The 109,074-nt window shown below is 54.9% G+C and carries 106 protein-coding genes and 2 tRNA genes (1 of these 108 running past the window's edge); 49 read left to right on the top strand and 59 right to left on the bottom strand.

Annotation, left to right across the window (positions count from 1 at the left end):
• Positions 1-119: 119 nt before the first annotated feature.
• Both AYI87_RS13400 and AYI87_RS13395 read right to left on the bottom strand, forming a co-directional pair.
• A tRNA-Leu gene (locus AYI87_RS13400) sits at positions 120-206 on the bottom strand.
• A 20-nt stretch (positions 207-226) separates the two neighbouring features.
• Positions 227-313 (bottom strand) — tRNA-Leu (locus AYI87_RS13395).
• A 594-nt stretch (positions 314-907) separates the two neighbouring features.
• On the opposite strand from AYI87_RS13395, the gene AYI87_RS13390 reads away from it, so the two are divergent.
• The gene (locus AYI87_RS13390) at positions 908-1,036 is read left to right on the top strand and encodes a DUF3149 domain-containing protein (RefSeq protein WP_011867043.1); all 129 of its coding nucleotides are present in this window, start codon (positions 908-910) and stop codon (positions 1,034-1,036) included.
• A gap of 131 nt (positions 1,037-1,167) precedes the next feature.
• On the opposite strand, the gene AYI87_RS13385 is transcribed toward AYI87_RS13390, so the two are convergent.
• Positions 1,168-1,779 (bottom strand): superinfection exclusion B family protein, encoded by a 612-nt coding sequence (locus AYI87_RS13385; RefSeq protein WP_011867044.1) that lies wholly within the window; start codon positions 1,777-1,779, stop codon positions 1,168-1,170.
• A 229-nt stretch (positions 1,780-2,008) separates the two neighbouring features.
• Here AYI87_RS13385 and AYI87_RS13380 point away from each other — a divergent pair, with 229 nt between their 5' ends.
• The gene (locus AYI87_RS13380) at positions 2,009-3,649 is read left to right on the top strand and encodes an ATP-binding protein (protein WP_144202776.1); all 1,641 of its coding nucleotides are present in this window, start codon (positions 2,009-2,011) and stop codon (positions 3,647-3,649) included.
• A gap of 7 nt (positions 3,650-3,656) precedes the next feature.
• Here the strand turns inward: AYI87_RS13380 and pepT are convergent, their stop codons facing one another.
• Positions 3,657-4,886 carry a peptidase T gene (pepT, locus tag AYI87_RS13375; protein WP_144202773.1) on the bottom strand — a complete coding sequence of 410 codons (1,230 nt, stop codon included), beginning with the start codon at positions 4,884-4,886 and terminating at the stop codon, positions 3,657-3,659.
• Positions 4,887-4,998: 112 nt separating this feature from the next.
• Entirely contained in the window at positions 4,999-5,811 is an 813-nt protein-coding gene (tcdA, locus tag AYI87_RS13370; RefSeq protein ID WP_144202770.1) for a tRNA cyclic N6-threonylcarbamoyladenosine(37) synthase TcdA, read from the bottom strand.
• 366 nt (positions 5,812-6,177) lie between these two features.
• Between tcdA and AYI87_RS13365 the strand changes: the two genes are divergently transcribed.
• Together AYI87_RS13365 and AYI87_RS13360 are read left to right on the top strand one after the other, a co-directional pair.
• Positions 6,178-7,236 (top strand): porin, encoded by a 1,059-nt coding sequence (locus AYI87_RS13365; protein ID WP_144202767.1) that lies wholly within the window; start codon positions 6,178-6,180, stop codon positions 7,234-7,236.
• Between the two features lie 504 nt (positions 7,237-7,740).
• On the top strand, positions 7,741-8,763 hold the full coding sequence (locus AYI87_RS13360) for a porin (RefSeq protein ID WP_144202801.1): 1,023 nt from the start codon (positions 7,741-7,743) through the stop codon (positions 8,761-8,763).
• A gap of 108 nt (positions 8,764-8,871) precedes the next feature.
• Here the strand turns inward: AYI87_RS13360 and AYI87_RS13355 are convergent, their stop codons facing one another.
• A complete protein-coding gene (locus tag AYI87_RS13355; RefSeq protein ID WP_144202764.1) occupies positions 8,872-9,528 on the bottom strand; it encodes a thiopurine S-methyltransferase in 657 nt (218 codons plus the stop codon).
• A gap of 105 nt (positions 9,529-9,633) precedes the next feature.
• Positions 9,634-9,978 (bottom strand): hypothetical protein, encoded by a 345-nt coding sequence (locus AYI87_RS13350; protein WP_011867058.1) that lies wholly within the window; start codon positions 9,976-9,978, stop codon positions 9,634-9,636.
• A gap of 211 nt (positions 9,979-10,189) precedes the next feature.
• Between AYI87_RS13350 and AYI87_RS13345 the strand changes: the two genes are divergently transcribed.
• Positions 10,190-12,025: a protein kinase domain-containing protein gene (locus AYI87_RS13345; RefSeq protein ID WP_144202762.1), complete on the top strand. Its 1,836-nt coding sequence runs from the start codon at positions 10,190-10,192 to the stop codon at positions 12,023-12,025.
• A 33-nt stretch (positions 12,026-12,058) separates the two neighbouring features.
• On the opposite strand, the gene AYI87_RS13340 is transcribed toward AYI87_RS13345, so the two are convergent.
• Positions 12,059-12,652 (bottom strand): FxsA family protein, encoded by a 594-nt coding sequence (locus tag AYI87_RS13340; RefSeq protein ID WP_144202760.1) that lies wholly within the window; start codon positions 12,650-12,652, stop codon positions 12,059-12,061.
• A gap of 259 nt (positions 12,653-12,911) precedes the next feature.
• Between AYI87_RS13340 and cutA the strand changes: the two genes are divergently transcribed.
• The 8 genes from cutA (at position 12,912) to AYI87_RS13300 (ending at position 25,193) form a co-directional block, all read left to right on the top strand.
• Positions 12,912-13,235, top strand: a complete 324-nt coding sequence (cutA, locus tag AYI87_RS13335) for a divalent-cation tolerance protein CutA (RefSeq protein WP_144202758.1) — start codon at positions 12,912-12,914, stop codon at positions 13,233-13,235.
• A complete protein-coding gene (locus AYI87_RS13330; RefSeq protein WP_144202756.1) occupies positions 13,232-15,040 on the top strand; it encodes a protein-disulfide reductase DsbD in 1,809 nt (602 codons plus the stop codon). The genes cutA and AYI87_RS13330 overlap by 4 nt, the downstream gene beginning before the upstream one ends.
• A gap of 152 nt (positions 15,041-15,192) precedes the next feature.
• Positions 15,193-16,821, top strand: a complete 1,629-nt coding sequence (locus AYI87_RS13325; protein WP_144202754.1) for a cation:proton antiporter family protein — start codon at positions 15,193-15,195, stop codon at positions 16,819-16,821.
• Positions 16,822-16,914: 93 nt separating this feature from the next.
• On the top strand, positions 16,915-17,916 hold the full coding sequence (locus AYI87_RS13320) for a TolB family protein (protein WP_144202752.1): 1,002 nt from the start codon (positions 16,915-16,917) through the stop codon (positions 17,914-17,916).
• Positions 17,913-21,167 (top strand): glycoside hydrolase family 2 TIM barrel-domain containing protein, encoded by a 3,255-nt coding sequence (locus tag AYI87_RS13315; RefSeq protein ID WP_144202751.1) that lies wholly within the window; start codon positions 17,913-17,915, stop codon positions 21,165-21,167. The genes AYI87_RS13320 and AYI87_RS13315 overlap by 4 nt, the downstream gene beginning before the upstream one ends.
• Before the next feature lie 18 nt (positions 21,168-21,185).
• A complete protein-coding gene (locus tag AYI87_RS13310; RefSeq protein WP_144202749.1) occupies positions 21,186-22,610 on the top strand; it encodes a solute:sodium symporter family transporter in 1,425 nt (474 codons plus the stop codon).
• Positions 22,611-22,874: 264 nt separating this feature from the next.
• The gene (gene galK, locus AYI87_RS13305; RefSeq protein ID WP_144202747.1) at positions 22,875-24,041 is read left to right on the top strand and encodes a galactokinase; all 1,167 of its coding nucleotides are present in this window, start codon (positions 22,875-22,877) and stop codon (positions 24,039-24,041) included.
• Positions 24,042-24,152: 111 nt separating this feature from the next.
• Complete coding sequence (locus AYI87_RS13300; RefSeq protein WP_144202745.1) at positions 24,153-25,193, top strand: aldose epimerase family protein; 1,041 nt, start codon at positions 24,153-24,155, stop codon at positions 25,191-25,193.
• A 117-nt stretch (positions 25,194-25,310) separates the two neighbouring features.
• On the opposite strand, the gene AYI87_RS13295 is transcribed toward AYI87_RS13300, so the two are convergent.
• Together AYI87_RS13295 and AYI87_RS13290 are read right to left on the bottom strand one after the other, a co-directional pair.
• Positions 25,311-25,745 carry a hypothetical protein gene (locus AYI87_RS13295; RefSeq protein ID WP_144202743.1) on the bottom strand — a complete coding sequence of 145 codons (435 nt, stop codon included), beginning with the start codon at positions 25,743-25,745 and terminating at the stop codon, positions 25,311-25,313.
• Between the two features lie 310 nt (positions 25,746-26,055).
• On the bottom strand, positions 26,056-27,069 hold the full coding sequence (locus tag AYI87_RS13290) for an NAD(P)H-quinone oxidoreductase (protein WP_144202741.1): 1,014 nt from the start codon (positions 27,067-27,069) through the stop codon (positions 26,056-26,058).
• A 282-nt stretch (positions 27,070-27,351) separates the two neighbouring features.
• Between AYI87_RS13290 and AYI87_RS13285 the strand changes: the two genes are divergently transcribed.
• The gene (locus AYI87_RS13285) at positions 27,352-27,816 is read left to right on the top strand and encodes a chemotaxis protein CheX (RefSeq protein WP_011867071.1); all 465 of its coding nucleotides are present in this window, start codon (positions 27,352-27,354) and stop codon (positions 27,814-27,816) included.
• A gap of 26 nt (positions 27,817-27,842) precedes the next feature.
• Here AYI87_RS13285 and AYI87_RS13280 read toward each other — a convergent pair whose 3' ends face one another.
• From AYI87_RS13280 to dnaB, 3 genes are all read right to left on the bottom strand, one after another.
• Complete coding sequence (locus AYI87_RS13280; protein ID WP_144202739.1) at positions 27,843-29,132, bottom strand: hypothetical protein; 1,290 nt, start codon at positions 29,130-29,132, stop codon at positions 27,843-27,845.
• A 4-nt stretch (positions 29,133-29,136) separates the two neighbouring features.
• Positions 29,137-30,213, bottom strand: a complete 1,077-nt coding sequence (gene alr, locus AYI87_RS13275; protein WP_144202737.1) for an alanine racemase — start codon at positions 30,211-30,213, stop codon at positions 29,137-29,139.
• 109 nt (positions 30,214-30,322) lie between these two features.
• The gene (gene dnaB / locus AYI87_RS13270; protein ID WP_144202735.1) at positions 30,323-31,729 is read right to left on the bottom strand and encodes a replicative DNA helicase; all 1,407 of its coding nucleotides are present in this window, start codon (positions 31,727-31,729) and stop codon (positions 30,323-30,325) included.
• Between the two features lie 116 nt (positions 31,730-31,845).
• Here dnaB and AYI87_RS13265 point away from each other — a divergent pair, with 116 nt between their 5' ends.
• Both AYI87_RS13265 and AYI87_RS13260 read left to right on the top strand, forming a co-directional pair.
• On the top strand, positions 31,846-34,050 hold the full coding sequence (locus AYI87_RS13265) for a S46 family peptidase (RefSeq protein ID WP_144202733.1): 2,205 nt from the start codon (positions 31,846-31,848) through the stop codon (positions 34,048-34,050).
• 141 nt (positions 34,051-34,191) lie between these two features.
• Complete coding sequence (locus AYI87_RS13260; protein ID WP_144202731.1) at positions 34,192-34,605, top strand: hypothetical protein; 414 nt, start codon at positions 34,192-34,194, stop codon at positions 34,603-34,605.
• 78 nt (positions 34,606-34,683) lie between these two features.
• Here the strand turns inward: AYI87_RS13260 and rplI are convergent, their stop codons facing one another.
• The 4 genes from rplI to rpsF are packed head-to-tail and all read right to left on the bottom strand — an operon-like array spanning position 34,684 to position 36,125.
• On the bottom strand, positions 34,684-35,136 hold the full coding sequence (gene rplI, locus AYI87_RS13255; RefSeq protein WP_144202729.1) for a 50S ribosomal protein L9: 453 nt from the start codon (positions 35,134-35,136) through the stop codon (positions 34,684-34,686).
• 27 nt (positions 35,137-35,163) lie between these two features.
• Complete coding sequence (gene rpsR, locus AYI87_RS13250) at positions 35,164-35,391, bottom strand: 30S ribosomal protein S18 (RefSeq protein WP_011867078.1); 228 nt, start codon at positions 35,389-35,391, stop codon at positions 35,164-35,166.
• A gap of 12 nt (positions 35,392-35,403) precedes the next feature.
• Positions 35,404-35,709 carry a primosomal replication protein N gene (gene priB, locus AYI87_RS13245; RefSeq protein ID WP_144202728.1) on the bottom strand — a complete coding sequence of 102 codons (306 nt, stop codon included), beginning with the start codon at positions 35,707-35,709 and terminating at the stop codon, positions 35,404-35,406.
• 8 nt (positions 35,710-35,717) lie between these two features.
• The gene (gene rpsF / locus AYI87_RS13240; RefSeq protein ID WP_144202726.1) at positions 35,718-36,125 is read right to left on the bottom strand and encodes a 30S ribosomal protein S6; all 408 of its coding nucleotides are present in this window, start codon (positions 36,123-36,125) and stop codon (positions 35,718-35,720) included.
• A gap of 222 nt (positions 36,126-36,347) precedes the next feature.
• Between rpsF and AYI87_RS13235 the strand changes: the two genes are divergently transcribed.
• Entirely contained in the window at positions 36,348-37,091 is a 744-nt protein-coding gene (locus tag AYI87_RS13235) for a YdiY family protein (RefSeq protein ID WP_144202724.1), read from the top strand.
• A 332-nt stretch (positions 37,092-37,423) separates the two neighbouring features.
• Here the strand turns inward: AYI87_RS13235 and AYI87_RS13230 are convergent, their stop codons facing one another.
• The 12 genes from AYI87_RS13230 to zapE all read right to left on the bottom strand — a co-directional run bounded on the left by AYI87_RS13230 (position 37,424) and on the right by zapE (position 48,331).
• Entirely contained in the window at positions 37,424-37,960 is a 537-nt protein-coding gene (locus AYI87_RS13230) for a hypothetical protein (RefSeq protein WP_144202723.1), read from the bottom strand.
• A 373-nt stretch (positions 37,961-38,333) separates the two neighbouring features.
• Positions 38,334-38,570 carry a hypothetical protein gene (locus tag AYI87_RS21455; RefSeq protein ID WP_258406324.1) on the bottom strand — a complete coding sequence of 79 codons (237 nt, stop codon included), beginning with the start codon at positions 38,568-38,570 and terminating at the stop codon, positions 38,334-38,336.
• Positions 38,534-38,755 (bottom strand): hypothetical protein, encoded by a 222-nt coding sequence (locus AYI87_RS21450; RefSeq protein WP_258406325.1) that lies wholly within the window; start codon positions 38,753-38,755, stop codon positions 38,534-38,536. Before AYI87_RS21450 ends, AYI87_RS21455 begins: the two co-directional genes overlap by 37 nt.
• 353 nt (positions 38,756-39,108) lie before the next feature.
• Positions 39,109-39,600, bottom strand: a complete 492-nt coding sequence (locus AYI87_RS13220; RefSeq protein ID WP_144202721.1) for a hypothetical protein — start codon at positions 39,598-39,600, stop codon at positions 39,109-39,111.
• 600 nt (positions 39,601-40,200) lie between these two features.
• Positions 40,201-40,941 carry a 23S rRNA (guanosine(2251)-2'-O)-methyltransferase RlmB gene (rlmB, locus tag AYI87_RS13215; RefSeq protein WP_011867084.1) on the bottom strand — a complete coding sequence of 247 codons (741 nt, stop codon included), beginning with the start codon at positions 40,939-40,941 and terminating at the stop codon, positions 40,201-40,203.
• A gap of 14 nt (positions 40,942-40,955) precedes the next feature.
• Positions 40,956-43,415: a ribonuclease R gene (gene rnr, locus AYI87_RS13210; protein ID WP_144202720.1), complete on the bottom strand. Its 2,460-nt coding sequence runs from the start codon at positions 43,413-43,415 to the stop codon at positions 40,956-40,958.
• A 57-nt stretch (positions 43,416-43,472) separates the two neighbouring features.
• Positions 43,473-44,162, bottom strand: coding sequence for a tetratricopeptide repeat protein (locus AYI87_RS13205; RefSeq protein ID WP_186300623.1), 690 nt, complete (start codon positions 44,160-44,162; stop codon positions 43,473-43,475).
• Positions 44,163-44,453: 291 nt separating this feature from the next.
• Positions 44,454-45,749 carry an adenylosuccinate synthase gene (locus AYI87_RS13200; protein ID WP_011867087.1) on the bottom strand — a complete coding sequence of 432 codons (1,296 nt, stop codon included), beginning with the start codon at positions 45,747-45,749 and terminating at the stop codon, positions 44,454-44,456.
• Between the two features lie 66 nt (positions 45,750-45,815).
• Positions 45,816-46,004, bottom strand: a complete 189-nt coding sequence (locus AYI87_RS13195) for a DUF2065 domain-containing protein (RefSeq protein WP_011867088.1) — start codon at positions 46,002-46,004, stop codon at positions 45,816-45,818.
• Between the two features lie 106 nt (positions 46,005-46,110).
• A complete protein-coding gene (gene rpsI / locus AYI87_RS13190) occupies positions 46,111-46,503 on the bottom strand; it encodes a 30S ribosomal protein S9 (RefSeq protein ID WP_011867089.1) in 393 nt (130 codons plus the stop codon).
• 15 nt (positions 46,504-46,518) lie between these two features.
• Entirely contained in the window at positions 46,519-46,950 is a 432-nt protein-coding gene (gene rplM, locus AYI87_RS13185; protein ID WP_011867090.1) for a 50S ribosomal protein L13, read from the bottom strand.
• A 274-nt stretch (positions 46,951-47,224) separates the two neighbouring features.
• Positions 47,225-48,331, bottom strand: coding sequence for a cell division protein ZapE (gene zapE, locus AYI87_RS13180; protein WP_011867091.1), 1,107 nt, complete (start codon positions 48,329-48,331; stop codon positions 47,225-47,227).
• Between the two features lie 310 nt (positions 48,332-48,641).
• Between zapE and degQ the strand changes: the two genes are divergently transcribed.
• Together degQ and degS are read left to right on the top strand one after the other, a co-directional pair.
• Positions 48,642-49,994 carry a Do family serine endopeptidase DegQ gene (degQ, locus tag AYI87_RS13175; RefSeq protein ID WP_144202716.1) on the top strand — a complete coding sequence of 451 codons (1,353 nt, stop codon included), beginning with the start codon at positions 48,642-48,644 and terminating at the stop codon, positions 49,992-49,994.
• Positions 49,995-50,131: 137 nt separating this feature from the next.
• A complete protein-coding gene (degS, locus tag AYI87_RS13170) occupies positions 50,132-51,211 on the top strand; it encodes an outer membrane-stress sensor serine endopeptidase DegS (RefSeq protein ID WP_144202714.1) in 1,080 nt (359 codons plus the stop codon).
• Positions 51,212-51,360: 149 nt separating this feature from the next.
• Here the strand turns inward: degS and AYI87_RS21245 are convergent, their stop codons facing one another.
• The 8 genes from AYI87_RS21245 to AYI87_RS13135 form a co-directional block, all read right to left on the bottom strand.
• Complete coding sequence (locus AYI87_RS21245; protein ID WP_186300622.1) at positions 51,361-51,519, bottom strand: hypothetical protein; 159 nt, start codon at positions 51,517-51,519, stop codon at positions 51,361-51,363.
• A gap of 151 nt (positions 51,520-51,670) precedes the next feature.
• A complete protein-coding gene (murA, locus tag AYI87_RS13165) occupies positions 51,671-52,930 on the bottom strand; it encodes a UDP-N-acetylglucosamine 1-carboxyvinyltransferase (protein ID WP_144202712.1) in 1,260 nt (419 codons plus the stop codon).
• A 15-nt stretch (positions 52,931-52,945) separates the two neighbouring features.
• Complete coding sequence (locus AYI87_RS13160) at positions 52,946-53,197, bottom strand: BolA family protein (RefSeq protein WP_011867095.1); 252 nt, start codon at positions 53,195-53,197, stop codon at positions 52,946-52,948.
• Between the two features lie 15 nt (positions 53,198-53,212).
• Positions 53,213-53,506 carry a lipid asymmetry maintenance protein MlaB gene (locus AYI87_RS13155; protein WP_144202711.1) on the bottom strand — a complete coding sequence of 98 codons (294 nt, stop codon included), beginning with the start codon at positions 53,504-53,506 and terminating at the stop codon, positions 53,213-53,215.
• A complete protein-coding gene (locus tag AYI87_RS13150) occupies positions 53,506-54,159 on the bottom strand; it encodes an ABC transporter substrate-binding protein (RefSeq protein WP_144202709.1) in 654 nt (217 codons plus the stop codon). Before AYI87_RS13150 ends, AYI87_RS13155 begins: the two co-directional genes overlap by 1 nt.
• A gap of 11 nt (positions 54,160-54,170) precedes the next feature.
• Complete coding sequence (gene mlaD / locus AYI87_RS13145; protein ID WP_144202707.1) at positions 54,171-54,644, bottom strand: outer membrane lipid asymmetry maintenance protein MlaD; 474 nt, start codon at positions 54,642-54,644, stop codon at positions 54,171-54,173.
• A 71-nt stretch (positions 54,645-54,715) separates the two neighbouring features.
• Positions 54,716-55,501 (bottom strand): lipid asymmetry maintenance ABC transporter permease subunit MlaE, encoded by a 786-nt coding sequence (gene mlaE / locus AYI87_RS13140; protein ID WP_144202706.1) that lies wholly within the window; start codon positions 55,499-55,501, stop codon positions 54,716-54,718.
• Positions 55,488-56,297 (bottom strand): ATP-binding cassette domain-containing protein, encoded by an 810-nt coding sequence (locus AYI87_RS13135; protein ID WP_144202798.1) that lies wholly within the window; start codon positions 56,295-56,297, stop codon positions 55,488-55,490. The genes mlaE and AYI87_RS13135 overlap by 14 nt, the downstream gene beginning before the upstream one ends.
• Positions 56,298-56,516: 219 nt before the next feature.
• Here AYI87_RS13135 and AYI87_RS21240 point away from each other — a divergent pair, with 219 nt between their 5' ends.
• From AYI87_RS21240 to AYI87_RS13065, 15 genes are all read left to right on the top strand, one after another.
• On the top strand, positions 56,517-57,476 hold the full coding sequence (locus tag AYI87_RS21240; protein WP_186300621.1) for a calcium/sodium antiporter: 960 nt from the start codon (positions 56,517-56,519) through the stop codon (positions 57,474-57,476).
• Positions 57,477-57,509: 33 nt separating this feature from the next.
• Entirely contained in the window at positions 57,510-58,487 is a 978-nt protein-coding gene (locus AYI87_RS21235) for a KpsF/GutQ family sugar-phosphate isomerase (protein ID WP_186300620.1), read from the top strand.
• A 1-nt stretch (position 58,488) separates the two neighbouring features.
• Entirely contained in the window at positions 58,489-59,040 is a 552-nt protein-coding gene (kdsC, locus tag AYI87_RS13125; protein WP_144202704.1) for a 3-deoxy-manno-octulosonate-8-phosphatase KdsC, read from the top strand.
• The gene (gene lptC, locus AYI87_RS13120) at positions 59,037-59,594 is read left to right on the top strand and encodes an LPS export ABC transporter periplasmic protein LptC (protein ID WP_011867104.1); all 558 of its coding nucleotides are present in this window, start codon (positions 59,037-59,039) and stop codon (positions 59,592-59,594) included. Before kdsC ends, lptC begins: the two co-directional genes overlap by 4 nt.
• A complete protein-coding gene (lptA, locus tag AYI87_RS13115) occupies positions 59,581-60,126 on the top strand; it encodes a lipopolysaccharide transport periplasmic protein LptA (RefSeq protein WP_144202702.1) in 546 nt (181 codons plus the stop codon). Before lptC ends, lptA begins: the two co-directional genes overlap by 14 nt.
• Complete coding sequence (lptB, locus tag AYI87_RS13110) at positions 60,123-60,854, top strand: LPS export ABC transporter ATP-binding protein (protein WP_011867106.1); 732 nt, start codon at positions 60,123-60,125, stop codon at positions 60,852-60,854. The genes lptA and lptB overlap by 4 nt, the downstream gene beginning before the upstream one ends.
• Before the next feature lie 134 nt (positions 60,855-60,988).
• The gene (locus AYI87_RS13105; RefSeq protein ID WP_144202700.1) at positions 60,989-62,476 is read left to right on the top strand and encodes an RNA polymerase factor sigma-54; all 1,488 of its coding nucleotides are present in this window, start codon (positions 60,989-60,991) and stop codon (positions 62,474-62,476) included.
• Between the two features lie 30 nt (positions 62,477-62,506).
• A complete protein-coding gene (gene hpf / locus AYI87_RS13100) occupies positions 62,507-62,794 on the top strand; it encodes a ribosome hibernation promoting factor (protein WP_011867108.1) in 288 nt (95 codons plus the stop codon).
• A 2-nt stretch (positions 62,795-62,796) separates the two neighbouring features.
• A complete protein-coding gene (ptsN, locus tag AYI87_RS13095; RefSeq protein ID WP_011867109.1) occupies positions 62,797-63,240 on the top strand; it encodes a PTS IIA-like nitrogen regulatory protein PtsN in 444 nt (147 codons plus the stop codon).
• A complete protein-coding gene (gene rapZ, locus AYI87_RS13090; RefSeq protein WP_144202698.1) occupies positions 63,237-64,085 on the top strand; it encodes an RNase adapter RapZ in 849 nt (282 codons plus the stop codon). The genes ptsN and rapZ overlap by 4 nt, the downstream gene beginning before the upstream one ends.
• The gene (locus AYI87_RS13085) at positions 64,078-64,353 is read left to right on the top strand and encodes an HPr family phosphocarrier protein (RefSeq protein ID WP_011867111.1); all 276 of its coding nucleotides are present in this window, start codon (positions 64,078-64,080) and stop codon (positions 64,351-64,353) included. The genes rapZ and AYI87_RS13085 overlap by 8 nt, the downstream gene beginning before the upstream one ends.
• 100 nt (positions 64,354-64,453) lie before the next feature.
• Positions 64,454-65,821 carry a magnesium transporter gene (mgtE, locus tag AYI87_RS13080; RefSeq protein WP_144202696.1) on the top strand — a complete coding sequence of 456 codons (1,368 nt, stop codon included), beginning with the start codon at positions 64,454-64,456 and terminating at the stop codon, positions 65,819-65,821.
• A gap of 104 nt (positions 65,822-65,925) precedes the next feature.
• The gene (locus AYI87_RS13075; RefSeq protein ID WP_144202694.1) at positions 65,926-66,609 is read left to right on the top strand and encodes a response regulator transcription factor; all 684 of its coding nucleotides are present in this window, start codon (positions 65,926-65,928) and stop codon (positions 66,607-66,609) included.
• Positions 66,610-66,620: 11 nt separating this feature from the next.
• A complete protein-coding gene (locus AYI87_RS13070) occupies positions 66,621-67,883 on the top strand; it encodes a sensor histidine kinase (RefSeq protein WP_144202692.1) in 1,263 nt (420 codons plus the stop codon).
• Between the two features lie 119 nt (positions 67,884-68,002).
• Positions 68,003-68,251 (top strand): hypothetical protein, encoded by a 249-nt coding sequence (locus AYI87_RS13065; RefSeq protein ID WP_144202691.1) that lies wholly within the window; start codon positions 68,003-68,005, stop codon positions 68,249-68,251.
• 117 nt (positions 68,252-68,368) lie between these two features.
• On the opposite strand, the gene AYI87_RS13060 is transcribed toward AYI87_RS13065, so the two are convergent.
• From AYI87_RS13060 to mnmD, 3 genes are all read right to left on the bottom strand, one after another.
• Positions 68,369-68,581, bottom strand: coding sequence for an intracellular growth attenuator family protein (locus tag AYI87_RS13060; RefSeq protein WP_144202689.1), 213 nt, complete (start codon positions 68,579-68,581; stop codon positions 68,369-68,371).
• Positions 68,582-68,845: 264 nt separating this feature from the next.
• Complete coding sequence (locus AYI87_RS13055) at positions 68,846-70,375, bottom strand: FG-GAP repeat domain-containing protein (protein WP_144202687.1); 1,530 nt, start codon at positions 70,373-70,375, stop codon at positions 68,846-68,848.
• Between the two features lie 196 nt (positions 70,376-70,571).
• Positions 70,572-71,282, bottom strand: coding sequence for a tRNA (5-methylaminomethyl-2-thiouridine)(34)-methyltransferase MnmD (gene mnmD, locus AYI87_RS13050; protein ID WP_144202685.1), 711 nt, complete (start codon positions 71,280-71,282; stop codon positions 70,572-70,574).
• Positions 71,283-71,714: 432 nt separating this feature from the next.
• Here mnmD and rarD point away from each other — a divergent pair, with 432 nt between their 5' ends.
• A complete protein-coding gene (gene rarD / locus AYI87_RS13045; RefSeq protein ID WP_144202684.1) occupies positions 71,715-72,641 on the top strand; it encodes an EamA family transporter RarD in 927 nt (308 codons plus the stop codon).
• Here the strand turns inward: rarD and AYI87_RS13040 are convergent.
• Positions 72,561-73,196, bottom strand: coding sequence for an esterase/lipase family protein (locus AYI87_RS13040; protein ID WP_144202682.1), 636 nt, complete (start codon positions 73,194-73,196; stop codon positions 72,561-72,563). The genes rarD and AYI87_RS13040 overlap by 81 nt on opposite strands.
• A 105-nt stretch (positions 73,197-73,301) precedes the next feature.
• On the opposite strand from AYI87_RS13040, the gene AYI87_RS13035 reads away from it, so the two are divergent.
• Both AYI87_RS13035 and AYI87_RS13030 read left to right on the top strand, forming a co-directional pair.
• Positions 73,302-74,315 (top strand): class I SAM-dependent rRNA methyltransferase, encoded by a 1,014-nt coding sequence (locus AYI87_RS13035; RefSeq protein ID WP_144202680.1) that lies wholly within the window; start codon positions 73,302-73,304, stop codon positions 74,313-74,315.
• 445 nt (positions 74,316-74,760) lie between these two features.
• Positions 74,761-75,930, top strand: coding sequence for an MFS transporter (locus AYI87_RS13030; protein ID WP_144202679.1), 1,170 nt, complete (start codon positions 74,761-74,763; stop codon positions 75,928-75,930).
• Here AYI87_RS13030 and AYI87_RS13025 read toward each other — a convergent pair.
• Together AYI87_RS13025 and AYI87_RS13020 are read right to left on the bottom strand one after the other, a co-directional pair.
• Positions 75,927-77,168 carry a cation:proton antiporter gene (locus AYI87_RS13025; protein ID WP_144202677.1) on the bottom strand — a complete coding sequence of 414 codons (1,242 nt, stop codon included), beginning with the start codon at positions 77,166-77,168 and terminating at the stop codon, positions 75,927-75,929. The two genes, AYI87_RS13030 and AYI87_RS13025, sit on opposite strands and share 4 nt — an antisense overlap.
• Positions 77,169-77,246: 78 nt before the next feature.
• Positions 77,247-78,692 (bottom strand): MBL fold metallo-hydrolase RNA specificity domain-containing protein, encoded by a 1,446-nt coding sequence (locus AYI87_RS13020; RefSeq protein WP_144202675.1) that lies wholly within the window; start codon positions 78,690-78,692, stop codon positions 77,247-77,249.
• Positions 78,693-79,169: 477 nt separating this feature from the next.
• On the opposite strand from AYI87_RS13020, the gene sph reads away from it, so the two are divergent.
• The 3 genes from sph to AYI87_RS13005 all read left to right on the top strand — a co-directional run bounded on the left by sph (position 79,170) and on the right by AYI87_RS13005 (position 84,373).
• Complete coding sequence (gene sph / locus AYI87_RS13015; RefSeq protein WP_186300619.1) at positions 79,170-80,702, top strand: sphingomyelin phosphodiesterase; 1,533 nt, start codon at positions 79,170-79,172, stop codon at positions 80,700-80,702.
• 356 nt (positions 80,703-81,058) lie between these two features.
• The gene (locus AYI87_RS13010) at positions 81,059-82,990 is read left to right on the top strand and encodes a GGDEF domain-containing protein (RefSeq protein WP_144202672.1); all 1,932 of its coding nucleotides are present in this window, start codon (positions 81,059-81,061) and stop codon (positions 82,988-82,990) included.
• Positions 82,991-83,167: 177 nt separating this feature from the next.
• The gene (locus AYI87_RS13005; RefSeq protein ID WP_144202670.1) at positions 83,168-84,373 is read left to right on the top strand and encodes a GGDEF domain-containing protein; all 1,206 of its coding nucleotides are present in this window, start codon (positions 83,168-83,170) and stop codon (positions 84,371-84,373) included.
• Here AYI87_RS13005 and AYI87_RS13000 read toward each other — a convergent pair.
• From AYI87_RS13000 to AYI87_RS12975, 6 genes are all read right to left on the bottom strand, one after another.
• Positions 84,357-85,133, bottom strand: a complete 777-nt coding sequence (locus AYI87_RS13000) for a Crp/Fnr family transcriptional regulator (RefSeq protein ID WP_144202668.1) — start codon at positions 85,131-85,133, stop codon at positions 84,357-84,359. The genes AYI87_RS13005 and AYI87_RS13000 overlap by 17 nt on opposite strands.
• A gap of 122 nt (positions 85,134-85,255) precedes the next feature.
• Positions 85,256-85,708, bottom strand: coding sequence for a copper chaperone PCu(A)C (locus AYI87_RS12995; protein ID WP_144202666.1), 453 nt, complete (start codon positions 85,706-85,708; stop codon positions 85,256-85,258).
• Between the two features lie 20 nt (positions 85,709-85,728).
• The gene (locus tag AYI87_RS12990; RefSeq protein ID WP_144202665.1) at positions 85,729-86,367 is read right to left on the bottom strand and encodes an SCO family protein; all 639 of its coding nucleotides are present in this window, start codon (positions 86,365-86,367) and stop codon (positions 85,729-85,731) included.
• Between the two features lie 15 nt (positions 86,368-86,382).
• The gene (locus AYI87_RS12985; protein WP_144202663.1) at positions 86,383-87,219 is read right to left on the bottom strand and encodes a hypothetical protein; all 837 of its coding nucleotides are present in this window, start codon (positions 87,217-87,219) and stop codon (positions 86,383-86,385) included.
• Positions 87,220-87,297: 78 nt separating this feature from the next.
• Positions 87,298-88,476 carry a copper-containing nitrite reductase gene (gene nirK, locus AYI87_RS12980; protein WP_144202660.1) on the bottom strand — a complete coding sequence of 393 codons (1,179 nt, stop codon included), beginning with the start codon at positions 88,474-88,476 and terminating at the stop codon, positions 87,298-87,300.
• 406 nt (positions 88,477-88,882) lie between these two features.
• Positions 88,883-89,383 (bottom strand): MarR family winged helix-turn-helix transcriptional regulator, encoded by a 501-nt coding sequence (locus AYI87_RS12975; protein WP_144202658.1) that lies wholly within the window; start codon positions 89,381-89,383, stop codon positions 88,883-88,885.
• A 177-nt stretch (positions 89,384-89,560) separates the two neighbouring features.
• On the opposite strand from AYI87_RS12975, the gene AYI87_RS12970 reads away from it, so the two are divergent.
• A complete protein-coding gene (locus tag AYI87_RS12970) occupies positions 89,561-90,457 on the top strand; it encodes a DMT family transporter (RefSeq protein ID WP_144202656.1) in 897 nt (298 codons plus the stop codon).
• 88 nt (positions 90,458-90,545) lie between these two features.
• Positions 90,546-90,755, top strand: a complete 210-nt coding sequence (locus AYI87_RS12965) for a molybdopterin-binding protein (RefSeq protein ID WP_144202655.1) — start codon at positions 90,546-90,548, stop codon at positions 90,753-90,755.
• Between the two features lie 156 nt (positions 90,756-90,911).
• Here the strand turns inward: AYI87_RS12965 and AYI87_RS12960 are convergent, their stop codons facing one another.
• Together AYI87_RS12960 and AYI87_RS21230 are read right to left on the bottom strand one after the other, a co-directional pair.
• Positions 90,912-91,286 carry a GFA family protein gene (locus AYI87_RS12960; RefSeq protein WP_144202653.1) on the bottom strand — a complete coding sequence of 125 codons (375 nt, stop codon included), beginning with the start codon at positions 91,284-91,286 and terminating at the stop codon, positions 90,912-90,914.
• A gap of 113 nt (positions 91,287-91,399) precedes the next feature.
• A complete protein-coding gene (locus tag AYI87_RS21230) occupies positions 91,400-91,555 on the bottom strand; it encodes a hypothetical protein (RefSeq protein ID WP_186300618.1) in 156 nt (51 codons plus the stop codon).
• 514 nt (positions 91,556-92,069) lie between these two features.
• Here AYI87_RS21230 and AYI87_RS12955 point away from each other — a divergent pair.
• Positions 92,070-94,127, top strand: coding sequence for a TonB-dependent receptor (locus tag AYI87_RS12955; RefSeq protein ID WP_144202651.1), 2,058 nt, complete (start codon positions 92,070-92,072; stop codon positions 94,125-94,127).
• Positions 94,128-94,201: 74 nt separating this feature from the next.
• On the opposite strand, the gene AYI87_RS12950 is transcribed toward AYI87_RS12955, so the two are convergent.
• The 5 genes from AYI87_RS12950 to yegS form a co-directional block, all read right to left on the bottom strand.
• Positions 94,202-95,182, bottom strand: a complete 981-nt coding sequence (locus AYI87_RS12950; RefSeq protein ID WP_144202649.1) for a sensor domain-containing diguanylate cyclase — start codon at positions 95,180-95,182, stop codon at positions 94,202-94,204.
• 200 nt (positions 95,183-95,382) lie between these two features.
• Entirely contained in the window at positions 95,383-95,919 is a 537-nt protein-coding gene (locus tag AYI87_RS12945; RefSeq protein WP_144202648.1) for a response regulator transcription factor, read from the bottom strand.
• The gene (locus tag AYI87_RS12940) at positions 95,916-97,097 is read right to left on the bottom strand and encodes a sensor histidine kinase (protein ID WP_260865139.1); all 1,182 of its coding nucleotides are present in this window, start codon (positions 97,095-97,097) and stop codon (positions 95,916-95,918) included. The genes AYI87_RS12945 and AYI87_RS12940 overlap by 4 nt, the downstream gene beginning before the upstream one ends.
• 69 nt (positions 97,098-97,166) lie before the next feature.
• Positions 97,167-98,090: a dTDP-4-dehydrorhamnose reductase family protein gene (locus AYI87_RS12935; RefSeq protein ID WP_144202644.1), complete on the bottom strand. Its 924-nt coding sequence runs from the start codon at positions 98,088-98,090 to the stop codon at positions 97,167-97,169.
• Positions 98,090-99,013 carry a lipid kinase YegS gene (yegS, locus tag AYI87_RS12930; RefSeq protein WP_144202642.1) on the bottom strand — a complete coding sequence of 308 codons (924 nt, stop codon included), beginning with the start codon at positions 99,011-99,013 and terminating at the stop codon, positions 98,090-98,092. Before yegS ends, AYI87_RS12935 begins: the two co-directional genes overlap by 1 nt.
• Positions 99,014-99,214: 201 nt before the next feature.
• Between yegS and AYI87_RS12925 the strand changes: the two genes are divergently transcribed.
• Positions 99,215-99,898 (top strand): MliC family protein, encoded by a 684-nt coding sequence (locus tag AYI87_RS12925; protein ID WP_144202641.1) that lies wholly within the window; start codon positions 99,215-99,217, stop codon positions 99,896-99,898.
• A 2-nt stretch (positions 99,899-99,900) separates the two neighbouring features.
• The gene (locus AYI87_RS12920) at positions 99,901-101,781 is read left to right on the top strand and encodes an alkaline phosphatase D family protein (protein WP_144202639.1); all 1,881 of its coding nucleotides are present in this window, start codon (positions 99,901-99,903) and stop codon (positions 101,779-101,781) included.
• Between the two features lie 31 nt (positions 101,782-101,812).
• Here the strand turns inward: AYI87_RS12920 and AYI87_RS12915 are convergent, their stop codons facing one another.
• The 3 genes from AYI87_RS12915 to AYI87_RS12905 form a co-directional block, all read right to left on the bottom strand.
• A complete protein-coding gene (locus AYI87_RS12915; RefSeq protein ID WP_260865137.1) occupies positions 101,813-102,721 on the bottom strand; it encodes a pseudouridine synthase in 909 nt (302 codons plus the stop codon).
• 66 nt (positions 102,722-102,787) lie between these two features.
• Positions 102,788-103,366, bottom strand: coding sequence for an LON peptidase substrate-binding domain-containing protein (locus AYI87_RS12910; RefSeq protein WP_011867145.1), 579 nt, complete (start codon positions 103,364-103,366; stop codon positions 102,788-102,790).
• A 210-nt stretch (positions 103,367-103,576) separates the two neighbouring features.
• Complete coding sequence (locus AYI87_RS12905) at positions 103,577-104,632, bottom strand: alpha/beta hydrolase (RefSeq protein WP_144202636.1); 1,056 nt, start codon at positions 104,630-104,632, stop codon at positions 103,577-103,579.
• Positions 104,633-104,749: 117 nt separating this feature from the next.
• Here AYI87_RS12905 and AYI87_RS12900 point away from each other — a divergent pair, with 117 nt between their 5' ends.
• From AYI87_RS12900 to AYI87_RS12885, 4 genes are all read left to right on the top strand, one after another.
• Positions 104,750-105,190, top strand: a complete 441-nt coding sequence (locus AYI87_RS12900; RefSeq protein WP_144202634.1) for a hypothetical protein — start codon at positions 104,750-104,752, stop codon at positions 105,188-105,190.
• Between the two features lie 28 nt (positions 105,191-105,218).
• Positions 105,219-106,265, top strand: a complete 1,047-nt coding sequence (locus AYI87_RS12895; protein WP_144202632.1) for a DUF3080 family protein — start codon at positions 105,219-105,221, stop codon at positions 106,263-106,265.
• Between the two features lie 89 nt (positions 106,266-106,354).
• Complete coding sequence (locus AYI87_RS12890) at positions 106,355-106,816, top strand: YhcH/YjgK/YiaL family protein (protein WP_144202630.1); 462 nt, start codon at positions 106,355-106,357, stop codon at positions 106,814-106,816.
• Positions 106,817-107,180: 364 nt separating this feature from the next.
• Positions 107,181-109,074: the 5' portion of an aminotransferase class V-fold PLP-dependent enzyme gene (locus tag AYI87_RS12885; RefSeq protein ID WP_144202628.1), read on the top strand. 386 nt of this gene lie beyond the right edge of the window; only the first 1,894 of its 2,280 coding nucleotides appear in the window; its start codon is at positions 107,181-107,183; its stop codon lies off the right edge, out of view.

Raw genomic sequence — 109,074 nt, 5'->3', positions numbered from 1 at the left:
CATTTGGGAGCCAAACTTTATGAGCTATTACGAAATGGGCGTATTTAAGACAACTGTGACGCCAGAATAACAGGCACAAAAAAACCGACTTAATGTCGGCTTGAAATCTCTAGAAGAGATGGTACCAGAGGTCGGACTCGAACCGACACGCTTTTAAGGGCGGGGGATTTTGAATCCCCTGTGTCTACCAATTTCACCACTCTGGCATAACTAAACATCGATAAGTTGGTACAGATGGCGAGACTTGAACTCGCACGGCCGTTAAGCCACTAGCACCTGAAGCTAGCGTGTCTACCAATTCCACCACATCTGCATCTTATCTGTCTGATTTAGCCGCTAATTGCATATAGTGTTTTAACATACTGAAGGAGCGTTTAAACGACCTAAAAAAGGAAGTCTTTCCCAACCCCCGACATCTATAACCAATTGAATGTATTGGTATAAATTTTCAGTTAAAAAACTTTGCAAATCTTTGCAAGGTTTTTCAATGTTAACTATTTCAGGTTAACTTTTAAAAACAATGCTTTAGCTGAGTTCAAACTGTAAACACTGTGACTTTTGAATCCGTCGTGTCTACCAATTCCACCACTCCGGCTCATCAATCAGACCTTACTCTCTGTCTCGAGTAAGTGAACGGAATTATACCTTTGCTTTTACTAATGGCAAGCCTTTTGCGACACCTTTATTACCGACTGCCGATTTTTCATCCTAAGCGGTTAAAACTCGTCACAATCGCCCTGTTCGCAGGGGGTAAATTTGCCACCAGGCTCACAAAATTCAGCAAAACGATGATAGGGCGCTATCAAATTGACAGCATTCATTGATCGAGATCAGCATTTCTCATATCCATTCGCGCTAATTTAGCTTCAGACAACGATATAAACAGCTGCGAAAGAGGATTTCTCACATGGCATTTTGGTTAGATTTAATGTTCGGTAACCCCATTGGCCTGCTATCTATGATAGTGATCTTCACCACCATTGGCATAATGTCATACATCATGTGGTTGTTTATCTCGAAGTCGAAACCAGAATAGATAGGACTTAGAAGTCCAGAAAATCATATTTCTAATGCAAATGGGGGCTGATGCCCCCACTTTTTTATCTAGCGCTCGGTGTTTTCACACCAAATCTCCTACACAGTTCCTACCAAATCCCCAAAACGAGATTAGGCGGCGTGCTTGCGGCTCGGCACCACACTGTGAATAAAGTGGGGTCTGGCCTTGATCAGCAGCTGTAGCTGCTCTTGATTGGGCTCGCCCTGTGGCAGACGCAACACCTGGCGGTTGAGATGGGATCTCGCCTCCATGGCGATCTTAAAGTCAGCCGTCGGTCCGTGGATGGCGTACTGCTGCTTGTTGCCCAGATACTGCAAGATGTTGGCCTGCAGCAGGCTCTGCACCGCGGCCTCATTTTCCGGCAGGGTCAGCACCGTCTCCCCTTGCAGGAAGAATTCTCTCAGCAGGGCGCGCTCTGTGGGATCCAGCAGCCTCACCTTCTTCTCGATCGTCTCCTTGGTGCGCTTGCCCTTGAGGTGCTTGATCGCCTCGTCGAGAAAATAGTTGGTCACCTGAGTCAGCAGATAGGCGGCGCCGACAATCAGCCCTAGGCCGATGAAGTGGGCATACTGGTTAACCAGCAGCTCTAACCTCAGGGTCTGCATCAAGGAGGTGGGTGCAAAGAGTAAGGCGGCGCTGATCAGGGTCAGCCACAACATCAAATTAAAGATCACTTGTTTGGGACTCGTCTGTTTAAACAGCATCAGATTTACTTTTTCCATCTTGATACCTAGTGTCAAAAAACCTGCAGTAAGCAGAATAACTGCAAGTAAAATGCCAACACGCATAGCTACATAAAGACTTTACAAACATCATCTTGGCGACATTTTTATCCCTTTACCCGAGCAGAAGATAATAATCAGGCTATGCTTAAAGCTATGTGATCTGGACACTGCACCTAGCGTCAATCGTCGGCCGTTCTTATGGTGCTTAGGATAAGCGAACCCATAAATGGCAAACCACACAGCGCAGCTACTCAAGAGTCCCATCGGCAGAAAACTCACCCTGTCGATCATCCTCTTTAGTTCCTTGATCACCCTGCTCACCACGGGCTTTCAGCTGATCAACGACTATCGTAGCGACGTCAACCGCATCACCCGCCAATTCGACAGCATAGAGAAGGTCAATCTCGACGTGCTGGCGGCCAGCATCTGGGTGATCGACGAGCGGCTGATCAACACCCAGATCGACGGCCTCATCCAGCTGCCGGACATCACCTATATAGAGATAGACGACGACAGCGGCCAACACTGGCAGGCGGGCACGGCCACGCCGGAGAACACCATAGAGCGCAGCTTCAAGTTGGTCTACAGCTCGGGCAACGAGAATATCGACGTGGGTACCCTGCTGGTGCAGGCGGATCTTAGGGTGGTCTATGAGAAACTGCTGGACCGCGCCATCGTCATACTGCTCTCCAACGCCATCAAGACCTTCATCGTGGCCGGCTTCATCCTCTTCCTGGTCTGGTACCTGGTTACCCGCCACCTGCATAAGCTCAGCGACTACAGCCAAAACATCAACCTGGAAGGCGAGTTCGAGCCCCTGGTGTTCGTCAAGGACAGCCATAAGAATGACGAATTCTGGCTGGTTGCCGAGGCGATAAACAAGATGCAGCAGCAACTCAGACGCTCCTTCGACGACATCAAGGCCTCCAAACTGGAATTGCAGGAAGCCCTGGCGGATCGCGAGCGTTTACTGGAACTGGAACGTAGCTACAAGGATGAGCTGGCCCGCCAGGTGAAGGAGCGCACCCAGGAACTGGAGCAATCACTCTTAGTGCTCAAGCGTGCCCAGCAGGTGCTGGTCGAGCAGGAGAAGATGGCGGCCCTCGGCGGCCTGGTCTCTGGCGTGGCCCACGAGATCAACACCCCCATAGGCATCTGTCTCACCGCCGCCAGCACTCAGCTGATCCATATCGAGGAGCTGATCAAGCTGATCCACAGCGAGAACGCGACCCTGGAGGAGATCAACGCCATCCTGGAAGAGTACCAGCAGAGCTGCGAGCTGATCATCAGCAACATCACCCGAGCAAGCAGCCTGATCCAGAAGTTCAAGACCATAGCGGCCGAGCAGAGCCTGGAAGATAAGCGCAGCATCAATCTCAAACAGGGACTCGAAGAGCACCACGAGTCGATGCGCTTCATCTACGGCGACAAGCTGGCCGAGGTGGAGTACAGGGTCGATCCCGACCTCAACATACTCACCAACCTGAGCCTGTTTAAGCAGATAGTCACTAATCTCTTCTCCAACGCCTATGCCCACGGCTTCAAGGGCCGCAGCCAAGGGAAAATCAGGATAGATGCCGAGGTGGACGCGGGAATGCTCAAGATCTGTATTCAGGACGACGGGCCGGGGATCGACAGCGAGGCTACCGGCCATATCTTCGAGCCCTTCTATACCACCACGCGCTCAGAGGGCGGCACCGGCCTAGGCCTGTCCGCCGCCTTCAACGCCGTCACCCTGCTCAAGGGCAATATTCGCTATCGCGACGACGGCGAGCTGGGCGGCGCCTGTTTCGAGGTAAGCTTCCCGGTGGAGGTACTGGACAGCGAGGCCGTCGAGCTCAACCTCTCTAACCCATCAGGCTTTTAAGCACTCATCAGGCTTTCAACTGCTTGGCCGTCAGCTGACAGATCCCCATGATCACCTCGGTCGCCTTCACCATCGATTCCAGACAGATAAACTCATGCTTGCCATGGAAGTTATGGCCACCGGTAAACAGATTAGGACAAGGCAGCCCCATGTAGGAGAGACGACTTCCATCGGTGCCGCCGCGGATCGGTTTGATCTTGGGGGTGATGCCGAGATCAGTCATCGCCTGCTTGGCGATATCGACGATATGGGGATGGGGGATCAGCTGATCGCGCATGTTGTAGTAGCTGTCTGTGATGCTGACGCTTAATGAACCCTGCTGTAGCTGAGCATCGCAGGCCTCGACCCGCTCGACAAGCCAACGCTTGCGCTGCTCAAACTGGTCTAGGTCGAAGTCGCGGATCAGATAGGTGAGCTGCGCCTCTTCGGTCACCCCTTTCATCTCAATCAGGTGGAAGAAGCCGGCGTAATCCAGGCTGTTCTCCGGGGTATCGCCCAGCGGCATCTTGGCATGAAAACGCGCAGCCATGGTCTGGGCGTTAACCATGACGCCGTAGGCCGAACCCGGATGGCAGTTGTTGCCCTTGGCGGTCACCACGGCCGTGGCGCCGTTGAAGTTTTCGAACTCCAGCCCACCTAGCTCGCCGCCATCTACCGTGTAGGCCCACTCGGCCTTGAAGGCGTCGAAATCAAACTTGTCGGCGCCGCGCCCTATCTCTTCATCCGGCGTGAAACAGAGATAGACATCGCCATGGCGACTGTCGGGATCTTGCAGAAGGGTCGATAGCGCTGTGATGATCTCGGCGATCCCCGCCTTGTCGTCGGCGCCCAGCAGGCTGCTACCATCTGTGGTGATCAGCGTCTGTCCCAGGTAGCGATCTAACTCGGGAAACTCCTCGGGAGAGAGTCTATGCTGCGCGCCGAGGGGGATATCGCCGCCATCATAGTTCTCGATCAGCTGAGGACGAACATTGGCACCGCTAAAGTCGGGCGCCGTGTCCAAGTGGGCGATAAAGCCAATGGGCGGAACCCCATTGACCGTCGCGGGCACCAGGGCCGTCAGATAGCCAGTCGCGGAAAGCGCCACCTGACTGAAGCCTAACTGGATCAGCTCCTCTCTGAGTTGATCCGCCAGCGCCATCTGTCCCTGGGTACTGGGGCAGCAGCTTTGGCTCCCGTCAGACTGAGTATCAAATTGCACATAGCGTAAGAATCGATTTAACAGGGCCTGTTTCATAATCAATCACCAGCAAAAAATGTCGACTGAGTCTAACAAGTGACCAAAGGGTGACTTTAGACTTAAATCAAGTTTTTGGTGATTTACGCCTCAGGCCAGCAGGCGATATCGGCTATGCCTTGGCGGCAAGCTTGGTCAGCACCCGGCTCACGGCGGTAAAACCGAAGCTGCCTGTCACGACTGTGACGGCGCCAAAGCCAGAGGCACAATCCATGCGCATGCTACCCTCGGCCGTGGCCTTGACGTTGCAGACGCTACCATCGGCCTGGGGATAGACCAACTGCTCGGTGGAGAACACGGCCTCGATACTGAAACGGCGCTGCACATTCTTAGAGAAATTGTATTCGCGGCGCAGCAGGTTACGCACCTTGGCCAGCAGAGGATCTTGGTAGGTCTTGGCCAGATCCGCCACCTGGATTTGAGTGGGATCTGTCTGACCGCCGGCGCCACCTACCGTCACTATCGGCAGTTTCTGGCGCTTACAGTGGGCGATCAATGCCGCCTTAGGTTTGACCGCATCGATACAGTCGACCACATAGTCCAGACTACCGCCCTGCTTACGACCAGTAAAATAGTCATTCAGGTTATCTGTGGTGATGAAATCTTCCACCTGATTGACCCGGCACTCTGGGTTAATCTGCATGATACGCTCGGCCATTACGGCCACCTTAGACTCACCTATCGTCTCCTTGAGGGCGTGCAGCTGGCGGTTGGTGTTGGTGACGCAGATATCGTCGAGATCGATCAGGGTGATCTCGCCTATGCCGCTGCGGGCCAACGCCTCGGCCACCCAGGTACCTACCCCGCCTATGCCGACCACAGCCACATGGGACTGCGCAAATCGGGTCAGTGCCTTAGCGCCATATAGGCGGCCAATGCCGGCAAAGCGATTGAGATAGGCGTCAGAGAGTTCAGGTTGGCTCAAGGTGGGCTCCGGTAAGATAACTAAAATCCCGCCGATTTTACCGCAATCCCAGGCAAATGCCCAAAAAGAAAAACGGTGACAAGTGTTAAGCCTATGGGGCGATTGCAGCAGCCAGGAAAGCAGAGGGTGAAACAGGGTAATGACCAAATTAACCCACTGTTTTTAAATGTAAAACAACATGATAAAACTCACGTAAAACCAATGATTTGCGACACGGATCACATCTCAACATTGCACTTCTGGGCACACTGACGCCGCGACGCAGCATAAGCGGCCAAGAAAGCTCCCTCTGGGCCCATGACTCTCGCTAGCTAAAAAATCAAAGGCCCTCTTTGAGATGGCCATAATCGCTACAGGAAGATGACAATGAAAAAATCTGTTCTATCGGCAAGCATTTTCGCCACCCTCGCAGCCACCTCATTCACCGCGCTCGCCGACGGTCCTCAGTTCTATGGCCGTGCCGATCTTGCCTTCACTCACTCGGATAATGGCATCGCCACCCAAAACCAGAAAGATGGCACCATCATAGAGAACAACTTCTCTTGGTTAGGGGTGAAGGGCAGCGAAAAAGTCGCCGACGGCCTGGAAGTGATCTACCAGATGGAGTTTGGTGTCAGCAACTATGACAACTCAGGCAATACCTTTGCCGCACGTAACACCTACCTGGGGCTAAGAAGCGTCATAGGTACCGCCCTTGTGGGTCGTAACGACACCGTATTTAAGGCATCCGAAGGTGGCTTCGACCTCTTTGGTAACACCAACTCAGATATCGATCTGCTGGCCGCCGGTCAATCGCGTACCGCAGACGGTATCACCTACTACTCGCCTAAGATCGCCGATCTCATCACCTTGAACGCCACCTACCTGATGGAAGACAACTATGTGACCTATGACGGCAACGAGCGCGTGGCACCAGACAACATGTATGCCCTCAGCGCCACCTTAGGTGATAAGGCGCTCAAGGCGCAGAACTACTATGTTGCCGCGGCCTACAACGACAACATCGACGATGTGAAAGCCTATCGCGGCGTAGCACAGGTGAAGCTAGGTCAGGTGATCTTAGGCGCCCTGTATCAGAACAGTGAACATGTGGACAGCAAGTACGCCAACCTAGAAGGCGATACCTACTTTATCAATGCCGCCTATGTGATGGGTAACCTGAAGTTTAAGGCGATGTACGGTAAGGACGATTCGGGTCTGGGCAAGTATGTGAAGCGTTATGTGGGTGGTAGCGATGGCGCGGGCATGGAAACCCTGTCTGACGTAGATCTACAACAGTTCAGCATAGGTGCCGACTACCGTATCAGTAAGAGCACGCTGTTTTATGGTCACTACACTAAATATGATGGCGACCTGAAACTGGCTGGCATGAAGCAAGATCTGGGTGATGACATAGTCACCCTAGGTATGCGCTTCGACTTCTAAGTTGTCTCCAGCTTAAATAAAGGCGGCCAAGAGCCGCCTTTTTGCTTTTCTTCTAGCCGCTTTACTCGCCGCGTGGCTTTATCTGCGCTCCCACTGCTTTCGACCCTGTCAGCGAAAAAACACGCAATATTTGTGCGTAAGCGCACACTTTTTAAACATATTTATGCTTTACCAAGCAAAACGCCTACAATTTTAGCAACTTCTTAATAAGTTACAGTTTGTTTACATCAACAGCAGAGTGCATACCCCTTTGGGAGTAGGTGTAATACGTTAAATTTACAAGGATTGGCTGTTTTTTAAACGGATGAGACAGATCTGTCACAAATTCCTCGTAAAGCTAATCTCGATAAGCAGAAATTTGATCTGCGCCACACTCTTACTGCCATAAAACTGTAAACTTCTGGCCAACTTTGTTACGAGAACGGACCCTCGGAGCAAATTATGGAAACTATGTTAATAACCATTAAAAAATGGAAAAGAACTCAGTTCTTGGGAGCACAATACATGAAAAAATCTCTAATCTCTGCATCAGTAGCATCTGTCATTGCACTGACTTCATTCGGCGCGCTAGCCGATGGCCCTAACTTCTACGGTCGTTTAGACCTAACCCTAACCAACTCTGACAAGGGTTCAACTACTCAAGAAGGTAAAGATGGTACTATTCTTGAGAACAACTTCTCACACCTAGGTGTGAAAGGTTCTGAAAAGATTTCTGACGGTATCGATGTTATCTACCAAATGGAATTCCAAGTTGAGAATACTTCTTCTAAAGGTGACGTATTCAAGGCTCGTAACACATTCCTAGGTCTTAAGAGCGCAGCCGGTACCCTGCTTGTTGGTCGTAACGACACAGTATTCAAGCAATCTGAAGGTGGCATCGACCTATTCGGTAACTCAAACGCCGATATCGACCGTCTGGTAGGCGCGCAAACTCGTAGCGCCGACGGTATCTGGTACTACTCTCCAAAGATCGCCGACCTGATCACTCTGAATGCGACTTACCTGATGACTGACAACAACCAGGCTGGCGTTGAAAATGCTGATGACCAGTACGCTCTAAGCGCGACTCTGGGTGACAAGAAGTTCAAGGCACAAAACTACTATGTTGCAGTAGCTTACAACAAAGGCATCTCTGGTATCGACGCATACCGTGGTGTTGCTCAAGTTAAACTAGGCGACTTCAAAGTAGGCGGTCTATTCCAAAACTCTGAAAGCGTTAAAGACGGTTCAGAAGACAACAACACTTACTTCGTGAACGTTGCCTACAACCTGAACGGCGTTAACCTGAAAGCTGAGTACGGTAAAGACGAAGCTGGTTTCGGTAAGTACTACAAAAACATCTCTGGTGTAGCTGGTACTGACATCAACGTGACTAACATCACTGTGGGTGCTGACTACCGCGTAGCTAAATCAACTCTGATCTACGGTCACTATGCAATGTACGAAGGCGACCACAAAGTTGCTGGCGTTAAAGTTGACCTAGAAGACGATAACATCTTCACCGTTGGTGTTCGTTACGACTTCTAATTCGATGAGCCTCTGGCTCTCATGAAAAAGGCGACCCTAGGTCGCCTTTTTGCTTTCTAACGCTTAATTTTTTATAGCTTAAGTTTCTTTAGCTTAAGTTGCTGTAGCTTAACGCCTCACCAGACGATAGACAGACTCGGTCAGCCAGGGCACCTGCTTCTTCACGAACCTTGGGTTCTCGGCCAGCACATCCTGGGTGCTGAGGCACTCGATCTCGAAATAGGAGCTCATATGCTCCTGGATCCAGGCATCCGATACCGCAAATGGTGGGCCGTTTAGCGCTTCCTGGGGATAGTCTAAGGTGATCAGCAATCCTATGCTCTTAGGCGGCAATAACCCGGCCAGGCACTCCACATATTGCTGGCGCATCTCAGGCGGCCAGGCGATCAGCGCCGCCCTGTCATAGAAGCCGCTCACCGCCTCCAGGGGTTCTTTTGGCAGACGGAACAGATCCCCCTGGTAGATGCTCACCTGCTCGGTGCGGTAACACTCATGCTCGCCGCTCGATTGACGCTCGACCGGCAGCTCGTTGTCGCTGAAGAACTGCTCTACCGCGCTCTGATTCAGTTCACAGCCAATCACCTCCAGCCCCTGCTCGGCCAGATAACAGAGATCTAAGGTTTTACCACACAGGGGAACAAAGACCTGGCTGCCGGCAGCTAACTTGAGCTGCGGCCAATAGTCGATAAGAAGGGCGTTGACCTCGTCCAGATGAAAACCTATCTGCTGTGAGGCCCATTTATCGTGCCAAAAACTGGGTTGCATCGTTAGCTCCGCATAAGCAAGTGTCTCATTATGCAGGCTACTCTAATCTCTCGTCGGCCAAGATGCCAGCTTACCGATTATTTCGGCAAGCTTTTCTCTTGGTCGTTATTGAATATCCAGGACTTTTTGTACCCGTCTGAGCCAGACACAGTTTTCACATTCGCAGTTACGGCGCGACAGGTGATGGGGGGTGAGGCTGGAGTCGATAAAATCGACCGCGATCAGCAGCTGCTGTTTCAGCTCGGCAACCGACTTGCGTTCGACGGCCACCAGCTCATCGTTATGGTTCATCCAGACGCACTCCATCCCCTGATAACAGTGGATACACTGAGGGTCGGTGCTATTGAAAAAACCCGCGTGAGGACAAAATTTTAGCTCCATCGACTGCACGATGCGCTTCCTCGGATATTCTAATAACTCAATCAATAGGGCTTTGTTTAGTTCCGTCATTTCGCCCTCCTCACTCTTCAAAGTCGCTCAAAAATGAAGCTTAGTTTTATATTAGCTTCAGGTTACCTGTATGTGTATGTAACAGAATTGATATAGGTCAACATCTCATACGAAAATATCGGTTAGGCATCGCACTGCTGAAAAATCTAGCTATTGTGCCTGGCCGCCGCTTCTTGCTATAAAAACATATCGACATTCAGTGAAATGACCCATGCCCAACAGCCAAGCTCCCAGCCCGGAACTGCAACACTTTTATATCTCCGAAGAGCAGTCTATCTACCTGCTCAAGGCCGACGATGCCCGTAAACACAGGGCGTGGATAAGACTCTGTAAACAGCAACTGAGCAAACTGGGCTACTCAGATATCGAACTGGTGGGCAAGGGCGCCTACGGTTTCGTGTTCGCCGGCATCAATGGCCATGGCCAGGCACACGTGTTCAAGTTCTCCCGTATCACCCTGCCCCAGCAGATCCAGGACAGGCTGGAGGAGGAGGCCTATATGCTCTCCCAGGTGATCCACCCCAATGTGCCGCCGGTGATCAAGTTTGAGCATGTGGGCAAGCAAGGAATATTGGTGATGGCCAGGGCGCCGGGGGAAGATCTCGACAAGCTCTGCCTCAGGCATGGCGCCTTGCCGGCGCGCATCATAGTCAGTATCGCCCGCCAGTTGGCACAGATCCTCAACTATCTGCACAACGGCCGCCCCCTGGTACATGGCGACATCAAGCCCTCTAACCTGGTGTACGACATGGAGCGGGATCATCTCTCGCTGATCGACTGGGGCTCGGCGGTATTTGCACAGCGTGACGGCGAAGGCAATCCGGTCAACGGCAACGTGATGGATCTGCTCTCCAGTGACCAGCAACACACCAACGCCCGCATGGGGGATGTCTATTTCATCGGTGAGGAACAACTCAGCGGCGCCCTCTCCAGCCCCAGGTTCGACGAACAAGGGGTGGCGGCGACCCTCTACGCCCTGGCCTCGGGTCAGGCCAGCCGTTTCGGCAGCAAGGTGATCCCCGCCAGCAGCATAGGCCTGCCCATAGAACTGGCCCGCACCCTTGATGGCATGCTCAGCGAGGATCCTGCCACCCGCAACCGGGCCGGGGATTACTTTCTTAAAAGCATGGCCCATAGCCATCGTCTGCATCTGCCGGATCTGCCCATGGCGCCACTGCAGCCTGAGATCCCAGTATGGACCCTCAAGCAGGCCAAAGATGTTGAGACGGTCACCTACAGCTCGCGTAAATCCTTCCTGCGGGAGCACAACGAGGATGAGCCGATAGAGAAGATGGACGATCTCCAGCTGGAAAAGTACTACCGCAACTTCATGGCGGGCATGGGAGATACCGAGAAGGGCTTTATCGCCGCAGTCAGCCGGGTGGGCCAATATTCGCTGGTAGGCGGCCTGGCGATCCACTGGCAGGAGTCCGGGGTGTATATCGACTCTAATCTGGCCACCTATAACGCCGAGGAGAAGGCGGCGCTCATCCTGGCGGTGAACAACATGGTGACCCTGGCGCGGGGCATTCGCCGTATCGGGGTGTTTAAGGCCTGCTTCTTCAACGCCCGCGACACCCTGCATCTGGAGCGTGACGACACCAGTCAGCCCTTCAGGCCAAGCCCGGATCAGCAGCTGCCCTTCGAGGTGGGCGATGTGCCTTCGCTGGAGGATAAATCCCGGCTGCACTCCTACTTCGAGGATGGCCGCGACCCGGATGAAAATCTGGAGCTGCCCAAGGAGATCATGACCGAGCTTGGCTGGATCAACCAGATCCACCACACCGGCTGCATCATCTTCGAGGTGCTACCTAACCATATGAAGATCCACAGCTATCTGCGTCTGTTGAATCCCCGTAAGCAGGCGGCCTTCAGGGCGAGCCTGGACAGGATCCTCAGTCATGTGGATAAGATTCAGGGGAAAGGGGTGTCGGGCTTCATGAAACTGCCCTACAAGAACACCCGCCGTTTTCAACATATCGACAGGAAGGCGGACCACTTCTACCCCAGAAATCCCAAGGAAGTGATGGCCCAGCTAGATGAGTAATGGCTCAACTGGAAGCCTAATGGCTAAGCCGATTTACTTCGGCTCGCGCTTGTCCTCGTCGCTCGCCTTATCGCCCTCTGGCTTGTCGCCTAACTGACGCTCTTCGTCCAGCTTATCGGAAGGATCTGGCTTGCGCTCATAGTCGCCGTCGAAGGTGTTACCCTGCTCATCGAAGGGAGAGCGGTCGAAGGGCGAACGGCCACCGGCCGAACCATTTGACCCAAATGGCCCCTGCCCAAACTGGCCATGAAAGCCCCCCTGTTGACTCACCTTGGCCTGCATCCGCTTGTAGAGGAAGGCGGCGATGGGCGCTCGGGTGAGCGGGGTTAATAGCAATAAACCGATAAAGTCGGTCACGAAGCCAGGGATCAGCAGCAATAGACCGGCCATAGCCAGCATCATCCCCTCGACGATCTCCTGACCGGGCGCCTCGCCGCGCGCCAGCTTCTGCTGCACCTGCATCAGGGTGTGTATCCCCTGACTACGCACCAGAGAGACCCCCACCACGGCGGTGAAGATCACCAGGCCCACGGTAGTCCAGCTGCCTAAGGTTTCGCCAACGCGGATCAGCACATTGAGCTCAATAACAGGAATGAGAACAAAGATAATCAATAGGATGAAAAACACGCTGACCTCACAAACTGACGAAATTTCTAATTGATTGAAAACTAAATGGGGGCGAACGGGTCTACTTTCAAGTCGGACGGCTTTTTTAGCGAATTTATCCCAGTGACAAACTTGGGATAAGCTCACTATTTTAGCAATAGCTTAATGCAAGTCGCCGACAAAACACGTAAAGTAGCTATCGCCCACGATACCCATGTGGGCCAGTATAACCCGGTTACCTTAACACCCAATTAATGACCATACAGGGTAATAGCAACAGATGCAGGAAAAATGTCTACTCGTCACCACCAGCTGCCCGGACAATGAGACGGCCAGCACCCTGGCCCGCGCCTTAGTGGAAGCCAAGCTGGCGGCCTGTATTCAGATCTCCGCCCCCGTCACCTCGCTCTACACCTGGGAGGGTGAAGTGTGTCAGGAGACAGAGGTATGCCTGCAGATAAAATGTCTCGCCCGTCATTACGACAAGTTGGAGCAACGCCTCTTGTCGCTGCACCCCTACCAAGTTCCCGAGCTGATCGCCACAGAGATCCACACAGGTTCGGCGGCTTACTTAGCATGGATAAAAGAAACCTCACTATCATGAAGAAAATACTGTTCCTCTTCCTCTCAACCCTGCTGTTGATCGCCCCCGGGGCGCAAAGTGAAAGCCTGTTCAGCAACAGTAAGTTTGATTTTCTTAAAGATGAACCTCAGCTGATGCCTGTGGATCAGGCCTTCGTCTTCGATGCCCAACAAGAGGGCAACCTGGTCAAGATCAGCTGGGTGATCGCCGACGGTTACTACCTGTATCGCGACAAGCTCAAGTTCGCCGCCGACGGCGCGACCCTGGGTGAGATCCAACTGCCTAAGGGCAAGGCTCACAGCGATGAGTATTTCGGCGAGCAGGAGGTCTACTACTCATACGTCGAGGTGCCAGTGGCTCTCAAGGAAGCCACGGCCGAAGCCAACATCAGCGTGACCTTCATGGGCTGCGCCGAGGGTAAGCTCTGCTTCCCGCCCACCACGCGTAGCGCGCCCCTGACTCAGGTCGCCGCCAATGCAGGTCTGCTGCCCGAGGCGATGAAGGCAACGACTGCAGCCATAGAAACCGCAAGCAATCAGGCGCCTATCACCCAACAGGATTCTCTCAGCCAGATGCTTTCTGGCGACAACCTGCTGTGGACCCTGGTTATCTTCTTCGGCCTGGGCATAGGCCTGGCGCTGACCCCGTGCGTCTTCCCCATGTACCCGATCCTGTCGGGCATCATCGTCGGCCAGGGTGAGAAGCTCTCTACCGGCAAGGCCTTCAGCCTCTCCATGGTCTATGTGCAGGGGATGGCGATCACCTATTCGCTGCTGGGGCTTATCGTCGCCTCGGCAGGCATGAAATATCAGGCCGCACTGCAACACCCTGCCGTGTTGGTGGGGCTGGCGATCCTCTTCTTAGTTCTCAGCCTCTCCATGTTCGGCCTGTACGAGCTACGCCTGCCATCGAGCTGGCAGGAGAAGATGAACCGCTTCTCTAACAACCAGAAGGGCGGCAACGTCCTAGGTGTGTTTGTCATGGGGATCATCTCGGGTCTGGTGGCATCACCTTGCACCACGGCGCCGCTATCGGGCGCCCTGGTCTATGTGGCACAAACCGGCGACCTGCTACAAGGTTTCCTGGCCCTCTATGTGCTCAGCATGGGCATGGGTCTGCCGCTGCTGATCATAGGCTCATCGGGCGGTAAACTGCTGCCACGTGCCGGCGCCTGGATGGATGTGATCAAGACAGTGTTCGGCTTCCTGCTGATCGCCGTCTCTATCCTGATGATAGGCCGAATCTGGACCGGACTGGTATCGGATCTGCTGTGGGCCCTGTGGGGCGTCAGTCTAACCGCCTACCTGATGCATCAGAACAAACTCACCGAGTTTAACTGGAAGCAGACGGTGCGCTCGGTACTGCTGTTACTGACCCTGCTGGGCAGCTTCTCCTATGGCTTCCAAGCCGTCATGGCCAGCCTGGGCTACCAGGCCCATACGGGTGCGGTTAGCCATAAGGTGAGCCACAAGACCATCAAGAGCCTTGAAGATCTACAGGCCGAGGTGGCCGCCGCCAGCGCCCAGGGTAAGCCCGTGATGCTGGATCTCTACGCCGACTGGTGTGTCGCCTGTAAGGAGTTTGAGAAGATCACCTTCGTTGATCCTGAGGTGCAGGCTCGTCTGTCGCAGATGGTGTTCCTCCAGGCCGACGTGACCAAAAACGATGCCATCGATATCGAGCTACTTGAGCACTATGATGTGCTGGGGCTACCAACCCTCTTGATGTTCGACGCCAAGGGCGAGATCCGCGACGATCTGCGGGTCACAGGCTTCATGAAGCCTGCGGAGTTTGCCGCCCACCTGGATCACTTGCTAGCCAAATAAGCTCAGGCGGTCTCGTATAAGCTACCTAAAAACCTCCTACGGGAGGTTTTTTATTAAGGGCTAAAAGATAGCTCGCTCATCAAAGTTTTCATTTATAGTTAACCCAATTCCTATACAATCAGGGGTATACCTTACGGATCTCTAGGAGCAACATGGAACCCGCCATCCTCATCATCACCTTAGCCTGTGGCATGCTTGTCAGTCGTATCGGTTTACCACCACTCATAGGTTATCTGGTCGCGGGCTTTGTATTGTTCCTCTTCGGTATCGACGAGAGCAGCCTGCCCCTATTGGAACAGCTGGCGGAGCTGGGTGTAACCCTGCTGCTGTTTGCCATCGGCCTCAAGCTGGATATTCGTAGCCTGTTTAAGGCCGAGGTGTGGGCGGGCTCCAGCCTGCATCTGATGGGATCTATTATCTTCCTGGTGCCCCTGCTTAAGCTGCTCGGCCTGCTGGGGCTGGAGCAACTGAGCGGCCTGGCGTTCAATCAGCTTACCCTGCTGGCCTTCGCGCTGAGCTTCTCCAGCACCATCTTCGCCGTCAAGGTGCTCGAAGATAAAGGTGACATGCAGTCCCTCTATGGCCGTGTCGCCATCGGTATTCTTATCATGCAGGATATCTTCGCCGTCGCCTTCCTCACCATCTCCAAGGGGGATATCCCTTCAGTCTGGGCTCTGGGGCTACTGCTGCTGCCCTTCGCCAAACCGTTGATCTACAAGGCGTTCGACAAGGTCGGTCACGGCGAGCTCTTGGTGCTCTTCGGCCTGGTGATGGCCCTGGTGGTGGGTGCCGGCCTATTCGAACTGGTCGGTCTCAAGCCGGATCTGGGCGCGCTTATCATAGGCATACTGCTAGCGGGTCACACCAAGTCATCTGAGCTGGCCAAGTCGCTCTTCTACTTCAAAGAGCTGTTTCTGGTGGCCTTCTTCCTCACCGTCGGCCTCAATGGCCTGCCGAGCTTCGCCGACATCGGCCTGGCGGCCCTCTTAGTGCTTATCGTCCCGGTGAAGATCCTGCTATTCCTCTACTTGCTGACCCACTTCAGGCTGCGTTCGCGTACCTCCTTGATGACCTCGTTCAACCTGGGCAACTACAGCGAGTTTGGCCTGATCGTCGCCGCCGTGGCCACCAGCAAGGGCTGGCTACCCGGGCAATGGTTGGTGATCCTGGCCGTCGCCCTCAGCCTCAGCTTTTTGTTTGCCGCGCCCCTTAATGCCGCCTCGGCCCGCCTGTATCAGAAGTTTCAGAGTCGCTTGCAGAAGCTGGAAAGACACCCGCTGCACCCCGAAGACAGACAGATCCCCGTGGGCAACCCACGCTTCCTCATCCTGGGGATGGGGCGTATCGGTAGCGGTGCCTACGACGAGCTGGCCAACCAGTTTGACGGTGAGATCCTGGGGATAGAACACAAGCAAGAGTTGGTGGACTTCCACCGCCAGCAGGGACGCAACGTGGTACAGGGCGACGCCTCGGATACCGACTTCTGGGAGAAGCTGGACAGGGCGCCGAATCTCGAATTGGTGCTGCTGGCCATGCCCCACCACGCGGGTAACCAGTTTGCGGTGGAGCAGCTAAAGCGCCTGGATTATCAGGGCAAGCTTAGCGCGATCGTGCAATACAGCGAGGATGCCCAATCCCTCAAGGCCGCCGGGGTGCACAGCGTGTTCAACCTCTACGAGGCCGCCGGCGCCGGTTTTGTCGAACATGTGGTTTGCGAGCTCAAGTCCGGCAGACAGCACGAGGCCGATATCGCCGTCGAGCCTCAGGAGACCACAGGCTAGCCCTAACTGCGCTCAAACCATAGATTGTATACATTATTCTAAATATCTTGTATTGTACTTGCTATCCTGCGATAAGATGGGAAGTACAATACTGTGCCGACAAAAAAACAAAAAACTAATCAATCCAATACTTTCGGAAACATACTCAAGACCAGCCTCTGCCTGTTAGCCGGCGCGACCGCTCAGGTCAGCGCCGCGGGCTATGACATCTGGCTCTATCCCTTAACCAAACAGGCCGACGCCCCCCACTGGCGACTCGACGAGCCCATCAGGGTCAGTGACCGCCCGGGTTACGACAATCAGGCTGCATTTGGCCCCAAGGGCAAACAGCTGGTGTTCGCCTCCGATCGCGCCGGTGATCATAACGACATCTTTCGATTCGAGCTCGAGACGGGCGAGATAACCGCCCTGACCCACACCCCAGAGATCAGCGAATACTCGCCTCAGCTAATATCACAGGGTCTGATCTCACAGGGCCTCGCCTATGTGGCCGAACAGGGCGTGCCCCACCAGAGCATCTGGCAACAGTCGCTGATTGATAATAAGGCTCCCCAGCGCGCGGTAAACAGCCTGATCCCAGCAGGTTACTATGCCAGGCTTGAAGGTATCGGCACCCTGATCTGGGCCAGATATGGCTATAACCTCTACTATGAGCCGGTTGGCGAAAACGCCGACGAGCGCCACTTCGTGGTGAGCGATGTCGGGCGCAGCCTGCACGCCCTGCCGAGTATCAAGCAGTTCAGCTACCTTAAGAAACGTATGGACGGTGAGCGAGTCGTCACCCTGTTCGACCCAGAATCTCGCAGCCACACGCCACTTATCGACCTGGGCCAGGGCAGTGAAGACTATGCCTGGAGCAGCGATGGCTGGCTGTTTAACCTTGAGGGCACTGTGCTTCGCGCCTGGCCCTACCTGCCGTTAGCGGGCACACATGAAAGAGTGACCAAGACACCCCAGCAAGAGCTGCGCGGCTGGCAGGCGGTAACCCAGCTTAACCCGCCAACGCCACACCATCAGAGCCCCTCTCGAATCGCCATTAGCCCCACTTTGGATTTTATTGCCATCACTTGGCAACGTAAGGACACACCACAATGAACAACCGCTTCTCTCTGCTACAGAGACTCTCCTATGCACTTGTATTCTCCCTAGTCTTTGGGCTAGTAATCTCCAACCCGGCGTTTGCAAGGGATCGCTGGCAGGATCACACCCTATTTGAGATCAACAAGCTGGCGCCCCATGCCAGCTTCTTCGGCTATGAATCTGAGCCCCTGGCGCTGTTGGATGAGATGGACCGCAGCCAGCATTATCTGGATCTCAACGGCCGCTGGCACTTTCATCTGGCCAAGAATCCCGGCGCCACCCCCAAAGAGTTCGCCGCTGCCGAGTTTGATGCCAGCCACTGGGGCAGCATACTGGTGCCGGGCAATTTCGAGACCCAGGGCTACGGCCACGCCATCTACCTCGACGAGCGCTATCCCTTCGACACGAAGTGGCCCGATGCACCAAATGATCACAACCCCACAGGACTCTACCGCAAGACATTCACCCTGCCCGCCCATTGGCAGCAGAAACAGGTGTTCATCCATATAGGCGCGGCGCGCTCGGCCCTCACCCTGTTCGTCAATGGCCGTGAGGTCGGCTACAGCCAGGGCGCCAAGACCCCGGCTGAGTTCGACATCACCCCCTACCTGCAAGCGGGCGACAATCTCATCGCCATGCAGTTGATCCGCTGGAGCGACGCCAGCTACCTGGAAAGCCAGGATATGCTGCGCATGACAGGGATAGAGCGCGAGGTCTACCTCTATGCCACCCCCAAGCAGCGCATAGAAGATATCCAGGTTATCAATCATTTAAACGAGGATCTCACCCAAGCCGAGCTTGCCATCAGGGTAAATCTCACCAGCCACCAGCCAGAGGTAAAAGCCCTTGAATTGGAGGCGCGCCTGCTGGATCCCCAGGGCAAGCCGGTCGCACAAGATAACCAGCACCTGAGCCTGAAAGGCGATGCCAAGCTCGACTTTAGCCAGATTTTAAGCCATCCCAAGCTGTGGAACGCCGAGATGCCAAATCTGTACCGGCTCATCCTGACCCTCAAAACGGAGAAAGGAGAGACGCTTCAGGTTGCCAGTCAGCAGATAGGCGTACGTAAGATCGCCATCGAGAAGGGTCAGCTTAAGGTCAACAACAAGGCGATCACCATACGCGGCGTGGATCGCCACGAGACAGATCCCCAAACCGGCCATGTGGTCAGCCGAGAGACCATGGAGCTGGATATCCGCCTGATGAAGCAGAACAACATCAATGCGGTGCGCTCCAGCCACTACCCCAATCATCCCTACTGGCTCAGCCTCGCCGACCGCTATGGCCTGTATGTGATCGATGAGGCCAACATAGAGTCCCACCCGCTGGCGATAGACGACAAGACCCAGCTGGGCAACGAGATGAGCTGGCTGCCCGCCCATCAGGCACGCATCGAGCGTATGGTCGAGCGCGACAAGAACCACCCCTCGGTGATCATCTGGTCCCTGGGTAACGAGGCGGGCGAAGGCAAGCTGTTTGAGCGCCTCTATCAGTGGATAAAACAGCGGGATCCCAGCCGCCCTGTGCAGTATGAACCGGCGGGCGAGGCGCCTTACACGGATATCGTCGCCCCCATGTATCCCTCCATCGAGCGGATACGCGAATACGCCGAGCGTGCCAGCGACCGACCGCTGATCATGATCGAGTACGCCCACGCCATGGGCAACTCTGTGGGCAACCTGCAAGACTACTGGGATGTGATAGAGGCCTATCCCCAGCTGCAGGGTGGCTTCATCTGGGACTGGGTGGATCAGGCGCTGGCCTTCAGCAACGATTTAGGTCAGAGATACTGGGCCTACGGTAAGGACTATCACCCCGATATGCCCACCGACGGCAACTTCCTCAACAACGGCCTGGTGGATCCCGACCGTAACCCCCATCCCCACCTGAGTGAGGTGAAGAAGGTCTATCAACCCATCAAGTTGAGAGACTTTAAGATTGAAGGTGATAAGGCCTGGGTGAATCTCATCAACGGCTTCGACTTCGCCTCCACATCAAACCTGAGCCTGAACTGGACGCTGCAGCGAGATGGCAAGATCATCGCGAGCAAACGCCAGGCCATGCCGACACTCTCCCCCGGCGAGCAGGCCCGTGTCAGCTTCACCCTGCCGGGCAAACAGAGCCTTAGCGCCCCCTTCGAGTATCACCTGCGACTCGAGGTGCTGGTCGATGCTCCTAGACCCCTGCTGCCGAGCGATCACCGCATCGCCTTCGAGCAGTTTGCCTTGCCACGCTTCGGGGCTAACGCCGCTTATCAAGTAAAGAAAAACCAGGCCAAGATCAGCGAGGATAGCGGCAGCTATCGCCTCACCTCGGGTGAGCTGAGCTATAAGTTTGATAAACGCAGCGGCTGGCTGACCCAGATCTACCAAGAGGGTGAGCCTCAGCTTAAGGCGCCACTGATGGCCAACTTCTGGCGCGCGCCAACCGACAACGATCTGGGTAACCAGATGCCGCAGTGGGCCGGCGCCTGGCAAGACGCGGCGGCTGAGCTAGAAGTCACGACAATCGACGCCGATCCCGCCCTCGGCCTTGCCATCAGCCAGAGCCATGCAGAGATGGGCTTTAGCCTGCGCACCCACTATAGCCTGGATAATGCCGGACGCCTGATGGTCGACAGCCAGTTTATTCCGGGTAATAAGCCGCTTGCCGATCTGCCCCGCTTCGGCTTCAGCACCAGACTAGGCTTTGAGCACAGATACCTGAGTTACTTTGGCCGCGGCCCAGAGGAGACCTACGCCGATCGCCAGTCGGGCAATCCCCTGGGCTGGTACGCCCTGCCGATCGAGCAAACCTATCACAGATACCCAAGACCCCAGGAGACTGGGCAGCGCACCCAGGTGCGCTACGCCGCGGTGACAAATCATCAGGGTCAAGGATGGCTAGCGATCGCTAACCAGGCCCAAAGCGGAAATAATGCCGGAGAGCTGTCCGGAGATCAGGGCAGCAAGGAGGCAGATGAGGTCGCCACCCTACAGACCAGCCTCTGGCCATTCGCCCAGGCCGACATAGATTTTCGCCGCGGCGATGCCCAGGACTCGGCCTCGGGTCTAGTGGCCGTCACCCGCAACCACGGCGCCGAGATCCCGCTTAGGGAGTTCGTCACCTGGAATATCGATTACCGCCAGATGGGCGTCGGCGGTGACACCTCCTGGGGTCGTCCGGTACATGCGCCCTACCGCATCAAAGCCGAGCCGATCCGCTTCGGCTTTACCCTGATGCCAGTGGGCAGCGATGGCGATATCCGTACCCTGGCAAGACAATAACAATAAGGAAGCAAGCAGATGGAACAGACAATACAGGTGGCGATCTTCGTCGCCCTCACGGGGCTGGTCGCCCTGATCACCTACCTTAAGTGTCGCAAGGTGACCCGCGACGCCAACGACAGCCGCGATTACTTTCTCGCCGGCGGCGGCCTGAGCTGGATAGTAGTGGCCGGCTCCTTGATGATGACCAACATCAGCGCCGAACAGATCGTCGGCATGAATGGCGCCCAGACTCTGCTGGTCGCCTGGTGGGAGATCGCCGCCGCAATCGGTCTTATCATCCTGGCCAAGTGGCTGATCCCTATCTATTACCGCTACAACTGCACCACCACCACAGAGCTGCTGGAGCGTAAGTATCAGGACAAGGGGATCCGCGCCATGGTCTCTGTGCTCTTCATGCTGGGCTACGCCTTCATCCTGCTGCCGGTGGTGCTCTACACAGGTTCGCTGTTCATGAAGTCCATGTTCGGCCTCTCCATCTCGATCACAGTGCTGGCGATCATCTTCGCCGTGGTGGGCGCCATCTATGCCATTTTCGGCGGCCTGAGAGCCATCGCCATCTCAGATACCCTCAATGGCCTGGGCCTGATCCTGATGGGGCTGGCGGTCTCCTATCTGGCGATGCATGCCGTGGACTGGGATCTCTCCGACGTCCCGTTGGAACGCCTGACCCTGATCGGCGATAGTCAGTCAGATATTCCCTGGTCGACCCTGCTCACCGGGATGATCTTCATTCAGATCTTCTACTGGGGCACCAACATGGTGATCACCCAGCGCGCCCTAGCCGCCAAGTCGGTGAAGGAGGCGCAAAAAGGCCTGTACGCCGCCGTGGTGATGAAGCTGATCATCCCGGTGATCGTGGTGCTGCCGGGCATAGTCGCCTTTAAGCTCTATGGCGATGTGGGCGACGTGGCCTACGGCAAGTTGGTGGGCGACCTGCTGCCAAGCTGGTTCTCTGGCGCCTTCGCCGCCGTGATCGCCGGCGCCGTGCTCAGCTCCTTCAACTCCTGCCTCAACTCGGCCGCCGCCCTCTACACCTGCGACATCCACCAGAACTACATCAACGCCGATGCCGACGTGCGCAAAATAGGCACCCGGGTCGCTCTGGTGTTCACCCTGATCTCGGTCGCCCTGGTGCCCCTGTTCGCCCGCTCCGAGAGCATCATAGCCCTGCTGCAACAGCTCAACGGCCTCTACTCGATGCCGGTACTGGCGGCCTTTATCTGTGCGTTAGTCTTCAAAAATGTCAGCGCCAAGGCGATAAAATGGGGTCTGGTCTTCGGGGTCTTGCTCTATGCCCTGTTCACCTTCGTCTGGAGTCCGCTGCACTTCATTCACCTGATGGCGATCACCCTGCTGGCGACCATACTGGTTACCTTGGTCTTGAGTCGCCTGATTGCCCAGCCTGTCGTCGCCCCCGTCGCCGAGCCAACCCTGGACTAAGCTATTTGGCTAGGCCAAACAGACCCGTTCCAGGCAGACCTCAGCCGAGCCCATGATGGCTCGGCAACTGGCCAAGATAAAACATCTGGTTAACACTAGAGCCAGTCGGCGATATTTTCCCGATCCCAGCTGACAAATCTCAGTTACATCAATGACTGAGACGTGATATAAAAATGACAAGGATGACTCATGGTTGTTACCACCATGAACAAGACTGCCCACAGGGGCAGAGAACGCTAACTTTTTCTGAGAAGTTCAACACCAATGTCGAATACCGCACAGCGCGCCAATAAACTTTTTGTGCAGACCTTTGGTACCACGGCCGATGACCTGTATCAGGCGCCGGGCCGGGTTAACCTGATCGGCGAACATACAGATTACAACGATGGGTTCGTCCTCCCCGCCGCCATCAACTTTAGAACCGTTATCGCAGTGAAACAACGCGACGACGACAAATTCCGCGCCGTATCCGACGCCTTTCCCGGCAAGATCTACACCTGGCACTTCGGCCAGGAGGGTGAGATGGACCCCAACGACAGTTGGATCAATTACCTCAAGGGCTTTACCGCGGCGGTATCGGCCAGCGGTCTGCCCGCCAAGGGGATGGATCTGGCGGTCGTCGGTAGCGTCCCCCTAGGGGCGGGGCTTTCCTCGTCTGCGGCACTGGAGATCGCCTTCGGCACCGCGCTCAACGATTGCAGCCAGCTCAGGCTATCGCCGCTCGCGGTGGCCCAGATGGCCCAGCGTGGCGAAAACCAATATGTCGGCTGTGCCTGCGGCATCATGGATCAGATGATTAGCGCCATGGCCCAAGAGGAGCATGCCCTGCTGATCGACTGTGAAGATCTCGACTGTGAACCTGTGCCCATCCCGGAAAGCCTGAGCCTGATCATAGTCAACTCCAACGTACCCCGCGGTCTGGTGGACAGCGAATATAACCTGCGCCGTGAACAATGCGAGCAGGTCGCCGAGCATTTCGGCGTCGAGAGCCTGCGTCATCTTGAGCTGCGTACCCTGGAAGGTGCCAAGGATGATCTACCCGAGGTCTGTTACCGCCGGGCGCGCCATGTGCTGAGCGAAAACCGCCGCACCCAGAACGCCGCCCACGCCTTGGAGGCAGGTAACATCGCCAAGCTGAGCGAGCTCATGGCCCAGTCGCACCAATCGATGCGGGACGACTTTGAGATCACCGTGCCCGAGATAGACAAGCTGGTCGAGATCATCGATGCAGTGGTCGGCGAGCGCGGCGGCGTGCGCATGACGGGTGGCGGCTTCGGCGGCTGCGTCGTGGCTCTGGTGGATCACGACCTTACCGACGCCGTGGTCGAGGCGGTCGAGCGCCAATATCAGGCGGCAACGGGCCTGGAGCCCAGCGTCTACCTCTGCTCGGCAAGCCAGGGCGCCTCAAGGTTGGACGAGGAGCTCTACTAATCGCGGGTCATAGAGTGTAAATCGCTGTTTAGAATACGTATTCATACCCTCGTCCAGGGGCGAGATAATACAATAGGATCCCAACTTTAATCGCTTAAGGAAAAGATTATCATGGTACGTTTTCGCCCGCTCGATGCCTGGAACGATCCCCGTGGTGGCCAGATTGAACGCATCATCATAGACAACGGCACCCTGGCCATCGAGGTGCTCAGCCTCGGCGGCATAATCCGCTCCCTCTGGGCGCCGGATAACCAGGGCGAGCGTGGCAATATCGTACTGGGCTGCGACAGCGCCCAGGATTATCTGACCCAAGACGCCCACCTGGGCGCCATCGCCGGACGCTACGCCAACCGCATTGCAGGTGCCCGCCTGAACCGGGACGGTCAAGAATTCAGTCTGGACAACAACCATCAGGACAACTGCCTGCATGGCGGCCGCGAGGGCTTCAATCGTAAGCAGTGGCATATCGGCCAACTCAGCGATGGCGTGCGCCTCAGCCTGTTCAGCCCGGATGGCGACATGGGCTTTCCCGGTAACGCCAATATCCAGCTCGACTACCGCCTGGTGGGCAACAACCTCTATGTGGAGATCCTCGCCAGCACAGATAAACCCTGCCCCATCAGCCTGACCCAGCACAGCTACTTCAACCTGGAAGGCGCGAGTGAGCGCAGCAGCCTGGGGCATATCATCCAGAGCGACAGCCAGCATTACCTCACCACAGATGAGCAGGGGATCCCGACAGATGTGACTCGGGTAGCCGGTACGCCGCTGGATCTCAGCCAGGGACAGTCCCTCGCGAGCCTCAAGACGGCGCTGGAAACCGAGCCGACAAGGGGCATAGATCACTGTTACCTGACGCCCAACCACGACGGCAAGGCCCTGAGCCGCTTCGGCACTGTCAGCGCCCCGGCCTCAGGCAGACGCATGACCCTCTACACCAATCAACCAGGAGTGCAGATCTACGGCAGTAACTTCCTCGAGGGCACCCTTGGCAAACAAGGGCAGAAACTGGCCTCATATCAGGCGGTATGTATCGAGCCACAGCAGCTGCCCGATGCTCCCAATCAGGCACACCTAGCGGGCACGCCTTGGCTGATGCCGGGCGAGGTGTATCACCACATGAGTCGCTATCAGTTCGATCTCATCAAATGAGATGCTAACGGGAAGAGAGATAAGAGAAGTAAAAAAGATTTAGGTAGGGGTTCCAGAGGGACCGGAACCTCTTACCTAAGGATGGCGGCGAACTAAGCAGGAGTCCTGGCAGGTTGCCTAGTTGCGGTCGTCATCGTCAGACCAATCATCATAGCCGTCGTCCAGGCTATCGACTTCGAGTTCGACATCATCATCGTCGTCATCGCTGGTGCCTTCTTCGGCGTCCACCTTCACCTTCTTAGGCGCTGGTGCAGGTTTAGCATGAATCGCCTCAACCCAACCGGCATGCTGCTGCATGAAGGCGGCTCGGGTAGCTAACCAGTTCGCGTCATATTCAGCTTTAGCGGCCTTAAGTTCCTCTTCCGTAAGGTCATGCAGGTTCACCTTAACGATGTCCTCGGCATATTCAATCACGGCATCTCTTACCGTGTTATAGAGATAAACTCGTCCCGCCGTGGCTTCGGGAAACTCTTTGTCGTGAATGAGGATAGTATTACCTCGAGCCGTACGAAGTTCACCATACCAAACAGGTTCTTTAGACGTGTCATACATATATGCTAATACCCTTAAATCAACACATACCAATATAAAATTATAAAGCTGACAACAGTTAGCTTAGTCACTGCCATCGCCACAAACGCCTCTGGACAATAGCCCACACATTTTTAATAAATACCGCCAGAAATCAATAGCCAAATGGATCTATTTTATTTAATTGCTATCAAAATGTTCACTCGGTAGATACTAGTAACGAATTTAGCCGATCAAATCAGTTATTCAAGTTTTTTCTAACCTACTTTATACCAAAGTTAACAGACCGCTCAGCCCCCATGAGCGCGCGGCTTGTCACACCCGTTGACGGCTAGTCATTCGCCACCTTGAGCACCAGCTTTCCTCTGTGTTGCCCCGATTCCATCAGGGTGTGTGCCTTGGCCGCATCACCCAGTGCAAACTCGGCAAACAGGTGAGGCACCAGGCTGCTGCCCTCCTGGGTGTCGAACTTAGGCCACACCTGCTCACGCAGGCCATCGGCGATCGCCTGCTTGGCCGCCACCGATTGCGGCCTCAGGGTCGCCCCCGTCCAGCAGATACGCTTAGCCATCAAGAGCGCCACATCCACCTCGGCGCGCCTACCACGCTGCAGGGCTATGGTGACCAGGCGACCCTCGATCGCCAGCGCCTTGAGGTTAAGATCTATTAGGTCACCCGAGGCCATATCCAGCACCAAGTCCACCCCTTGAGGCGTCACCGCCCTTATCTGAGCCAGCAGATCCTCATCGTGGTAGTTAAAGCCGTGGTCGGCCCCCAGGGCGAGGCAGTAGTCAATCTTCTCCTGACTGCCACAGGTGACCAGCACCTTAACAGCGAATTGTTTCGCTAAGGTGACCGCCGCCGAGCCGATACCGCCCGAGCCGCCATGAATAAGCACTGTCTCACCCGCCTTAAGGCCGCCGCGCATGAACATGTGTCCCCACACGGTGAAGAAGGTCTCGGGCAGGGCCGCCGCCTGGGCCATGGTCACTCCTGTGGGTATAGGCAGGCAGTGTACCGCCCAGGTCGCCACATACTCGCCATAGCCACCGCCGGGCACCAGGGCGCACACCCTGTCCCCCAACTGCCAGCCGGTCACCTGCTCGCCCTTGGCCACTACTGTGCCTGACACCTCCAGACCCAAGATCTCGCTGGCACCGGGCGGCGGTGGATAAATACCTCGGCGCTGGGCGATATCAGGGCCATTCACCCCGGCGTATTCCACCTTGATCAGCAGCTGATCCGGCGCTATGGCAGGCAAGGGACTCTGCGCCAACTCCAGCACCTCGGGCCCACCTGGGGCGTTAAATTGCACATGGGTATAGTGTGTGGGAAGCATTGACATGGCGGCTCCTAACATTAGCGGGCGTGAATGCTGTCGAGGCTAACGCGAAAAGGGTGAATTGGGCAAGCCTTCGCCGCCATCCTTAGGCACCTTGAGCCACTAAAACAAACAACAGCTCACAAATATCTTTACCATTAGTAAGTTAGATATAAAAGATTTGTCGCCGCGCCAGGGCTTTATGTTATGGTGTTAAAGTGCCAGCAGGCTTTAAGTCCATTTATCACCTAAGCTTAAAGTCCGATATGCTGCAATCTGTTATCACCAGAAGGGGCTGCACCTGCGATGAATGTAGACTTTATCAATCCTTTTCTCGATTCCCTGCTCAATGTGCTCAAGACCATGGCCAACATGGAGCTCAAACCCGGCAAACCTAACCTGAAGAAAGATAACCTGGCCAAGGGCGATGTGTCAGGCCTGATCGGCATGGTCGGCCCTCAGACCAAGGGCTCGCTGTCGATCACCTTCGAAGAAACCTTGATCTTAGAGATCATGAACAAGATGTTGGGGGAGAAACCGGAGAGCATAGACGAAGAGGTAACGGATCTGGTGGGTGAGCTGACTAACATGGTGACCGGCGGCGCCAAGAATCTCCTAAGCGATAAGGGCTACGAGTTCGATATGGCGACCCCCATAGTGGTGTCGGGTAAGAACCACACCATAGCCCACAAGTCGGACGGGCAGAAGATCATCATGCCCTTTAGCAGCATCTACGGTACCGCCTACATAGAGATCTGCTTCGAAGGCTAACCAGCGAGGCAATACTCAAGTAATGACTAGAAAGGCTGGTTCACCATGACCCAGAACTGGCTTTCCTCCTCGCCGATGGCAAGATCCGTACGTACCACCACGCCTTCCACCTCGAAGCGGATACCGGCGCCGAAACTGGTTTTCATCTGGCTGTGCAGGCTATCTAAGGCAAACTCGTCACTCACCTTGCCCGCCTCGACAAATGCCGTCCACTGCCACCAGGGAATATCGAACCAGCGAAACACGGGCAGGCTCTGCAAAGGCTGCCACTTGGGCTCTAGCCGATATTCGGCCGCATAGAGCAAGGCGCTGCGGCCGGTGAACTGATCGCCGCTGTAACCACGCAGGCGCTTAAAGCCCCCCAGGCCCACCCCGGCAAATCCAGGCGGACGCCCGTTGGTGTGACTGTTTGGGTCAAAGTCGTTCCAGGTAGGGGTGTCGGCGAGATAAAAGTTAAAGGCCAATACTCGACTGTCGAACCAGCCAGATTGCCCCAGGGACAGATAGAGGCTCTGCTCAAACTCCCAGGTGGTCCAGCTCTGACGCTGGCTACTGCCCCAGTCGCGGGTCAGGGTCAGGCTGGTGCGCCCGCCCTGCTTACTGTTCTCGCGATCGTCGCGGTTATCCCAGGCAAGCTCAAGCTCAAGCCCCCGCGCCGATTGTGGCAGCGACTCATATCCCTCTAGGCGTTGCTCGGTATAAAAAGGGGTCAGTTCTATGCTGCTCACCCCTGAGGTGAGCGGGTTCCATTCCTGGTTGCCTAATGGTGCGCTGCGCAGACTGGCGGCCGCGCCCTTGGCGCCTCGTCCCCAGGGCAGCACATATTTAAGGTGCAACCTGGCAAAGGACTCATCCCCCTGAGTCACCACCCGCTCAGGCGCATCGGCGGCGCGTCCCACCTCCTGTCCGGGGATGTAGAAGATCCCTTCTGTGTAGCGGGCGCGGTAATACTCACCGGAAAACAGCCAGCTATCGACACCCGGCAGCTGATAGTCGTTGGCGCCAAGATAGGTGACCCAGGAGTCGTTGGCGGTGCCCAGCCCCAAGGCAAACAGGGAGGCCTGACGCTGACCGGCATGCTTGACCACGCCAGCGGCGCCTACAGAGGTACTCAGGCTCTCGGTGGCGAAGATGAAGGGCACGGCCACATACTCGGCCTCGGTGCCATCGTCGCTGCTCACCTGAACCTGAGGCGCCAGGTCATCGCTGGCCAGTGCCTGCTGACTCCCTAAGGCGAGCAAGCCTGTAAATAACAGACGGCTAGCCCGAGAAGCTAGCCGCATGAGAAATAATTTCGCCATCAACAACTTAGTCATCTGATCATTCGAGGCAGACGGCGACACGGGGAGTCAGCTTAGTCACCAGCTCATAGGCGATAGTGCCGATATGCTCGGCCACCTCTTCGACCGGCAGCGCCTTGCCCCAGAGCACGGCGGTATCGCCCACCTTGTCTGTGGCATCCAGGCCGAGATCCACCGTCAGCATATCCATGGAGACACGGCCCACCACGGGCACCAAGCGGCCATTGACCCAGACAGGCGTGCCTTCTGGGGCGTTGCGGGGATAACCATCGCCATAACCTATGGCCACCACGCCTAGCTTGGTGTCTTGCTTGGCGCACCAGTAGCTGCCATAGCCGACGGGGTCGCCGGCCTTATGATCCCGCACCGCAATCAGCTGAGACACCAGCTCCATGGCGGGCTCCAGGCCATGATTGCGACCGAGATCGCCGACCACAGGCGAAACGCCATAAAGCGCTATCCCCGGACGGATCCAGTCGGCCTGAGTCGCCTGCCAGTAGAGGGTCGCGGCCGAGTTGGCCAGGGTGCGATCGCCAGGCAGGTCTGCCGTCATCTGCTCGAAGCGGCGCGCCTGCTCGGCGGTCGCGGGATTATCCGGCTCATCGGCGCAGGCAAAATGTGTCATCAGATTGATGGGCTTGGCCACGTTGGCACAGGCCAGCAGGCGCTGATAGATAGCCTCAAACTGACCCAGATTAAAGCCCAGACGATGCATGCCAGTATCTATCTTCATCCACACGGTCACCGGCTTGGCCAGGCTGGCGGCCTCCAGCATCTCGAGCTGGGATTCGTGGTGCACCACGGTATCGATATCATGCTCGACCAGGGTTGCCACGTCGCTTGGGCGAAAGAAGCCTTCCAGCAGAAGCAGCTTGGCACTCACGCCACCGGCCCTGAGCTCCAGCGCCTCTTCGAGGCGCGCCAAGCCAAAACCGTCGGCACTGGCCAGGCAGTGGGCCACATTCAATAAGCCGTGACCATAGCCGTTGGCCTTCACCACGGCCATCACCTTACTCTGGGGTGCCAGCTGGCGTAATCGCTTTAGGTTAGCTTTCAGCGCATCGCCGCTGATCTCTGCTCGGGGAAAGGGTTTCAAACAATAACCTTAATGTTAATGGCGTCGAGACTCGATGAGGGTAACGCAAAATAGCGACCCATAGGGCTAATTAAACCAAGTTTAATCTCACCCTATGAGCTTAGTCGGATTAATCTTCTTCGAACTGCGGACCGGCGTAGTTATCGAAACGGGAGAACTGGCCCTGGAAGGTCAAACGCACCCGGCCGATGGGGCCGTTACGCTGCTTACCTATGATGATCTCCGCGGTGCCCTTATCTTCGGAGTCGTCGTTATACACCTCATCACGATAAATAAACATGATCAAATCCGCATCCTGCTCAATAGAGCCAGATTCACGCAAGTCGGAGTTTACCGGGCGCTTGTCGGCGCGTTGCTCCAGGGAGCGGTTGAGCTGCGACAGGGCGATCACCGGGATCTCAAGCTCCTTAGCCAGCGCCTTGAGCGAGCGGGAGATCTCGGCGATCTCCAGGGTACGGTTGTCGGACAGCGCGGGCACCTGCATCAGCTGAAGGTAATCGATCATGATCATCGACAGGCCGCCATATTCGCGGGCAATACGTCTGGCGCGGCTGCGCACCTCGGTCGGCGTCAGGCCCGAGCCATCGTCGATATACATCTTGCCCTGCTCCAGCATGATCCCCATGGTGGAGGAGACACGCGCCCAATCGTCATCGTCGAGCTGACCCGTACGTATCTTAGTCTGATCCACCCGGCCCAGAGAGGCCAGCATACGCATCATGATCTGCTCAGAAGGCATCTCCAAGCTGAAGATGAGCACTGGCTTGTCTTCGTGCAGCGCCGCCTGTTCACACAGGTTCATGGCAAAGGTGGTCTTACCCATAGAGGGACGCGCCGCGACGATAATCAAATCGCCCGACTGGAAACCCGCGGTCATGCGGTCGAGATCGTTGAATCCACTGGACACCCCGGTCACACCGTTGTGAGGGTTGTTGTACAGCTCCTCGATCTTATCTACCGTCTTCTCGAGGATGGTCTTGATCCCCTCTGGGCCCTCGTTGGCGTTAGCGCGCTGCTCGGCGATCTTAAATACCTTGCTCTCGGCCAGATCCAGCAGTTCGCTGGAGTTACGCCCCTCGGGGTTAAAACCGGCGTCGGCGATCTCGTTCGCCACCTTGATCATCTCACGCACCACGGCACGTTCACGCACGATGGCGGCGTAGGAGAGTATGTTACCCGCGCTCGGGGTGTTCTTGGCGATCTCGCCCAAATAAGCGAAACCACCGGCATCTTCTAAGTGATCTTCCAGCTCCAGCTGTTCGGAGACGGTGATCAGATCTATGGGTTGACCCGCGGCCACCAGAGCTTCCATGGCGGTAAAGATCATCTTGTGGGAGCGGGAGTAGAAGTCATCCTTCACCACGGCCTCGGCCACCTTATCCCAGGCATCTGAATCCAACATCAAGCCACCGAGCACAGACTGCTCGGCCTCAATCGAATGGGGCGGCATCTTCAATGCGTCGATCTGTATATCTCTAGGCTTTTTCTTAGCCTGAAATCCACCTTGCTGTGACATTAACTCTCCAAATTTCCAACGATTAGGCAAAATATGATATAAAACCCGGGTCAAGCAGAAACAGGCCTCTTACCTGTTCGTCCTACAAACTTACACATAATAATTAAGGAATAAACATGCGCAAAGCATTGGTTGCAGCCTTAATGCTGTCATCTGGCGTAGTGATTGCCGATGAAGGGCAATGGCAACCGTATCAAATGCCTTCGATCGCCGACAAGCTGAGCGAACGCGGTATCCAAATTCCAGCAAAACAACTCGCCGATCTGACCCAATATCCGATGAATGCGGTTGTCGGACTGGGGTATTGTACCGCCAGTTTCGTGTCCCCCCAAGGGTTAGTTGTAACGAATCACCACTGTGCCTACCGCGCAATTCAATACAACAGCAAGAAAGAGCACAACTACATCGCCGATGGCTTCCTGGCGCGCAAACAAGCGGACGAACCTTCTGCCGGCCCTAACGAACGTCTCTACATCACAGAGGCGGTCACCAACGTGAGCGAGCAGGTCACCAAAGACCTCAGCGACGACCCGCTGAAACGCTACGAAGAGATCCAGGCCAACCGTAAGGCACTGATCAAAGAGTGTGAGAGCGACGACAACTATCGCTGCTCGGTGCGCAGCTTCCACAACGGTCTGGAATACTACCTGATCAAGCAACTGATCATTCGCGACGTGCGTCTGGTTTACGCGCCACCTAAGAGCGTCGGCTCCTTCGGCGGCGATATCGACAACTACGAATACCCACGCCACTCGGGCGACTTCACCTTCCTGCGCGCCTATGTGGGCAAGGACGGCAAGCCGGCAGCCTACTCGCCTGACAACGTACCCTTCAAGCCTAAGAGCTACCTGAAGATCAACGCCGACGGCGTCAAGGCGGGCGACGGTGTATTCGTGGCCGGTTACCCGGGCTCGACCAGCCGCTACCGCCTCACCAGCGAGCTGAAGTTTGCCAGCGACTGGCTCTACCCTACCCTGGCCAAGCGTTATCAGCAGCGCATCGACACCATAGAAGCCATGGGTGCACAGGACGCAGGCGTTAAGATCAAGTACGCGGGCACGCTGGCCTCTATGGCCAACCGCATGAAGAAATATAACGGTCTGCTCGACGGCTTCAAGGCCACCGACATCGCCGGCATCAAGCAGGGTCGTGAAGACGACTTCCGCAAGTGGCTAAGCACAGACAGCCAATACCAGAGCTATCAGGCCAAGTTTGATCAGCTAGAGACTCTGCTAGTTGAGCAGCGCCAGGCACAGCAGACCCGCTATTTCTTCGAGAATGCCCAATCGAGCGATCTGCTCTCTGCGGCCAACCGCCTCTACCGTCTGGCCAAAGAGAAGACCAAGCCAGATGCCGAGCGTGAAGAGGGCTACCAAGAGCGCGACATGAAGATGTTCAAGGCGCGCCTCAAGCGTATCGACTCAAGCTTTGCCATCAGCGTCGACAAGACACTCTGGCTACAGGATCTCGACGCCTATCTTGCACAGGACAACCGCGTACCCGAGCTCGATGCCATGCTGAAATCGGACGATCCACAGGTGAGCCTGAGTGACAAGCTGGACGGCCTCTACTCGCTGACCGGCCTCACCAACCAGGATGAGCGTCTGGCCTGGATGGACGCCGATGTGAAGGCGTTTGAAACCAGCGCCGATCCTTTCATCCGCATCGCCGTGGCCCTGTACGACACCAACCTGGCCCAGGAGAAAGCCAAGAAGACCTTGGCCGGTAAGCTGTCTAAGGCGCGTCCTGGCTACATGGAAGCCGTTATCGCCTATTACAAGACCAACAACTGGCCGGTATACCCGGATGCCAACGGCACACTGCGTATCACCTACGGCATGGTCGATGGTTACCAGTCGAAAGATGCCCTCTACAAGCAGCCGTTCACGCGTCTGGAAGGCATAGTCGCCAAGCACACGGGCGTCGAGCCGTTCGATGCACCTCAAAAGGTGCTGGATGCCATCAAGGCCAAGCGTTACGGCAGTCACAAGGTCGAGTCTGTCTATCAAGGCCCAGCCTCTTGGCTGTGCCGCCTCTTCTCTTGCCTGGATAAGCCGGAAAGCTTCGGCTCTGTGCCGGTGAACTTCCTCTCCAGCGTCGATACCACAGGCGGCAACTCGGGCTCGCCCGTGTTTAACGGTAAGGGCGAACTGGTGGGGCTAAACTTCGACTCTACCTATGAGGCGATCACCAAAGACTGGTTCTTCAACCCAACCATCACCCGCGCCGTGCACGTGGATTTCCGCTACATTCTGTGGATGATGGATGAGGTGGATCACGCCGACAACCTGATGGGCGAGCTGGACCTAGTCAGAAACTAGTCAGAAACTAGTCCTACGTCAGAGCGTTTACCCAATCGACAATACCCGGCCTCGCCGGGTATTTTTTTACTTGTCGCTAACTCGGCAGTGGCATAGGTTAATAAGATGGACATCAAGATGAGGCATAGGACGAGGCATAGGATGAGCAGCCCATTAGGCGGATTTTATCTCGCGGCCCAACAACGAAGAATGCAGGCCCTGCAGCGTCAGCGCAGTACGCCCAAGTGCCGCCTCAACTTCACCCTCACAGGCGACGACCGACCGCTTATCGCACAATGCCTCACTCTCGAGCCAGGCGTGAGTGAACTTAGCAATCAAACAGTGAGTATCCAGCTTTGCTCAAGCTTCACCCCGACGGGCCTGCTTAAGGTGGTGAGTGACATCTACCTATGCACTGCGGATGAACCTCGCCATATCGGCACGCAAGAACTCTACCTTAGCCCGAATGAACCCGTGACCAGCCTGGTAGCAGGCAACTGTCACTATCGACTCACTCTGATGGCCTCGCAGTTAGCACAGGATAATACCGAGCAAAATAGGGGCGAGAGCAGCTAGCGGTATATTCCAGACATAAAAAAACACCGCACTAATCAGATTAGCGCGGTGTTTCTTTTAATCGTTTAAAACTGTGTATTAGTCTTCTGCAACAACAGAAAGCTTAACAACAGCCTTAACTTCAGCGTGAAGCTGAACGTCGATTTCGAATTCACCAGTAGCACGGATAGCACCTAGTGGTAGACGAACTTCGCTCTTAGCCAGTTCAACGCCAGCAGCAGTTACTGCATCAGCGATGTCACGGTTACCGATTGAACCGAACAGCTTGCCTTCGTCGCCTGCTTTAGAAGCGATAACAACAGTTTCAAGAGCAGCCAGCTTCTCAGCGCGCTCTGTAGCAGTTGCTAGTTCAGCAGCTAGCTTAGCTTCTAGTTCAGCACGACGTGCTTCGAATACTTCAGTGTTAGCAGCGTTAGCAACTACCGCTTTACCTTGAGGTAAAAGGAAGTTACGAGCATAACCAGCTTTAACTGACACTTGGTCACCCAGGTTGCCCAGGTTAGCGATTTTATCAAGTAGAATAACGTTCATTATTAATTCCTCTAAATTGATGCGCTATTACTGATGTAGATCAGTGTAAGGCAGTAGAGAAAGATAACGAGCACGCTTGATAGCGCGAGCCAGTTGACGTTGGTATTTAGCGTTTGTACCAGTGATACGGCTAGGAACAATTTTACCACTTTCAGTGATGTAGTTCTTTAGAGTAGCGATATCTTTGTAATCGATCTCAGTAACGCCTTCTGCAGTGAAACGGCAGAACTTGCGACGACGGAAATAACGTGCCATTTTGACAGTCTCCTAAGTTTTCAATTCGACATTTTCAGCGTGTAATACCAGGCGGTTTTGTCCATTGCGTCCTCTCTGGAGGGCGATGAAACCTTTGACCTCAATATCCACACCGGTTTTCAGTTTGTCTGTGATGCTGTTAAAGCGTTCGCCACTTAATATCACTTGCATCTGGCAGTATACGTTTCTCAGCATCTCTGCTTCATAAACCTGCGATTTGTGTTCCAGCATGATCACACAATGTGGGATGCCTGCCGGGCTACTAAAGCTTCTGGACCGGGTTATGGTTCCAGATAACACCAAGTGATTGGTGGCCACAAATAAACTTACTCTGCTGCGTTTTCAGCGGCTTCTTCAGATGCTTCAGCTTCTACAGCTGGGCGCTCTTCGCTAGAACGACGTGCTTCACGCTCGTCTTTCGCTTTAGCCATTGGAGAAGCTTCGGTGATGGCACCCTTGGTACGCATAACCATGCTACGAAGAACAGCGTCGTTGAAACGGAAAGCTGTTTCTAGCTCTTCAACCGATTCTGCAGTCGCTTCTACGTTCATCAGAACATAGTGAGCTTTATGCAGTTCGATGATTGGGTAAGCCAGTTGACGACGGCCCCAGTCTTCTAAACGGTGGATTTGACCGCCAGCTTGGGTAAGGATACCCGTGTAACGTTCGATCATACCTGGCACTTGTTCACTCTGATCAGGGTGAACTAAAAATACGATTTCATAATGACGCATTTTTTGCTCCTTACGGTTATCTAGCCTCGTTGTTGGCTCAGTCAGACCAAATGGAGGCAAGGAACTAAATAAAGTGACTGAATTAAGCCGCGGAATAGTACATGGTCACACCTCAAAACTCAAGCAATATCTTTCGTTATTCACTTTGCCCATCGCCCGGTGAAACGGTATGATAGTCCGCTGTCATTTTTGTGTTCTAGACGCGTGCAAAAAATAAAAATAATGTTAAGAGCAACAAGTTTATTTATCACACTCGGCCTCAGCCACAGCGCCTGGGCATTGGTGCCCCCGGACTATCAGGAACCCCCCAGCGACTTCTCTGCCGAGATAGAGGCCGGGCTGCAGATCAACACGGGTAACACAGAGTCCAGCAGCTTCAACGGCCGCACCAAACTCGTCTACGACACAGACAACTTTCGTCAGGAAGGGGTCTTCAAGGCTTACTTCGCCTCCGACTCAGAAAAGACCACCTCGGAGAAGTACGACGTCCAGCTCCAGTCGAGCTACAAGATCTACTCAGGCTATGTCTTCGCCCGCGGTGATTTCACCGAAGACAGATTCGGTAGTTATACCCGCATCTCGACCGTGTCGACCGGTTATGGTTTCGACGCCATCAGCGACGACAGCACTAAGCTGAGTCTCGAAGTCGGTCCAGGTTATCGATACAACCTGCCCCAGGTGAGTGAGTCAGTGCCCGACCCCGAGGCCGACCGCGAGATCATTCTGCGTACCGCCGCCAAGTTCGAGCAGAAGATCCACGAATACACCAGCTTCAACGCCGACCTCACCGCCGAGACCGGCGAGGCCAACAACACAGTCACCCTGGACATGAGTTACAAGAACACCCTATTCCAGGACTGGGCGTTTAAAATAGGTATGAACATCAAGTACACAGAAGTGGTGCCAGAAGGGTCAAAGCAGACAGATACCGTCACTACCTTTAATCTGCTGTACACCTTTAAGTAAGGTTTGCGAACCTTGATGAGCACAAGGATTCAATGCTGCTCTGGTAGATGAAGCGCTGCTTCCAATGGTTTTGGCTTTAAGCCGGATTGAAATTTGAAAGGGTGCTTTGAACCATACCTTCATGGTGTATCAATTGCCTGCCGCAGGCTTTATGTGCAAACACGTTTTTGGCACGCCACTAGCACTTCCCTGTGGGCTCTACGAAATCATCCCTGATTTCGAAGGCCAAAAACGTGTTTACACCGATATCTATCGTCTCTTCGATTTCACCTTACTGGTGTCAGTCGGTTATCAATCAGGAGCGAATCTGTTTTAGACATTATTATCTTTTCTCAATTCGTTCCATATACTCTGGCTTGAGCCAAACGTAGTGAATGATTTTTCAACATCACTTGCAACTGTTGAGGAGATAGCTGAAACACCTGAAGAACCTCATTTCCCTCGACATCAAATCGGTTTTGCTCACCAACATACTTAATACTCGTTCCCAATAAGTTTAGTGTCTGCTTATCAAAGCTATATAGCATCGTATTTCGCTTTTCTTTTAGTCCAGGCACCATACCCAAAACTGTCAAAGACTGATTCACACCAACTTTCTCAAAGAAGGCTCGTTCCTTTAACTGCCACTCCGCAAGATATTCCTTAAAAGATTCTTTATCTGTAAAAAGCGAATCGAACCAATCATGCTCAAACCCTCCATATAAGGATTGCAGCGAACCACCATGCCAACCAAGTACAGCTCCTTCTTCAACTATGACATTACTACTGGCGGTCGCAATATAGTTGGCACAAGAAGAGGCACATACTCCTCTAATGATTACGTTCAATTGATGGGAGTGAACGAGTTCACCAAGGTAAATACCTGACAAAACATCCCCCCCAACACTTTTGATTACGATTGTAGCGACTTGTTGGAATTGAGCGTTTAACAGCTCTTCAAAAACAGCTACATTTTGCTGTGTTATAGAGCCGTCAAAAAGAATAGTATCTGGAGAAATTAGGCTAATCTTGGCTTGTTCATCGATCCTAGTATTCGAACAACCAACAAAAACCAGAGTAAGCCAGAGTAAGCCAGAGTGTAAGAATCCATCTCATTAATTGCTTCCTTGTCAAATGCACTGCTATTACGGCAAAAATCATCTTAAAATGTAACCAATGAAGCCAAACCTAAGAGGCTATCAAAATAGGTGAACGCTGCTTTTATCATTCGATATCAAGGATAACTCCCGCTGACTTGGCTTGTTAGCTGCTTTGCTCAATAGCCTTTATTAAGTTTTCAGGATCGTTTGTACCCAAACTAACGGTTGTGCCATCTTTGAGTTTTAATTCAACAGCTGTTAGACCTGAAACGTTATATAACCATCCAGTTGAAATTAAACGAATTCCAAGCCCATAGTACCATTTCGTTCTTGTCTTTTTGATCGACTCGATTTCAGATATTTTTATTGATTTATTCCAAAATTTTGGACCAAAAACCACTTTACTTCTCCACCTTCCACTTTAATGGTTAATGATGAAAAAAGAATAGAAAGCACACCTAAAATTAAATACGCAAATCCAATAGGTTCGGTAGGCTTCGTTACCGAAGCAAAGACAAGCACCAATACTACAATTCCCATAATTGAAAGCATCGCAATTCCAGGCTGAGTGTTTTTATACTGCATAACGATCTCCTTTCTACAGCTAGTGGCTTATTATCCGACCTACCGGATAAATCCCTGCCGATAATTAATTTACACTCCAAGTACCGATGTAACCAATTGATGAAGAGGCTAATCCATCACTATTTGGCCTATATACAGTTAAAGCATTCCTCAAAATTAATCAACATCATTTGCCAATGCCAAGTGAAGCCAAATCGAAGAGACGTTTAGATGCGGGGGTAAGCACTTCCCCCGCCGGGCAGCCGATAGATATTAAGAAAGGTGCGTTCCTCAAACTTAACTAACAAATGAATGAATCGTCAATTGCTACAATGCAAACGAAATTGAATGGCATTGGAAGAATTGGTTCCCACCTATAACAAACTCTTTAGATCTCTAATTTTATGAGACAAGTCCATGTTCTCTTGCCTAATTTGTTGATCTGTTTTCCGAATAGACTTCTCTATTTCTCTAACTTCGGTATCCGAAGTGCTCGCAGCGCTTAGCTTTTGATGTTCAATAGACCTTTGCTCATACAAAGACTTTAATCTTTCATTGTGAGCCTTAGTCATCTCTTCAATTTGCGACTCAACGAAATCAGTAGATAGAGGAGAACGGTTTTGTGCAGAAGTAATCATGGCTTCCATCAGGGGATTCGGTTCATGTTCCAAAAGCTTGGGTATGTGTGGTGCGGTAAAAGCCAGTACTCCTAACACCAGTGAAAAGGCCATATAAAAATAGATAGCCTTAAAATACTCCTTACGCTCTTCTCTTACTTGTTTATTTAACAGGAGTCGATAAGCCATAAAAGCGAGCAAAAAGGCTAAACCGCCAAACCCTAAATTTAGTATTTCAACTATGTTCATTCCCTTGCCCACTGTTTCAGCCTAGAAGCCTTATCATCCGAAAGCAGCTATATTACAAATCCTACATAAGTATTTAAATACTGAATAGAATTTTACTGCTCATAAAATCACTCTTTCATACCCCTACATATAAAAAGAACCTAGAACTGGATAACCCAATGCTGCTCAATCGAAGAGACGTTAGATACCGGGTGTAAGCACGCTTTTGGCTCTCGGCGGCATGGACGCCGCCGTGAAGCGTATAGGGATATATTCACAGCGTGCCAAAAGAGTGCTTGCACATCCCCCGCCGGGCAGGCGATTGATAACAGCGAAGGTTAACGCTACAAAACCCAACCCAAGTACACATTCCCCCACCGGGCAAGCGATAGATAACAATGTGGGTTAACGCTGCACGACCCGCCCCAAGTACATATCCCCGCCGGGCAGGCGATTGACAACAGTTAAGGTACGACCTTTAACTACCTTCATAAATAAGCATGCGACCAAATGCTAAAAAGCAGATACAAAAATGCCGATGAAGTCTACACCTCATCGGCATTCCTACCACCTATGGAAACCCACTAGGCCAACTCAAAAATTGAAAGATCGAATTTCCGATCACCCCAACCTTTGGCGAACCGCCTCAAACAAACAGATCCCTGTGGCCACAGAGACGTTGAGGCTAGAGACGCTCCCCGCCATCGGGATAGAGGCCAGCGAGTCGCAGCTCTCGCGAGTCAGGCGGCGTAGGCCCTTGTCTTCGGCGCCCATGGCGATGGCGATAGGGCCTTTCAGGTCGGCCTTGTAGAGGTCGTGCTCAGCTTCGCCGGCGGCGCCAACGATCCACACGCCCTTCTCTTGCAGGGCCTTCATGGTACGCGCCAGGTTAGTCACCTGAAACAGGGGCACCACTTCGGCGGCGCCACAGGCAACCTTGCTAACGGTTGGCGTGAGGCCAACCGAATTGTCGCGCGGCACGATAACCCCATGTACCCCGGCGGCGTCGGCGTTACGCAGACAGGCGCCCAGGTTGTGAGGGTCGGTTACGCCATCGAGGATCAACAGAAACGGCGTCTCTGTCTTATCCAGTAGCGCCAGCAGATCGTTATCATTGAGTTGCTTGGCAGGCTTAGCGCGTACCAGCACGCCTTGGTGCTGACTGCTACCGGCCTTGTCGTCCAGCGCCTTGCGTGAGGCCTGCTGCACTGACACACCATATTCGGCGGCCATAGCGATCAGTGGCATCAGACGCTGATCGTCGCGCCCCTGCAACACCCACATCTCGATCACCCGCTCAGGGCTGTTTTTTAGCAAGGCCTCGACGGCGTGGATGCCGAAGGTGAAATCTTGTTTCTTCATCTAATTTGAGTCTCTTATTTCTTACTGCTGCGCTTCTTCACGCTCTTACGTTTCTTGGCGCCCGGCTTGGCCGATGACTTCTTCGCCCCGGCCTTCGACTTGCTCGCGCCCGCCTTACCGGCTCCCGACTTACCTGCTCCGGGCTTAGCGTCGCTGCGTCTGGCGGAGCGGCGCTTACCGCTCGGCTTGTCATCTTCTTTACCCTTGCGCGCCATCTTGGCACCCTCGAGGTTGACCCGCTCGCGGGCGGTCAGTGGCTTCTTGGCGCGGCGGGGGCGCGACGTCTTACCATCGTCGCCCACCATCATGAGATCGATCTGGCGATCGTCCAGGTTGACCGCGGCCACCTTGACGGTAACTGGGTCGCCTATCTGATACACCTGGCCCGAGGCCTCGCCCACCAGGCGCTGACGCATATTATCATAGTGATAATAGTCGCCACCCAGGGTGGAGATATGCACCAGACCATCGATGAAAAGATCGCTCAGACGGACAAACATGCCAAAGTGAGTCACAGAGGCGATCACCGCCTCGAAGGTATCGCCCACATGGTCACGCATAAACTCACACTTGAGCCAATCGCTGACATCGCGGGTCGCCTCGTCGGCTCGCCGCTCTGTGTTGGAACACTCCTCGCCCAGCAGATCCAGCTCTTCGATCTGGTAGTGGTAACCGCCATCCAGCGTCCACTTGTCGCTGGCCTCACCACGTTCCTTCGCCAACAGGTAACGGATCACCCTATGGAGGATGAGGTCCGGGTAGCGGCGAATCGGCGAGGTAAAGTGAGAGTACTCCTCCAGTGCCAGGCCGAAGTGGCCCTCGTTATCCGGGGTGTAGGTTGCCTGACGCATGGAGCGCAGCAACATCACCTGGATCAGCTCGGCATCGGGTCTGTCGACCACCTGTTCCATCAAGGCCTGATAGTCGGCCGGCTCAGGCTCTAGGCCACCGCCCATCGACAGGCCGCGCTCCTTGAGGAAGTCCTTGAAGTTGGTCAGCTTCTGCTCAGACGGCGCCTCATGCACCCGGTAGAGCACCTCGCCCTTATGCTTCTTCACAAACTTGGCCGCCGCCACGTTGGCCAGGATCATGCACTCTTCGATGATCTTATGGGCCTGGTTACGGGTGCGCGGCTCGATGCGCTCGATCTTACGATCGGCGTTGAAGATAAACTGGGTTTCCGTGGTCTCAAAGGCGATGGCACCGCGCTGGGCACGGGTATCGTCCAAGGTCAGGTAGAGCGACTGCAATGTCTGCAAATGCGGGAAGAGTGGCTTGAGCTCATCGCTCACCTCGCCACCCTCGAGCATATCCGCCACCTGGGTATAAGTGAGGCGCGCGTGGGAGTGCATCACGGCCGGGTAGAACTTGTAACCCGACAGCTTACCCGTTGCCGAAATGGTCATCTCGGCAACCATACAGAGGCGGTCGACCCCTGGGTTGAGGGAGCAGAGGCCGTTAGACAGCTTCTCCGGCAACATAGGGATCACCTGAGACGGGAAGTAGACAGAGTTACCGCGTGCGCGGGCCTCTTTGTCCAGCGCCGACTCGGTGCGTACATAATGACTCACGTCGGCGATGGCGACCCACAGGCGCCAGCCGCCACTCTTCTTGGTCTCGGCGTACACGGCATCGTCGAAGTCGCGTGCATCTTCACCATCAATCGTAACCAAAGGTAGCCTGCGCAGATCGACTCTGCCCTGCTTATCCTCTTCGGTCACCTCATCGGGGATCTTACGCAGCTTCTTCTCGATCAGGCTCGACCAGGTATGGGGCAGATCATAGTTGCGCAGGGCAATCTCTATCTCCATGCCCGGCGCCATCTCTTTGCCCAGTACCTCTGTGACCTTGCCCGCCGCCTTCATGTAGCGACCGGGGCGGCGTGTCAACTCGACCACCACCACATCGCCCTGACGGGCGCCGTTGCGAGCGTCATCGGGGATCAAGATCTCCTGGGTGATACGCTTGTCGTCGGCGATGACAAAGGCCATGCCGGAATCCAGATGGAAACGCCCCACCAGAGGCGCGGTGCGCTCATGGGTCAGACGGACGATGCGTGCCTCGCGGCGCCCCTTACGATCGACGCCAGCCTTCTGCGCCAATACCTTGTCACCGTGAAAATACATCAGCATGTCACGGTTGTTGATAAAGAGGTCGTCGCCGCCCTCATCGAGTTTGAGGAAGCCGAAGCCATCCTTGTGCCCCAGAACGGTACCGCTGAGCAGATCCATACGCTCGGGCAGACCATAGGCCTGGCCACGGGTAAAGACCAGCTCGCCGTCTCGCTCCATGGCTCTGAGGCGACGGCGCAAGGCTTCGAGCTGCTCTTCATCGCTGATGTTCAGCGCCTGGGCGATTTTCTCGCGATTGAGGGGTGATTGCTGTGAGCGTAAGTAATCTAAAATATACTCACGACTAGGAATGGGGTTGTCGTACTTCTCTTGTTCACGCTTTAAATGCGGATCTTTGATCATTCATTATCCATAAATTTTGCCCAGGCTCTCCTGCTGTTGCTAAGGGGCTTAGGGCGTTTACCGGGATCTCAGGTGCGCCTGCTTAGCCCTCTCAACTGCACTTGCGGGCATTTTCGCTTCCAGCACCATCAATAATTTCAGGGCTTCCTGTTTGGTCGCCTCATCACTAAATACATCGTTGTATAGCCAGTGGTAACCCATCTCATAGTCTCTGGGGCTACCATAGCCTTCGCCAAACAATCTGACCAGCATCATGCGCGCAGGCAGATCGCCACTGGCGGCAGCGGGCAGTGTGTATTGCACCGCACGCTCCTTATCTTGGATCACGAACTTACCGTCATGGTAATACTCGGCGATCCTGACCATGGCCTCGGCGCTCCCCTGCTCTGCGGCGTCGCGTAGCATGGAGATCCCCCGTGGCGGATTGGCCGTGACGCAGATGCCATAGTTCAGCATCTCCGCCCATAAATATTGGTACAGCGGCTGCTTCAATACCTCGGCGCGAGCCTCGATATCTTGCACCAGCTGACAGTCGTCCCCCTTGACGCGAGTCAGGTAAGACTTGTCACGGATCATCTCGACAAGCTGCTCTTGGCTGTAGATGTTGACCGCCTTGAGCTCCGCCTTCTTATCGGCAGGCTTGTTATCGCTAGCCTTAACGGCTTGTACCTCGGCTTGTACTTGTGTTTGGGCCTGGGCCAGCGTCGATAGACAGGCCAGCAAAATAACGCATACTAATCTCGTCATCACTCTTGCCTTAACTCCTACCTTAACTCTTGCATTAACTGTTACGTTAGTTAAGGTCTCTAGATTGATCTCACGCCTTATCTTTATGACAGACTTAGGCAGTATACCTTATCTTATCGGCCGCTGCGGCGTTAGCTTAAAAAGTGATTACGCGCTTATCGCTAATCTAGCCTATTTGGCTAAGTTTATTCTAACTAGGCTTACTAACCAGGCTTAATCTAACCAGGTTCGCTTTCGCTACTCTAGGCTAGGCCCTAAAAATAAAAAGGCCGCTTAACGCGGCCCTTATGATTAACTGAACGGATTCACTAGAATCATGGTCTCGTTTCTATCGGGACCCGTTGAGATAATGTCGACTGGCGTTTCCAGTAGCTCTTCGATTCGCTTGATATAGTCGAGCGCTGCCTGTGGCAGTTGATCGATAGAGGTCGCACCGAAGGTGCTTTCGCTCCAACCAGGCATAGTCTCGAGTACAGGCGTTACCTGCTCGTAGCCTTCGGCTGCCAGCGGAGTTACGGTAGAGATGCTGCCATCTGGGTACTGATAACCCACACATAGCTTCACTTCTTTCAAGCCGTCGAGTACGTCAAGCTTAGTCAAACAGAAACCGCTGATGCTGTTGATCTGAACCGCGCGCTTCATGGCAACGATATCTAACCAACCTGGACGACGCTTACGACCTGTGGTCGCACCGAACTCTTGACCCTTAGTACCTAAGTGATCACCGATCTCGTCACGCAGTTCAGTTGGGAAAGGACCCGCACCTACACGTGTGGTGTATGCCTTGATGATACCGCAGACATAGTCCAGATGACGTGGACCGAAACCTGAACCTGTTGCTACACCACCGGCAGTCGTGTTTGAAGAGGTTACGAACGGATAAGTACCGTGGTCGATATCCAGTAACGTGCCCTGAGCGCCTTCGAACAAAATGTTGTCGCCATTCTTACGGGCCTGATCCAGCAGTTCAGTAACATCGGTACACATGCTCTTCAGATAGTCGGCAATGGCCAACGCATCTTTTAGCGTGGTCTCGTAATCAACCGCTTCGCAACCATAGTATTCGGTCAACATGAAGTTGTGATATGCCATCACTTCCTTCAGTTTCTCGGCGAACAGTTCTGCGTTAAACAGATCGCCAACACGAAGACCGCGACGAGAGATCTTATCTTCATAAGCAGGACCGATACCACGACCCGTTGTACCAATAGCTTTGTTACCGCGTGCTTTTTCACGTGCGATATCTAAGGCACAATGGAAAGGAAGGATTAACGGACACGCTTCGGAGATAAGCAGACGCTCCTCTACAGGGACGCCACGCTCTTTAAGCATGTTGATCTCTTTCATCAGGGCGTCGGGCGCAAGCACAACACCATTACCGATAATGCATTTTACATTATCGCGTAAGATCCCTGATGGAATAAGATGAAGAACGGTTTTGTCACCATCGATAACAAGTGTATGACCAGCATTGTGGCCACCTTGATAACGAACGACATATTTGGCCTGTTCGGTAAGTAGATCGACTATCTTACCCTTTCCTTCGTCACCCCATTGGGTGCCGAGAACTACAACGTTTTTGCCCATTATTTGCTGCAAGGTAGTGGTTAAAACGGGATTTTAGCAGATCTTGGGGGGGAAGTGGCAAGTAATTTATGAAAAAATAATCAATATGACCACGCCTGCGGTCACTAAAGCACCACCTAACCTTTGTAAAACCCGTTGATTTTGGCTGGAAATTTCCTGCAAATATGCCCGCCAACGATTCGGAAATAAAAGCGGACCTATCCCTTCGATAATCAGCACTATGGCCAAAACCAGCATCAGGAGTTGGAATGTCATCTAGGTGTGTTTCCTGTAGCGAACAATTAGGGTTTAAAAATAGCAGAAAACAGCCATAAAAAAACCCAGCACAAGGCTGGGTTTTTCCAATCTTCGCAGCGTAATATTAACGCTTTGAGAATTGTGGCTTACGACGTGCTTTACGTAGACCGACTTTCTTACGCTCAACTTTACGAGCATCACGGGTAACGAAACCAGCGGCACGTAGAGATGGACGTAGAGCTTCATCAAGCTCCATCAGGGCACGAGTGATACCGTGACGGATTGCACCTGCTTGGCCAGTGATACCACCGCCCTTAACAGTTACATAGATGTCTAGCTTTTCAGTCATTTCAACTAGCTCTAGAGGTTGACGAACAACCATACGAGCAGTCTCACGACCAAAATATTCGTCAAGTGGACGTTGGTTCACGACGATGTTACCACTACCTACTTTAGCGAATACGCGAGCAGTAGATGTTTTGCGACGGCCAGTGCCGTAGTACTGAGTTGCAGACATTAGCTTACTCCCGGATTAGATATCAAGAACTTGTGGTTGTTGTGCAGCGTGGTTGTGCTCTGCGCCAGCGTAAACTTTCAGTTTACGGTACATGGCACGTCCTAGAGGACCTTTTGGCAACATACCTTTTACTGCTTTCTCGATAATCATTTCTGGCTTATGATCTTGCAGCTTATCGAAAGTAATCTGCTTGATACCACCTGGGAAACCAGAATGAGAGTAGTAAGTCTTAGCTGCTGCTTTGTTACCAGTTACAGTTACTTTCTCAGCATTGATAACGATGATGTAATCGCCAGTATCAACGTGAGGAGTGTATTCTGCCTTATGCTTGCCACGTAGACGACGAGCGATTTCAGTCGCGATACGACCTAAAGTTTTACCTTCAGCGTCAACAACGAACCATTCGCGCGTCACTGTTTCTGGTGTAGCAGTATATGTAGTCTTCATTTACAAAAACCCAATGTTTAAATTCTGTCTCAAATGCCATTATTTTTTAATAAATAACAACACAAAAAATGCCATTCTCCGCCCCTTCGAGCAAAGAATAAGGCTTTACAACTTCCGCCGTTTTGGCGGAGTAACGAGGGCAGGTCGCGAATTATAGACAAAGCTGAGTTAAAAATCACCTAATTTTTTCAGCTAATTTAAATGATTTACTCAGCTTGACATCGATTTGATGACGAAAAGGCAAAAAGCGCCCTTTATCGCATTAATCTAGGACTTAGGGCAGGTGTTCCAGCGCAAGATAATCGTGAGATTGCATCTCGGTCAGGCGCGAGCGACAGCGTCTGAATTCGAAACTCAGCAGCCCCTGGGTGTAGATCTCCTCCAGTGCCACCTCGGCCGAGATGATCAGCTTCACATGGCGCTCGTAGAACTCATCCACCATGGCCAGAAAGCGGCGGGCGATGTCATCCCCCGTGCTCTGGCTTCCCATCTGCTCGACACCGCTGAGTAGTACGGTGTGATAGAGACAAGCTAGCTCCATATAGTCGCGCTGACTACGGGGGCCGTCGCACAAATCACGAAAATCAATCAGCAACACGCCCTGGGCCTGCTGACGTATGCCTATCTCGCGGCCATCGATATCTATGGCCTCGCGGGAAACTTCCGACTCAGGCGCCAGCTGCTGGAAGTAACTCAGCAGGTTCTTGTCGGCCTGAGGATCCAACGGATAATGATAGATCTCCGCCTGCTCCAGGGTGCGTAGACGATAATCTATACCGCTGTCGACATTCAGCACCTGGCAGTGTTTGTTGATCAGCGCAATCGCCGGCAGGAAACGCGCCCGCTGCAGGCCGTTACGATAGAGCTCATCGGGAATGATGTTTGAGGTGGCGACCAGAGCCACCCCTTCGGCAAATAGCGCCTGAAACAGGGTGCCCAGCAACATGGCGTCTGTGATGTCGGAGACGAAGAACTCGTCGAAACAGATCACCTGATAACGCTCGGCCATCCGCTTGGCAATCACCAACAGGGGGTCTCGTTGCCCCTTGAGGCCGTCGAGGTCCAGATGGATCTGATGCATGAAACGGTGAAAGTGCGCCCTGAGCTTACGCTCGCCCGGCAGGGCATCATAGAAGGTGTCCATCAGATAGGTCTTACCGCGCCCTACCCCGCCCCAGAGATACAAGCCTTGCACCTGAGGCGCTGGCTTAGCCAGGAAACCCAATAGTTTCGCCATCCCCGAGGGCTTTTGCTGCGCCGCCAGCAACTCATCATAGACACGTTGCAGGGCCTTGACCGCCTGCTCCTGAGCAGGGTCATAGGAAAAGTCATCACGTTGTAGATCGGCTTGGTAATGCTGCCAGGGGGTGAGATGCGACACTGAAATTATTCTCTTCTATCCTTAATTCAACCGCCAAATGGTATCACGACAATCGATCCCAGGGTATATGTGGGCCAAGCTAAAACCTAAGCTGGCACAGACAAGCCTTAATGGGACGGTCAAGGCTGTATCGCTCGCTAGTCGATGAAGACTAACGAAAAATTAACCTTTGTTAATCACCTGAACTTTATCGAGAAGGCGATAGTCGGATTGAGTAACACTGCATTATTTAATCACTTGATTTACGTCCGAGTAGCCTTATATCTACAGAGTCATAAGTTCATAATTGCAACATTGGAGTCATGAATAGATGAAAACGAAATTATCACTACTTTCCGCCGCACTGCTCGGCGCGAGCCTGATGGTTATGCCTGCCGTTTCTCAAGCCGCCATTCCACTGGCCGTCGACGGACAAGCGCTGCCCAGCCTGGCCCCCATGCTGGAGAAAACCACCCCAGCCGTGGTTGCCGTCGCCGTCTCTGGCACCCATGTCTCTAAGCAGCGTCTGCCCGATGCCTTCCGCTACTTCTTCGGCCCCAATGCCCCGAGAGAACAGGTGCAGGAACGTCCCTTCAAGGGTCTGGGTTCGGGCGTCATCATAGATGCTAAGAAAGGCTATATCGTCACTAATAACCATGTGATCGAGGGCGCCGACGAGATCTTGATTGGCCTGCACGATGGTCGTGAGATCGAGGCCAAGCTTATCGGTACCGACGCCGAGTCAGACGTGGCCCTGCTACAGATAGAAGCCAAAAACCTGGTGGCCCTCAAGCGCGCTGACTCGGATGAATTAAAGGTGGGCGACTTCGCCGTGGCTATCGGTAACCCCTTCGGTTTAGGCCAGACGGTCACCTCGGGTATCGTCAGCGCCATGGGCCGCAGCGGCTTAGGTATCGAGATGCTGGAGAACTTCATTCAGACTGACGCCGCCATCAACAGCGGAAACTCGGGCGGCGCCCTGGTGAACCTCAACGGTGAGCTGATCGGCATCAACACCGCCATCGTCGCCCCGGGCGGCGGGAACGTGGGTATCGGCTTCGCAATCCCCGCCAACATGGTCAACAACCTGGTGGATCAGCTGATCGAACACGGTGAAGTCCGCCGCGGCGTGCTGGGGGTCAGTGGTCGTGACTTAGATAGCGAGCTGGCTCAGGGCTTCGGCTTAGATTCGCAGCACGGCGGCTTCGTCAACGAGGTAATGCCAGACAGCGCCGCCGACAAGGCGGGCATCAAGGCCGGCGACATCATAGTCAGCGTCAACGATAAGCCGATCAAGTCCTTCCAGGAGCTGAGAGCCAAGATAGGTACCATGGGCGCTGGCGCCAAGGTGAAACTGGGTCTTATCCGCGACGGCGATGAGAAGACGGTCACCGCGGTATTAGGCGAGGCGAGCCAGCAGACAGAAACCGCGGCGGGCGCCGTACATCCAATGCTGGCGGGTGCCACCCTGGAGAACAACAAGAAGGGGGTCGAGATCACCGAGATCGCCCAGGGTTCTCCGGCGGCGGCCAGTGGCCTGCTTAAGGGCGATATCATAGTCGGGGTCAACCGTACCCGTATCGAAGATCTTAAGGAGCTCAAGGCGGAACTGAAGGAGCAACACGGCGCCGTGGCCCTGAAACTGCTGCGCGGTGACAACAGCCTCTATCTGGTTCTGAGATAAGGCGCACTAGAGGCCATGGCAGGGTTTACACACCCTTGTTGTGGCCTCTTTTATTTCCTGCTTATGCACTTAGGCCAATAGTGCCCTATAAATAAACATGTTAATCTAACGCTACTTATCCTATAACACCTTAAATCATGACGCTTAAAGACACGGTAATTTACATCGCGAAAGCAGTTTTTTTCGGCCTCATCATGGCCGCCGTCTTTCTGGTCATCACCCCATGGATCACAGGCACTGCCAATCACGGTAACTTCTTCCAGAGCCGGGGACAAAACGGGATAGAACTCTCCTTCTCTCAGGCAGTACGTCGCGCCGCACCCGCCGTGGTCAACATCTATAGTCTGAGCATAGATCAGAGCCGCCCGCTCAACTCGGGCTCCCTGCAAGGCCTGGGGTCAGGCGTGATCATGAGCAAAGAGGGCTACATACTCACCAACTATCACGTGGTCAAGAAGGCGGACGAGATAGTGGTCGCCCTGCAAGATGGCCGCAAGTTTACCTCAGAGGTGGTGGGGTCAGACTCTGTCACCGACTTGGCGGTGCTCAAGATAGAGGGCGATACCCTGCCCGTGGTGCCTATCAACTTAGACGTGCCGGCACAGGTGGGCGACGTGGTACTGGCCATCGGCAACCCCTATAACCTGGGGCAAACCATCACCCAAGGGATCATCAGCGCCACCGGCCGTAACGGCCTTAGCTCGGGTTATCTGGACTTCCTGCAGACAGATGCCGCCATCAACGCGGGCAACTCGGGCGGCGCGCTTATCGACACCAGCGGCAGACTGATCGGCATCAACACCGCCGCCTTCCAGATAGGTGGCGAAGGTGGTGGCCATGGCATTAATTTCGCCATCCCCATCAAGCTGGCCCACAGCATCATGGGTAAGCTGATCAAAGATGGCCGGGTGATCCGTGGTGCACTAGGCATCACAGGCGAAGCGATCAACCCGGTGATGGCGCAGATCCTCAACCTGCCGGATCTGACCGGTGTCATGGTAACTGGTGTGGATCATCAGGGACCGGCCGCCCAGGCCAAGCTGAGACCCAGAGACGTGATCACTAAGTTTAACGACGAAACCGTTCCCGGCGTCGAGATGCTGATGGATAGGATTGCCGAGACGCCACCGGGCACTCAGGTGACCATGACCATCATCCGCAGCGGCAAGTACTATGAGGTACCTGTCACCATAGGGGAAAACCTGGGTACGGAATAACGGGTTCTGAAGAATAGTGACTCAAGCCCGCAGACCAAAAAAGCCAGCAATCGCTGGCTTTTCTTTTACCTTTTCATTGTCACGCTAAGCTCATTATGTCGAGCGGCTAACTTGCTCAGGCTCTGAGCATTAGCGCTTAGCTTAAGCCCTTAGCTTGGGCTCTTAAACAGCCGCAACCAGAAACCACACTCTAGCAGCGCGCCGACGACCAGCAGGCTCAAGGCCCCCAGGTGCATGCCCACGCCGTAACAGATCAGGGCGCCGATCAGCAGCCCCACTAATAACGCCATCCTTTTGCCATGTGCCATATACTCTCCTTAGCATATTCAAATTGGCCTACCCACCAATCATAAGCTTAGCCTATGTAAATTACCTGTATTATTTTGTGACCAGTTGCGTCAGCCATGCATCAGGCACAAAAAAGCCACCCTAAGGTGGCTTTGTAAGATGAAGCTAGGCTTAGCTGACCCGCACGACTTCGCCGCCGAGGCCCTTAAACTTCTCTTCGATATGCTCGTAGCCTCTGTCGAGGTGATAGATACGATCTACCGTGGTTACGCCGTCGGCCACCAGGCCGGCGATAACCAGGCTCGCCGAGGCGCGCAGATCCGTTGCCATCACCTGAGCGCCATTGAGCAGCTCACAACCCTTGATGATACAGGTATTGCCTTCCAGCTCCATGTTGGCACCCATGCGGATAAGCTCGGGCACATGCATGAAACGGTTCTCGAAGATGGTCTCGGTAATGGTCGCCGTACCTTCCGCCAGGGCGTTGAGTACACAGAACTGCGCCTGCATATCCGTCGGAAAACCTGGGTAAGGCATGGTCTTGATGTTGACCGCCCTGGGGCGTTGGCCCTGCATGTCCAGCTCGATCCAGTCTTCGCCCGTGGTGATGCTGGCGCCAGCATCTTCCAGCTTGGCGAGCACGGCCTCCAGGGTCTTAGGATCGGCATCGACACAACGTATCTTGCCCTTGGTTACCGCCGCGGCCACCAGGAAGCTGCCGGTCTCGATACGGTCTGGCATCACGCGATATTCGCAGCCACTAAGCGACTCGACACCCTGGATGCGAATGGTATCGCTACCGGCGCCGCTGATCTTAGCCCCCATGGCGTTGAGGCAGTTGGCGAGATCGATAACTTCTGGCTCACGGGCCGCGTTCTCTATCACCGTCTCGCCATCGGCCAGGGCCGCCGCCATCAGCAGGTTCTCTGTGGCACCTACGCTGATCATGTCCATGAAGATATGGGCACCCTTGAGGCGACCATCGACACGGGCCTTGATATAACCCTCTTTCACTTCGATCTTCGCGCCCATCTGCTCCAGACCATGCAGGTGCAGGTTAACCGGGCGGGCGCCGATGGCGCAACCACCGGGCAGAGAGACGTCGGCGGTGCCGTAACGAGCCAGCAAGGGCCCCAAGATCAAGATAGAGGCGCGCATGGTCTTCACCAGCTCATAGGGCGCGCAGAACTCGTTGAGATGGGTGGTAGAGATGGTGATCTTACCCTCGTCGCTACGGCTCACCTCGGCACCAAGACAGCGCAGCAGCTCACAGCTGGTGTTGACGTCCCTCAGGTTAGGCACATTGCTGACCACAAAGTCTGTCTCGGCCAGCACTCCGGCCATCAGGATCGGCAGGGCGGCGTTCTTGGCGCCTGAAATCACCACGTCACCGGCCAGTGCACCACTGGCCTGAATTGTTAATTTATCCACTATGAGTCTCTAGCCTTACATGTTGAAGATTTTTTCACGCTTCCACTGCGTAGGGGTAAAGGCGTTGATAGTGATGGCATGCAGCGCCCCACTGGTCACATGTTCCATCAAAGGGCCGTAGATCATCTGCTGTTGCTTCACGCGGCTCACACCGTCGAAACACTCACCGACGGCAACAATCTTATAGTGTGTCCCATCCTGGCTCACGTGTACTTCATCCAGTGTCAGCGCTTGGCTAAGCAGCTGTTCAATCTCATTACATTCCATAAACGGATAACCCTTTTATTTGGCTTCTTCGGTGAAGAAGTCTTGTAAATCATATAAATCTATTAACTTTTGCAGTTGCGCCGGCGGATTGCAGAGCACCAGCGACTGACCCTTCTTCTGCTGCTCTGCCACCAGGTGCAGCAGTAGGGCGACACCGGCGCTGTCACTATAAGACACGCCAGCAAGATCCAGTCGGTCACAGGCACCATCGAGTAGCGTCTCTAGCTTAGGCCAGAGCTCCACCACCGCCGCCTGAGACAGCTCGCCACTGACCTGGCAGTGACCCGCCGCCTGGTTGAAGCTCAGCATTATAGCTTAGTCCCCTTGTTAACCAAGCTGATATGGTTATCTGTGTGGGTCTCCAGCTCTTTTATCACCGCATCTATGCCATTTTGGCGGATCAGGTTAGTGATCTCCGCGCTCTTAGAGGAGAGCAGGCTCACCCCTTCGGCCACCAAGTCGAACGCCTTCCAGGTATCGTCCTTCAAGCGACGCACCCTGAAGATCAGCTTGATGGGCGGACGGCCCTGCTCGATGATCTGCACGTTGACATCCACCATCTTCTCTCCATCGAACCCCTTAGCCGGGGCAAACTCCACCTGCTGGTCGGTATACTCGGTGAAGGCCTGGGCATAAGTGGCTATCAGATAAGTCTTAAAGGCCTCGGCGAAACGCTCGCGCTGATCCGGCGTACTCTGACGCAAGTAGGGCCCCATCACCTTATAAGACGCATACTTATAATCGATATAAGGCATCAACTCGTCAGAGACTATCACCTTAAGATGGTCTGGATTGGCCTGAATTGTGGCAATATCCTGATGAAAACGGGCAAAAGTCTTGTTAGCCACAGATTCCACCATGGCATAGGGGTCCTTGGTATTGACCGAGATCTCCTCGGCGCTAACGGCACCGCCGATCAGCAACACCATGGCGGAGAAGAGTACTTGCAACAACTGTTTCATATTCGTCCCGATTAATTTTCTTTAGACTTCATACTGTATAAGAACTGGCCGATGAGATCTTCGAGCACTAAGGCCGAGTGAGTGTCGTCGATACGATCGCCATCTTTGAGCATGCCGATATCGTCCATCACAAATCCTGGCGTCAGCCCCAAGAACTGCTCACCCAGCAGACCCGAGGTGAGGATCGACAGGCTACTGGTCTCGGGGAACTGATCGTATTGATTGTCCATGGTCAGCTCGACCACGGCCACCAGTTCCTCAGGATCCAGGCTGATGTTTGTCACCCTACCGACCACTACGCCACCCACCTTGACCGGTGAGCGCACCTTGAGGCCACCTATGTTGGTGAACTTGGCATACAGGGTGTAGTGGCTCTGGCCAGGCTTCACCTCGACATTGGCCACGTTGAACACCAATACCAGAAAGGCCATCAGGCCCGACAGAATAAACAAGCCAACTAATAGTTCAATTTTTCGAGTCAACATACTCAATTACCACTCAGTTCTATACATACCACGACGGCAAATATATAGGTTTATCCATAAACAAAATTTAATCAGCGGCCAAACATCATGGCCGTCAACAGGAAGTCCAGCGCCAATACCGCCAGGCTGGACTGCACCACGGTTTGGGTGGTCGCCCGGCTGATCCCCTCGGGATTTGGGATCACATGATAGCCGCGATACAGGGCTATCCAGGTCACCACTACGGCAAATACCAGGCTCTTGATCAGGCAGTTCACTATATCCTGACGCCACTCCACCGAGGCCTGCAGGATAGACCAGAAGCTGCCGCTGTCGATCCCCTTCCATTCCACCCCGACCAGATGACCGCCATAGATGCCCACGGCGGTAAACATCAGTGCCAGTAGCGGCAGGCTGATCACCCCGGCCCAGAAGCGCGGCGCGATCACCTGACGCAGGGGATCGATAGCCATCATCTCCAGGCTGGAGAGCTGCTCGGTGCTCTTCATCAAACCTATCTCGGCGGTAAGCGCCGAGCCGGCGCGTCCGGCAAACAGCAGCGCGGTCACCACGGGCCCCAGTTCACGCAGTAGACTGAGCGCCACCATGGGCCCCAGGCTGTCTTCTGTGCCGAAACCCACCAAAATATTATAGCCCTGCAACGCCAGCACCATGCCGATGAAGAGGCCGGAGACCAGGATGATCACCATGGACTGCACGCCAATCACGTACAGCTGCTTGATCAGCAGAGGCGTGCCCTTGCGCACCCTAGGCATCTTGGCGATGGCGCCCCACAACATGAGTCCGGCGCGTCCCAGGCCGGTGACGCTATCGATCGCACCACGACCTAAGCGGGCGATTTGATCAATCACGCTCACCTAACATCTCCTTCTGGTAATCCTGGGCGGGAAAATGAAATGGCACGGGCCCATCGGGCTCACCGCCGATAAACTGCTTCAACTTAGGGTTATCTGCCGCCTTCAACTCGGCTGGCGTGCCGTGGGCGATCACCTTCTTGTCGGCCAGCACATAGACATAGTCGGCGATCCCCAGCACCTCTTGCACGTCGTGGGACACCACCACAGAGGTGAGGCTCAGCGCATCACTCAGCTCGCGGATCAGCTTCACCAGCACCCCCATGGAGATGGGGTCCTGTCCGGCGAAGGGCTCATCGTAAAGCACCAGTTCCGGCTCCAGGGCGATGGCTCGGGCCAAGGCCGCACGCCTCTGCATGCCGCCGGAGAGCTCGCTCGGCATCATCTGCGCCGCGCCTCTTAGCCCCACGGCTTCGAGCTTCATCAGTACGATGCGGCGAATGATCGCCTCGGGCAGGTCCGAGTGTTCCCGCAGGGCAAAAGCCACGTTGTCGAACACATTCATGTCGGTAAACAGGGCGCCGCTCTGAAACAGCATGCTCATGCGCTTGCGCAGGGCAAACAGCTCGCCGCGATTGCATTTATGAACGTCAATGCCATCGACCTTGATGACCCCAGAGTCCGGCCGCAGCTGACCACCGATCAGCTTAAGTAGGGTAGTCTTGCCTATGCCGCTGGGCCCCATGATGGCGGTCACCTTCCCTTTGGGAATGGTGAGACTGACGTCGTCATAGATAACATGGGTGCCACGACTGAAGCCCAGATGACTGATCTCCACCAATGGCTGCACGTGTTCCATCGGCTCACTCTCACCCTTGGCTTGGCTGTCATGACTTAACGATTGATGACTCATAACGGGACCTAATGCGTTCCATGGTTAGGCGGCAGGAAAAGAGACAAATTGTACGAAATTGACGGATTGTGCACAACTGAATCGACACTATCTTTGCGCAATACTTTCAATTTTGTTCAATTCCAGCGAAAATGCGCGGCAGACTCTTAAACAAAAAGATTTTCAATGCTATTTAATATTTTCTTACTGATTGCTGGTTTGGGTGCCCTTGTCTGGAGTGCCGACAAATTTGTCTTCGGCGCCGCAGCATTCGCCCGTAATCTTGGGCTGCCGCCCATGTTGATTGGCCTCACCATAGTCGCCATGGGCAGCTCGGCCCCGGAAATGTTTGTGGCAGCCACCGCCTCCCTCGAAGGCATGACAGACACCGCCATAGGGAATGTACTGGGCTCCAACGTCGCCAACATCACGCTGATCCTGGGGATCACCGCCCTATTAGGCGCAATCTCGGTAAGCTCACAGACACTCAAGCGAGAAATCCCTATGATGCTAGGTGCTACGGCGCTGGCGGGTTACTTCCTCCACGATGGTCAGCTGACCCGCATCGAGGGTCTGGTGCTATTGGCACTCTTCTTTGCCCTCATGGGTTATCTGATCTGGCATGCCATCGTCAACAAGGAGAAGGATCCCCTAATCGACGAGGCCGAGAGCGAGGTGCCTAAAGATGTGCCTACGCCTAAGGCGATCCTCTGGCTGGTGATTGGCCTTGTGCTGCTGCCCCTGTCTGCCGACTGGATGGTGCAGGGCGCCGTGGGTATCGCCAAGGCCTTCCATATGTCAGACTTAGTCATAGGCCTGACCATTATCGCCGTCGGTACCAGCCTGCCTGAACTGGCGGCCTGTGTGGCGGGCGTATTAAAGAAAGAGGACGACCTTGCCATAGGCAACGTGGTCGGCTCGAACCTGTTTAACATTCTTGCGGTACTGGCGCTGCCCGCCCTTATCGCCCCTGGCGCGGTAGATGCCGCCGCCAGCAGTCGCGACTTTTATATGGTGATGGCAACCAGCGTTGCCCTGGCCATACTGATTTTATTAACCGGCAAGGCCCGCCAACTACGCCCCTGGCATGGCGGTGTGTTATTAGCGACTTTTATCGCGTACCAAGTCACGCTTTTCCTATCCTAATAACGTTTAGGCCGACAAAATAGAGAGAACAAGATGGTAGATGCAGATCAATTACGTCAATGGGGACGCAAGGTTATCGATACCGAGCGCAACGCGCTGGACAACCTGTATCAATATGTCGACTCGAGTGAATTTGCCAAGGCCTGCCAACTGATCCTCGCCTGCACCGGCAAGGTTATCGTGATGGGCATGGGCAAATCCGGCCACATAGGTAACAAGATCTCGGCCACCCTGGCCAGCACAGGCACCCCTGCCTTCTTCGTCCACCCCGGCGAGGCCAGCCATGGCGACCTGGGCGTGCTGAGCGAGAACGATATCGTGCTCGCCATCTCCAACTCGGGCGAGGCCAGCGAAATTTTAACCCTGATGCCTGTTATCAAGCGCATGGGGCTGCCTGTCATCGCGGTGACGGGCAAACCTGAGTCCAATATGGCCAAGCATTCGGTCGTTCATCTGTGTATCGAGGTACCGGAAGAGGCCTGCCCGCTCGGACTGGCGCCCACCTCGAGCACCACGGCGACGCTCGTCATGGGCGACGCCCTGGCGGTAGCCCTGCTGCAAGCCAGAGGCTTCACCAAAGATGATTTCGCCCTCTCCCACCCCGGCGGTAGCCTGGGACGCAAGCTGCTGCTCAAGGTGAGCGACGTGATGCACAAGGGTGATGACTTGCCTCTGGTGGCCGAAGATATCTGTATCACAGAGGCCCTGTATGAGATCTCCAAGAAGGGGCTGGGCATGACAGGCGTGGTCAACAACCAGGGCCTGCTGGTCGGTATCTTCACCGACGGCGACCTGCGCCGGGTGATAGATGCCGAAATCAACCTGCGCAAGACCTCCATCTCAGAGGTGATGACCCATGGCTGCGTCACCGTCAGCGAAGGCATCTTAGCCGCCCAGGCCCTCAAGGTGATGGACGAGAAAGAGATCAACGGCCTGATTGTCACCGACGAGCAGCAGAAGCCGATTGGTGCACTCAACATGCTGGACATGGTCAAGGCGGGGGTGATCTAACATGGCACATCAAGGTTTCTACGGCCCGATAACCGACGCTGTCTGGCAAAAAGCCAAACAGATCAAGCTCTTGATCTGCGACGTCGACGGCGTGTTTTCCGATGGTCTGGTCTATATGAGTAACTCGGGCGACGAACTCAAGACCTTCCATACCCGCGACGGCTATGGCGTCCGCTCGCTGCTGACCAGCGATATTCCGGTGGCCATCATCACGGGGCGCAAGTCGCAGATAGTGGAAGATCGCATGACGGCCCTGGGTATCACCCACATCTACCAGGGGGTTGACAACAAACTCGAGCCTTATCAGGAGCTGCTTAACCTCTATAAGGTGACGCCAGAGGAAGTTGCTTATATCGGCGATGACATGGTGGATCTGCCCGTGATGGAGCAGGTTGGCCTGTCTGTGTGCGTGGCCGACGGTCATCCCTATGTGCGCCAACACGCCGACATGGTTACCCATATCAAGGGCGGCCACGGCGCGCTGCGTGAACTGACGGATCTCATCCTGCTCAGCCAGGATAAGTTTGCCTCAGCCCACGGAATGAGCATATGAACAGAGTCACGCTGGCGATCATCGCCTTCTTCGGCACAGCACTGATCCTCTATTGGCAGGTTCAGTCGAAAAAGGGCAGCGAAGAGCTGGCCCTGGATAATGTCGATCGTCCCGACTACATAGTCCGGGATCTCAAGAGCGTGCAATACAATGATGAGGGTGGTATCAACAGTCGCGTATCGGCCAGTCACATGGAACACTACGCCGAACGCAACCAGACCTACTTTACCCAGCCCATCTATCTGGTCTACCCCGACAACGGCGATGCCCAGTGGCGCCTGAGATCCACCAAGGGCACACTGGACAAAAATAGCGGACGGGTCACCCTGGAAAATAATGTTATCATTGATGCCATTAGCCCAGAGGAACCGATTCAGACCATAGAGACCACCTATCTGGAGCTGGATCTCAATACTATGATTATGACATCCGACAGAAGCATTCGGATCACAGGGCGTGATTTTCTCATCACGGGGGAAGGCTTATATGCCGATCTCAACGCCCAAAATATCAAACTGACGAGTCAGGTAGAAGGAACATATGAAACTAAATAGCCTTATTCTTGCGGGCCTGCTGCCCCTGGTCAGTATTGGCGCCCATGCCAAGGTGAACGACCTGCTGCAAGAGGTTAAGATCTCAGCCGCCAGCCAGGAAGCCGACATTAAGAACAACCAGATCATCTTCCACGGTCCGGTCGAGGTCACCCAAGGCTCTATCAAGATATTGGCCAGTGAGCTGCGTGCCTTCAGCAAAGAGAAGAACAGCGGCAAGATACTGATCGCTACCGGCAACCCGGCCACCTACTCTCAGGTGATGGAAGATGGCCGCCCCGCCTCGGCCAGCGCCAAGGAGATCCGCTACGAGCTTTCCAGCCGCACCCTGACACTGATCGGCGACGCCACCCTGGAACAGGAAGGCAGCCAAGTCACGGGTTCGCAGATCCGCTACAACATAGAGCAGCAACAGCTGATCGCCGAGAGCACAGGCAAAGACAGAGTGATCACCATCATTCAGCCTGAGAACTATCAGGAACAGATCCAGCCAGAGCAGAAGCCCGAGAAGAAACCAGAACAGGAAAAACAATGACAGACCTGATCTTGAAGGCGGAGAACCTCGCCAAGAGCTATAAGAGTCGTGCCGTTGTCCAAGACGTGAGCCTCACGGTAAAGACCGGGCAGATCGTCGGCCTGTTGGGGCCAAACGGCGCCGGCAAGACCACTACCTTTTACATGGTCGTCGGCCTGGTACAGAGCGACAAGGGCCGCATCTTTATCGACGATGACGACCTGACGCTAGACCCCATGCACCTACGCGCCCGCAAAGGCATAGGCTACCTGCCTCAGGAAGCCAGTATCTTCCGTAAGCTCTCGGTGCGGGACAACATCATGGCCGTGCTCCAGACCCGCAGCGATCTTAATAACGATGGCCGCGAAGAGGAGCTGGAACACCTGCTGGAAGAGTTTCATATTACCCATATCCGTGACAGCCACGGCATGGCGCTCTCGGGCGGTGAACGTCGCCGGGTGGAGATCGCCAGAGCGCTGGCCGCCAACCCTAAGTTTATTCTTCTCGACGAGCCGTTCGCCGGGGTCGATCCCATCTCGGTAATCGACATCAAGAAGATCATTGAGCAGCTCAAGAATCGCGGCCTGGGGGTGTTGATCACCGACCATAACGTGCGCGAAACATTAGATGTCTGTGAGAAAGCCTATATCGTCAGCCATGGTAATCTGATCGCCGAGGGCACACCCGCCGAAATCTTAGACAACCAGCAAGTACGAGCAGTGTACTTAGGTGAACAATTCAAGCTATAGTTAATCTTATAATGGGGCCACAGAGGAAAAACCACGCGTTAATTGTGGCCTTAGGAACTATCCGATATATTTGTCCGGCACATATAGCCAGAGCTTTCTCATTTTATAATTAGAAACAAGGGAATAGCAGTACGATGAAAGCGTCACTTCAGCTCAAAATGGGTCAGCATCTCACCATGACGCCCCAGCTACAGCAGGCCATACGTCTGTTGCAGTTGTCGTCATTAGAGTTGCAGCAGGAGATCCAGCAGGCATTAGAATCCAACCCGCTACTGGAGTTGGATGAAGAGCAGGAGAGCGCCAGCATCGAGCTGCAAGACGATAGCGTCAGCGACAGCTTCGACAGCAAGTACGACGACAAGATAGAGCTGGATTCGAGCCAGGATAACTCAGGGGTCGAGACCTCAGATGCCCTGACTCAAGACTCTATGCCTGACGAGCTGCCGGTGGATACCACCTGGGATGAGGTCTACACCGCCTCGCCAAACTCAAGCTCGGGCGCCATGCGCGACGACGACATGCCTTTTCAGGGCGAGACCAGCGAAGGTCTGTATGAACACCTGGAATGGCAGAAGAACCTGACCCCTTTTTCCGATAACGACCTGGCCATCGCTACCGCCATCATCGACGCTATCGACGAGCGCGGTTACCTCACCCAGACCTGTGAAGATATTCTCGAGGCCATGGGCGACCCTGAGATCGAACTCGACGAGGTCGAGGCGGTGCTCAAACGGGTACAACACTTCGACCCTATTGGCGTGGCGGCCCGCGACCTCAGCGAATGTCTGACGATCCAGCTGGCCCAATACAGTGACGACACGCCGCACATCGCTAACGCCCGCATGCTGATCAAGGAACACCTGGATCTCATCGCCGGACGCGACTTCCGCCTGCTGATGCGCAAGACCAAGCTCAAGGAAGATGAGCTGAGGGATGCCATCGCCCTGATCCAGACCCTGAATCCCCGTCCAGGGCTCGCCATCACCGCCAGCCGCGACGAGTACGTGATCCCAGATGTGACCGTCACCAAGAAGAAGGGACGCTGGGTAGTCGAGCTCAACCCAGACAGCATGCCCAAGATCAACGTCAACCAACAGTATGCCGCCATGGCCCGCAGCACTAAGAGTCAGGCGGACGGCCAGTTTATTCGCGGTCACCTGCAGGAAGCCAAATGGTTCCTCAAGAGCCTGGAGAGTCGCAACGAGACCCTGCTCAAGGTGACCAACTGTATCGTCGACTTCCAGCAAGGTTTCTTCGAATTTGGCGAAGAGGCGATGAAGCCCATGGTACTGAACGACATCGCCGAGGCGGTGGAGATGCATGAATCCACCATCTCACGTGTGACCACGCAAAAATATATGCATACCCCGAGAGGGATCTTCGAGCTTAAATATTTCTTCTCCAGTCACGTCGGTACCGACGATGGCGGAGAGTGCTCTTCAACAGCAATACGTGCCTTCATCAAGAAGCTGGTTGCTGCGGAAAACCAGAAAAAGCCATTGAGCGACAGCAAGATGGCTCAACTCTTGGCCGAACAGGGTATTAAGGTGGCTAGACGCACCATTGCCAAGTATCGCGAGGCAATGCTTATACCGCCCTCGAATCAGCGCAAGAGCTTATAAAACAAACCTGGAAACTGGAGGACTATCTTTATGCAAATAAACCTGACTGGGCACCATATCGAGATCACCCAATCTCTACGAAGCTACATCGAAGAGAAATTCACAAAGCTTGAACGTCATTTCGATCAGATCAATAATGTGCACGTTGTATTAAATGTCGAAAAGTTGCAACAGAAGGTTGAGGCAAAGTTACATCTCCGTGGCGGAGAAGTGTTCGCAACATCCGAACATGCGGACATGTATGCCGCGATAGACTCCCTGATTGACAAACTCGATCGTCAGGTCATTAAACACAAAGAGAAGCTTACTAAACATTAACGATGGAACTGAGTACCATCCTGCGGCCGGAGTGCACCACCTGCGCCACTCCGGGCAGTAAGAAAAAGGTACTGGAGCTTATCAGCGACTTAGCCGCTGTCCAGTACCCCACCCTCTCCTCTCAAGAAATATTTGAAAGCCTTCTGGCTCGAGAGAAAATGGGCAGCACAGGTATAGGCAATGGTATCGCGATTCCTCACGGACGGCTGACTAACATAGATCAACCCGTGGCCGTACTGGTGAAATGTGCTGAACCAATCGCATTCGATGCCATTGACAATCAGCCCGTCGATATCCTTTTTGCGTTATTGGTGCCCGCAGATCAATGCGAGCAACATCTTAGCACCCTGGCCGCTATGGCCGAGAAGCTCAATGATAAGGCGATCATGAAGCAGCTAAGAAAGACCCAAGACGAATCCGAACTCTATCAGGTGATCACCCAATGAAATTGGTTTTGGTATCCGGACGCTCAGGATCGGGAAAATCCGTCGCACTCAGGGTCCTAGAAGATCTAGGCTACTACTGTGTCGACAATCTGCCCTTGCAGATGATGGAGTCCCTGCTGGAGCAGCTCAAGGGACGCAGCGATCTCGTGGCCATCAGCGTCGATGTACGCAACATGCCCAGCGAAGAGATCCAGCTGGAAAAGCAGCTGGCCAAGCTCCCCAAAGATACCGAAATCTTAAGCTTCTTCCTGAACTCCAGCGACAATGTACTGCTCAAGCGCTATAGCGAGACCCGCAGACTACACCCGCTGTCACGCTCTAAGGTCTCCCTCAAGGAGGCAATTCAGCTCGAGGGCAAGCTGCTCGACCCCATCGCCAAACTCGTGGATCACTATATCGACACCTCTAACCTCAACATCTATGAGTTGAGCGACAAGGTACGTGAGATCCTGCTGGGCACGGTCGACAAGGAGCTGGTGATCAACTTCGAGTCCTTCGGCTTTAAATATGGCATGCCGACCGAAGCCGACTTCATGTTTGACGTGCGCTTCCTGCCCAATCCCCATTGGGAACCTGAGCTAAGGCCTCTGACCGGCCTGGATGAGCCTGTGCAGCAGTTTCTGAGTCAGCAGCCCCTGGTCAACAAGTTCATCTGGCAGATCGAAAACCTGCTGGAAACCTGGTTACCACACCTGGAGCGCAACAACCGCAGCTACCTCACCATCGCCATCGGCTGCACCGGCGGCCAGCACAGATCAGTCTATGTGACCGACCAGCTCGCCAAGCTGTTCAACAAGGGCAAGCATAAGGTTCAGGCGCGCCACCGAGAGCTAAAGCATGACTAAGTTGGCTCGCGAGCTGACCATCTGCAACAAGTTGGGCCTGCACGCCAGAGCGGCGACCAAGCTGGCGGTGCTCGCCGCCAAGTTCGACGCCGAGGTCACCCTGATCCAGGGCGATAAACAGGCCTCCGCCGCCAGCGTACTCGGCCTCCTGATGCTCGAAACCGGCATGGGTAAAACCATCACCATCACCAGCGAAGGCAAAGATGCCCAGGCAGCCCTGGATGCCATCAGCGCCCTTATTGACGCCAAATTCGATGAGGCCGTATAATCGGCTCGCTTTGCGGTGCCCGCTTAATTTCGTCCTATACTTATCATAGACTTACAAGCCTACCACCCAAGCCGTTCAATCAACTGCCAAAGGAGGAGCTATGCCGATCGAAGTGTTAGATAGTGAAACCACAGATCAACGCCTTAATCAGCTCACTCAAGCCTTAGGCAGCGGCATGTTTGTCCATGTGCGCAGCATGCTGCACGACATGGCCGCCTCTGATATCGCCTTCATCCTGGAATCTTCGCCGCCGCGCACCCGTCAGGTGCTCTGGCAACTGATCGATCAGCAGCACACGGGAGAGATCCTCGACGAACTGGGCGAAGAGCTCAAAGATACCCTGATCACCCAGATGAGTCCCGAGCGCGTCGCCAAGGCGGCCGAAGGCATGGACACTGACGATCTGGCCTACATACTGCGTAGCCTGCCCGACAGCGTCTTCAATCAGGTGTTGCAGTCGATGACGGCGCAAGACAGGGCCAGGGTAGAGCAAGCCCTCTCCTACCCGGAAGACACCGCCGGCAGTATCATGAATACGGACACGGTCACCGTGCGCCCCGATGTCACCATAGATGTGATCTTGCGTTACCTGAGGATCCGCGGCGAGCTGCCCGATGCCACCGATACCCTCTATGTGGTGGATAAGCGCGACAGCCTGCTTGGCGGCGTGCGCATTACCGATCTGCTGACCTGCGACCCCAACGCCTCGGTGCGGGAGATCATGAACGACGATCTCGAAGGGATCCCCGTGGGCATGGATGACGGCGAAGTCGCCCAGCTGTTCGAGCGTCACGACTGGGTCTCGGCCCCCGTGGTCGAAGAGGAGAGCAACCGTCTGCTGGGGCGTATCACCATCGATGATATTGTCGACGTGATCCGTGAAGACGCCGAACACTCCATGATGGGGATGGCGGGGATGGACGATGACACAGATACCTTCGGCCCTGTGGTCAAGAGTACCCTGAGGCGCTCCCTCTGGCTGACCATCAATCTGTTTGCGGCCCTGCTGGCCGCCTCGGTCAGCAACATGTTCGAGAACACCCTGGAGCAGTTTGCCACCATCGCCATCTTGATGACCATAGTGCCCAGTATGGGCGGCGTCGCCGGCAACCAGACCCTGGCGCTGGTGATCCGCGGTATCGCCCTGGGACAGATAGGCCAGAGTAACTCCCGCTGGCTGATCGGCAAGGAGCTGGCGATCGGCTTTCTCAACGGCCTGCTCTGGTCCTTGCTGGTGTTTGCCGCCGTCTGGCTGTGGAAGGGCGACATCGCCCTGGGCGGACTAATCGGCGGCGCCATGCTGATCAACATGACGGTGGCCGGTCTGGCCGGCGCCTGTATCCCACTGCTGCTGAAGAAGTTTAACGTCGATCCCGCGCTGGCCGGTGGCATGGTGCTGACTACAGTCACTGATGTGATCGGCCTATTCGCCTTCCTCGGCCTGGCGACCCTGTTCCTGCTAAATTGATCAGTAAGCGCATCCCAACGCCCAATCGGATGCGCTTGAATTTCAATGTTATCGACATCTTTTTCACGCTAGGATAGGTAGAGTCACTCGGCCAGAGAACTGCCATGCAAAATACTCAAATACTCATCATAGAAGATAATGCCGATGTCGCCGGTGTCCTGGGAGACTATCTCGAATCCCAAGGAGCTCAGGTAGATTATGCCAGCAATGGCGAGCTCGGCCTGCGCCTCGCCACCGAAGGGCACTTCGACGCCATAGTACTGGATCTCATGCTGCCCAAGATGGACGGCTACACCGTGGCCAAAGCCCTACGTCAGCAGGGCTCCAGCGTGCCCATATTGATGCTGACGGCGCTGGACGACAAACAAGATCTGTTGCAAGGCTTTCATAGTGGCGCCGACGACTACCTGACCAAGCCCTTCGATCTCGATGAGCTGCATGTGCGCCTGCTGGCGTTGATCAAGCGTCAGCTCGGGCGTGTCGCCCAGGGCTGTCAGCAGTGCGGGCCGCTCACCCTCAACATCGCCGAGCATACCGCCTATCGCGATGGCAAGAAGCTACAGCTGACTCCAAGCTGCTATCAGATCCTCCACCTGCTGATCTCCCGCGCGCCCAACGTGGTGAAGCGAGAGGAGATAGTGCAGCACCTGTGGGGGGAAGAACCGCCCAACAGCGACATCTTGCGCAGCCATATGTACCAGCTGAGAAATCAGGTGGATAAACCCTTCGACACCCCCATCATACTCACCGTGCCTAAGATAGGCTTCCGGTTAGACGTGAATCAATAGAGGCCCTACAGGTGCAAAAAACCGCCAAGAGTCTGACTCGCAAGCTAAGTTTCTACTTCGGGGGGATCGCCCTCTTGGTGGCCGCCATTCTCTACCTGCTCAGTATCGTTATCCTCTACTGGGTCGAAGATGAACTCAACCGTCGCACCCTGGAGCAGATAGCGCCTAGCGCCCAAACGGCGTTCCAGCAGGGCGCCGAATCGCCGCTGGTGTTGAGCACCACTATCGTGGCCTATAACGATGCAGCCAGCTTACCCGATGAATATCAGGGCATTGCCGACCTGCCCGTCGGTTTTCTCGATGAACTGCACGACACCTTCAAGGAAGATATCTTCATCTTTCGCGGCCAATATGGCGAGGGCGAGGCGACACATCCCCTGATTCTGGTGATGGACGCCGAGCAGGTAGAATTGAGCCGCAACGAGTGGAACAATATCAGCCTGGTGATCCTGGCCGTCACCCTGATGCTGTTTGCCCTGTTCGGCTTTGCCATCACACTGCTCACCCGCAGGCTAATCGCGCCCATTCGCGCCATCAGCGAGCAGCTCGAGGATTCGGAGGGCGACCAGAGCTTTCGCGTCTCCAAGGATGCCACCCAGGAATTTCATGCCCTCACCGCCAGCCTCAACCATTATCAGCAGCAGATCGCCCAGCTGATCCGCCGGGAACAAGCCTTCTCCCGCTACGCCAGCCATGAACTGAGAACCCCGCTGACCATTATTCAGGGCGCCAGCCGTCTAATGGAACAGGAGGGCAAACCTGAGTTTATGCAACGACAGCGAAGCCGTATCACCAAGGCCGCCAGCAATATGCAGCACATCATAGACGCGCTGCTAAGCCTGGTGAAACAGGAAAAGGGGTTGAGCTCCCCCGACCTCAGGCCGCTACAGGAGAAAGAGCTGAGACAGATCCTTGCCGAGGTCGAGCCGCTGGCGAGCCAGAAACAGATCCAATTAAGCCTCACCCTAGATGCCACGCCTCAGATAGCCCCCAGTGAGGCGGTGCTGCGCATGTTACTGATCAACTTGCTCAATAACGCCATCAATGCCAGCGACAGCGGCCACATCGACATCAGTGTCGATGACGAGGGGATCTCGGTGAAAGATCAGGGCCGCGGCATGATCAGCAGCGACACCCGCCCCCAGGGCCATGGCCTAGGGCTGGAGATAGTCGAGGCCCTGTGTCAGCGTTATCAGTGGCGTTTTAGCCTCAGCAATTACAACAAGGGGTGCATCGCCAGATTGCACTTTTCTGCATCAAGCCATGCCTCCTGATGGTGCAAGATAGGTGCTGAGCCGAGTAATCACTCACTCAAGACCCTGTTTTCAGTCTGTCATCTAATTGGCATAAGTTTCGCTTATCCTAGCGCGGTCACGCACTAGGAGGCTTTCCCTTGTTTTCACTCAAGACACAATGGCACACCAATGACACTGACGCCTTTTGGCAACCTCAATTCGACGGGGAACCAAGCCATGAAGAAGCACCTTTCCCCCACCTTCTAGGCGGTCATCCACAGCGGGGCGCGATAGATGCGCGGCTAAATGCGCTAGGTTGGGAAGAGATAGGCCAGAGCCAGCAGCTCAGCCTGAATCGGGAAATCATGACACTGATCGCCGAGCAGGCCAGGTTATCGCTTAACTAGCTTTAACCTCAGCTAAGTTTTTAAGCTCAACTAGCCAGGTTATCTCTAAAGTAGAGTGCTAAGCTCGGCCACCGGCGAATCAATAGCGCGGCGAAACGACGCTAGGATAGTATGCCGCTAACGGGAACGCGGGGTAATATTGGAGAGACTATCGAAGAATCTCTGCCTCTGCTTCTCGGCATCGAAGCGGCGCACCATCTGCCACTCCTGAAACAGGGCAATTGCAAACCCTATGACCACCACCAACAAGCATCCGGCTCCCAGGTAGGTGATGATATTTACTGCGACATCTGCTCCTGCAGAACTGCTGGCGCTGCCAAAACCTATCATACACAACCCTTACACTTAGTCTCTGGGTGACCAGGAGTCACCTTCGACCTCAGGGTAGCGATGAAAAATTAAACAAAACTTAAGCCAATTAGCCCCCTCGAGAGGTATTTGTGTTAGTGAGAGCTAACTCACTGAAGCAGAGCGGGTTATTACCGGCCAATCGAGCCCAGCTTAATTGCGACAAAGTGTATCACCAGGTCCGAGCCACCTTGCCGCGACCGACACAACGGGCAAAACTGACACAACTGACAAAGCAGCCAAGGGCTATTGGGTCATGATCACCAAAAACTGGCTCTGCAACTCGACCTTATCCTGCCTGCCATACTTGATCAGCAGGTCCGCCTTACCGTCTAAATTAAGATCTTCGCTGCTGAGCATGTCACCATCGATAGGCAGGGTGAGCTTGAGGCTTTCTTTGCGATCGAAGGGCTTGCCCTTGGCACTACCCAGAAACAGATCCAGCTCTGTGTCGCCGTCGGACAGCAGTAGATCCTGACGCTTGTCGCCATCGATATCCGCCAGCTTTACCACGGGCGCACCGCTCTGGCCCGAGGTCAGGCTGAAACTCAGCTCCACCGACTTGCTCATGTTCGGTTTGGCGGCGAAACGCCGCTTATCGTCCATGGTAAACAGGTGCACATCCTGATCTATACTGCCCGACACCAGGGCGCCGATGATCTGCGACAGGCCGATATCGAACCCAGACACCAGTACCTCGCTGCGACCATCTAGGTCGATATCCACCAGCTCGAAGCCCGTCAGGGTGCCATCGCCGCGGATCACGCTCTGGGGCTGCTTGCCAAAGCTCACTCCCTTGCCACCCTTGAGCCCCAAATAGATCTCATAGTCGTTGACCCTATCCAGCACCCCTGAGCTCTTGGTGTAGCGCACCACCATATCCACAAGGCCATCACCGTCGATATCTTGCAGCGCCTCGACCTTACGATAGACGAGATCGCTCTGATCCAGCGCCTCACCATAGGCATCGCGTCTGTCCCACCAGTCCAGGCCACTGATCGCCTGACTCACGGGCTGAAATCTGGGGTAGGTCTCGAACTTGCCATCCTGATGCTGGGCATAGATCTCAAGCTCCCCCTCGCCCACCTTAATGATGTCGTCGCGACCATCGAAATTCATGTCGGCAAAATAAAGCTTGGTCTCGCTGTAGCGGGCGCCATCGCGATAGAGCAGCACCTTGGGCTGAATCGCCAGGGTCTGGGGCTGCCAGCCTTCGCCTTGACTGAGGAAGAGCTGGGTCTGCTCAAACTGGCCCACGATAAAATCATCACGGCCATCGCCGTTGAGATCCCGCACAAACTCGCCGCGGGCGATAAACTCGATGCGCGGCTTCACCACCAGCGGCGCCACATCGAGCAGCTCGCGAAGCGCCAGCCCTTGGTCGCTGACCGTTAACACAGAGAGGTGAGCGCGCGACATAAAATAGACGGACTGAAGTGAATTGGCCTGCTTTGGCTTAGCGCTCACATCGTATCGATAGAGATCGCCAGGCAGAGGCATCTTATGCAGCAGCCGATACTGGCTGCTTTCGCCATCTAAGCCATAGACGGCGAGCCATTTGGTCTGGCGGTCATCGACACCGATCGCCAGCAGCTCCTTGTTGGCATCGCCGACCAAGTTGAGGCTCTCCAGCGGATGGGTGAGCTTAAAACCGGTATCTATGGTTTGAGAGACGAAGGCCAACGGCGCCTTATCGGCCAACACCTGCATGGAACAGAGCAGAGTCAGGCTGGCGGTGAGCCAAGGCGCGAGGGCTCGAATTGCCGGTATTTTCACAGATCATTTCCCTATGTGAAGCGAGCTGGGTTCTAATCTATCGATTCCCGGCGAAAAAGAAAGTTCAGTTAATGACTTGTTACAAACAAAAAAGTGCTCTAGGTTGCCGGCAAGCTTAAGCGAAGCTGACGACTATTCCGGCTTAGTCTTCTATTCCGGCTTAGTCTTCTATTCTGACTCAGGTTTCCAGTAAGGACTATTCTTCCTGTCCCGGCTCAGGCTTCCAGGCCCGGGTCATCTCACGGCGACCCAGAGCCCCCGGATGGGGCTTCACCTTAAAACCTGCTGACTTCAGATTACGCTTGAACTGGCCGTTGGCACAGTAGCTGACCAGCATGCCGCCCGGCATCATCATAGGAAAGAGGCGATCGAAGTTATCCTGGGTCCAAAGCTCGGGCTGCTTGCTGGGCGCAAAGCCGTCGTAGAACACCAGGTTGATGGAATTATCCGGCAATTCCAGGCTATCCCAGGTGCCGTGGATCTTATGCAGCACGAAGCCGGGAAACAGGGTGACATCCTCGCCCCAGGGCGCGCTGTGTAGGCGATCGAACAGATCCTGCAGCGCAGGCGGCAGATGCTCCTTGTAGTTCAGCTGAGCGATCACATCGCTAGGAACGGGGTAGGCCTCTACCGTCACGAAACGTATCGGCCTTATGAGTCTATCCGGCTTACCATCGCTATCCAGCACCTGCTTTAGTGTCAGCATGGCGTTCATGCCCGAACCAAACCCCAACTCGAGAATGTTCACCCGATCGAAGCTGGGGTCCAGATCGGCAAGGCCCGACTGAATATAGACATGTTCAGACTCACTGATGGCGCCGTTATGGGCATGATAACTGTCGTCAAACAGGCTGCTCATCAGGGTGTGGGAACCATCCTTGGTCATCTGTACGTGGATCTTGTTCATTCTCGGCTCATCAAAGGTATTTACCGGAGCCAGATTGTACCTTAGACCGGGCCCCGACATGCAAGTCTTTCCCATAAGCCCACTGACCAGACTCCCGCTAAAAACAAAAAACACCCAGAGTGATCATGCTCACAGCCAAGAAGCCATAGGAATGGGAAAATCCGGCGCACTTTCAGTCATCTAGATGAAAGCCGGGTATTTTATCCATGTGACTTGGCAGCTCACTTGCTGATGCGTCAACAGCCAGTGCCTCAACAGCTTGCACCTTAACAGCTTACGCCTCACCGAATAGTGGCTCACCAGCTAGCACTTTTCGAGAGCAGGCCAAGGGCCAAACCCAAGAGTCTGAGTATCGGACGAGAGAGCGATGACAAGGCAGTGCCCAGCACACGACCCTAAATCAACATAAGCAAATAATACTTACGAGCCCCTATGCCCAGCCACCCCCAAGTTAGTGCCAAAGGCAATGCCCTGGCGATCGTCTCCTTTCTGCTGTGGGGACTCCTGCCCCTCTACTATCAGTTTTTGCCGGGTGCGGATATCACTGAGATGCTGGCGATTCGCCTGCTCTGCTCTGTGCCTTTCATGCTGCTGGTCTTTCTGCTGCTTGGCAAACCTCTGCCCAGCCTGGCACTGCTTAAGGCCAATCTTCCCTCGGTCGCCCTGTGCGCCCTGGCCTCACTCATCATGTGCGTCTCCTGGTACAGTTTTACCTGGGCACTGACCCACGGTCAGGTGTTGGCGGCGAGCCTGGGCTTCTTCATCAACCCGCTGTTTGCCATCGGATTAGGGGTGCTGTTTCTAAAAGACAGGCTGACTGTCGCCCAGAAATGGGCTGTGCTGCTCGGCACTCTGGGCATAGGCTACATGGTGATGGCCTATGGTCAGCTCCCCTGGCTGGCACTATTGATGGGTAGCTTCTTCGCCCTCTATGGTCTGTGTAAGAAGTTTATCCGCTTCGACTCGCTCACCTCAGTCACCATAGAGGCGGCGCTGCTCACCCCCATCGCCGCCGGCTATCTGCTCTGGCTAAGCGCCACAGGTCAGAGTGAGGCACTCTCGAGCGGCACGGGCACAATGCTGCTATACATGGGCTCGGCGCCCGTAACCCTGCTACCGCTGATCTTCTTCGCCCTGGCGATTCGTCACACCAGCCTCTCCATGGTTGGCCTGCTGCAATACATAGAACCCACCATGCACTTCCTGCTGGCGATCTTCCTGTTTAACGAGGCGTTCGATAGCGTCAAAGCGGTGAGCTTCTCCCTGATCTGGGTGGGGCTACTCCTCTGCTCGCTGGAGGCCCTGCCCGGTTTGTGGCGAAGTCTCGCCACCCGGCGACAGCTGCACCACCCCAGCTAGGATCTCTGCCACCACGCGGCGACTGAAGATCATCGACAGATGTAGCGGTCGCCAGATCACCTTATTCTCGGCCCCCGGCCAATGGGAGCTGCGACTCGGCACTATGGTAAAGTCGATGGGCGTGCGAAACGAGTAGAGGGCGATCCCCTCCAGGCGCTCCTGGCTATCGGCCAGCCGAGACAACAACTGACTCTTTGGCCTCAGCTCACGCATCGCCCGCGACGGATAGGGCAGCCAGGCGAGATAGCTGCCATGATGAGGAGAGGAGATGGAAAACAGCGCCTTGGTACGTTTCTCGCCCCCCAGATGCTGTAGGTAGTAACGGGCAACTATGCCGCCCATACTAAAGCCGATAAGGCAGATGGTCTCATCCTCGGCCAGAGCCGCCTCGATATAGCTTTGCAGCTGTTTGGCCGCAAAGGCGATCCCACGGCGGCCATCGATGGGGGCCAGGGTTGGTGTCAGGCACTCAAAACCCTGACGCTCAAACTGGCGCCGCATCCATCCCATCACATGACCTGTATTAAAGATCCCATGGACTAACACGAGCTTCATCCCTTCACCCTCTTGCTAACGCCTGAGTTAATCGCCCCCAAGGGGCAAATATTTGCTATGATCCGCGCTCACTCCAGCATACCACCGATTAGGGATCATAAGATCATGTCGAACGCCGACCTGCTGCGCCAGGCGATCAGCCAAAGAGCCGAGCTACTCGCCGCGGCACAAGCCGCCAACACCAACTGTTATCGCGTGTTTCACGGCACGGTCGAGGGGATAGACGGCCTCACCATAGATCGCTATGGCGACGCCTGGTTGATCCAATCGTTTCACCAGAGTCTGACCCAAGAAGAGCAGGAAAGCCTCGCCCAAGAGCTCAAGCAGACTCAAGATCTCCCCGTCATCTACAATGATAGATCCAATAAAAACTCGCGAATTCTCAACCCGCTGACACCTGAACTCGACGCCTTCGCCAGCGCCGAGCAGGAGATGACGGAAAATGGCATCCGCTTCATCAGCAAGTTACGCCACGAAGGGCAAGATCCCCTGCTGTTTCTCGACATGCGGGTCGGCCGGGAATATGTGAAGGCCAACAGCCAAGGCAAGTCTGTGCTGAACCTGTTTTCCTACACCTGCGGCATAGGCACAGCCGCCGCCGTCGGCGGTGCAGAATCGGTTACCAACGTCGACTTCTCCTCCTTTGCCCTGGCCGCCGGCCGTCGCAACGCCGAACTCAATGGGGTAAGCGACAGGTGCGAGTTTATTCAGAGCGATGCCTTTCCCGCCATGCGCCAACTGGCGGGCATGAAGGTGGGCGGACGCCGCAATCAGCGACTTCCCTGCTACCCTAAACTGGCGAAACGTCAGTTCGATCTGGTATTCCTCGACCCGCCGCGTTTCGCCAAGAGCCCCTTCGGCACTGTGGATCTGATCAACGACTATCAGAGCCTGTTCAAACCCGCCATGCTAGCTACCAAGGCGGGCGGCACCATAGTCTGCTGCAACAACGTCGCCAAGGTAGAGCGCCAGGTTTGGCTCGATGCCTTGATTCGCTGCGTCGAGAAGCAGGGGCGGCAGGTCGCTAGCTTCGAGTGGATCCACTGCCACCAGGACTTCCCCTCCTTCGACGGCAATCATCCGCTTAAGATAGTGGCGCTCACCTTGGCAGAGCAGTAACTGAATCGCTGCAAACTGGTCATGGTTAGCCTAGCCAGTTTAGAAAAGACAGAATAAAAGTGGTAAAAATTTGGCCGTTAACTTAAAAATTTACGGCCTTTGCCTACAAACCGGTAACAAACAACAAATTGGCAACATAAAAATAGAGGTTTGGCACCATAAACCCGGGGTAAAAAGTTTTCAACAAGCGTCCTATAGGAGTCCAAATAAAGACTCCCCCAACAAGACCCAACGTACAAGCCTTAGGTAAAAAGTGGCTTCTTAGGACAAAAATAGCGCTATTACTGCGACTTTTATATCAAAAAAACATCAAGCATTAAAATTCACTTTACTTAGCGACTCGCTGGCACTACATTTCGCTTCCCGCTAAACAGTGAATAAATGGCAGTCCACCAAACACTTCCTTTCAAGACGCCATTTACCCTACTTAATTTGGAGATTATTGGTGTTAGACGTCGCCGATAACTGTAAATCGAACAATCCTACGGCACCCGTAATAGGTCTCTCTTTCTTTGCCGTCGCCTCTGGTTTTCTGATGAGCCTGATCCCCCTGTCGTTAGGCAACTTCGGCCTGTCACCGGATCTCGCCCCTTGGCTCGCCAGCATCTTCTACCTGGGCCTGCTCCTCGGCGCATTGCGGGTCGAGCGCTTGATCGCCCAAATGGGCCACAGACGCGGCTTTGTGCTATTTCTCTCCCTGCTGATCGCCAGCATAGTGGCCATGTTGCTCTTGCCTGGTGCCGGCGTCTGGCTCGCGGCGCGCCTGCTCGCGGGTTTCGCCGTAGCAGGCGTCTTCGTGGTGGTCGAATCCTGGTTACTGATGGCCGATAGCGCCAAGGCGCGCGCCAGACGACTGGGGATCTACATGGCCGCGCTTTATGGCGGCAGCGCCCTCGGCCAGCTGGCCATAGGTGAACTAGGCACTCAGGGGGTCCTACCCTATCTGTTTGTCATCGTCCTGCTCCTGTTGGCCATAATGGCCCCAGTGCTGATCCGCTCGGGTGAGCCGGCCCACCAGGCGCAGCAGAGACTCTCACTCAAGGAGAGCACCAACCTGAGTCGCCCGGCGCTCATAGGCTGCCTGGTCTCAGGCCTGCTGCTCGGCCCCATCTATGGCCTGATGCCCGTCTATATCGACAATCAGGTAGAGGAGCCAGCCCAGACGGGACTCTTGATGGCGGCAATTATCCTGGGCGGCATGGCCGTGCAGCCGCTGATCAGCTATCTCTCGCCGCGGATGGACAAGCGTCTGCTGATGGCCATGTGTACTCTGGTGGGCTTGGTCGGTGTGGTCGGCGCCATAGAAAGCAGCGCCTTGGCGTTTAAGGGGTTGAGCTACTTCATCCTGGGGGCGGCCAGTTTCGCCCTCTACCCTATCGCCATCTCGCTGGCCTGCGACAGGCTGCCTAGCATCAAGATAGTGTCGGCGACCGAGGTGATGTTGCTCTGCTATAGCCTGGGCTCTGTGGCCGGGCCCCTGCTGGCCTTGACCCTGAGCAACAAAGGCCACGGCATGATGATCTACCTGGCCATCTGTCTGCTGAGCACCTGCCTCTACATGCTACTCAAGAGCCTGCAGAAACTCGACGGTCAGACAGATCGTCTGCAGAGCTAAACAGTACTGTCCTCGCCATCGGTATCAGGCTCGGCCGACTGATGGCGTTTGGCATACCAGTTGGCCAACGGCTGAGCCGATAGACCATGGGCCAATATGCTCATCAAGACGGTCACAGTTACCACGGCATAGAGGGTCTCGAACCCCTTGATGCTGCCCATCTCGTGGGCGACGATCAGCACATAGAGGATAGAAGCGATCCCCCTGGGCCCGAACCAGGCGATAAAGGCACGGGTCGCCAGATCTAACTTGGTGCCTATCATAGAGATCATCACGGGCAACATACGCAGCAAGGTCAGGCTGAGCAGAGCGTAGATAATCACCTCCATAGTGACATAGGGCAGCGTGGTTGGCACAAACGCCAGGCCGAAGATGAAGAAGCTTATCAACACCAAGAGTTCTCCCTCGCTCTCGGCAAAGTCTTCGATATGCCCCCTGGCCATCTCGCTGGTATTACCGGCATAGAGACCGGCGAAGAAGGCGGCGATGAATCCATTGCCCGAAAACTCCTCCGCCAGATAAAAGGCCAATATCGCCAAGGCGATGGGGATCAGGTTGAGGTAGGTCTCCACCATGCCATCACGCTTGAAACAGAAGATCTGCAACTTGGTACCCAGATAGCCGACGGCGCCGCCCACCAAGGCCCCAAACAGGATCTGCTGCAGCACATAGATCAGCCAGTGTTGGTCCTGGGCGTGGTCCAGACCGCTCATGATCAAGGCCACCACGGTAATTAACACGGGGAAGATAATGCCGTCGTTCAGCCCGCTCTCCACATTGATGGTGGAGCGTATCGTCTTGGGCACCTTAGGGTCCGAGACCACCGCCTTACCCAGGGCAGCATCAGTGGGGGTCAGCAGCAGGGCTAACATCAGCAGATAGAGAAAGGGTTGGTCGGGAAATATGAGCCCGGCCACCAGGGTGCCAGCCGCAACCGTGATCGGCAGGCCAATAAACAGCAGGCGCGCCGGTAGCTGCCATGACTGCTTAAGCAGCCTGAGATCAAGCAGGGCGGCGTCGCTAAACAGCACCAACACCAAGGCGATTTCCACCATGATAGTGACAAATTCGGCATCCACCTTCACCTGAGTCACATCCAGGCCGAAGGGGGACAGGAGCAGGCCGAAGGCGGTAAATACCATGGGGCCTGAGATGTCGAAACGCGCCAACCACTTAGAGATATAGCCGTAGAGCAATACGACTAAAGCAATGATAAGTATGACGATATGTTCATCCATTGGGGCTTTCCTTGGCTAGCTGATGGCTTGTAGCTTAAGCTAGCAGAAATTATTCCCCATGGCTCTAGCTGAAACGGACTAATCTCGGTCTAGCAGCCAAACCAGCTCCGGCAAGGCGGTCAGGTCTAAGGTATCGCCCCGCTCGGCGATCACCACATGGGGCGACAGGCTTCCCTCGGGCACCAACTCGGCCTTGAGCCGCTGCTGCGCCTCCCGCTCACCATGGATCAGAATCAGCGGCGGCGTGTGTTTAAAGTGTCGATACCAATGGATAAGCTCGGCCTGATCCGCGTGAGCTGACAGCCCGCCGACCGTATGTATCTTGGCCTTCACCGGAATATCGCGGCCATGTATGGTGAGCGACTCGGCGCCATCCACCAGCAGGCGCCCCGGCGTACCCAAGGCCTGGAAACCACAGATGATCACATCCGACTGAGGATTGGCCAGGTTATGCTCCAGATGGCTGCGGATCCGGCCGCCATTGCACATGCCGCTACCGGCGATGATGATCAACCCCTGATGGATCTCGTTGAGCTCCATCGACTCTTGGGTGCTGTCGATAAAGTCCACATTCGAGAGCAGCGGATGTTTGCCCGGCGACAGACGGGTGAAGCGCTTAAAGTCCTCATCCATCAGCTGATAGTTGGCCACATAGATCTGGGTCGCCTTGATCGCCATGGGGCTGTCGAGACAGATACGCCAGTTGGACAGCGCCCACTCCTTGGCATAGAGATGAAACAGATAGAGCAGCTCCTGGGCCCGGCCGACGGAGAATGCCGGCAGCAGAATGTTGCCGCGGCTCTCCTTGATGGTCTTGGCGAAGATCGCCTTAAGCTCCGCCAGGGTATCGTCCCAACTGCGGTGCAACCTATCGCCATAGGTGCTCTCCATCAACACCAGATCGGCATCATCGATCAGCGTAGGATCATCCAGAATCGGCATGCCCGCCCGCCCAAGATCGCCGCTAAACACCAGCTTCTTGCGCTCACTTCCCTCCCCCAGCCACAACTCGACCACGGCCGAGCCTAGAATATGCCCGGCATCGCTTAGACAAGCTGTCAACTGAGGCACCACCTGTACCGACTGACCATAATCCAGGGCGACAAACTGCTTGATCACCAGCGCCACATCTTCTTCGTCGAACAGGGGCTCCAGCGGCGGCAGATCCATCTTCACCCGCTTCTTGTTGAGGCGCTCCACATCGCGTACCTGCAGCATGGCGGCATCCCTGAGCATCACCTCACACAGCTCAACCGTCGCCTTATGGGTATAGATAGGGCCGGTAAAGCCAGACTTAACCAACAGAGGGAGACGCCCCGAATGATCGATATGGGCATGGCTGAGCACCACGGCATGAATCTCTGTAGGTTCGAAGAGGAAGGGCTCGTGATTGCGCAGTGCATCGAGCTTCCCGCCCTGGATAAGGCCGCAGTCGAGCAGCACCTGACGACCCGAGATATCGAGAAGATGACAGGAGCCCGTCACCTCCTGGGCCGCACCGAGAAAAGAGAGCGTCATCTGCATAACATTGTCCTTAGCTAGGCATCAATATCGGAAGAGCCTCCGATTAGATCATTACCAATAAGATATAGACGAAAAGAAGCCTCCACTTTTAGCGTAGGTTATTTCAGGGCAAAACAGTGGTAAATGTGTAACCATTCAGTAAATTAACCTATTCCCTAGGGGGAGCACTTCCCACACAGTAAATAGATACAAAGCGAGCGAATTTCATCAGCATTTCTCGATAGTCAAACTTGGATAGTTAACACTTGTGTTGCGAAGGCAAGCAAAAATAAGGGCAAATGGATCTGTGATTTTTTTAGATAAACGCCTATGGCAAATAGAAATATTTAGCTGCGTGATAGCCGTAAAACATTGCTCACCCCTTAACAGCTACTGTTGTTAACCGCAAATAGCTCACAAGCTCTGTAACACAAGGCTCATTGGGCTGTCATAAACACTTGCTAGCTTGGAATATCCGCCCCACATAAGGATATGACCTTGAAAGCCCTGCTACTGACCTTACTCCTGCTACCAGCGCAACTAATACCTTTAACCGCAAATGCTGGAGAATATGATGATCTTAGGATCCTCAGCCATAACCTTTATCTACCAGTATTTGCTTGGGGGCTTGGTACAGGTCCAGGCAACGGTGAGCGAGCGAATCTCATTGGCCAGGCTGAGTACCTCAAAGGGTACGATGTACTGGTTCTAAACGAGCTGTTTGATCTCAACTATCAAGGCTCTGGCCCTGCTAATCAGGTACTTAACAGCCTAGCTAAGGAATATCCATTTCAAACACCAATCTTAGCTTCCAATCTTGGTGTCGAGCGTTGGCAAGAAAGCCTGGGTTACATCGACCCCATCAAAAAAAATGGTGGTGTAGCAGTGCTAAGCCGTTGGCCGATAGAGTATCAAGTTCAGGTGATGTACAACGTCAGCTGTGGCGACGACGCCTTAGATAATAAAGGTTTTGTCTATGCTCGTATCCTGAGAAACGGACAACGCCTACATCTAATAGCCACTCACACCCAATCGGAATCCTCCCGCTGCGGCGGGGTTCCAGCGGGTTCTAACGAGCGCTTAACCCAATTTAGCGCAATCCATGACTTTATCGAAGCGCGGCAGATCCCGGCCGACGAGCCAGTGATCATCGCAGGAGACCTTAATGTCAAACGTGGTGGTAGTGAGTATTCGGCTATGTTGCAAACATTAGATGCCAGAGAGCCAGCATACCTGAATCAACAAGCCAGCTGGGATCCGAGCACCAATGATTTAGCTGCCAAGCAATACCCGAATTATAAGGCCGAACATCTTGATTATCTGCTGTTATCCAATGGCCACGGCAACATTTCCGGTTGGGGCAATGCAACTCTACCCGTTTCCTCTGCAGAGACATGGCAGGCTAGCGTAATCATTCCAGATAACTATCACTACGAATCTGATGAGTTTTCTGACCATTTTCCGGTAGTTGGCCTCGGCGGCACAGCCAAACGCCCTATGATGAATGCCAGGCAAGCCCGATATCAAAAAATCCGCCTGCGTAGTGTTTATAGCGGTGGTTATTTAGGGGTGGGAGCAAACTCAGATAGTTGGCTTACCACTAATCATGATGCTAACGAAGCGGCCAACGGATTTACCATCGAAAGTTGGGGAGAGCAGTACAGCGATAGCTATTGCCTAACCAGCAACAACTACAAACTAAGCGGTGGCTGGCCTGGTGCATATGTTAAGTTACGCAGCAACTTAAATGGACGCTATATGAATTTCTGGCGCGGTGGTGAAGGAGACTATGGTTACTACACCGCCGATGAACCATCGAGCAAGCTTTTCCTTCGTAAAGTCGGGCCGACTAGTGATGGCTGTCTGAATAACGGTGATAGGATAGTGTTTGGTGATTTTGGGGGAAGCTTTTGGTACTACGTGCGCAATTGGTCCGATGGCCCTTGGCGTAACCACCTATTCCTTTGGGACGCTTCCTTTGATCAACGACACGAATTCATCGTCGAGCTTACGACTCTCGATCGCCCTTAAACTTAACCCGCCGCAATAGTAGGTGGGTTAAGTTGGCCAATATCAGTGGGCCAATAAAGGCCTCTCTTACGAGATTCGTTCTGACTTACGGTTAAAAATCTGGCTTATTCTATGTTTATCGACACCTTTAACCCCCTCCTCTCATCCTCAGGAAAATTACTGAATTAAGCTTAAATTTCCCGCTCGCATAGTGAGTGGGGATGCAGCTCAGCCATTCATCAAAGGTAAAACAGTGGCGAAAAATAGCCCTAAACCTGCCGCTGATTAAAAAAACAACAAACCAGCGAAAGACAGGGATGAAATCTTTAGGTTATAGTTAGTTAAACGGATGGCACACGCGCTTTTCAGGATCCCCTATGAAGCCCTATCAAGACGCTCTCTCATTGCTGGAGCAAGACCCGCTCTTCAGCCAGACTCAGGTCAACACGGCCCAGCTTGCGGTGCCGGATGAGATGTTTAACGGCTGGCAGCAAACCTTAGATCTCCTATCGGAAATTGTCGACACCCCGGCCATCTTGATCATGCGGGTGACGGAAAAGGATATCTCTGTCTTCACCACCAGCCATCATCCAGAGAATCCCTATAAACGCCATGACACAGAGAGCCTGGGCCATGGTCTCTACTGCGAGACGGTTATCAAGCGCCAAGCTGAGCTGGTCGTGCCCAACGCCCTAAAAGATAAAGAGTGGGATCGCAATCCAGATATCAAGCTAGGGATGATTGCCTACTGCGGCCTGCCGCTCACCTGGCCCAACGGCCAGCCCTTCGGCACCCTGTGTATGCTGGACAACAAGGAGAGGGACTACGGCCGCACCTTTCGCCATCTGCTGGCGCGGTTTCAAAACGCCATCAATGCCAATCTCGCCAGCCTGTATCAGAGCGCCAAACTCTTCCATCTCAACCAAGTCTTAGAGACCAAGGTGCAGCAACGTACCCAGGAACTCACCAGGCTCAACAAGAAGCTATTGAGCGAGATCGAGCAACGTACCGTTATCGAGAGTTCGCTGCAATTTCATAAGGATCACGACCCATTGACCGGCCTTGCCAATCGACTGGGGTTCGTGAATCAGCTCTCCCAGCAACTCAGCCAACCCGATGAGCTGTCTACCTATGTGATCTACTTTGGCCTACGCAACTTCAAGTCGATCAACGAGAGCTATGGTTACGTGGTCGGCGACAAGGTGCTGCAACTCTTCAGCCAGCGCATCAAGCGCATCCTGGATAAGGATACCCTGTTTGCCCGCATCGCCGGCGCCGAGTTCGTCATCGCCCACAGGGGCAAGAATCCCCTGGAGCTTCCCCTGATCGACAGCATAATACAGACCGCCAATATTCCCTTCGCCCTGGCAGAGTTCAGCATCAATATTCCCTGCTGCATAGGGGTCGCGGTCGCACCGACGGACGCCCAGGAGGCCTCTGAGCTGATGCAGAAAGCCGGCGCCGCCATGAGCATCAGCAAGGCCGAGGCCACGCCCTACAGCTTCTTCAACAAGCACACTCAGACCAATATCGAGCGCCGCTGTCTGCTGGAGTCACACCTGGTGGATGCCCTCAAACATCAGGAGCTGAGCCTGCATTACCAGCCGCTGTTTAGCCTGCAACACAAGCGGGTTATCGGTGCCGAGGCCCTGCTCCGCTGGCACAGTCCACAGCTGGGTAATGTGCCGCCGGATCAATTTATCAGCCTGGCCGAGCACAATGGTCAAATCATCGCCATCGGTAACTTCGTGCTGCATACCGCCATCGAACAGGCCGCCAAGTGGCGCAGCCAAGATCCCAACAGGCCGTTTAGGGTGGCAATCAACATCTCGCCGCTACAGTTTCGCGATAACGATTTTGCCGACTATATTGCCAACCTCTTGAGTCTCTACCGCCTGCCGGCCTCCTCCCTGGAAATGGAGATCACCGAAGGCGTGCTGCTGCAAGATGAGCAGCTGGCGCAGCATATCATAGGCCAGTTGCAGGCCCTGGGGGTGAGGATCTCCCTAGACGACTTCGGCACCGGCTACTCCTCCTTGAGCTACTTGCAAAAATACTCCTTCGACACCCTTAAGATAGATCGCTGCTTCATCACGAATCTGGAGAAGAACGAGCAGGACAGAGAGCTTACCCGGGCGATCATCGCCATGGGCAAGAAGCTGACACTCAACGTGATCGCAGAAGGAGTAGAGACCCAGGCGCAGGATGCCTTTATCCGCCAGGAGGAGTGCGACTTCGGTCAGGGTTATCTCTATGGCAGGCCTGTGGATGCGCAGACCTTCGAACGCGACTATCTGAGCGCTGACTAAACTTAAGTTAAGCACGGCTGAGACCCAACAATTAAGGCCAGACCGAGTCACCCAGCGCCGCGAAACCTGATAAGCGCTAGCCCGCTGACGGACAAGACGAACATAACAATTTAGTAACAAACAGTTTCACTCGACGCCACGGCTGCTTTATAGTGTAAAAAAATAAAAAGATCGCTTATGAATATTGACCCCATTGCCGAGCTCTTGGTGCTATTTATCTGCCTGCTCGCCAGTACCTCTACCCTTGCCTGGGGCCTGATGGCCTACCCGCTGCGCATCGCTCCCCGCGCCAGCACCTATTTCTCCCTTGCCAACCTATTTATCTTAATGGGAGTGCTCCTCACCACACTCAGGGATCAGACGCCGAGTTATCTCTACTGGTTGGGGGCAGACATGCTGCTGTTACTCGGTTTCGTGCTGCTTCGTAGCGGCACCCAACGCCTGTTTCGCCTGCCAAGCAGCATCAAAATAGATCTCGCCTTACTGCTCCTGACCGGGCTCTTGATGCTAACTCAGCCACCCAGCATAGCAGCCAGCGATACCCTGGGCATCTTCTTCTCCTTCATGGCCGCCAGCACCTTCTTGCTGATGGCCAAAGACAATCTGGTCGCCCTGGAACACACGGTCAAACGCCCCATCGCCGTGATCCTCTTGAGCCCCATCGCCCTGATGGGCGTCATTTTTGGCCTCAGGGCGCTATTACTGCTCATCGAGCCTACTCTAAAATCCCATCTGGCCAGCATTCAGAGCGCCGACGCCATCCCCATGTTGTGGCTGTATGTGGTCATGACCTTGTGGATTAACGTGATCATGATGGGCAACGCCCTCACCCGCCTGGTGCAGAAGATGCGTCAACAGGCAGACAGGGACTACCTCACAGGGCTGTGGAACCGGCGCGCCATGCAGCAGCAACTGGAGCAGCTGCATCAGCGTTGGCTCAGGGATGGACAGGCCTATAGCCTGATCCTGTTCGATCTGGATTTCTTCAAACAGATCAATGACAAGTTTGGTCATTCTGCCGGGGACGCCGTGCTCGTTAAGACGGCGCAGCAGATAGGTAAGGTCACCCGCGCCATGGACATCTTCTGCCGACTCGGCGGCGAGGAGTTTCTGCTGGTGTTACCCGGCACAGATGGTGAGGTGGCGGAGATCATCGCCCAGAAATTGCAGCAGGCCCTGAGACAATCCAGCCTAAACTGGCAGGGCAGCCTAATCCCCATCAGCGCCAGCTTCGGCATAGTCACTACGGCAACAGGCGATACGCCGGACAGCCTATTGGCGCTGGCCGACAAGGCGATGTACCGCGCCAAGGAAACCGGCAGGGATCGCTGCTGCACGGCAGAGCGACGGCTAGAACAGGCTCAGGCTACACCATCTCAATAGCAATCTGTTGACAGGGCGCCTTACCCGAGCGAATGAGCGGCTCGCTGGTCTGCATTGTCTGATTGGCAAGGGGCATGTTGGCGCTGGTATAGAGCTTACCGAGATCTTTAATGTCTATGGCGCCACGAGACTCGCCGATGATCCCTTCAGTGACCATCTTCTTCATCAGGCGGGAAAAGGTTTCCGGCTGAATCGACAGGCGCGACGCCAACACACGTTTAGGAATATCCAACTCGACCCGCCCCTGGTTGTCGCCTATCTTCTGCATGTTGCGCAGCAGAAAAAGCAGCAGGCGCGACTGGGCATTCTGCACAGATAGCAGCTCTACCTCATTGATATCCTTGCGTAACCTGACACTCATCTCAGCCATGATGGCGATGCAGGCATCGGGATTGCCCCTGAGCATGGCGAGGTAACCTTCGCTGTCGAAACTGACCAGAGTGCAGTGGGATACGGCCTGGGCCGACACAGGATAGGAGGCCTGGCGACTAAACATCAGCGCCTCGGCGAAGGTGCGCCCCTCGCGTACTACCTCTATCACCTTATCCTGCCCCTGCAGGCTGGTGCGATAGAGTTGCAGATGCCCCTGAATCACCAGGTAGAATCGCTTGGCCAAATCGCCCTGATAGAACAAATTTTCGTGGGCGGCCAGGGTGATCTTGGCGGCCTGCCCCAGCAGGCGACACAGCTCCTCTTCGCCCAGTGCCGAAAACAGGTGGTGTTTGTGAATGCAGGCCTTAATCTGTGGATCTGTTATCATCGCGCCTTCCTTAGTCCTGTCGCTCCGTTAATCTAAATCACAACCTGATAACAAGTCGTGATCTAGATCATAATGAACAGGTATTAAAGATGAATCAAATTCAAAAAGCGCGTGAAGCTAAATTAGTGGTGCATGCTGTGGTCGTGAGCCTCTCCCTGGGCCGTGACTTTTGCCGTCACCGACAGGGTCTCGCCATCCGCCAGGGTAAGCGTCAACGCCACCTCTTCACCCAAAGCCGGCACGCCGGTCTTAAAGTCCGACATCATGCCGTGATAGCCACCGGGCGCCAATTTCACCATGCCATGGGGCGGGATCTGTATCGCCTCCACTCCTTGCATGCGCATCACCTCATTCTCCATCAGGGTCTGGTGCAGCTCGACCACGCCGCGAGGACTGCTGATGGCCTTCAGGACCAGTGGTTTGTCGCTGGGATTATGCAGCGACAGGTAGACGGGTACCACTCTTGAGGTGGGCGGCATGCCGCGGATCCAGGCGTCGTGCACCATCAGCTCGCTGGCCTGGGCGGCACCGAAACAGCTACAAAGCAACACAAATAAGCAGAAACGACCTTTCATATAATTTCCTTTTTTCATGATTAGAGCAGGCTCTCGATCTGTTGACGCATCTCGTCTATAGGGGTGCCTGTGTAGAAGAAGCCGCGCACCCGCTGTTTGCCATCGAGCACGAAGATCTTGGCGGTGTGAGAATAGAGATAACCCTGACGCTTAGGCGCCTTGCTATCTTCCAGGCTCAGCTTCTTATACTCAGTAGTCACCTTCTCTTCGGCCAGCTTGGTGTAATCGGCCTTAAACAGTGCGGCGACCTCATCTATCTTCTCCCGCTCATCCACCAAGCCGATAAAGCTGGGGTCAAAATAACTGAGGTATTTGTTCAGGTGCTTGGGCGTATCGTAGTCGCTGTCGATGCTGATAAAGAGCACCTGAATGCGATCTCGGGTCTCACTCGGCAACTGATTCATCAGCTGGCTGATGTGGGCCATGGTGGTTGGGCAGATGTCGGCGCAGTTGGTGTAACCGAAAAACATCATCACCACCTTGTCGTTAAAGTCCGATAGACGAACCTCGCCCCCCTTGCTGCTGCGCAGGCTAAAATCGCCACCAATCCCCTTGAGGATTGGCATGTTCGCCATGCTAGCGCCGCTCATCAGGCTGCCGATAAGCAGCACACAGAGGCTCAGGGCCAGATGAAACTTACCTTGGTTAACTCGTGTCATAGTCAATTCCTTCTCCTAACAACGCACCTCGGCGCCAAGATCTGTCACCGGCGGCAGGTACTCGGCACGGTACAGCACTACCTTAGCCCCATCTGGCGTCACGGTGAGCAGCATAGTTACGCCGACCCGAGCCAGCTCGACCTCTCCCTCGCTGTTGGTGGCCGTCCACTGATACTCGAAACTCAAACGGTATTGCCCTGCCTCGGGCGTCAGGCTGTAGTTCTTGATCACCCGCCGACTGTCGCTGTGATCCAGGCTGTGCAGGTAGGCGAGATACTGACTCGGGGTCTGGCTAGCATCTTCGGGGCCGGTAAAGCTTGCATCCTTAGCTAACAGACCGAGCAGAGTCACGTCATCCAGCCTGTCTAGCGACTCGGTCCAGCGATAGAGCGCCGCGCGAACCAGATTGATCTCGGCGGCGGGGCGATAGCGGGAAGTGAAGTCATCATACTCGTTGACCAGAGTGACACTGCTGCGCACCAATCCTCGATTATCCAAGCTCAGGCGTTGCACCACATATTGCCCCCTCACCTCACTCTCGCCTTCGGTTGGCGAGGCCAGCTGAAACTCTGTCTCCACCTCGACCTCGACACTTTCCTGACTGCGGGCGATAGGAGTGATGGACATGAGGTGATGGGCGCCTTGGCTCGGCAGGCTGCCGGCATACTCGGCGTAGTCCACTAGATCCCTCTCTGGCGCCAAGCGCTTGTCGGCCTGGCCCATATCCAGGTTGGCATACCAGAGATAGACATTTGCCTCCAGGCCATAGTCCACCTCGGCAGCCGCTGCGCTGGGGGTCATAACGACGACTGCCAGCATCATCAGCAATCCCATCAGGAGTAACCTTTGCATCTGCATCTCCCATCGTTGCGACGATAATTGGCTCGAGCCTAACCTAGACCCGAGCCCTTTTTGCCTAAGCCTTAGACCTTAGGCAGTGGTGATGTTAGATGGCTTCTTGATCTGCACCATCAGGTTGTCATCCCACTCGCCGTCGACCTTAATGTGCGCCGCGGCGCCCTTGATGATCGCCTCGATCAGATTGTGGTTCACATAGGCATATAGACCTGGCTGACGGAAGTTGTACATAGCGGCGCAGGCACTGCCCCCGGCTAGCATCCAGGTTTCCAGGTTGGTCTGTGGCGCGTCGGTAAAAGAACCCGCTGGCCAGACATAGTCACCGTGTCCGCCGATGATATGAGGACGGGAATCCCGGTTGGCCTGAGAGTGGATGAAGAGCACTGACTCACCCACCTTGGCGGTCATGGCGTTCTTACCTGTCAGGGCACCCACGGCGCCGTTGAACACCACGTGAGATGGGGTAAGCGTCTTCATCACCTCCAGCACCTCATTCATGCTGCCCATTACAGTGTCATAGGCCTTGTATTTACCCTTGGCATCCTTTGGCACATAGAAGTCGGCCTCGCCAATGTAGTAGGCCTTGTCATATTTAACTGGCTTGCCTTCGGCATCTTTCAGGCCGTCACGAGGTAGCACCATGATGGCGCCGTGCATGCCCATGGCTACGTGCCAAGGGATCATCACCCCGCCCGGAGCACAGTGATAGACGAAGGTGCCGGCCTTGGTCGCCTTGAAGCGGAAGGTCACCTCCTGGCCGGGAGATACTAAAGTCAGCTCGCCGCCGCCCAAGGCGCCCGTGGCCGCATGCAGGTCGATGTTGTGGGCCAGGGCATTGCTGGCGGGGTTCACCAGAGTCAGCTCGACGAAGTCATGTTGATGACAGACGATGAGCGGGCCAGGCACGCTACCGTTGAAGGCGCAGACCCAGGCCTTGGTGCCGTTTTCCAGCTCTACCTGCTTCTCTTCTATCACCAGCTTCACCTGCACCACCTTAGGCTTACCCTTGGCGACCTGATCATGCTTAGGCACCATAGGTGGTGGCACCAACTCTTGAGTAACGCGCTCCAGCTGATCCGCCTTGTAGTTGGCCATACGGTCTGACTTGGTCTGTGTGGTGGCCGAGGCACTGCTTGATACCAAGCCGGCCGCCATACCCGCACCCACCAGGCCCAAACCGACTGAACCACTCAAGAAGCTACGACGTTGCTGATCGACATTCACTGCTGGGGTAGAAGATTGCTTTTCCATAAAATACTCCGTTGTTAGCGCATTTCACCAAAGGGGTTCAAACTGCCAGAGCCACTGTGATGAAGGTGTTATTACCTTGTTGCGGTTAAGACTATGCCTTTGACGCAGATTGAAATTGACTTTGGTCAAGTCGCTCAAGAAATTTCAAATTGACTAAATTAGCCGAGAAAATCCGATGGTTTCAGGCGAGAAACGGGGTGAAAAAACAGACAAAAAACCTCGCTATCCCAGACGGGACGGCGGGGTTAAAAGGACAATAGGCGGCGAGGTTCAGGCTGTCAAAGTGACCGGGAAAGCTCCAGCAAGCTTTGCCATTTGTAATGATAAGTTTACAGAAATGAGAAAGCCAGACGGTGAAAAAGTCGGCAGATTCAGGTTGGCCTCTACCGACAGAAGAAGGATAAAGTTAAGACTCGAATGCCTGCAGCCAATGTTTAAACAGCGCATCCAGCTGCTGTTTCTCATCGGGCGACAGACGACTGGTCAAAGCCTGCTGGGCAGCCACATGGGCCTCGATCGCCTCATCGATTAACGCGAGCCCCGCCTCGGTCAGGCCGACGCTGACGCTACGCCTGTCTTCCTGACAATGGCTGCGGGACACCAGCCCCTTCTTCTCCAGGCCATCGACACGATTGGTCATGGCTCCCGAGGTGAGCATCATGGCCGCCAGCAGATCCGAGGGCGTCAGGCGGTAGGGCTCCCCCGAGCGGCGCAGGGTCGCCAGCACATCGAACTCCCCCATGCTGATGCCAAACTGCTTGTGACAGGCACTGACCTCTGTCTCCAGATGTTTATAGATACGCATCATGCGGCCGAGGATCGCCATAGGCAGGGTATCCAGTTGCGGCTTCTCCTTGGCCCATTGGGCCCTTAGGCGATCGACGCCATCGAGGTGATTTGAGTTCATCTGCTCTCCGAGAACACATAAAGTGGTGTCAGGCTCAATGGTCACGGGCATAGAGGAAACGGTAACCACAGGCATTTATCTTCAGGTAAAGATAATTAATCCTTAGATACTTTACAAGCAGAATCAAAAGGTGCAGACTTATATCTTCATGTAAAGATACTTTTTATTGAGATAAATATGAATGTACTGCTAGCCATGATCCCCGCCTTCTTCTGGGGCACCACCTACGCGGTGACCCAATATACGCTGCCGGACTGGCCTCCTCTGTTGCTTGGTGCCTTGCGAGCGCTGCCGGCCGGCCTTATCTTGCTGGCGATCAGGCCCAGCCTGCCAAAGCGTCAGGAGTGGAGCCTGCTGTTTCGCCTAGGCTTTATCAATATCGCCGCCTTCTTCAGCCTGATCTTCGTCATGGCCCTCACGCTGCCCTCGGCCATCTCGGGCGTCGGCATGATCTCTGTGCCTGTATTTGCCATGCTCTACCAGTGGCTGTTTCATGGTCGTCGCCCCGGCCTGACCCAGGGCTTCTTCGGCCTGGTGCTGATCGGCCTGGCCTGGCTACTGTTTAACCCCAACTCCATCAGCCTCAACCCCATAGGCCTACTCGCCATGTTGGCTGCCATCAGCTGCATCATAGTCGGTAGCGGCATCACTAAGGCCCTTGGGGATCGCATGCATTGGTGGACGGTATTGACCTGGCAGCTGATCATCGGCGGCGTGCTGCTGAGTGTAGCGGCAAGCGTGCATGCCTGGCTGGCACCCCAAGGCTATGGCAATGTGCTTAGCCAGCTCAGCCCAAACAACCTTGTCGGCATCGGCTGGATCATCCTGCTCAATACCGTACTGGGCTATATCATGTATGTCTGGCTGTTGCAGCGCATGAGCGTGGTGGACTTTACCTTTGGCGGCATCGCAAACCCAGTGGCGGGTATCGTCTCGGGCATGGTACTACTGGGCGAATCCTTTACGCCGCATCAGTACCTGCTGATGTTGGCCATGATCGCCGCCTCACTGATGCCACAAATCATAGGCTTGATCGGCGAGCGTCGGCGTGTCGCTCAAGCTAAACCCCAATAGGCTTCACAAATATCTATGTCTGAGTATCCCCAATTTACACTAAGGGTTACCATGGCTTTTTCATTATTTAACAGGAAGATAAATTAGTATGAAAATTAGCGCACGCAACAACCTCACAGGTAAGATCAAGGCAATCGAAGAAGGTTCGGTAAACAACGAAGTGGTGATCGAGCTGGCCCCAGGCGTTGAGATCACCTCTGTGGTCACCAAGAAATCATGTGAGCAGCTGGGTCTGGTGGTGGGCGGCGAAGCCTATGCCATCATCAAGGCAAGCAATGTGATGATCGCCGTCGACTAATCACTCTTTCGAGATTGATTTAGGCATAGGGCTGAAAAGTTAGAACAGATGCCCTATGCCGACACAGCTTAGTTTAACCAATAAAATCATACGCTTTAATCTAGGCGCCTTTAATCTAGGTGCTTTTAATCTAGGTGCTTTTAGTCTTAGGCGCCATTAATCCAAATACTGCCAGGTGTCGGCACCATCGAAGTGGCGGATCTGAATCTTCTCGCGCAGCGCCTGTGGCGCCATCCTGAAATTCAGCGCTATCCTGGGCTCGCTCACCTTGTCCGTCGTCAGCGTATGGGTCACGCAGCCACAGTGCTTGCAGTGGTAGAAGACCAGATACTTATCCCCATGGCTATACCCCACAGACGCACTCTCCTGCTGGCCGGACGTAGCCTGCTCGTTAAGGCTGACCTCCTTGGGATCAAAATAGCCCCACAGGGCGGCATAACGGCTGCAGATGGAGCAGTTGCAAGAGGTGAGCGTTTCTGGAGGCGTCGCCAGGGTCACTTGTACCTGTCCACAATGACAAGAGAGTTGCATGTCAAAATATCCTTATTTGTTAAGTCATGCCTAACCTAAAAGGTTAACTCTCTTATATCAAGACAAGAAGACAAGGCCTATTTGGCCGCGGTTACCGCTGGCGATCATGGCGATCAGTTATACCCCAGGATATAGCAATCTGGCTCTTCATCTTTAAGATCTGTCTCGTTGCCCGCCAACATATCCTGCAGCCATTGACGACGTGTCATGGCGCCATGATCAGATTCAGTCTCGGTAACCCTGTGTGCTGTGTTTGTTTCGTGTTCCATAATCAATACCCAATTCATCTTCACCCGCAGGTAATTCATCCAGCCCTAATTAAGCATTTGAGAGCACAACAAAACGCCCGTCGCGTTTAATTTATCAAACACTTAAATTTGATTAAATGACTGAAAACCATTGATGTCAATGAATTTTATTGGTCATACAAATAAACCAAGAAAAGCTGCATACAGAAACCAATAAATCACAAGTCATTGATTATAAAGAGCTTTACAAACTGAATTCTGTATTCGATCTTTTAAAAACCATAAACCAAGCTACTCGTATCCTTAAAAAAATTAATCTTCAGACCATCAAAATCAACGCCTCTCGCCCGATTGATAAAGCAAACACTTGTTTGAATATCCTCCTCTGTTGAGCCTAAAAGCCAAGAATCGGCTGCCAAACCACTCGGGCACGCACCGGGTGCGACACCTTGTCGCACTATCTGAGTTTGCCTTTGTCAGGCCTAAACAGGGCTGCCACAATGCCGCCACCTAACTACCTAAGAACTACAAGATTATGGCGCTGCGTCTCTCTTTCCTTACGCTCTCAATCGGCACAGCCTTGCTGACTCTACCCTTTGCCCAGGCTCAAGAAGCCGCCTTCGAGATCATCGAAGTCCATGGTGCCCATCAGGGTAGCTATACCTCTGTGACCCCAGAAGCCCAGGCGCCCGTCAGCGACATCAGCGGCCTGCTAACCCAGCTACCGGGCACGGCCGTCAACGGTAACGGCCCGCTGACCGGCATCGCCCAGTATCGCGGCCTGTTCGGCGACAGAGTCAACACTCAGGTCAATGGTGTCTCCCTCGCCGGCGCAGGCCCCAATGCCATGGACACGCCGCTGAGCTATGCCAGCCTGATCAACAGCGAGCGCATCGAGATGCACCGCGGCATAGCCCCTGTCTCGGCCGGCACTAACACGGTAGGCGGCAGCATCAAGGTTATCGAATCCCAGGCCAGCTTTAACGATACTCAGGGTCGCATCGCCGCCCAGTATCAAGGCAGTGGCGGCCAGAGCCATCTGGGGGCCAAGGTCAATGTGGGTGGAAAGAACCACGCCCTGCTGGTCTATGGCGACCTAATGCATGGGGATGAGGATATGAAATCCGGCGACGATCTTCGCCTCTCTCCCACAGGCTACGACAAGCAGATCATCGGCGGCCAATACCGCTTAAACCTCAGCGACAAGGGGCTGGACGATGAGTCCATCGCCATCGGCTACCAACACCTGGAAACCACAGAGGCGGGCACCCCGGCGTTGCCTATGGATATCGACTTCATCCGTACCGACAGGGTGAAACTCGAAGGTGAGCACAGGCTCGATACCTGGGATCTCAACTGGCATCTGGCCCATAGCGATGCCAGACACGGCATGGACAACTTCAGCGAACGTCAGAAGCCCGAGAGCGCCAACGCCCGTTACAATAACGCCGAGAGCCAGAGCTATGATATGGCGCTGACACTGGGCAGAGATGCCTGGCTGTTTGGCCTCGACAGCCAGCTGAGTGAGCACAACTCGCTGATCACAGATCCCAGCAAACCCATGTTCAGGGTCGACAACTTCAACAAGGTGCAGGACGACACCTATAGTGCCTTCGCCCAATGGCAACAGGAGATCGACCAGTGGCATTGGCAGCTCGGCGCAAGGGTGAAACACTACCGCACTGATGCCGATGAGGTCAGCCACTCGATGGCTGGCGCCATGCCGGCCATCAAGGTGTTGATGGACAGATATAACCAGGCAGATCGCACCCAGGCTCAAACGGGGCTGGATTTGGTGATCAACGGCCGTTATCGCGTCGATGAGGCGTTAACCTGGATACTCGGGCTGGCCCGCAAACAGGACAACGCCAGCTATCAGCAGAGATACCTATGGATCCCTATGCAATCGACCGGTGGACTCGCCGACGGTCGCACCTATGTGGGCAAGATGGATCTGGATCTGGAAACCGCCTATCAGCTAGAGCTGGGCGCCGACTTCAACCGCCAGGGATTAAACATCAGCCCACGAATCTTCCTGCATCGCATCGACGACTATATCCAGGGGGTGAAATCGACCGATCCCGCGGTGATCATGGCCGCCAACATGATGGGCAGCCAAGATCCTATGGAATTTGCTAACGTCGATGCTCAGCTACTGGGGATGGACCTTAACGCCAGCTATGAGATAACAGACCAGTGGCAGCTGGATCTCTTGGCCAGCTATGTCAGCGGCGAACGCCGCGACATCGATGACAACCTCTACCGCATAGCGCCGCCTAAGGTGAATCTGGGGCTCAACTTCACAGAAGGCAACTGGTCTGCCCGCATCGAAGGGGTGATGGTGGCGGCTCAGGACAAGGTATCAGAGAGTCAATCCGAGCAGGCAAGCGCGGGCTACGGCCTGGTCAACCTGGTACTGGCCTATGACAGACAAAACTGGCTGGTTAAAGCTGGGATCAACAACCTGTTCGATACCGACTATGAAGATCATCTCGGCGGCTACAACCGGGTGTTCAATGCCGACCTGGCGCCGGGCCAACGCATGCCGGGCACTGGCATGAATGCCTGGCTCACCGGGGAGTATCGCTTCTAAAAGTTAACTCGTTTTGGGAACCCTCCACTGCGCTCCCGGCCCCGAGCACCCTGCACGCTCGGGGCTTTTTTTATCTACAACGCCTGTTTGTCACGTTTACGGCGCAGCATATCTTCGTCGGCCTGAGCCAGCAAGGTATCCAGTCGCGCATCCTGATCCACTATCTTATGGCCTATGGTCACAGTCACCTCGGGCAGATGGCTGTCGAGCATAGCATTATCCAACCCCTGCATGATGCGCGTCTCAGTGGCAATCACATCCTCATCGCTCTGACACATAAGCAACACCACAAATTCATCGCCACCGATACGGCCCACCACATCAGCTCCCCGTACGCTCTGCTTGATGATCCCCGCCAGCAGCTTGAGTACCTCGTCGCCCACCGAGTGTCCGTGGCCATCGTTGATCCCCTTAAAGTTGTCGACATCGATATAGAGCATCGCCAGACGACTGTCGTTGCGCTGGGCCAGCTTCATTCGCTGCCTGGCTAACCCATTAAATCCGCGGCGATTATTGATATGACACAGGTCATCCAGATGTGCCAGCTGCTTAAGCTCGTCGTAGATATCCAGCAAGGCGAGATCCGCCTCAAGGATCTCCTTGAGTTCGTGGATCAGCTCGATATAGCTGGCCTGATAATCTGTCTTGGTATAGTCCATCACGCAGAAGGTACCGAAACAGCTGCCATCGGGCCAAAACACGGGCACCCCAAGGTAGGAGGAGAATCCATCGTTTTGTACCTCGGGATTGGTGTCCCAACAGGGATCTATCTTGGCATCTGAGACGTAGAGCGCGGCCTGGGTTTCGACGATACGCCGGCAAAAAATATTGGTATCGGGCGGGATCACCACCCCAGACGGATAGGGATTGCTGACCTGCTTGCTGGCGATGGTCACCTGAAATCCCTTCGGGGTGTATTGCACCAAGAAGCTGGCCGGCGCATTAAACACATGGGCCAGCAGATTAACGGTCTTCTGCCATTTATCGAGCGAGATGAGATCGATAGGATTATCGAGAAGAAAGCGTTCACTGCTGTACAAAGATTCTGTCGACATCGCCTTTCCTTTCTTGAGGATAACGAAATCGCCTTCCTGGCGTCTTGACCTCAGGTCAAACACACCTGCCTGTGAACTAATCATGCCTTAGAGCATAGAGGTCAACGGAGAGCAATTCAAACCCAAATAATAAACATTATAAATACATCTTTTATTAAATTATGAGATGAATTACTCACTAGAGCAATGATCTAACGGGCTTATTGACTGATATCTTGAGGCTTCTTGAGCAGCTTACGCTGCAGGGTTCGCCTATGCATTCCCAGTTGCCGCGCCGTCGCCGACACATTGCCCTTGTTGGCGGTCAGCACCTGCTGCAGATGTTCCCACTCCACCCGCTTGGGACTCAGGGGCGCCTCATCCACCTCAGGGGCGATCGCCTTGGGCGCCCTATCGTCCAGCACCCTCAGCAGGGTCGCGGTATCGGCCGGCTTAGTCAGATAGTTATCGGCCCCCAGACGCATCGCCTCGACGGCGGTGGCTATACTGGCATAACCGGTCAGCAGCACCAACACAGCCTGGGGCACGGCCCCCTTGAGCGGCGCGATCAGCGCCAAGCCATTGTCTTCGGCCAGCTTCATGTCCAACAAAATATGGCTGGGCTTAAACTGACGCGCCTTGAGCAGCGCCTGAGTGGCATCGTGGGCCATTTCACACTCAAAGCCGTGCTTGCCCATGCGCCGCGCCAGGATCCCGGCGAAACTCAGCTCATCTTCGATGATCAATAAGCGCTTCATGCGGCCCCCTGTATCGGCAGGTAAACCTGGGCCACGGCGCCGCCATCCACATGACTGCCGAGGATCAAGCGCCCACCCAGACGCTCCAGGCTCGCATGGCTGAGCAACAGGGCGACCCCCATCCCCTTGGGCTCCTCGATTATCTGATGCCCGAGCTGCTGCATCAAGGACGCCGGAATACCCGGGCCGAAGTCGCGCACCCCAAGCACCAGTTCATTTCCCTGACGCTGGGCGGAGAAGCTCACCTTCTGCTCCCCCGTCGCCTCCTGGCTGGCTCTGGCACCATTCTCAATGAGCGCCAGTAAGGCGGGCTGCAAGCTGGCATCGACCCGCAGCTGCAGCCTGTCGAGGCCATCATCTGGCTCCAACGACAATTTCACCGCTGGCATCAGCAGGTTGACCTGCTCACTCAAGCCGCTCAGCAGTTGCTCGGTGGATTCCAGCCGCTGCGCGCCCTCGCGGATCGATTCGGTGGCGCTGCGCAGCGCCGTCAGGGTGGACTCGCACACCGCCAGCGCCGATTGCATCTCCTGCAGCGCAGGACTATCGCCCTCCTCTTGCAACTCATCCACCAGCAACCTCATGCTAGCCAGTGGGGTCGCCAGCCGGTGAGCCATCTGCGCCGAGGCGGTACCCAGGGCGATCAACTTTTCCTGACGCAACTGCGCCTCACGCATAAAGGCAAGCTGAGCATCCTGGCGCCGCATGCGTTTGGCCAGCAAGGCCACACTCGTGGTCAACACCAAAGAGGAGATGATGAAGTTAACCCACATCCCCAGATAGTGGGACTGCATATCCATGCCGTGATGACTCATGGCACTCTCAGGCATGGTAAACAGCATCAGGCTGTAGGCCAGATTCGACAGCAGGGCCAATGACCAGGGCGCCCAAAAGGGCAGCAGCACGGCGGCGATCGCTATCGGCAGCAATAGCAGGGAGATGAAGGCGTTGGTGGCGCCGCCGGAGAAATAGAGCCAGGAGATCCACAGCAAAGTGTCGAGGACCAGGGCGATAAACAGCCCAGACTCGCTGCTGAGCAGGGGCTTTCTCAGCCAGAAGGTAAAGCTTAAATAGAAGGCCTCGAGGATCAAGGTCAGATTCAACGCCGGGCTGTGAAGCGACAGGCCGAAGGTGTCGGCAAACAGGAAGGTAAGACAGAGTTTGAGCATCAAAGCCATGATGCGCAGCAAGGCCAGTTGGTCGGCGGCCCGGTAGCGGCCATAACTCAGAGTCGTCACATTGCTTTCCTATTTGAGATCAAAGACTAATCCTATCTTCGCCAAGGCGTCACCCGAGCGGGACAGGCTGTATTTTACGCCCTGTTCGAAGTCGATTTCACTCTTTATTGCCAAAGATTTGAGGCGCGCCATACTCAGGCTGCAATCTCTAGGCCGCTTGGCCAGGTCGCTCGGGCTCGACTGAGGCGAGATGTGCTGGCTGCTCAGCCCCAGGATCTCGGCCATCTTAAGCAGCATCTGATACTTGGTCATGCGTTCAACGCCGGTGAAATGATAGATACCCGCCACATCGCCCACCTGTTGCTGACGTGCCACCAGCTTAACCAGGGCGTTGGCGATATCCAGTGTCGAGGTGGGGCTGCGCACCGCCCAATCATCCTGCTGGGTGGGCGACTGGTTCACCAGCTGTTTGAGCATCACCAACACCGCCGACTCATCCAGCGACTCGACCCGACCATAGAGGATAGGCAGACGTAGCACGGCGAACTCTCTGGACACCTCAATCAGTGCCAGCTCCCCCTCACGCTTGGTCTCGCCATAGAAATTGAGCGGATGCGCCTGATCCTCTTCGTCATAATCGGGCGAGGTGCCATCGAACACATAATCTGTGGAGATGTAACAGAGCCAAGCACCATTAGCCTTAGCCGCCTGGGCCAACCGTCGGGTCGCGGCCAGGTTGAGGGCCTTTGCCGCCTCGGGGTCGCGCTCGGACACGTCCGGTCGCCGCTCGGCCGCGCAGTGTAGAATCACCTCGGGTTTGTAGGTCTCGATAAATCGGTTCACCGCGCCCTCGTCGGTCAAATCCAGCCTATGGGTATCTTTACCAGCGCGCGAATAACCGCAGGCCAATAAAGTCACAGGCTCCTTTGCAAATTGCTCAACTAAAGCGCGCCCCAGCAGGCCGGTGGCGCCAGTTATCATTATTTTCAACATTAATGGGTTTCTCTGTTAATCGGCTCGCTGCCCGGCTGCAGCAAGGGGCAATTTTCGGGTAATACCATGGCGATCGCCCCGGCCTGAAGCTCGAAGTCAACTCGAGACTCGGCGATGGGCTCGCCATCGAGATTAATGGGCATAGGCGGATTGGAGCGCCAGCTAGCCTGGGTGTCGCGATGATGCTTCACATACTGGTTATCGGCCTTGGGCGACTGCATCTCGGCGATCACCTGCGCCAAGTCCTCGATGGGAAACTGATGTAGGGCGACTAAGTCCATCAGGCCGTCGTTGATATAGGCATCCGGCGCCAGCACCTGGCCGCCACCGGCCTGACGGCCGTTACACACGGCGCCCACCAACAACTGCTGCTGGTTGGCCTCGCCATGTATGGTAAATTCGCCGTCATAGGGCTTGAAATTGAGCGCCTGCACCAGCCCGGACAGGGTATAGGCGCCGCCACCGAGAAAGTGTTTCAGCGCCAGCGGCGTGTTGGCGGTAACCTGGGCGCCGAAACCGCCACTGGCAATATTCACCACATACCTGTCGTTGGCGCGGATCACATCCACATCATAGGCAGAAGCTTCCGCCGCCAGCCTCAGCGCCGCCTCCAGATCAGCTGGCACCCGGGCCGCGGTGGCAAAATCGTTGGCGGTACCCAGCGGCAAGATTGCCAGCTCGCAGCGCTTTTCCTTTTCATGGTCCATCAAGGCGCTAACCAGCTCGTTGAGCGTGCCATCACCACCCGCCGCCACCAATCGATGGCAGCCCTCGGCGATGGCCTCATCCACCAGGCGGGCCACATCTCCGGCCTCGAAGGTGACTCGCACCTGAATCTCATGATCGACGCGCACGCTGGCGATCGCCTGGCGCAGCAGCTCGTCACCGGCCTTCTTACCATTGAGTATGATGCGAAGCTTCATGTTTACTCTCCAACTGAACTGCCTCTGACAAGGCGCCAAGCGCTCGACTTATCATAGCAGCAAGCCGCGACGGGCTAAACCTGACTTGCAGTCGAACCACACCATTAAACGAGTTTAATCCAAGGGAATTTGCCGCGCTCGGCGCAACAGGATATCCTCTTAAATTATCAAGGATATCAGGCCTTAGCTCGGAGCTTAACCATGAACAGATTAGTCTTACTCGCCATTGCCGGCATACTGCTGCCAGCCTGCAGCCAGCAGGCCACACAAGCCAATAGCGAGTCTTCTTCAACAGCGCCCTCTGCAGTGCAAACCGAGAATCAGGCGCCTAACAAGCCAGAAAATCGCACGGCCAACCAGCCGAGCTTCGACTGTGGCGGTGACAAACTCTCCAGCATAGAGATCCTGGTCTGCCAAGACAGCGAACTTGCCGCGCTGGACCGTCAATTAGCCGAGGTCTACCAGGCCGCCAGCGCCAAGGCCATCAACGAGCAGCCGCCACTCTTGAAAGCCGAGCAGAGAGGCTGGATAAAGGGGCGCGACGAGTGTTGGAAGAGTGACGACAAACATAGCTGCGCGTTTGACAACTACCAGATGCGTATCGCCGAGCTGCAAGCCAGGTATCGCCTCATCGCCCCCAGCGCCGAGGTCAACTACCAGTGCGATGGCATAGCCGCCAAAGAGGTGGTGGTGAGCTATTTTGCCACCGACCCAGCAACCCTGATCGCCGAGTTCGGCGATAGCGTCTCGCTCATGTACAGCCAGCCCAGTGGCAGCGGTAGCCGCTATCAGGGGCGCAACGAGTCGCTATGGGAGCACCAAGGTGAGGCGCGCATCACCTGGGGCTATGGCACCGAGCCGATGATCTGTAAGCTCGCTGACTGATCATGACACTGCCTCTGCTGCTGACAGGCCCCATGCTGCGTCACTGCGACGCAGACCATTTCACCCTGACCTTGGTGACCAGTGAGCCGCTGTCGCAGTTAACCCTCACCCTAGGTGAGACTCAACACCTGCTTGCTGATGACGCCATCGAGTGCCTGGAGCTAGGTACTCACGCCTTCTTCTACCTCATCTATCTGAGCAAGCCCGGGCTCAATTCTCTCGGCACCTGCATTCCCTATGGCCTTAGTGACAGCCGCCACGGTGACCTGCTCACGTCGCTGGCACAGCTGACCTATGGCGACAATCAGACACCGAATCTGGTGATCAAGCCAGAGATCGATACCCTGTTGCACGGCTCCTGCCGTAACGCCCATCATCACAGCAGCGATGCCATGGTCGCCGCCGATACCCGGCTCGAGAATGGACCGGATGCGGCCGAGCGTCCGGCGCTGATGATGCTGAGCGGCGATCAGATCTATGTCGATGATGTCGCCGGCCCCATGCTTTACGCCATCGGCAGAGTCATAGAGATGTTGGGCCTGTATGAGGAAGAGTTTCAACAGGCGCCACTCAGGCACAGCAAGCAGATAAGCTACCACCCGGCGGCCATGTACCAGAGGCACAAGAAGCTGTTGCCGCGCACCGAATACCCGGCCGGCAGCGCCCTGGTGCGTTGGTATATCAATCACCCCATCTTCACCTCCTCCATCGCCGAGAATCACCTGGTGAGTCTGGCCGAAATCATCGCCCTCTATCTGCTCTCCTGGTCGCCGGAGCTGTGGCAGCTCATCGATATTCCCAAGGAGGTAACCGGCCTGTCGCCCGCCAATCAGCAGAGATGGCAGAGGGAGTGGGTTCACTTACTCGAATTTAAGGCAGGGCTGACCAAGGTGAGACGCCTGCTGGCGCATCTGCCGACCTATATGATCTTCGACGATCACGACATCACAGACGACTGGAACCTCACGGCGAAATGGGAACAGGCGGCCTATGGCCACCCCTTCTCCAAACGCATCATAGGTAATGCGCTGATCGGCTATCTGGTGTTTCAGGGGCTGGGCAATCAGAAGGACAAGTTTAGTGCCGCGATTCTGCCTAAGCTTAAGCAGTTTCTCGCCAATCGTGAGGAGGCGCAGCACGATGAGCTGATCGATGCCCTGCTCGGCTTCGACGAGTGGCACTACAGCCTCAATACCTCGCCCAAGTTGGTGGTGCTCGACACCCGCACCCAGAGATGGCGCAGCGAATCCAACCTGGCCAAGCCCTCCGGCCTGATGGACTGGGAGGCCCTGATGGAATTTCAGCAGCAGTTGGTGGGACAGGAGAAGGTGATTATCGTCTCGGCGGCGCCCATGTTCGGCGTGAAGCTTATCGAGGCGGTGCAGCGCGCGGCCACCTTTATCGGCGCCTCTCTCCTGGTGGACGCCGAAAACTGGATGGCGCACCCTGGCACGGCCAACACCCTGCTGAGCATCTTCCTGCACCGCAAGACGCCGCAGCAATTCGTGATCCTCTCCGGCGATGTCCACTACTCCTTCGCCTACGACATTGGCATTCGCTTTCGCACTCAGGGGCCGCAGATCTATCAGATCACCTCGAGCGGCATCAAGAATCAGTTTCCCGAGAAGCTGTTACCCGTGTTCGACAAGTTTAACGGCTGGCTCTATGGCCATTTCTCGCCGCTGAACTGGTTCACCAAACGCAAACGCATGTCGATTCGTGGCCGCCGCCCCAACGGCATGCGCAGTCAGCGGTTGATCAACGCCAGCGGCATAGGCCTGGTCAGCTTCGCTAAAGATGGGGCGCCGTCCAAGATAGCCGTACTCCATGGCGACATGAGCACCACAGAGTTTCTGCCGCCGCGCCAGTCCCGCAAAGGCTAAGTCTCTCAAGGGCTAGGCCCGGTCAGCAGCTCTAAAGAGACAGTTCCGGCAGGCGGATATCCAGCTTTCGACCGGTGACAGGATCCACGAAGGCGAGACGACGCGCCAGCAGCTTCATCGGCTGAGCAACATCCTCGGCGCTTCTGGGTAATAGAGTCGGATAGAAATTATCGTTAAGGATCGGCATCCCCAGGCTGTTCATGTGCAGGCGCAGCTGATGGGTCTTGCCGGTGATCGGCATCAGTTCGAAACGACCAATCTCTCCCTCGACGCTCACCAGGGCGATCTCCGAGTGGCTATTGACCTCGCCGTCGACGATGCACATGGTGAAGCTTGGTGTACCCTTATCGATGCGATTCTTCACCGTCCAGCGTCTGGGCAGGCTAAGTTTACCGGCGAGATAATCAGCCAGTAGCTCTGGGGTAAGACGCGCCAAGGCCTGGTATTCCTTGGTGATCTGCCCATGGCGAAACAGGCCATGGTAGGCGTCGCGGCTATCACTCTGCTTGACCAGCAAGACTATGCCCGCGGTGGCGCGATCCAGACGATGGGCGGCGATCAGCGTCTCACAGCCCGTGCGCTCCCTTAGCCGGTTGATTAAACACTGATTAATCACCTCACCACCCGGATGCAACGCCATGAAATGGGGCTTGTTGGCCAGCACTATCTGCTCATCTTGATACAGAATCGACTCGCTAAAGGGAGGCGTCTCCTCATGGGCGACCTCACGGTAGTAGTACACCTTCTGCTGAGGCCGATAGGCGCTGGTAAGTTCCAGCGGCTGACCATCTTGCCAATGCACCTTGCCCTGGATGAAGCGTTCGCGCCAAACATCGGCGGAAATATTATCGAACCGCTGACAGAAATAATCGTAAACACTCGCCGGGGAATTATGGATTTGAGGTAATACGATGAAGGAGGCTTGAGCCGCGCGAACCATGACAGAAAGGCCTAAAGATGAAGGAGCGGCCATGGTATCAAAATTTGCGGCCCGGATGAGAGCAAATTATTGCCCCGCGTGGGACTTGATCAGTTCGAGTACAAAATCCATCGTCTTGTGACAATCGGGCTGATTGACCAGCACCTGCTTGTCACGATTATACAGGGGCAGCACCTCTAGCCAACGCTGGCTGACCCAGGTGGCATCTTCCAAGTGCAGATCCGCATATAGCTCCTGCAAGGCGGGATTGACCAGATAGAACTGCTCTAGTGCTGCACTGATCAGCTCAAATTCGCCCTTGATAGGCTCTTCACGCCAATTGTTACAGCTCAGCGTCCTGGCGATCCAGTTACCGTCGCGCCGCTTGGCCGCCGAGAAGATCTTCACCCTCTGCTTGCCTTCCAGCACCAGGCCTAAACAATCGTCTTCGAGCTGATTAAAATCTATGATCTCGCACTGAGTCGCCAGCGGATAACAGGGGGGATTGGCCTGAGGCCGTGACATGGCAAAGGCCAGGGGGAAGTGCCCCTTGAGCACCTCGGCAATCAGTTTCAAGCTGCTAGGCCCCGCCACTCGTATCTCTATTCTGCCGTCGGGCAAAAGTAGTTCGTCGCGGGTGATCAACGCCATCTCTTGAGTCAACATAGCAACCTCCTCCCCCTTGGTCGGTGATCGCCGTGAGTGTCGTGTCAGTGCGACTAAAAATTAACCAAGGAGCAATAATGATAAAGTGTAGCAGTTGTCAAAATTACTGCTCGAAACGCCATTATTGGATCGGCGATGCCATGCCAATCAAAATACCCGATCCTTCGCTTATTAGACCCAGAAAGATTCCCTTTTGTTGCAGCCATTTCATTAGAAAGTGTTAATGTGACGCATAATATCGCCACTTTTTAATACTTTATCTAAGTCGTCTGCCAACACCTCACTCATCTGCACCGCCTGTCGCCAATAGCGTATCCGCTCCTCGGTATTGAGGCGGCTAAAGTCGTTTCGGTCCGGCAGCTTGCCATAGGGAAGTTGGTTTAAATATGACTCGCTTGGAGCCAAAATCAGAGCGTTGTCATAGTTATGTTTGGCCCGCCGCCAGGGCAAGGATTTGTCGAACCAGCCGGGCAGAATCTTGCTGTAGAAGTGGGGATACAGGGTCAATCCAGGCGCGTGGGCCAGCGGCAGATCGAAGTGATAATCTGTGATGCCGCCATCGTAATAGTGGCCGGCAGGAGCCCCTTCGATGCGCTCAACAGGTGCCAGCACCCATGGGATAGAGCCGGTCGCCAACAGAACCTGGGCAATATTCTCCCCGGTCAGGGCAAGGTGACGACCCGGCAGATCCCTTAACTCATTAAAGGGCGAGGCGACGCCGCCGCTGCCAAACAGGTAACGCTCGAAGTGCCATCCCAGGGTGCGGCGACTCAGCAGATTAGTGACCGCGGTGGTGGCAAGACCGGCGCCAAGTGCGGCTCTATGGGACAAACGGTTGAGATGACGGCCACGACAGGCGATGAAATGGCTCTTGATCACAGGATTGCCGACGATATCCGCCCCCTGCTGCGCCCCCAATATGCCAGAGACGATACCGGCTACCTTATGCGATACCTCGCTCGCCGTGGGCTTGGTCTCGTAACGCTGGCCAATATACTCCCGCTCCAACCGCTCATAGGCCGCCAGTGGGTCTTGCTGTGCCAAACAGGCCAGACGCCAGGCGCCGGATGAGGCCCCCAGTGTATAGAGCGGCGTCTGTCTCGCCTTGAAGAAGGTGCCAAACAGATACTTATCCAGCGCGGCTATGCCAAGCCATTTGGGCCCACCCGACGCCGCCAACACCTGAGTGAAAAGCTCGGGTTTTAGCCCCTGCTCGGCGATCTGTTTGTAGGCGGTCGGCCCGGCAAGAAAACGTAACTTAAGCACCTAACTCGGCTCCCTGAATTTATCTGTGTGCATGGCTTAAGCCATTCTATAAGAATTGCACTAAACTTGTCAGCGCGATTAAAATAGGCCGGTGGCAGGAGGTCACTGAGGATCAAAATGGACGACACGCTAACAATTAAGCCCTATCAAACACTCGCCTACGTCATCATCACGTTGACGGCCAGCCTGTTTATCATAAAGCAGCTTTTCCTGAGCGCCTTCGATGACCAATGGTGCCTCTTTATGGGCTACTGCCTGGCAATGCTCATCTGGGCTGGCGCATTACTGAAACAAGAGATCGTTTTTACACCTCGGGCGATCGCCTTTATCAATATCCCCCTCACAGGCAGGACAGACCTTGGCAAGGAGACCCAGATCGCCTATAGAGATATTACTGGCTGCCACCTAATGCCCGCCGGATTGGAGATAGCGACAGACACAGAAGTTATCAGGGTTAACCTCAGACTCAACGACAGGCTCATCTCCCGCATCAGCGATAGTTTCGAGCGCCACGGCCTGCAAGCTACCCGAGAGGCTGAGCAGAAAAACCTAGCCTAAATTCACCCCATTCTCGGAAGGAGTCAACTTGCCACAGACTCACGTCAGACTATCGACCAAGGGCCTGCTGATACTCTGTCTCTTACTCTGGCTGCCTGGCTGTCAGCGCGCCAAGGATGTGGATTATCTCTGGCAGAACTACAGCCAGCGACTGGCCCATGTGATAGACCAGCCCTACTCGCCCCCGGAATTTAAGCCCATGCAGCTCGGCAAGGCCGACAGACAAGAACAGGCCTCTCTCACCATCTCGATTCTCGACACCCTGTCTCTGGGCCATTGCCCCCTGGGCCGCCTCATCGCCGACCATAACAGCACCCTGGGCAAGGTGGCACCGCCCAGTCAACAACTCATCTATCAGATAAGCTTTATTCAGCTGGCGCCCGCCTGTATCGACACCTTGGATGAGGGGGAGCTTAAGACCAAGCTGACACAGGCACTCCAGCAGAAACAAGCTCATGCGATGACCTACTTTAATCGGGTGCTCACCAGAGACAAGAGCTTCACCAAGAGCCTATTTATCGGCTACGACTCCCTAGTACTCGATGAGATGCGCGCCGGTCGCTTCGAGCTCGAATCGGCAATCGGCCAACTGCTGAGCATAAAAGGTCACATCAAGCAGCGCCAGTGGCAGCAGATAGACACGGCCCAGATAGAGCCCGCCCTCGCCCAGATGGCACACCAAACACTACTGCAAAGATACCTGAGATCCCTCGCCTACAGTCAGTCGCAGCTCATTGCCCTCAACGACTATCTGCAGCTACATAGCGCATCGGTCGCCTGTCGACCCAATCATGCCAACCGCAAACAGGAGATACTGCAGAATGTATTTCATAAATACTACCTGGCCCAGACTCAGGCCTATCTGTCACAGCTCAATCAGCTGCATTATCGCCTGAGTGAACCGCTACTCGCCCTCTTTGCCGGCAGTAACCATCAGGCCTTCATCGAGCACTACTTCGGCGAGCAACCAGGTGCCCTGCCGGAGCAGCTAAAATCTCAGATGCGCAGACACGTCAAGTGGTGGCAGGTCTTCAGGGAGAGCTGCAACATTCACCAGCCAGGCTCCTCCACCTAACCGCTAGATAAGCTGCTACATCCCAGGCTATCTTGCCGGCCAAAAAGCCTGCTACACTATCGGCTCTTTACAAGCCCGAGCCTCCAATCATGATCTTAGACACCTTAGATAACCTGGCACACTACGCCAACCTGGGACCGCGCATTGCCAAGGCACTGCAACACCTCAAAGAGACAGATTTCACCCAATTACCAGTGGGCAACTATGAGCTGGAGGGCAAAGATATCTTTGTCATCGTCAACGATTATGAGACCAAACCCAGAGAGGTCGAGCCCTTCGAGGTGCATCGCAAATATATCGACGTTCAGTATGTGGTGAGCGGCGAAGAGGAGTTTGGCTATCTGCCCCTGGCAGATCAGACCCCATCCAAGCCCTACTACGACAAACACGACTACGCCGAGTATGACTATGAGTCAAACAAGGCGCGCGCCGTCTTTATTCCCTTCAAGGCCGGGATGTTTGCCCTCTTCTTTCCTCAGGACATGCATATGCCGGGCGTATCGGCGACGCCGCAGAAGGTGCGCAAGGTGGTCATCAAGGTGAAAATTTAGAGTCTGTTGGCCTTTACTGTTTGTTAACGCCCGCGCCTGTCGCGGGCGTTTTGCAATCTGGCATTTTCGCCTGTTCCCCATCTGATACAAAATGTTACCCGGGCGAATCCTCGCCCGCCATAGCCATATTCCGATGCTCCCTCCACTCACATAGCCTCTGATGCCGCTTCTCTTATGCGGCTATCTCCGAATTCTCATACCTAGCCCCTTGTACAAACCCCACTTCAAAATGCCTGTTTGGCGCCAAAAACATGATCTTGATCAATACTCACAAGCTGCTAATATAGCCACATCGAATTACATATACCATTTTGTTATATGGGAATTTTTTCTAATTATAAAAACAGCAAGAAGCGAGTATCCCATGCACCACACATCCCCGCTTAGCCAGATCTACCTAGACGCCAACGCGACAACCCCGGTACTGCCTCAGGCAGCCAAGGCGGCACTGGGCGCCATGGAAGACCTTTTCGGTAACCCCTCGAGCAGCCATATCACGGGCCTGAAAGCCAAGAGCCTGATGGAGCAGACCCGCCTGCGCGCCAAGCAGATCCTGGGAAGCGGCCAGGGCAATATCATCTTTACTAGCGGCGCCACCGAAGGCATACAGACCGCCATTCTCTCCGCCCTCATCAAGGCCAAGGCTAGCCTGGATCCCAACAAGCAATACAGCCTGCTCTATGGAGCGACCGAACATAAGGCGGTGCCCAACTCATTGGCCCACTGGAATCAACTATTAGAGATAGGCGCCGAGCTCAAGGCGATTCCCGTCGACGACAAGGGTGCACTGGATCTCGACTTCATCGCCAGAGAGGTGCCCAACGCCCTAATGATCTGCACCATGGCGGTCAACAACGAAACCGGCGTCTATCAAGATCTTAAGGCACTCGATACCTGTATTCGTGATCACAACCCTGAGGTGTTCTGGATGGTGGATTGCGTCCAGGCCCTGGGCAAACGCCCGCTAGCGCTGGCGCAGACCAGCATAGACTACGCGCCATTCAGCGGTCATAAGCTGTATGCCCCCAAGGGGATCGGCTTCGTCTATATCCGTGATGGAGCCCCCTTCACCCCCTTCATCGCAGGTGGTGGCCAGGAGGGTGGACTGCGCTCCGGAACAGAGAACCTGCCAGGCATGGCGGCGCTGAATCAGGTGTTCGCCATGCTGCTGGCCGAGCAAGACAGCGCCTTCCATAGCCTGTCGACCCTTGTCGATTACCGCGAGCAGCTGGCCCAGGCATTGAAGCACGCCTTCCCGACCCTGGTGTTTAATCACAGCTTCGACAACAGCGTGCCCACCACCCTGAACTTTGCCGTGCCTGGCTTTAGCAGCAAGGAGATCATGGATCTCTTCGATGCCGCCAATATCCGCGTCAGCTCAGGTTCGGCCTGTAGCTCTAAGGTCACCCGCAGCTTCGTGCTCGATGCCATGGGCCTACCGGCTTGGCAGAGCGAGTCGGCCATTCGCCTCTCCTTCGGTCCGGCCATGACCCAGTCTGAGGTGGATCAGGCCTGCAAGCGCATTCAGTCCGCGGCCAACGCCCTAGGCAACAGCTGTCTCACCCTGAGCACAGACGATGCCACAACAGACAAAAAACCGCTGAACGGCCTGGTACAGCTCAAGTCTGGCTCCAGCTGCAGCTGGATCTATGCCGACCAAGAGAGCAAACAGGCGGTGGTTATCGATCCCCTGCCGGAACTCTATCAACGCATCGATACCCTGCTGCAGTGCCAGCAGCTAGAGCCTATCGCCTTCATTGACACCCATGGTCATGCCGATCATGTCTCGGGCCGCGTGGCATTAGCCGCCCGGTATCTGCCACAGCAGACGAGCGATCATCTGGGCTGGCCTGAGGATCACCAGATCACCGAGATAGGCGCCAGACCGGCGCAGGCAATCTCCCTAGGTCAGTACTCTCTGGTGAAGCTCGCCACCCCGGGCCACACCAACGACAGCATCAGCCTGCTGCTATGCTCACCCCAAGGCGAGGTGATCTACGGCTTCTGTGGCGATCTCATCTTGATGGGTAGCCTGGGCCGCACCAACTTCGACAGCAGCTGCGCCAAGCAGATGTACAACAGCCTCAAGCTGCTACACAGCCTGATTGGTGACGACACCCTGCTCTGCCCGAGCCACGACTACAACAACGAGTTCACCACCAGCTTCGCCGCCGAGTTCAGAGTCAATCCACTGCTCAACGAGGTGATCAACGGCACCATCTCTATGGCACAGTTCGAGCAGCAGAAGGCGAGACTGG

It is taken from the genome of Shewanella sp. KCT, assembly GCF_007636505.1.
Classification (GTDB): domain Bacteria; phylum Pseudomonadota; class Gammaproteobacteria; order Enterobacterales; family Shewanellaceae; genus Shewanella; species Shewanella halotolerans.
Note: the sequence above shows the minus strand (reverse complement) of the source record. Positions and strands in the feature narration are given on the sequence as shown.

Bases quoted from the DNA above. Each gene is read 5' to 3' on its own strand.
- AYI87_RS13390 (WP_011867043.1), top strand. From the start codon at position 908: ATGGCATTTTGGTTAGATTTAATGTTCGGTAACCCCATTGGCCTGCTA.
- AYI87_RS13385 (WP_011867044.1), bottom strand. From the start codon at position 1,779: ATGGAAAAAGTAAATCTGATGCTGTTTAAACAGACGAGTCCCAAACAA.
- AYI87_RS13380 (WP_144202776.1), top strand. From the start codon at position 2,009: ATGGCAAACCACACAGCGCAGCTACTCAAGAGTCCCATCGGCAGAAAA.
- pepT (WP_144202773.1), bottom strand. From the start codon at position 4,886: ATGAAACAGGCCCTGTTAAATCGATTCTTACGCTATGTGCAATTTGAT.
- AYI87_RS13365 (WP_144202767.1), top strand. From the start codon at position 6,178: ATGAAAAAATCTGTTCTATCGGCAAGCATTTTCGCCACCCTCGCAGCC.
- AYI87_RS13360 (WP_144202801.1), top strand. From the start codon at position 7,741: ATGAAAAAATCTCTAATCTCTGCATCAGTAGCATCTGTCATTGCACTG.
- AYI87_RS13355 (WP_144202764.1), bottom strand. From the start codon at position 9,528: ATGCAACCCAGTTTTTGGCACGATAAATGGGCCTCACAGCAGATAGGT.
- AYI87_RS13350 (WP_011867058.1), bottom strand. From the start codon at position 9,978: ATGACGGAACTAAACAAAGCCCTATTGATTGAGTTATTAGAATATCCG.
- AYI87_RS13345 (WP_144202762.1), top strand. From the start codon at position 10,190: ATGCCCAACAGCCAAGCTCCCAGCCCGGAACTGCAACACTTTTATATC.
- cutA (WP_144202758.1), top strand. From the start codon at position 12,912: ATGCAGGAAAAATGTCTACTCGTCACCACCAGCTGCCCGGACAATGAG.
- AYI87_RS13330 (WP_144202756.1), top strand. From the start codon at position 13,232: ATGAAGAAAATACTGTTCCTCTTCCTCTCAACCCTGCTGTTGATCGCC.
- AYI87_RS13325 (WP_144202754.1), top strand. From the start codon at position 15,193: ATGGAACCCGCCATCCTCATCATCACCTTAGCCTGTGGCATGCTTGTC.
- AYI87_RS13315 (WP_144202751.1), top strand. From the start codon at position 17,913: ATGAACAACCGCTTCTCTCTGCTACAGAGACTCTCCTATGCACTTGTA.
- AYI87_RS13310 (WP_144202749.1), top strand. From the start codon at position 21,186: ATGGAACAGACAATACAGGTGGCGATCTTCGTCGCCCTCACGGGGCTG.
- galK (WP_144202747.1), top strand. From the start codon at position 22,875: ATGTCGAATACCGCACAGCGCGCCAATAAACTTTTTGTGCAGACCTTT.
- AYI87_RS13300 (WP_144202745.1), top strand. From the start codon at position 24,153: ATGGTACGTTTTCGCCCGCTCGATGCCTGGAACGATCCCCGTGGTGGC.
- AYI87_RS13295 (WP_144202743.1), bottom strand. From the start codon at position 25,745: ATGTATGACACGTCTAAAGAACCTGTTTGGTATGGTGAACTTCGTACG.
- AYI87_RS13290 (WP_144202741.1), bottom strand. From the start codon at position 27,069: ATGTCAATGCTTCCCACACACTATACCCATGTGCAATTTAACGCCCCA.
- AYI87_RS13285 (WP_011867071.1), top strand. From the start codon at position 27,352: ATGAATGTAGACTTTATCAATCCTTTTCTCGATTCCCTGCTCAATGTG.
- AYI87_RS13280 (WP_144202739.1), bottom strand. From the start codon at position 29,132: ATGACTAAGTTGTTGATGGCGAAATTATTTCTCATGCGGCTAGCTTCT.
- dnaB (WP_144202735.1), bottom strand. From the start codon at position 31,729: ATGTCACAGCAAGGTGGATTTCAGGCTAAGAAAAAGCCTAGAGATATA.
- AYI87_RS13265 (WP_144202733.1), top strand. From the start codon at position 31,846: ATGCGCAAAGCATTGGTTGCAGCCTTAATGCTGTCATCTGGCGTAGTG.
- AYI87_RS13260 (WP_144202731.1), top strand. From the start codon at position 34,192: ATGAGCAGCCCATTAGGCGGATTTTATCTCGCGGCCCAACAACGAAGA.
- rplI (WP_144202729.1), bottom strand. From the start codon at position 35,136: ATGAACGTTATTCTACTTGATAAAATCGCTAACCTGGGCAACCTGGGT.
- rpsR (WP_011867078.1), bottom strand. From the start codon at position 35,391: ATGGCACGTTATTTCCGTCGTCGCAAGTTCTGCCGTTTCACTGCAGAA.
- rpsF (WP_144202726.1), bottom strand. From the start codon at position 36,125: ATGCGTCATTATGAAATCGTATTTTTAGTTCACCCTGATCAGAGTGAA.
- AYI87_RS13235 (WP_144202724.1), top strand. From the start codon at position 36,348: ATGTTAAGAGCAACAAGTTTATTTATCACACTCGGCCTCAGCCACAGC.
- AYI87_RS21450 (WP_258406325.1), bottom strand. From the start codon at position 38,755: ATGCAGTATAAAAACACTCAGCCTGGAATTGCGATGCTTTCAATTATG.
- AYI87_RS13220 (WP_144202721.1), bottom strand. From the start codon at position 39,600: ATGAACATAGTTGAAATACTAAATTTAGGGTTTGGCGGTTTAGCCTTT.
- rlmB (WP_011867084.1), bottom strand. From the start codon at position 40,941: ATGAAGAAACAAGATTTCACCTTCGGCATCCACGCCGTCGAGGCCTTG.
- rnr (WP_144202720.1), bottom strand. From the start codon at position 43,415: ATGATCAAAGATCCGCATTTAAAGCGTGAACAAGAGAAGTACGACAAC.
- AYI87_RS13205 (WP_186300623.1), bottom strand. From the start codon at position 44,162: ATGACGAGATTAGTATGCGTTATTTTGCTGGCCTGTCTATCGACGCTG.
- AYI87_RS13200 (WP_011867087.1), bottom strand. From the start codon at position 45,749: ATGGGCAAAAACGTTGTAGTTCTCGGCACCCAATGGGGTGACGAAGGA.
- AYI87_RS13195 (WP_011867088.1), bottom strand. From the start codon at position 46,004: ATGACATTCCAACTCCTGATGCTGGTTTTGGCCATAGTGCTGATTATC.
- rpsI (WP_011867089.1), bottom strand. From the start codon at position 46,503: ATGTCTGCAACTCAGTACTACGGCACTGGCCGTCGCAAAACATCTACT.
- rplM (WP_011867090.1), bottom strand. From the start codon at position 46,950: ATGAAGACTACATATACTGCTACACCAGAAACAGTGACGCGCGAATGG.
- degQ (WP_144202716.1), top strand. From the start codon at position 48,642: ATGAAAACGAAATTATCACTACTTTCCGCCGCACTGCTCGGCGCGAGC.
- degS (WP_144202714.1), top strand. From the start codon at position 50,132: ATGACGCTTAAAGACACGGTAATTTACATCGCGAAAGCAGTTTTTTTC.
- AYI87_RS21245 (WP_186300622.1), bottom strand. From the start codon at position 51,519: ATGGCACATGGCAAAAGGATGGCGTTATTAGTGGGGCTGCTGATCGGC.
- AYI87_RS13160 (WP_011867095.1), bottom strand. From the start codon at position 53,197: ATGGAATGTAATGAGATTGAACAGCTGCTTAGCCAAGCGCTGACACTG.
- AYI87_RS13155 (WP_144202711.1), bottom strand. From the start codon at position 53,506: ATGCTGAGCTTCAACCAGGCGGCGGGTCACTGCCAGGTCAGTGGCGAG.
- AYI87_RS13150 (WP_144202709.1), bottom strand. From the start codon at position 54,159: ATGAAACAGTTGTTGCAAGTACTCTTCTCCGCCATGGTGTTGCTGATC.
- mlaD (WP_144202707.1), bottom strand. From the start codon at position 54,644: ATGTTGACTCGAAAAATTGAACTATTAGTTGGCTTGTTTATTCTGTCG.
- AYI87_RS13135 (WP_144202798.1), bottom strand. From the start codon at position 56,297: ATGGAACACGTGCAGCCATTGGTGGAGATCAGTCATCTGGGCTTCAGT.
- AYI87_RS21240 (WP_186300621.1), top strand. From the start codon at position 56,517: ATGCTATTTAATATTTTCTTACTGATTGCTGGTTTGGGTGCCCTTGTC.
- AYI87_RS21235 (WP_186300620.1), top strand. From the start codon at position 57,510: ATGGTAGATGCAGATCAATTACGTCAATGGGGACGCAAGGTTATCGAT.
- kdsC (WP_144202704.1), top strand. From the start codon at position 58,489: ATGGCACATCAAGGTTTCTACGGCCCGATAACCGACGCTGTCTGGCAA.
- lptC (WP_011867104.1), top strand. From the start codon at position 59,037: ATGAACAGAGTCACGCTGGCGATCATCGCCTTCTTCGGCACAGCACTG.
- lptA (WP_144202702.1), top strand. From the start codon at position 59,581: ATGAAACTAAATAGCCTTATTCTTGCGGGCCTGCTGCCCCTGGTCAGT.
- lptB (WP_011867106.1), top strand. From the start codon at position 60,123: ATGACAGACCTGATCTTGAAGGCGGAGAACCTCGCCAAGAGCTATAAG.
- AYI87_RS13105 (WP_144202700.1), top strand. From the start codon at position 60,989: ATGAAAGCGTCACTTCAGCTCAAAATGGGTCAGCATCTCACCATGACG.
- hpf (WP_011867108.1), top strand. From the start codon at position 62,507: ATGCAAATAAACCTGACTGGGCACCATATCGAGATCACCCAATCTCTA.
- ptsN (WP_011867109.1), top strand. From the start codon at position 62,797: ATGGAACTGAGTACCATCCTGCGGCCGGAGTGCACCACCTGCGCCACT.
- rapZ (WP_144202698.1), top strand. From the start codon at position 63,237: ATGAAATTGGTTTTGGTATCCGGACGCTCAGGATCGGGAAAATCCGTC.
- AYI87_RS13085 (WP_011867111.1), top strand. From the start codon at position 64,078: ATGACTAAGTTGGCTCGCGAGCTGACCATCTGCAACAAGTTGGGCCTG.
- mgtE (WP_144202696.1), top strand. From the start codon at position 64,454: ATGCCGATCGAAGTGTTAGATAGTGAAACCACAGATCAACGCCTTAAT.
- AYI87_RS13075 (WP_144202694.1), top strand. From the start codon at position 65,926: ATGCAAAATACTCAAATACTCATCATAGAAGATAATGCCGATGTCGCC.
- AYI87_RS13060 (WP_144202689.1), bottom strand. From the start codon at position 68,581: ATGATAGGTTTTGGCAGCGCCAGCAGTTCTGCAGGAGCAGATGTCGCA.
- mnmD (WP_144202685.1), bottom strand. From the start codon at position 71,282: ATGAACAAGATCCACGTACAGATGACCAAGGATGGTTCCCACACCCTG.
- rarD (WP_144202684.1), top strand. From the start codon at position 71,715: ATGCCCAGCCACCCCCAAGTTAGTGCCAAAGGCAATGCCCTGGCGATC.
- AYI87_RS13040 (WP_144202682.1), bottom strand. From the start codon at position 73,196: ATGAAGCTCGTGTTAGTCCATGGGATCTTTAATACAGGTCATGTGATG.
- AYI87_RS13035 (WP_144202680.1), top strand. From the start codon at position 73,302: ATGTCGAACGCCGACCTGCTGCGCCAGGCGATCAGCCAAAGAGCCGAG.
- AYI87_RS13025 (WP_144202677.1), bottom strand. From the start codon at position 77,168: ATGGATGAACATATCGTCATACTTATCATTGCTTTAGTCGTATTGCTC.
- AYI87_RS13020 (WP_144202675.1), bottom strand. From the start codon at position 78,692: ATGCAGATGACGCTCTCTTTTCTCGGTGCGGCCCAGGAGGTGACGGGC.
- AYI87_RS13010 (WP_144202672.1), top strand. From the start codon at position 81,059: ATGAAGCCCTATCAAGACGCTCTCTCATTGCTGGAGCAAGACCCGCTC.
- AYI87_RS13005 (WP_144202670.1), top strand. From the start codon at position 83,168: ATGAATATTGACCCCATTGCCGAGCTCTTGGTGCTATTTATCTGCCTG.
- AYI87_RS13000 (WP_144202668.1), bottom strand. From the start codon at position 85,133: ATGATAACAGATCCACAGATTAAGGCCTGCATTCACAAACACCACCTG.
- AYI87_RS12995 (WP_144202666.1), bottom strand. From the start codon at position 85,708: ATGAAAGGTCGTTTCTGCTTATTTGTGTTGCTTTGTAGCTGTTTCGGT.
- AYI87_RS12990 (WP_144202665.1), bottom strand. From the start codon at position 86,367: ATGACACGAGTTAACCAAGGTAAGTTTCATCTGGCCCTGAGCCTCTGT.
- AYI87_RS12985 (WP_144202663.1), bottom strand. From the start codon at position 87,219: ATGCAAAGGTTACTCCTGATGGGATTGCTGATGATGCTGGCAGTCGTC.
- nirK (WP_144202660.1), bottom strand. From the start codon at position 88,476: ATGGAAAAGCAATCTTCTACCCCAGCAGTGAATGTCGATCAGCAACGT.
- AYI87_RS12975 (WP_144202658.1), bottom strand. From the start codon at position 89,383: ATGAACTCAAATCACCTCGATGGCGTCGATCGCCTAAGGGCCCAATGG.
- AYI87_RS12970 (WP_144202656.1), top strand. From the start codon at position 89,561: ATGAATGTACTGCTAGCCATGATCCCCGCCTTCTTCTGGGGCACCACC.
- AYI87_RS12965 (WP_144202655.1), top strand. From the start codon at position 90,546: ATGAAAATTAGCGCACGCAACAACCTCACAGGTAAGATCAAGGCAATC.
- AYI87_RS12960 (WP_144202653.1), bottom strand. From the start codon at position 91,286: ATGCAACTCTCTTGTCATTGTGGACAGGTACAAGTGACCCTGGCGACG.
- AYI87_RS21230 (WP_186300618.1), bottom strand. From the start codon at position 91,555: ATGGAACACGAAACAAACACAGCACACAGGGTTACCGAGACTGAATCT.
- AYI87_RS12955 (WP_144202651.1), top strand. From the start codon at position 92,070: ATGGCGCTGCGTCTCTCTTTCCTTACGCTCTCAATCGGCACAGCCTTG.
- AYI87_RS12950 (WP_144202649.1), bottom strand. From the start codon at position 95,182: ATGTCGACAGAATCTTTGTACAGCAGTGAACGCTTTCTTCTCGATAAT.
- AYI87_RS12945 (WP_144202648.1), bottom strand. From the start codon at position 95,919: ATGAAGCGCTTATTGATCATCGAAGATGAGCTGAGTTTCGCCGGGATC.
- AYI87_RS12940 (WP_260865139.1), bottom strand. From the start codon at position 97,097: ATGGCTTTGATGCTCAAACTCTGTCTTACCTTCCTGTTTGCCGACACC.
- AYI87_RS12935 (WP_144202644.1), bottom strand. From the start codon at position 98,090: ATGTTGAAAATAATGATAACTGGCGCCACCGGCCTGCTGGGGCGCGCT.
- yegS (WP_144202642.1), bottom strand. From the start codon at position 99,013: ATGAAGCTTCGCATCATACTCAATGGTAAGAAGGCCGGTGACGAGCTG.
- AYI87_RS12925 (WP_144202641.1), top strand. From the start codon at position 99,215: ATGAACAGATTAGTCTTACTCGCCATTGCCGGCATACTGCTGCCAGCC.
- AYI87_RS12920 (WP_144202639.1), top strand. From the start codon at position 99,901: ATGACACTGCCTCTGCTGCTGACAGGCCCCATGCTGCGTCACTGCGAC.
- AYI87_RS12915 (WP_260865137.1), bottom strand. From the start codon at position 102,721: ATGGTTCGCGCGGCTCAAGCCTCCTTCATCGTATTACCTCAAATCCAT.
- AYI87_RS12910 (WP_011867145.1), bottom strand. From the start codon at position 103,366: ATGTTGACTCAAGAGATGGCGTTGATCACCCGCGACGAACTACTTTTG.
- AYI87_RS12900 (WP_144202634.1), top strand. From the start codon at position 104,750: ATGGACGACACGCTAACAATTAAGCCCTATCAAACACTCGCCTACGTC.
- AYI87_RS12890 (WP_144202630.1), top strand. From the start codon at position 106,355: ATGATCTTAGACACCTTAGATAACCTGGCACACTACGCCAACCTGGGA.